Origin of the sequence: Sulfitobacter sp. W074 (genome assembly GCF_025142275.1) — a bacterium.
GTDB lineage: Bacteria > Pseudomonadota > Alphaproteobacteria > Rhodobacterales > Rhodobacteraceae > Sulfitobacter > Sulfitobacter profundi.
The window spans coordinates 3323612-3435635 of record NZ_CP081130.1 but is presented as its reverse complement, the minus strand read 5'-3'; the positions used below and the strand labels follow the sequence as shown (position 1 = coordinate 3435635).

Annotated in this window: 110 protein-coding genes and 1 riboswitch (2 of these 111 cut by a window edge); of the genes, 65 read left to right on the top strand and 45 right to left on the bottom strand. The window is 62.9% G+C overall.

From position 1 onward, the window contains the following. The 5 genes in view from K3762_RS17145 to K3762_RS17125 are tightly spaced (at most 3 nt apart) and all read left to right on the top strand, a layout consistent with a single transcriptional unit that may run on beyond the window. Window positions 1-60, top strand: partial view of a Xaa-Pro peptidase family protein gene (locus tag K3762_RS17145; RefSeq protein ID WP_132443902.1) — the final stretch only. Its footprint begins 1050 nt before the window's first position; only the last 60 of its 1110 coding nucleotides appear in the window; its start codon lies beyond the left edge, outside the window; the stop codon is at window positions 58-60. After that, window positions 54-1061 carry an ABC transporter permease subunit gene (locus tag K3762_RS17140; RefSeq protein ID WP_260010728.1) on the top strand — a complete coding sequence of 336 codons (1008 nt, stop codon included), beginning with the start codon at window positions 54-56 and terminating at the stop codon, window positions 1059-1061. Before K3762_RS17145 ends, K3762_RS17140 begins: the two co-directional genes overlap by 7 nt. After that, window positions 1061-1966 carry an ABC transporter permease subunit gene (locus tag K3762_RS17135; RefSeq protein ID WP_067938852.1) on the top strand — a complete coding sequence of 302 codons (906 nt, stop codon included), beginning with the start codon at window positions 1061-1063 and terminating at the stop codon, window positions 1964-1966. The genes K3762_RS17140 and K3762_RS17135 overlap by 1 nt, the downstream gene beginning before the upstream one ends. Window positions 1967-1969: 3 nt before the next feature. Beyond that, window positions 1970-2947, top strand: coding sequence for an ABC transporter ATP-binding protein (locus K3762_RS17130; RefSeq protein ID WP_120352071.1), 978 nt, complete (start codon window positions 1970-1972; stop codon window positions 2945-2947). Further along, window positions 2944-3903 carry an ABC transporter ATP-binding protein gene (locus tag K3762_RS17125; RefSeq protein WP_067626369.1) on the top strand — a complete coding sequence of 320 codons (960 nt, stop codon included), beginning with the start codon at window positions 2944-2946 and terminating at the stop codon, window positions 3901-3903. The genes K3762_RS17130 and K3762_RS17125 overlap by 4 nt, the downstream gene beginning before the upstream one ends. Window positions 3904-3918: 15 nt before the next feature. Here K3762_RS17125 and doeB read toward each other — a convergent pair whose 3' ends face one another. The 8 genes from doeB to K3762_RS17085 form a co-directional block, all read right to left on the bottom strand. After that, window positions 3919-4908, bottom strand: coding sequence for a N(2)-acetyl-L-2,4-diaminobutanoate deacetylase DoeB (doeB, locus tag K3762_RS17120; protein WP_260010727.1), 990 nt, complete (start codon window positions 4906-4908; stop codon window positions 3919-3921). Next, a complete protein-coding gene (gene doeA / locus K3762_RS17115; protein WP_260010726.1) occupies window positions 4905-6086 on the bottom strand; it encodes an ectoine hydrolase DoeA in 1182 nt (393 codons plus the stop codon). Before doeA ends, doeB begins: the two co-directional genes overlap by 4 nt. Before the next feature lie 60 nt (window positions 6087-6146). Beyond that, window positions 6147-6938: an aspartate/glutamate racemase family protein gene (locus tag K3762_RS17110; RefSeq protein ID WP_260010725.1), complete on the bottom strand. Its 792-nt coding sequence runs from the start codon at window positions 6936-6938 to the stop codon at window positions 6147-6149. 17 nt (window positions 6939-6955) lie between these two features. Continuing rightward, window positions 6956-7396 carry a universal stress protein gene (locus tag K3762_RS17105; RefSeq protein WP_132443899.1) on the bottom strand — a complete coding sequence of 147 codons (441 nt, stop codon included), beginning with the start codon at window positions 7394-7396 and terminating at the stop codon, window positions 6956-6958. Between the two features lie 12 nt (window positions 7397-7408). Continuing rightward, window positions 7409-8695, bottom strand: coding sequence for a TRAP transporter large permease (locus tag K3762_RS17100; protein WP_132443898.1), 1287 nt, complete (start codon window positions 8693-8695; stop codon window positions 7409-7411). A gap of 3 nt (window positions 8696-8698) precedes the next feature. Further along, window positions 8699-9337 carry a TRAP transporter small permease gene (locus K3762_RS17095; protein ID WP_206054276.1) on the bottom strand — a complete coding sequence of 213 codons (639 nt, stop codon included), beginning with the start codon at window positions 9335-9337 and terminating at the stop codon, window positions 8699-8701. 76 nt (window positions 9338-9413) lie between these two features. Then, the gene (gene dctP / locus K3762_RS17090; RefSeq protein WP_132443897.1) at window positions 9414-10424 is read right to left on the bottom strand and encodes a TRAP transporter substrate-binding protein DctP; all 1011 of its coding nucleotides are present in this window, start codon (window positions 10422-10424) and stop codon (window positions 9414-9416) included. A gap of 131 nt (window positions 10425-10555) precedes the next feature. Further along, window positions 10556-11938, bottom strand: a complete 1383-nt coding sequence (locus K3762_RS17085; protein ID WP_260010720.1) for a PLP-dependent aminotransferase family protein — start codon at window positions 11936-11938, stop codon at window positions 10556-10558. A 22-nt stretch (window positions 11939-11960) separates the two neighbouring features. Here K3762_RS17085 and K3762_RS17080 point away from each other — a divergent pair, with 22 nt between their 5' ends. From K3762_RS17080 to K3762_RS17060, 5 genes are all read left to right on the top strand, one after another. Then, a complete protein-coding gene (locus tag K3762_RS17080) occupies window positions 11961-12494 on the top strand; it encodes an Lrp/AsnC family transcriptional regulator (protein ID WP_240791552.1) in 534 nt (177 codons plus the stop codon). Window positions 12495-12622: 128 nt separating this feature from the next. After that, window positions 12623-14107 carry an NAD-dependent succinate-semialdehyde dehydrogenase gene (locus K3762_RS17075; RefSeq protein WP_260010717.1) on the top strand — a complete coding sequence of 495 codons (1485 nt, stop codon included), beginning with the start codon at window positions 12623-12625 and terminating at the stop codon, window positions 14105-14107. 47 nt (window positions 14108-14154) lie between these two features. Continuing rightward, complete coding sequence (locus K3762_RS17070; RefSeq protein WP_260010714.1) at window positions 14155-15525, top strand: aspartate aminotransferase family protein; 1371 nt, start codon at window positions 14155-14157, stop codon at window positions 15523-15525. A gap of 286 nt (window positions 15526-15811) precedes the next feature. Then, complete coding sequence (locus K3762_RS17065) at window positions 15812-16783, top strand: PleD family two-component system response regulator (protein WP_067940937.1); 972 nt, start codon at window positions 15812-15814, stop codon at window positions 16781-16783. Continuing rightward, the gene (locus K3762_RS17060; protein ID WP_067940935.1) at window positions 16780-17139 is read left to right on the top strand and encodes an Hpt domain-containing protein; all 360 of its coding nucleotides are present in this window, start codon (window positions 16780-16782) and stop codon (window positions 17137-17139) included. The genes K3762_RS17065 and K3762_RS17060 overlap by 4 nt, the downstream gene beginning before the upstream one ends. 90 nt (window positions 17140-17229) lie before the next feature. Here K3762_RS17060 and K3762_RS17055 read toward each other — a convergent pair whose 3' ends face one another. From K3762_RS17055 to K3762_RS17045, 3 genes are all read right to left on the bottom strand, one after another. Continuing rightward, window positions 17230-17601, bottom strand: a complete 372-nt coding sequence (locus K3762_RS17055) for a response regulator (RefSeq protein WP_067622348.1) — start codon at window positions 17599-17601, stop codon at window positions 17230-17232. 12 nt (window positions 17602-17613) lie between these two features. After that, window positions 17614-19266: a PAS domain-containing sensor histidine kinase gene (locus K3762_RS17050; RefSeq protein WP_206054274.1), complete on the bottom strand. Its 1653-nt coding sequence runs from the start codon at window positions 19264-19266 to the stop codon at window positions 17614-17616. 138 nt (window positions 19267-19404) lie between these two features. After that, window positions 19405-22605 (bottom strand): CHASE domain-containing protein, encoded by a 3201-nt coding sequence (locus K3762_RS17045; RefSeq protein WP_240791551.1) that lies wholly within the window; start codon window positions 22603-22605, stop codon window positions 19405-19407. 278 nt (window positions 22606-22883) lie between these two features. On the opposite strand from K3762_RS17045, the gene K3762_RS17040 reads away from it, so the two are divergent. Beyond that, on the top strand, window positions 22884-24497 hold the full coding sequence (locus K3762_RS17040) for a GMC family oxidoreductase (protein ID WP_260010710.1): 1614 nt from the start codon (window positions 22884-22886) through the stop codon (window positions 24495-24497). Window positions 24498-24500: 3 nt separating this feature from the next. Continuing rightward, complete coding sequence (locus K3762_RS17035; RefSeq protein WP_260010707.1) at window positions 24501-25466, top strand: nitronate monooxygenase family protein; 966 nt, start codon at window positions 24501-24503, stop codon at window positions 25464-25466. Window positions 25467-25486: 20 nt separating this feature from the next. On the opposite strand, the gene K3762_RS17030 is transcribed toward K3762_RS17035, so the two are convergent. Beyond that, window positions 25487-26350: an LOG family protein gene (locus tag K3762_RS17030; protein ID WP_067622333.1), complete on the bottom strand. Its 864-nt coding sequence runs from the start codon at window positions 26348-26350 to the stop codon at window positions 25487-25489. 173 nt (window positions 26351-26523) lie between these two features. On the opposite strand from K3762_RS17030, the gene dapD reads away from it, so the two are divergent. The 7 genes from dapD (at window position 26524) to K3762_RS16995 (ending at window position 33599) form a co-directional block, all read left to right on the top strand. Continuing rightward, the gene (dapD, locus tag K3762_RS17025) at window positions 26524-27351 is read left to right on the top strand and encodes a 2,3,4,5-tetrahydropyridine-2,6-dicarboxylate N-succinyltransferase (RefSeq protein ID WP_132443893.1); all 828 of its coding nucleotides are present in this window, start codon (window positions 26524-26526) and stop codon (window positions 27349-27351) included. A gap of 56 nt (window positions 27352-27407) precedes the next feature. Then, the gene (locus tag K3762_RS17020) at window positions 27408-27662 is read left to right on the top strand and encodes a GlsB/YeaQ/YmgE family stress response membrane protein (protein ID WP_067622328.1); all 255 of its coding nucleotides are present in this window, start codon (window positions 27408-27410) and stop codon (window positions 27660-27662) included. 88 nt (window positions 27663-27750) lie between these two features. Continuing rightward, the gene (locus K3762_RS17015) at window positions 27751-28089 is read left to right on the top strand and encodes a hypothetical protein (protein ID WP_067622327.1); all 339 of its coding nucleotides are present in this window, start codon (window positions 27751-27753) and stop codon (window positions 28087-28089) included. Between the two features lie 101 nt (window positions 28090-28190). After that, a complete protein-coding gene (dapE, locus tag K3762_RS17010) occupies window positions 28191-29336 on the top strand; it encodes a succinyl-diaminopimelate desuccinylase (RefSeq protein WP_260010704.1) in 1146 nt (381 codons plus the stop codon). Beyond that, window positions 29333-29902, top strand: a complete 570-nt coding sequence (locus K3762_RS17005) for a TIGR04282 family arsenosugar biosynthesis glycosyltransferase (protein WP_260010701.1) — start codon at window positions 29333-29335, stop codon at window positions 29900-29902. The genes dapE and K3762_RS17005 overlap by 4 nt, the downstream gene beginning before the upstream one ends. Before the next feature lie 32 nt (window positions 29903-29934). Further along, complete coding sequence (rnr, locus tag K3762_RS17000) at window positions 29935-32202, top strand: ribonuclease R (RefSeq protein WP_260010698.1); 2268 nt, start codon at window positions 29935-29937, stop codon at window positions 32200-32202. A gap of 101 nt (window positions 32203-32303) precedes the next feature. Beyond that, window positions 32304-33599 (top strand): lytic murein transglycosylase, encoded by a 1296-nt coding sequence (locus tag K3762_RS16995; protein ID WP_132443889.1) that lies wholly within the window; start codon window positions 32304-32306, stop codon window positions 33597-33599. A gap of 34 nt (window positions 33600-33633) precedes the next feature. On the opposite strand, the gene K3762_RS16990 is transcribed toward K3762_RS16995, so the two are convergent. Both K3762_RS16990 and K3762_RS16985 read right to left on the bottom strand, forming a co-directional pair. Beyond that, window positions 33634-35028, bottom strand: coding sequence for an aspartate aminotransferase family protein (locus K3762_RS16990; protein WP_132443888.1), 1395 nt, complete (start codon window positions 35026-35028; stop codon window positions 33634-33636). Window positions 35029-35103: 75 nt separating this feature from the next. Continuing rightward, the gene (locus K3762_RS16985) at window positions 35104-35805 is read right to left on the bottom strand and encodes a GntR family transcriptional regulator (RefSeq protein ID WP_132443887.1); all 702 of its coding nucleotides are present in this window, start codon (window positions 35803-35805) and stop codon (window positions 35104-35106) included. A gap of 145 nt (window positions 35806-35950) precedes the next feature. Between K3762_RS16985 and K3762_RS16980 the strand changes: the two genes are divergently transcribed. The 5 genes from K3762_RS16980 (at window position 35951) to K3762_RS16960 (ending at window position 41284) form a co-directional block, all read left to right on the top strand. Then, complete coding sequence (locus tag K3762_RS16980) at window positions 35951-37036, top strand: polyamine ABC transporter substrate-binding protein (RefSeq protein WP_132443886.1); 1086 nt, start codon at window positions 35951-35953, stop codon at window positions 37034-37036. Between the two features lie 99 nt (window positions 37037-37135). Continuing rightward, complete coding sequence (locus tag K3762_RS16975; RefSeq protein WP_120352054.1) at window positions 37136-38263, top strand: ABC transporter ATP-binding protein; 1128 nt, start codon at window positions 37136-37138, stop codon at window positions 38261-38263. Between the two features lie 2 nt (window positions 38264-38265). Then, window positions 38266-39141 (top strand): ABC transporter permease subunit, encoded by an 876-nt coding sequence (locus tag K3762_RS16970; RefSeq protein WP_120352053.1) that lies wholly within the window; start codon window positions 38266-38268, stop codon window positions 39139-39141. Beyond that, window positions 39138-39959, top strand: a complete 822-nt coding sequence (locus tag K3762_RS16965; protein ID WP_120352052.1) for an ABC transporter permease — start codon at window positions 39138-39140, stop codon at window positions 39957-39959. The genes K3762_RS16970 and K3762_RS16965 overlap by 4 nt, the downstream gene beginning before the upstream one ends. Further along, a complete protein-coding gene (locus K3762_RS16960) occupies window positions 39956-41284 on the top strand; it encodes an FAD-binding oxidoreductase (RefSeq protein WP_132443885.1) in 1329 nt (442 codons plus the stop codon). The genes K3762_RS16965 and K3762_RS16960 overlap by 4 nt, the downstream gene beginning before the upstream one ends. 6 nt (window positions 41285-41290) lie before the next feature. Here the strand turns inward: K3762_RS16960 and K3762_RS16955 are convergent, their stop codons facing one another. Then, complete coding sequence (locus tag K3762_RS16955) at window positions 41291-42190, bottom strand: rhodanese-related sulfurtransferase (RefSeq protein WP_132444170.1); 900 nt, start codon at window positions 42188-42190, stop codon at window positions 41291-41293. Window positions 42191-42289: 99 nt separating this feature from the next. Between K3762_RS16955 and pncA the strand changes: the two genes are divergently transcribed. Both pncA and pncB read left to right on the top strand, forming a co-directional pair. Then, window positions 42290-42886, top strand: a complete 597-nt coding sequence (pncA, locus tag K3762_RS16950; protein WP_132443884.1) for a bifunctional nicotinamidase/pyrazinamidase — start codon at window positions 42290-42292, stop codon at window positions 42884-42886. Window positions 42887-42955: 69 nt separating this feature from the next. Further along, window positions 42956-44248: a nicotinate phosphoribosyltransferase gene (gene pncB, locus K3762_RS16945; RefSeq protein WP_132443883.1), complete on the top strand. Its 1293-nt coding sequence runs from the start codon at window positions 42956-42958 to the stop codon at window positions 44246-44248. Between the two features lie 3 nt (window positions 44249-44251). On the opposite strand, the gene K3762_RS16940 is transcribed toward pncB, so the two are convergent. Next, the gene (locus K3762_RS16940; protein WP_132443882.1) at window positions 44252-45262 is read right to left on the bottom strand and encodes a PAS domain-containing protein; all 1011 of its coding nucleotides are present in this window, start codon (window positions 45260-45262) and stop codon (window positions 44252-44254) included. Between the two features lie 165 nt (window positions 45263-45427). Further along, window positions 45428-45645, top strand: a riboswitch (cobalamin riboswitch). Between the two features lie 33 nt (window positions 45646-45678). Between K3762_RS16940 and K3762_RS16935 the strand changes: the two genes are divergently transcribed. The 10 genes from K3762_RS16935 to cobJ all read left to right on the top strand — a co-directional run bounded on the left by K3762_RS16935 (window position 45679) and on the right by cobJ (window position 55220). Beyond that, window positions 45679-45849 (top strand): CbtB-domain containing protein, encoded by a 171-nt coding sequence (locus K3762_RS16935; RefSeq protein WP_132443881.1) that lies wholly within the window; start codon window positions 45679-45681, stop codon window positions 45847-45849. A 222-nt stretch (window positions 45850-46071) separates the two neighbouring features. After that, complete coding sequence (locus K3762_RS16930; RefSeq protein ID WP_132443880.1) at window positions 46072-46755, top strand: CbtA family protein; 684 nt, start codon at window positions 46072-46074, stop codon at window positions 46753-46755. 11 nt (window positions 46756-46766) lie between these two features. Continuing rightward, window positions 46767-47264: a hypothetical protein gene (locus tag K3762_RS16925; RefSeq protein ID WP_260010694.1), complete on the top strand. Its 498-nt coding sequence runs from the start codon at window positions 46767-46769 to the stop codon at window positions 47262-47264. 72 nt (window positions 47265-47336) lie between these two features. Beyond that, window positions 47337-47711: a DUF1636 domain-containing protein gene (locus K3762_RS16920; RefSeq protein WP_120352043.1), complete on the top strand. Its 375-nt coding sequence runs from the start codon at window positions 47337-47339 to the stop codon at window positions 47709-47711. Continuing rightward, on the top strand, window positions 47708-48742 hold the full coding sequence (gene cobW, locus K3762_RS16915; protein WP_260010691.1) for a cobalamin biosynthesis protein CobW: 1035 nt from the start codon (window positions 47708-47710) through the stop codon (window positions 48740-48742). The genes K3762_RS16920 and cobW overlap by 4 nt, the downstream gene beginning before the upstream one ends. Before the next feature lie 6 nt (window positions 48743-48748). Then, window positions 48749-51991 (top strand): cobaltochelatase subunit CobN, encoded by a 3243-nt coding sequence (gene cobN / locus K3762_RS16910; RefSeq protein WP_260010688.1) that lies wholly within the window; start codon window positions 48749-48751, stop codon window positions 51989-51991. Then, window positions 51988-53136 (top strand): precorrin-3B synthase, encoded by a 1149-nt coding sequence (gene cobG / locus K3762_RS16905; RefSeq protein WP_260010685.1) that lies wholly within the window; start codon window positions 51988-51990, stop codon window positions 53134-53136. Before cobN ends, cobG begins: the two co-directional genes overlap by 4 nt. Beyond that, window positions 53126-53755: a precorrin-8X methylmutase gene (locus K3762_RS16900; RefSeq protein ID WP_132443876.1), complete on the top strand. Its 630-nt coding sequence runs from the start codon at window positions 53126-53128 to the stop codon at window positions 53753-53755. Before cobG ends, K3762_RS16900 begins: the two co-directional genes overlap by 11 nt. Window positions 53756-53757: 2 nt before the next feature. After that, entirely contained in the window at window positions 53758-54489 is a 732-nt protein-coding gene (locus tag K3762_RS16895; RefSeq protein ID WP_132444168.1) for a precorrin-2 C(20)-methyltransferase, read from the top strand. Then, window positions 54486-55220: a precorrin-3B C(17)-methyltransferase gene (gene cobJ / locus K3762_RS16890; protein WP_132443875.1), complete on the top strand. Its 735-nt coding sequence runs from the start codon at window positions 54486-54488 to the stop codon at window positions 55218-55220. Before K3762_RS16895 ends, cobJ begins: the two co-directional genes overlap by 4 nt. Here the strand turns inward: cobJ and K3762_RS16885 are convergent. Further along, window positions 55196-55945, bottom strand: coding sequence for a cobalt-precorrin-6A reductase (locus K3762_RS16885; RefSeq protein WP_132444167.1), 750 nt, complete (start codon window positions 55943-55945; stop codon window positions 55196-55198). The two genes, cobJ and K3762_RS16885, sit on opposite strands and share 25 nt — an antisense overlap. Between K3762_RS16885 and K3762_RS16880 the strand changes: the two genes are divergently transcribed. From K3762_RS16880 to cobF, 7 genes are read left to right on the top strand one after another with little or no spacing between them, the layout of a single operon-like run. Then, complete coding sequence (locus K3762_RS16880) at window positions 55944-57125, top strand: bifunctional cobalt-precorrin-7 (C(5))-methyltransferase CbiE/decarboxylating cobalt-precorrin-6B (C(15))-methyltransferase CbiT (protein WP_132443874.1); 1182 nt, start codon at window positions 55944-55946, stop codon at window positions 57123-57125. The genes K3762_RS16885 and K3762_RS16880 overlap by 2 nt on opposite strands. Beyond that, on the top strand, window positions 57122-57499 hold the full coding sequence (locus tag K3762_RS16875; RefSeq protein ID WP_067940166.1) for a cobalamin biosynthesis protein: 378 nt from the start codon (window positions 57122-57124) through the stop codon (window positions 57497-57499). Before K3762_RS16880 ends, K3762_RS16875 begins: the two co-directional genes overlap by 4 nt. After that, window positions 57496-58281, top strand: a complete 786-nt coding sequence (cobM, locus tag K3762_RS16870; RefSeq protein ID WP_132443873.1) for a precorrin-4 C(11)-methyltransferase — start codon at window positions 57496-57498, stop codon at window positions 58279-58281. Before K3762_RS16875 ends, cobM begins: the two co-directional genes overlap by 4 nt. Continuing rightward, on the top strand, window positions 58278-59600 hold the full coding sequence (locus K3762_RS16865) for a cobyrinate a,c-diamide synthase (protein WP_132443872.1): 1323 nt from the start codon (window positions 58278-58280) through the stop codon (window positions 59598-59600). Before cobM ends, K3762_RS16865 begins: the two co-directional genes overlap by 4 nt. Continuing rightward, window positions 59600-60325 carry a uroporphyrinogen-III C-methyltransferase gene (gene cobA / locus K3762_RS16860; RefSeq protein WP_132443871.1) on the top strand — a complete coding sequence of 242 codons (726 nt, stop codon included), beginning with the start codon at window positions 59600-59602 and terminating at the stop codon, window positions 60323-60325. Before K3762_RS16865 ends, cobA begins: the two co-directional genes overlap by 1 nt. Continuing rightward, window positions 60322-60624, top strand: coding sequence for a DUF1636 domain-containing protein (locus K3762_RS16855; RefSeq protein WP_132443870.1), 303 nt, complete (start codon window positions 60322-60324; stop codon window positions 60622-60624). The genes cobA and K3762_RS16855 overlap by 4 nt, the downstream gene beginning before the upstream one ends. Beyond that, window positions 60621-61370 carry a precorrin-6A synthase (deacetylating) gene (gene cobF, locus K3762_RS16850; protein WP_132443869.1) on the top strand — a complete coding sequence of 250 codons (750 nt, stop codon included), beginning with the start codon at window positions 60621-60623 and terminating at the stop codon, window positions 61368-61370. Before K3762_RS16855 ends, cobF begins: the two co-directional genes overlap by 4 nt. A gap of 3 nt (window positions 61371-61373) precedes the next feature. Here the strand turns inward: cobF and arfB are convergent, their stop codons facing one another. From arfB to K3762_RS16820, 6 genes are all read right to left on the bottom strand, one after another. Continuing rightward, a complete protein-coding gene (gene arfB, locus K3762_RS16845) occupies window positions 61374-61796 on the bottom strand; it encodes an alternative ribosome rescue aminoacyl-tRNA hydrolase ArfB (protein ID WP_067939814.1) in 423 nt (140 codons plus the stop codon). Between the two features lie 331 nt (window positions 61797-62127). Then, window positions 62128-62748, bottom strand: coding sequence for a queuosine precursor transporter (locus tag K3762_RS16840; RefSeq protein ID WP_132443868.1), 621 nt, complete (start codon window positions 62746-62748; stop codon window positions 62128-62130). Between the two features lie 64 nt (window positions 62749-62812). Beyond that, a complete protein-coding gene (locus tag K3762_RS16835) occupies window positions 62813-63727 on the bottom strand; it encodes an esterase-like activity of phytase family protein (protein ID WP_260010670.1) in 915 nt (304 codons plus the stop codon). After that, window positions 63700-64644 carry a penicillin-insensitive murein endopeptidase gene (mepA, locus tag K3762_RS16830; protein ID WP_132443866.1) on the bottom strand — a complete coding sequence of 315 codons (945 nt, stop codon included), beginning with the start codon at window positions 64642-64644 and terminating at the stop codon, window positions 63700-63702. Before mepA ends, K3762_RS16835 begins: the two co-directional genes overlap by 28 nt. After that, on the bottom strand, window positions 64641-66014 hold the full coding sequence (locus K3762_RS16825) for an MFS transporter (protein WP_120352027.1): 1374 nt from the start codon (window positions 66012-66014) through the stop codon (window positions 64641-64643). Before K3762_RS16825 ends, mepA begins: the two co-directional genes overlap by 4 nt. 104 nt (window positions 66015-66118) lie before the next feature. Then, window positions 66119-66697: an acyl-CoA thioesterase gene (locus K3762_RS16820; RefSeq protein WP_260010667.1), complete on the bottom strand. Its 579-nt coding sequence runs from the start codon at window positions 66695-66697 to the stop codon at window positions 66119-66121. A 132-nt stretch (window positions 66698-66829) separates the two neighbouring features. Between K3762_RS16820 and K3762_RS16815 the strand changes: the two genes are divergently transcribed. The 5 genes from K3762_RS16815 to K3762_RS16795 all read left to right on the top strand — a co-directional run bounded on the left by K3762_RS16815 (window position 66830) and on the right by K3762_RS16795 (window position 71688). After that, window positions 66830-67117 carry a YggT family protein gene (locus K3762_RS16815; RefSeq protein ID WP_067622549.1) on the top strand — a complete coding sequence of 96 codons (288 nt, stop codon included), beginning with the start codon at window positions 66830-66832 and terminating at the stop codon, window positions 67115-67117. A gap of 109 nt (window positions 67118-67226) precedes the next feature. Then, complete coding sequence (gene recQ / locus K3762_RS16810) at window positions 67227-69272, top strand: DNA helicase RecQ (protein WP_260010649.1); 2046 nt, start codon at window positions 67227-67229, stop codon at window positions 69270-69272. 29 nt (window positions 69273-69301) lie between these two features. Beyond that, a complete protein-coding gene (yaaA, locus tag K3762_RS16805) occupies window positions 69302-70081 on the top strand; it encodes a peroxide stress protein YaaA (protein ID WP_132443862.1) in 780 nt (259 codons plus the stop codon). 90 nt (window positions 70082-70171) lie between these two features. Then, on the top strand, window positions 70172-70822 hold the full coding sequence (locus K3762_RS16800; protein ID WP_120352024.1) for a DUF1007 family protein: 651 nt from the start codon (window positions 70172-70174) through the stop codon (window positions 70820-70822). After that, the gene (locus K3762_RS16795; protein ID WP_132443861.1) at window positions 70807-71688 is read left to right on the top strand and encodes a nickel/cobalt transporter; all 882 of its coding nucleotides are present in this window, start codon (window positions 70807-70809) and stop codon (window positions 71686-71688) included. Before K3762_RS16800 ends, K3762_RS16795 begins: the two co-directional genes overlap by 16 nt. On the opposite strand, the gene K3762_RS16790 is transcribed toward K3762_RS16795, so the two are convergent. The 4 genes from K3762_RS16790 to K3762_RS16775 are packed head-to-tail and all read right to left on the bottom strand — an operon-like array spanning window position 71685 to window position 78377. Further along, a complete protein-coding gene (locus K3762_RS16790) occupies window positions 71685-73727 on the bottom strand; it encodes a hypothetical protein (protein WP_132443860.1) in 2043 nt (680 codons plus the stop codon). The genes K3762_RS16795 and K3762_RS16790 overlap by 4 nt on opposite strands. Further along, complete coding sequence (locus K3762_RS16785) at window positions 73724-76489, bottom strand: DUF4159 domain-containing protein (RefSeq protein WP_132443859.1); 2766 nt, start codon at window positions 76487-76489, stop codon at window positions 73724-73726. Before K3762_RS16785 ends, K3762_RS16790 begins: the two co-directional genes overlap by 4 nt. Further along, the gene (locus tag K3762_RS16780) at window positions 76486-77373 is read right to left on the bottom strand and encodes a DUF58 domain-containing protein (protein ID WP_132443858.1); all 888 of its coding nucleotides are present in this window, start codon (window positions 77371-77373) and stop codon (window positions 76486-76488) included. Before K3762_RS16780 ends, K3762_RS16785 begins: the two co-directional genes overlap by 4 nt. After that, window positions 77370-78377, bottom strand: coding sequence for a MoxR family ATPase (locus K3762_RS16775; protein WP_120352019.1), 1008 nt, complete (start codon window positions 78375-78377; stop codon window positions 77370-77372). Before K3762_RS16775 ends, K3762_RS16780 begins: the two co-directional genes overlap by 4 nt. A 70-nt stretch (window positions 78378-78447) precedes the next feature. Between K3762_RS16775 and K3762_RS16770 the strand changes: the two genes are divergently transcribed. Both K3762_RS16770 and K3762_RS16765 read left to right on the top strand, forming a co-directional pair. Beyond that, on the top strand, window positions 78448-79023 hold the full coding sequence (locus K3762_RS16770; RefSeq protein ID WP_120352018.1) for a DUF1285 domain-containing protein: 576 nt from the start codon (window positions 78448-78450) through the stop codon (window positions 79021-79023). Between the two features lie 18 nt (window positions 79024-79041). Next, window positions 79042-79806, top strand: a complete 765-nt coding sequence (locus K3762_RS16765) for a hydroxypyruvate isomerase family protein (protein WP_206054273.1) — start codon at window positions 79042-79044, stop codon at window positions 79804-79806. Here K3762_RS16765 and K3762_RS16760 read toward each other — a convergent pair. From K3762_RS16760 to K3762_RS16745, 4 genes are all read right to left on the bottom strand, one after another. Beyond that, the gene (locus K3762_RS16760) at window positions 79795-80412 is read right to left on the bottom strand and encodes a glutathione S-transferase (RefSeq protein WP_260010643.1); all 618 of its coding nucleotides are present in this window, start codon (window positions 80410-80412) and stop codon (window positions 79795-79797) included. The two genes, K3762_RS16765 and K3762_RS16760, sit on opposite strands and share 12 nt — an antisense overlap. 212 nt (window positions 80413-80624) lie before the next feature. Continuing rightward, window positions 80625-80831 carry a YdeI/OmpD-associated family protein gene (locus K3762_RS16755; protein WP_132443856.1) on the bottom strand — a complete coding sequence of 69 codons (207 nt, stop codon included), beginning with the start codon at window positions 80829-80831 and terminating at the stop codon, window positions 80625-80627. After that, window positions 80831-83629, bottom strand: a complete 2799-nt coding sequence (gene polA, locus K3762_RS16750) for a DNA polymerase I (RefSeq protein WP_260010642.1) — start codon at window positions 83627-83629, stop codon at window positions 80831-80833. The genes K3762_RS16755 and polA overlap by 1 nt, the downstream gene beginning before the upstream one ends. Window positions 83630-83752: 123 nt before the next feature. Beyond that, window positions 83753-83932 carry a zinc-finger domain-containing protein gene (locus tag K3762_RS16745; RefSeq protein ID WP_067622513.1) on the bottom strand — a complete coding sequence of 60 codons (180 nt, stop codon included), beginning with the start codon at window positions 83930-83932 and terminating at the stop codon, window positions 83753-83755. Between the two features lie 168 nt (window positions 83933-84100). Here K3762_RS16745 and gpmI point away from each other — a divergent pair, with 168 nt between their 5' ends. From gpmI to K3762_RS16730, 3 genes are read left to right on the top strand one after another with little or no spacing between them, the layout of a single operon-like run. Continuing rightward, window positions 84101-85618, top strand: a complete 1518-nt coding sequence (gene gpmI, locus K3762_RS16740; RefSeq protein ID WP_260010641.1) for a 2,3-bisphosphoglycerate-independent phosphoglycerate mutase — start codon at window positions 84101-84103, stop codon at window positions 85616-85618. Beyond that, on the top strand, window positions 85615-86751 hold the full coding sequence (locus K3762_RS16735; protein WP_132443854.1) for a murein hydrolase activator EnvC: 1137 nt from the start codon (window positions 85615-85617) through the stop codon (window positions 86749-86751). Before gpmI ends, K3762_RS16735 begins: the two co-directional genes overlap by 4 nt. Before the next feature lie 3 nt (window positions 86752-86754). Further along, window positions 86755-88092 (top strand): S41 family peptidase, encoded by a 1338-nt coding sequence (locus K3762_RS16730; protein WP_067629308.1) that lies wholly within the window; start codon window positions 86755-86757, stop codon window positions 88090-88092. 135 nt (window positions 88093-88227) lie between these two features. Here the strand turns inward: K3762_RS16730 and K3762_RS16725 are convergent, their stop codons facing one another. From K3762_RS16725 to ilvD, 4 genes are all read right to left on the bottom strand, one after another. Further along, on the bottom strand, window positions 88228-88602 hold the full coding sequence (locus K3762_RS16725) for a hypothetical protein (RefSeq protein WP_260010635.1): 375 nt from the start codon (window positions 88600-88602) through the stop codon (window positions 88228-88230). Window positions 88603-88611: 9 nt separating this feature from the next. Beyond that, complete coding sequence (locus tag K3762_RS16720) at window positions 88612-89385, bottom strand: DUF6478 family protein (protein WP_260010634.1); 774 nt, start codon at window positions 89383-89385, stop codon at window positions 88612-88614. A 119-nt stretch (window positions 89386-89504) separates the two neighbouring features. Then, window positions 89505-90062 (bottom strand): hypothetical protein, encoded by a 558-nt coding sequence (locus K3762_RS16715; protein WP_260010632.1) that lies wholly within the window; start codon window positions 90060-90062, stop codon window positions 89505-89507. 22 nt (window positions 90063-90084) lie between these two features. Beyond that, window positions 90085-91851: a dihydroxy-acid dehydratase gene (gene ilvD / locus K3762_RS16710; RefSeq protein ID WP_260010630.1), complete on the bottom strand. Its 1767-nt coding sequence runs from the start codon at window positions 91849-91851 to the stop codon at window positions 90085-90087. A gap of 210 nt (window positions 91852-92061) precedes the next feature. Between ilvD and K3762_RS16705 the strand changes: the two genes are divergently transcribed. The 4 genes from K3762_RS16705 (at window position 92062) to K3762_RS16690 (ending at window position 95527) form a co-directional block, all read left to right on the top strand. Next, window positions 92062-92961 (top strand): CPBP family intramembrane glutamic endopeptidase, encoded by a 900-nt coding sequence (locus tag K3762_RS16705; protein ID WP_132443850.1) that lies wholly within the window; start codon window positions 92062-92064, stop codon window positions 92959-92961. 56 nt (window positions 92962-93017) lie between these two features. Beyond that, complete coding sequence (gene accD, locus K3762_RS16700) at window positions 93018-93977, top strand: acetyl-CoA carboxylase, carboxyltransferase subunit beta (RefSeq protein WP_067941664.1); 960 nt, start codon at window positions 93018-93020, stop codon at window positions 93975-93977. Next, window positions 93974-95245 carry a folylpolyglutamate synthase/dihydrofolate synthase family protein gene (locus K3762_RS16695; protein WP_260010628.1) on the top strand — a complete coding sequence of 424 codons (1272 nt, stop codon included), beginning with the start codon at window positions 93974-93976 and terminating at the stop codon, window positions 95243-95245. Before accD ends, K3762_RS16695 begins: the two co-directional genes overlap by 4 nt. A 96-nt stretch (window positions 95246-95341) precedes the next feature. Continuing rightward, window positions 95342-95527: a hypothetical protein gene (locus tag K3762_RS16690; protein ID WP_067629297.1), complete on the top strand. Its 186-nt coding sequence runs from the start codon at window positions 95342-95344 to the stop codon at window positions 95525-95527. Between the two features lie 18 nt (window positions 95528-95545). Here the strand turns inward: K3762_RS16690 and zapE are convergent, their stop codons facing one another. The 4 genes from zapE to K3762_RS16670 all read right to left on the bottom strand — a co-directional run bounded on the left by zapE (window position 95546) and on the right by K3762_RS16670 (window position 100945). Beyond that, window positions 95546-96604, bottom strand: a complete 1059-nt coding sequence (gene zapE / locus K3762_RS16685) for a cell division protein ZapE (RefSeq protein ID WP_260010625.1) — start codon at window positions 96602-96604, stop codon at window positions 95546-95548. 239 nt (window positions 96605-96843) lie between these two features. Next, window positions 96844-97749, bottom strand: coding sequence for a LysR family transcriptional regulator (locus K3762_RS16680; protein WP_067629295.1), 906 nt, complete (start codon window positions 97747-97749; stop codon window positions 96844-96846). 144 nt (window positions 97750-97893) lie between these two features. After that, entirely contained in the window at window positions 97894-98835 is a 942-nt protein-coding gene (locus K3762_RS16675; protein WP_132443847.1) for a zinc transporter ZntB, read from the bottom strand. 82 nt (window positions 98836-98917) lie between these two features. Beyond that, window positions 98918-100945: an NADPH-dependent 2,4-dienoyl-CoA reductase gene (locus tag K3762_RS16670; RefSeq protein WP_260010621.1), complete on the bottom strand. Its 2028-nt coding sequence runs from the start codon at window positions 100943-100945 to the stop codon at window positions 98918-98920. A gap of 171 nt (window positions 100946-101116) precedes the next feature. On the opposite strand from K3762_RS16670, the gene K3762_RS16665 reads away from it, so the two are divergent. Genes K3762_RS16665 through K3762_RS16655 form a run of 3 tightly spaced genes read left to right on the top strand, consistent with a single transcriptional unit; the run spans window position 101117 to window position 102230 of the window. After that, complete coding sequence (locus K3762_RS16665; protein ID WP_162931885.1) at window positions 101117-101272, top strand: hypothetical protein; 156 nt, start codon at window positions 101117-101119, stop codon at window positions 101270-101272. Continuing rightward, window positions 101269-101751: an RNA pyrophosphohydrolase gene (locus K3762_RS16660; protein ID WP_132443845.1), complete on the top strand. Its 483-nt coding sequence runs from the start codon at window positions 101269-101271 to the stop codon at window positions 101749-101751. The genes K3762_RS16665 and K3762_RS16660 overlap by 4 nt, the downstream gene beginning before the upstream one ends. Continuing rightward, on the top strand, window positions 101748-102230 hold the full coding sequence (locus K3762_RS16655) for a hypothetical protein (protein ID WP_067629283.1): 483 nt from the start codon (window positions 101748-101750) through the stop codon (window positions 102228-102230). Before K3762_RS16660 ends, K3762_RS16655 begins: the two co-directional genes overlap by 4 nt. Before the next feature lie 30 nt (window positions 102231-102260). On the opposite strand, the gene K3762_RS16650 is transcribed toward K3762_RS16655, so the two are convergent. From K3762_RS16650 to nth, 3 genes are read right to left on the bottom strand one after another with little or no spacing between them, the layout of a single operon-like run. Beyond that, the gene (locus tag K3762_RS16650) at window positions 102261-102854 is read right to left on the bottom strand and encodes a GNAT family N-acetyltransferase (RefSeq protein WP_132443844.1); all 594 of its coding nucleotides are present in this window, start codon (window positions 102852-102854) and stop codon (window positions 102261-102263) included. Next, the gene (locus K3762_RS16645) at window positions 102854-103843 is read right to left on the bottom strand and encodes an adenosine kinase (RefSeq protein WP_132443843.1); all 990 of its coding nucleotides are present in this window, start codon (window positions 103841-103843) and stop codon (window positions 102854-102856) included. The genes K3762_RS16650 and K3762_RS16645 overlap by 1 nt, the downstream gene beginning before the upstream one ends. After that, window positions 103840-104484, bottom strand: a complete 645-nt coding sequence (gene nth, locus K3762_RS16640; protein WP_132443842.1) for an endonuclease III — start codon at window positions 104482-104484, stop codon at window positions 103840-103842. The genes K3762_RS16645 and nth overlap by 4 nt, the downstream gene beginning before the upstream one ends. A 109-nt stretch (window positions 104485-104593) precedes the next feature. On the opposite strand from nth, the gene K3762_RS16635 reads away from it, so the two are divergent. Beyond that, the gene (locus tag K3762_RS16635) at window positions 104594-105496 is read left to right on the top strand and encodes a bifunctional helix-turn-helix domain-containing protein/methylated-DNA--[protein]-cysteine S-methyltransferase (protein ID WP_067629274.1); all 903 of its coding nucleotides are present in this window, start codon (window positions 104594-104596) and stop codon (window positions 105494-105496) included. A gap of 99 nt (window positions 105497-105595) precedes the next feature. Then, on the top strand, window positions 105596-106252 hold the full coding sequence (locus tag K3762_RS16630) for an OmpA family protein (protein ID WP_067629273.1): 657 nt from the start codon (window positions 105596-105598) through the stop codon (window positions 106250-106252). Window positions 106253-106311: 59 nt separating this feature from the next. On the opposite strand, the gene K3762_RS16625 is transcribed toward K3762_RS16630, so the two are convergent. After that, window positions 106312-107343: an FAD-binding oxidoreductase gene (locus tag K3762_RS16625; RefSeq protein WP_260010594.1), complete on the bottom strand. Its 1032-nt coding sequence runs from the start codon at window positions 107341-107343 to the stop codon at window positions 106312-106314. 64 nt (window positions 107344-107407) lie between these two features. On the opposite strand from K3762_RS16625, the gene mnmD reads away from it, so the two are divergent. Beyond that, a complete protein-coding gene (mnmD, locus tag K3762_RS16620; RefSeq protein WP_132443840.1) occupies window positions 107408-108082 on the top strand; it encodes a tRNA (5-methylaminomethyl-2-thiouridine)(34)-methyltransferase MnmD in 675 nt (224 codons plus the stop codon). Beyond that, window positions 108079-108972 carry a DMT family transporter gene (locus K3762_RS16615; protein ID WP_120351998.1) on the top strand — a complete coding sequence of 298 codons (894 nt, stop codon included), beginning with the start codon at window positions 108079-108081 and terminating at the stop codon, window positions 108970-108972. Before mnmD ends, K3762_RS16615 begins: the two co-directional genes overlap by 4 nt. Here K3762_RS16615 and K3762_RS16610 read toward each other — a convergent pair. After that, window positions 108937-110901: a transglycosylase SLT domain-containing protein gene (locus tag K3762_RS16610; RefSeq protein WP_206054271.1), complete on the bottom strand. Its 1965-nt coding sequence runs from the start codon at window positions 110899-110901 to the stop codon at window positions 108937-108939. The genes K3762_RS16615 and K3762_RS16610 overlap by 36 nt on opposite strands. A gap of 124 nt (window positions 110902-111025) precedes the next feature. On the opposite strand from K3762_RS16610, the gene dapA reads away from it, so the two are divergent. Continuing rightward, a complete protein-coding gene (dapA, locus tag K3762_RS16605; RefSeq protein WP_067941085.1) occupies window positions 111026-111901 on the top strand; it encodes a 4-hydroxy-tetrahydrodipicolinate synthase in 876 nt (291 codons plus the stop codon). 62 nt (window positions 111902-111963) lie between these two features. Here dapA and K3762_RS16600 read toward each other — a convergent pair whose 3' ends face one another. Next, window positions 111964-112024: the end of a DmsC/YnfH family molybdoenzyme membrane anchor subunit gene (locus K3762_RS16600; protein WP_132443838.1), read on the bottom strand. Its footprint extends 815 nt past the window's final position; 61 of the gene's 876 nt are visible here — the last part of the coding sequence; its start codon lies beyond the right edge, outside the window; it ends in the stop codon at window positions 111964-111966.

Here is a 112024-nt window from a genome sequence, read left to right as displayed (position 1 = left end):
GAAGATGGCTACAAATCCCTGACCAACTTTCCGAAGGAACTGATGGTGCTCCCGTGCTGAAATTTGTCTTGTCGCGCCTTGCGACCTTCATCCCGACCTTTATCGGCGTCACGCTGATTTCATTTGCCTTCATCCGCATGCTGCCGGGCGACCCGATCGTCGTCATGGCGGGCGAACGGGGCATTTCCGAAGAACGCTACTTGGAACTGCAGCAGCAGTTCGGCTTTGACAGGCCGATCTATGTGCAGTTCTGGGACTACTTCACCGGCGTTCTACAAGGCGATCTGGGCAACTCTTTCGTGACCAAACGGCCTGTCTGGGATGAGTTCTTCTCGCTCTTCCCGGCGACGTTGGAACTGTCGGTCTGCGCGATGATCTTTGCCGTGGCCTTGGGCCTGCCGGCGGGGGTGATTGCTGCGGTGAACCGGGGCAAGTTCTTTGACCGGGCGCTGATGTCGACAGCACTTGTGGGTTATTCGATGCCGATTTTCTGGTGGGCGCTGCTGCTGATCATCGTGTTCTCGGGCAACTTGGGCTGGACGCCAGTCTCGGGCCGGATTGATCTGCTTTATTACTTCCCCAATGCCACGGGCTTCATGCTAATCGACAGTATTGCCTCGGGGCAGGACGGGGCGTTTACCTCGGCGCTGCGGCACCTGCTGCTGCCGACCATCGTGCTGGGCACCATCCCACTGGCGGTGATCGCACGGCAGACCCGTTCGGCGATGCTCGAAGTGCTGGGCGAAGACTACATCCGCACCGCGCGGGCCAAGGGCATGTCCCCGGGCCGGATCAATGGTATCCACGCCCTGCGCAACGCGCTTATTCCCGTCATCACCGTGATCGGCCTGTCGGTCGGCACGCTGCTGGCGGGCGCCATTCTGACCGAAACGATCTTTAGCTGGCCGGGCATCGGCAAGTGGATGGTCGACAGCATTTTCCGCCGCGACTACCCGGTGGTGCAGGGTGGCCTGCTGCTGATCGCCGTCATGGTCATGGTCGTGAACCTCACCGTTGACATGCTCTATGGCATCATCAACCCCAAGATCAGGAAACGCTAATGGACGACGCACTCTCCGCCGAAGCCGAAATGGTCCACGCGCGCCCCGGACGCCTGCGCGAATTCTGGTTCTATTTCCGCGAAAACCGTGGGGCCGTGATTGGCCTGTGGATTTTTGCCGTCTTCGCCTTTCTGGCACTGTTCGGCCCGTGGATCGCACCGCATGACGCGACCCAACAGTTCCGCGCTGCGACGTTGCAACCGCCTGTTTGGCAAGATGGCGGCACGTGGAGCCATATCCTCGGCACCGACCCGCTCGGTCGCGATATGCTGTCGCGTCTGATTGTTGGTGCGCGCTACTCCTTCTTCGTTGGCATCGTCGTGGTGTCTATCGCCGCTTCTGGCGGGATCATCATCGGGTTGATCTCGGGCTTCGCGCCCAAGTGGCTCGACACGATCATCATGCGGATCATGGACATCATTCTGGCCTTCCCGTCGCTGCTGCTGGCGCTGGTGCTCGTGGCCATCCTTGGGCCGTCGCTGACCAATGCGATGATCGCCATCGCGATTGTGTTGCAGCCGCATTACGTGCGTCTGACCCGTGCGAGCGTGCTGTCTGAGCGGCAGAAGGACTATGTCACCTCGGCCCGTGTTGTCGGTGCTGGCACGCTGCGGCTGATGGTCGTGACCGTGCTGCCGAACTGCCTTGCGCCGATCATCGTGCAGGCCGCGCTGTCGTTTTCGACCGCGATCCTTGATGCCGCCGCGCTTGGCTTTCTGGGCATGGGCGCACAGCCGCCCACGCCGGAATGGGGCACCATGCTGGCCGAAGCGCGCGAGTTTATCTTGCGGGCGTGGTGGGTTGTGACCTTCCCCGGCCTTGCGATCCTCGTCACCGTGTTGGCGATCAACCTCATGGGGGACGGGCTGCGCGACGCCCTTGACCCGAAACTAAAGCGGAGCTGATTGATGTCTCTTCTGCGTATCCGCAACCTCTCGGTCGATTTCGCCACCGCCTCGGGCAAGTTCCGCGCCGTGGACTCGGTTGACCAAGATGTCGACACCGGCGAAATCCTCGCCATTGTCGGCGAAAGTGGCTCGGGCAAGTCGGTGTCGATGTTGGCACTGATGGGCCTGTTGCCTTGGACCGCCACCGTCACCGCCGATGAGCTGACCTTCGACGGTCATGACCTGCTGAAAATGGACAAGCGCGCCCGGCGCAAGATTGTCGGCAATGACCTTGCGATGATCTTTCAAGAGCCGATGTCCTCGCTCAACCCCTGTTTCCCGGTGGGCTGGCAGATCAAGGAATCCCTGCGCTTTCACCTTGGCCTGAACCGGGCCGAGCGGCACAAGCGGGCGATTGAGCTGTTTGAACAGGTTGGCATCCCGGACCCGGAAAAGCGTCTGTCGGTCTTTCCGCACCAGATGTCGGGCGGGATGAACCAGCGTGTGATGATCGCCATGGCGATCGCCTGCAAACCCAAGCTCTTGATCGCGGATGAACCGACGACCGCGCTCGACGTGACCATTCAGGCGCAGATCCTCGACCTGCTGACCTCGCTGCGCGAAGAGACCGGCATGGGGCTGGTGCTGATCACCCACGATATGGGCGTAGTGGCCGAAACCGCCGAGCGTGTAAGCGTGCAATATGCCGGCCAAAAGATCGAAGAGCAGCAGGTGCTGCCGCTTTTCCGTGAGCCGCACCACCCTTACACAGCGGCGCTGCTCGATGCCTTGCCGGAGCGTGCCACTGAGAAACGCCTGCCGACAATCCCCGGCGTGGTGCCGGGCCAGTTCGACCGGCCTGCGGGGTGCCTGTTCTCGCCGCGCTGCAAGTTCGCCAATGACAAATGCCGCAACCAGAATCCGCCGCCCTTGGGCGAGGATCTGGGCAAGGCGCGTTGTTTCTATCCGCTCAATACCGATGAAAGGGTCGCGTCATGACTGCCCCCGTAATGACCGCCGACGCGCTAGAGCGTCACTATCAGGTTGGTGGCGGCTTCCTGCGCAAGACCCAGACTTTGAAGGCCGTCGCGGGCCTCGATTTCCAACTGCACCCCGGTAAGACGCTGGCCGTGGTGGGCGAAAGCGGCTGTGGCAAGTCCACGCTGGCGCGCATGGTCACGATGATCGAAGAGCCGACCGCAGGCTCGCTGACGCTCGACGGCAAAGCGGTCCGGCCCGAGGATTGGGCCGACCTGCGCCAGCATGTTCAGATCGTGTTCCAAGACCCTTACGGCTCGCTGAACCCGCGCCAGCAGATCGGCACGATCCTGCAAGAGCCGCTGGTCATTAACCGCAAGGACATGTCGAAGAAAGAGCGGGAGGAGAAGGCGCGCGAGATGCTGCGCCTCGTCGGCCTGCGGCCCGAACATTACGACCGCTACCCGCATATGTTCTCAGGCGGTCAGCGCCAGCGGATCGCAGTGGCGCGGGCGTTGATGTTGGACCCGAAGGTGCTGGTGCTGGATGAGCCCGTCTCGGCGCTTGATCTGTCGATCCAGTCGGCGATCCTGAACCTGTTGGTGGACCTTCAGGAGAAGATGCAGCTGGCGTATCTGTTCATTAGCCATGACCTTTCTGTCGTGCGCCATGTGGCTGACGATGTGATCGTCATGTATCTGGGCCGCGCGGTTGAGAAGGGGCCGAAAGACGAAGTCTTTGAGAACCCGCGCCATCCCTATACGGCGGCGCTGCTCTCCGCGACCCCACGCGCCGACCCCGAAGGCGGCAAAGAGCGGATCAAGCTACAGGGCGAATTGCCCTCGCCCCTGGCGATCCCTGAGGGCTGCCCCTTTGCCCCGCGCTGCTGGAAGGTGCAGGATGTCTGCCGGAAAGAGCGCCCCGTGCTTGAGGGCGCGCCGCATCCGGCAGCCTGCTACTTCCCCGTCGACGAATGAGGCGTTGCAGGTGGGTCAGACCACCTGCGCCACCACCCCAATACAATCGCCCATCTTGACCAGCCCCGGCACATGCCGGGCGGTCAAGATACCACCAAGCTGCGCATGAGCGAGGATCGCTGGCTGACCGCTGCGGTCGCTGGGCCAGAGACGGGCGATGGGCTGGCCCTCGGTGACCTCATCCCCTAGATCAACCAGCGGCTCTAGCAGGGCGTTGGTCTCGCTAAAGGTGAAGCAGCGCCCATCGGGCATGTCGAGCATCACGGTCTCAGCCATCTCGGGCTCGCCAGCCAAAATCCCTGCATGGATCAACAGATTGCGCGCGCCTTTGCGGGCAACGGTGACTGTCTTGGCCGTTGATGTGCCTGCGCCGCCAAGCTCGGTCGTGACAAAGACCTTGCCCTGTTCTTCCACTTCCGTGTCAAACATGCCGCGGTTGTCGATCTCCAACATCTTCATCGAATAGGGCGCGTTGAACGCCTCCATCGCAGCCATACAGGCGGCTTCCTGTTTCTTGTCGGGCAGGATATGCGCCGCCGCGAAGGGCAGGAAATCCAACGTGCGCCCGCCAGAGTGGTAATCCAGCACGATGTCGGCCAGCGGCACCAATTCGGTCGCGATGTAATGCGCGATTTTCTGGGTCACCGTGCCACCGGGGCTGCCGGGAAAGCTGCGGTTCATATTGCCGCCATCGATGGGTGAACAGCGGCGGCCAGCGGCGAAGGCGGGTTGGTTCATCATCGGCAGGATAATAACGCGGCCTTTGATCTGCGCAGGATCCAGCGTGGCCGCCAGTTCTTGCAGGGCAATCGGGCCTTCGTATTCATCGCCGTGGTTGCCGCCTGTCAGCAGCGCCGTAGGGCCGGCGCCGCCATTAATGATGGTGATCGGCACCATGACAGATCCCCAAGCGCTGTCATCGCGGCTGTAGGGCAGGCGGAGAAACCCGTGATGCGCGCCGGGCGCGTCGAGCGGGATGGTCGGGGTGATGGGATTGCTGGTCATGCGGAAACAAACAACTTTCGCGGTGTGGTGCAGAAACATTCATGGCCGGTCTCGGTGATGCGGATCGGCTCTGTGATTTCTAGCCCGCCATCATCCAGCCAGAGCGCGGGCATGAAATGGAAGGTCATGTTCGGCTCTAGGATCGTCGTATCGCCCCGGCGGAAAGAGATCGTGCGCTCGCCCCAGTCGGGGGGATAGCTGATACCGATCGCATAGCCGCAGCGGCTGTCCTTTTCGAACCCCGCCTTGTTGAGCGTCTTGTTGAAAGCGTTGGCGATGTCCTCGGCCTTATTGCCCGGTTTGGCCTGCTCCAGCCCCGCGTCGATGGCCTCTAGCACGGCCTGTTCGGCGTCGCGGTATTTCTGGGGCACATCCCCGAAAAACAGCGTGCGCGACTGCGGGCATTGATAGCGCCGGTGGGCACCTGCGATTTCAAAGAAGGTCGCCTCGTTGGGCTGCATGGGCCGGTCGTCCCACGTGAGGTGCGGGGCGGTAGCGTCCATGCCCGACGGGGCCATGGGTACGATGGCGGGGTAGTCCCCCCAGAACCCCTGCGCGCCGCGAATGCCGGTGGCATAAATCTCGGCCACCAGATCGTTCTTGCGCATGCCGGGCACGGCAACTTCGAGGATACGAACGTGCATTTCCTCCACGATGCGGGCGGCGCGTTCCATATATTCAATCTCGCGCTCGGATTTGACCGCGCGTTCCCAGTTCACCAGCGCCGTGGCATCCATAAAGGTCGCCTTGGGCAATTTGGTCTTGAGCGTGTCATGGGCGCGGGCGGAGTAATAGTAGTTGTCCATCTCCACGCCGATGCGCGCGTTCTCGAGGCCCATTTCGCTCAAGAGGCCCGAGAGGTCTTCCATCGGATGTTTCTCGGGGTTTTGGACATAGCTGTCGTCGTAGCCCCGGATGCGGTCGTCCTCCATAAATACGGTGCGCCGTGCGCCAAGCGCGTCCATGCCGCGGCCCCACCACATCGGCTCGCCCTCTTGGGTCAGGATTACCGCTTGGTAGACGTAGAACGACCAGCCATCATAGCCCGATAGCCACGACATGTTCGACGGGTCGCTGACCACGATCGCATCCATATTGCGCGCAGCCATGACCTTGCGCGTTCGGTCAACCCGGCGCTGGTACTCGCTGTTGGTAAAATTCGCCTCATACGTGGTCATAGGCCAGCCCCTTTCATGTCTGGTTACCCGAATATTGTGATCCGGCCAGAGGGGCCGGGATCACGGAATGATGCCTTGTGCATGGGCGCTTGGCATGTCGCAGTCGAACAGACGGCCATAGCCATCGGGGCGGCCCGTCAGCCCGCCCATCCGTTGCAATGCCCAGCATAGCGCTTGGTTAGAGGTCACGACCGGTTTGCCCAAGGCGGCTTCGATCCGGTCGATTACGTCGACACCGCGCAGGGACGTGCAGGAGAGGAAAAATGCCTCTACTTCCGCTCCGTCCAGTGCTGTGGCGCCGTTGATGATGCTTTCGTCGTCGATCCGCGCCATGTCGCGGTCGTCTTCCAACCCGAAGGCGCCGTTGCGCATGACCTGAAGGCCCTGTTCCTCGAAATAGGCGGCGAGGGGGGCGGCGGTTTCGGGCAGATAGGGGGTGAGCATTGCCACACGTTTCACGCCAAGTGCTGCAAAGCCTGCGATGGCGGCAGAGGCGGGGGTGATGACCGGCACGCCGGGGAGCCCTTCGCCGATGGCTTCACGTACCGCCGGATTGCCGATGGCGACAGAGGCCGAGGTGCAGCAAAAAGCGATGGCCGAAAGCTTGATCCCCGGCACCAGCAGCGATGCGGTGCGGGCCATATCGGGGGTCATGGCGCGCAGGCGCTCGGGGGTGGTGGGGTTCTCAAACGCGATCCGCGCCACATGCAATGCGGCCTGCGCGGGGTCGATCAACCGAGCCGCGTCACGCTCAAAGGTCATGTCGGTCGACAGCAGCATCGCGCCAAGGCGCACGGGATCATCTTCACGCAAACGGCACTCAAGCGTTTCGCTTTGCACAGGGGGTGTCACCTGAATATTCCTTTGATCTAGACGACAAGCACAGGACATTTCGCAAGCCCCGTGACTTTGTGTGACACCGATCCCAGCAGATAGCTATCGCCTGTCGCGCCCAACCCGCGCGAGCCGATGACGATGAGGTCGGCATCATGTTTCTTGGCAAATTCGGTCACCGCCCGTGCAGGCCGGCCCGAGCGGACAAATGCACGGACATTTTCGACGCCTGCGTCTTTCATCAACTGTTTGCCGTGGCTGATGATCTCGGTCGCATGGGCTTGCATCGCGTCGTCGATATTGCCGGGGTCGTTCACCCGCACCATCGACAGCGACGCCTCTAGCATCGAATGATGCCGGTAGATCGTCAGCAGCGTTACCTTCGCCCCGGTCAGATTGGCCATCTCTGCCGCCTTCATCAGCGCGCGGTCGGCATTCACCGAGCCGTCATAGGGGGCGAGGATATGGGTGAACATGACGCTGTCCTCTTATTTCGAAAAGGCCAGATCGCGCAGGAATAGGGCGATCTGTGGGAAGAAAATCAACGCGACAGACACGCTGAGCAGCATGACGATGAAGGGCGGGGTGCCGCGGATAACCTCCATATAGGGTCGTTTGAAGACCGCGATGGCGGTGAAGATGTCACAACCAAAGGGCGGCGTGGCCGAACCGATGGCGACTTGCAGCGTGATGACTGTCCCGACCAGCACGGGATCAAGGCCGACCGAGTCGACCACCGGTGCAAAGATCGGCACGAAGACGAGGATCACCACGATCGGGTCCACGAACATACAGCCGATGAAGAAGGCGATGGAGATCACGAAAAGAACGCCAATCGGCCCCATGCTGTCGATGCCGATGCCCGCCAAGATCGCCTGCGGGATCTGCGCGAAAGAGATCACCCAAGAAAAGGCCGCGCCTGCCGCAACAAGGATGAAGACCACGGCAGTGATAAGCCCGGTGGATTTCGCCGTCTCATAGATGCCCGCAAAGTCGATCTCACGAAAGACGATCATCTCAAGGAAGATGGCATAGAGCACACAGGCCGCTGCCGCCTCGGTCGGAGAGAAGACCCCGCCGTAGATGCCGCCGATGATGATCGCCGGAAACCCAAGCGGCCAAAGCGCTTGTTGTACCGCGCGGGCACGCTCGCCCCATGTGGCTTTCTCTTCGGTGGGGACGTTGTGGCGGTAGGCGTAGATCACCGAATAGACCGAAAACAGCGCGAGGATCAGCAGCCCCGGCCCGATACCCGCGATGAACAACTCAGCAATCGAGGTATTGGAGACGACGCCGTAGATGATCATGCCGATGGAAGGCGGGATCAGGAAGGCGATGTCAGAAGAGTTGACGATCAGCGCCAGCACAAAGCTGTCTTTGTAGCCGGCTTTCAGCATCCGGGGCCGCAGAGGGGAGCCGACCGCGACCACCGTGGCCTGCGTAGAGCCCGAGACCGCGCCGAACATGGTACAGGCCGCCGCCGTGGCAACCGCAAGCCCGCCTTTCATATGACCCACGAAGGACATCACCATGTCGATCAAACGCCCCGCAGATTGGCCCCGCGTCATGATGTCAGCCGCAAAGATGAACATCGGCACGGCGATCAGCGAAGCGGGCCGGACGCCCGCCATCATCTGTTGCACCATCGTCTCTAGCTGGCCGAAGCCGCCGAAGAGCGAATAGAAACCGACAAACGCACCGACGATCAGCGGGATCATCATGGGAAAGCCCAGCAGCAGCAGGACAACCATGATGGAGAAAATGGTAAGGGCCATCGCTTAGACCTCCCGCTCGTTGTCGTCGTAGCCTTCCAGCACGCTGGTCGACAGGTAAATGTCAGGCTCGATAATGTTTTTGATGGCGGTTAGCAGGTATTGCAGCCCCGTCATGAAAAAGCCGAAGGGCACCCAGACCAGCGTCCACCAGACCGGAACCTGCAGGGCAGGCAACAGGCGGCCACGCCCGGCTTGGGTCATGATATATTGCAGCGCATACCACGCGAGGCCGAACATGAAGACGGCGGTGACGAAGGCGATGAAGATCATCAGCACTTTACGGGGGCGCGGGGGCAGGGCGTCGAAAATCGCAGACATGCGGATATGCCGCCCGTGCCGCGCGGCATAGGAAATGCCTGCGAAAGTGATGAGAATGATCAGGATGCTGTTCAATTCTTCGGAAAAGAAGATCGAGCTTTGAAAGACGAAACGACCTACCACATTGGCAATCGTATTGGCGGCCATCAACAAAACACCAGCGGCGAGCATCACAGACTCAAGCCAGCTGATCGCGTTGTCGATTGTGCCCAACGGGCCGGGTAGGGTGGATTTGTAGGTGCCAACGGGGGCGTCATCAGTGCCGGTGGTGTCTGTCTGCGATTGCAGTTGCGAACTGTGGTTGTCTTCCGTCACCGGCGTCATCCCGTGAATGGTTCAAAATGGATCGCGTCAAAATAAGGTCACCCCCCGGACAGTGCCGGAGGGTGAAAGGATGCGTTTACTTAACGGCTTCGAGGTCGGCCTTGAATTGCTCAAGGATCTCTTTGCCGCTGTCGCCTGTCATCTCGATGAAGGCTTCTTCGACCGATGCAGCCTTGTCTTTGAAGGGCTGGCGCTCTTCTTCGGACAGGATGTTGATCTGCATGTCAGGCTTCGCCGCTGCGATGTTTTCCAGCGACTTTTCCTGCAGGCCGGACTGGTATTCGAGAATATAATCGAATGCCGCGTCAGAAGCGTTCTGCACAACCTCTTTGTCCTCATCGGACAGGCCGTCATAGAAATCCTTGTTGGCCATCACAGCAGTGGTGAAGTTGTTGTGGCCGATGCAGGTGATGACGTCTGTCACCTCGTACATCTTGGTGGATTCCAGATAGAAGCCGGGGTTTTCCTGACCTTGGATGATACCGGTCTGCATCGCGCCATAGACTTCGCCCCATGGCAGCGGTGTTGGCGTGGCACCAAAGGCTTTGTAGCTTTCCACCAAGAGCGGGTTGGTCATCACGCGGAACTTGACCTCGTTAAGGTCTTCGGGCGTTTTGACCGGCTCTTGCGTGGTCATGCAGACCTCGCCTTCGGGGAACATCTTGAGCAGTTCCAGACCTTGCTCTGCATAGAGCGCGGGGAACATCTCGTTGATGGCCTTGGAGGTGCGGAAAAACTCGTTGAGTTGCTCACCGTCCTGCGGCAGCAGGTAGGGCACGAAGAACACCTGCGCCTCGGGGATCAGCGCGCCGGTAAAGCCGGGCGACTGGTCGACGAACTGCAGGATGCCAGCCTGCGCTTGCTCCATCGTGTCTACGGATTCACCCAAGGTGCCGTATGGGAAGAGCTGAACTTCGTGGTCGGAGTTCGCTTCGACTTCTTCTTTGAACTTTTGGGCGTATTTGCCCTGCACTTCGTCGAGCGCTTCTTCGAAAGCATAGCGCCATGTGTCTGCCGAGGCCGCGCCTGCGACACTCGTCACGGCTGCGAGGATACCCCCGGTGATAACAGTTTTGAAAATAGCCATATTACTCCCTTTCATTTATTGTCCGCGCAGCCCAAAGGCCGCAGCGAAACTAATGTCCTGACTGTTAGATCATTTAAACCGATCCCAATCATGTCAATGTGAATATTGATCCATGACAATTTGCGCCGCTCTTACAGTCCCGCGCGTCTGGCCCTGTTGCGTAAATTTGCATCGATCATGCGAATCCCGCGGGCAAATTCAGGAAAGGATTGCCCCCCAATGGCCAAGCGCAGTCCCGGATGTCGGTCCGGTGGACCGATGGCAAAACTGGCGCCACTCGCCACAGCAATCCCGATTTCGTGCAGCGATTTGACCAGTGCGGCTTCCTCATAGATATCGCTACAGGGCAACCAAAGGTGCAGGCCATTGGGGCTGGTCCGCATGTCGAGGCCGCGAAAGACATTGGCGGCAAAATCGGCCCGGTCGCGCAGGGCAAGCTGTTGGCGGTTCAAGAGGGTATTGGCGGTCCCGTCTTCGATCCAATGGGATGCGATTTCTGTCATGAGGTTGGTTGCCATCCAGTTAGTCGCCATATGCCGGTTCCCAGCAGAGGCGCTTAGATGATCAGGCACCACCAGATAGCCGACCCGCAGCCCCGGCATCAGACATTTGGTAAGGCTGGTAAAATAGAGCACCCGTTCGGGCGCCATCATCGCCATAGGAGGGGGCGGGGCGTCTTGCAGCGGGCCCCATGACTGATTTTCGATGATCAGCACATCATGGCGCCGCGCGACCTCAATCACGGCGGCGCGGCGGCTTTCGGTCATGGTAAAGGCGAGTGGGTTGGCCCCGTTGGGGATAAGGTAGACGGCCTTGACGGGCTCTTTCGCGCAGACCCGTTCTAGCGCCTCGGGGCAGATGCCGCCCGCGTCGACGGTGACACCTTGCAGTCGAATACCAAGGAAGCGCGCCAGTGGGCGCAGGGTGTGATGGCCGATGTCTTCGCTGACGATCAGATCGCCGGGTTGGGCGGCTGTCATGATCGCGACGGTCATGGCGCTGGTGCTGCCGTTGGTGGGGATCACTGCCATCCCGTCCAGATCAAGGCCGCAAAGCGAGAGCCAGCGCCGCACCGAACTGCTGCCGTCACCGGCGCGCAGGTCTTGGCGAAAGTCGCCCATCACGGCGCGGGGCAAAGAGCGCGCCAACGCGCGGAGGGTCTTTTGCATCGCTTCTTCATGGGCGTGGTCGAGCACCGGCTTCAGGATCGACATATCCAGCAACCGCCCGGCGGCCTTGCGGCTGACGAAGGGCATAGAGATGTCATCGCTCGCCGCCCGCACAAAAGTGCCGCGCCCCACCTCGCCGACGATTTTGCCCGCCTCGACCAGCTTGTCATAGGCGCGGCTGACGGTTTGCACGCTAAGCGACAAATCGAACGCCAGTTGCCGCTGCGTCGGCATCCGGTCTCCGGGTTTGAGCACACCGTTCTGAATCGCCGTTTCAATCGTCTGAACGAGTGAACGGTAGGCAGGTCGGGTCAGGGATCCGGGGTCTGGGCGCCATTTTGTCATGATCTGGATGATCACCACAATCATGACAATTGACAAGTCTGACCTGCGCTCGCATGAAACTGGCATGAGCTTTGTCAAACTGGATAAACGCGATATCGCGGTGCTGTCGATCCTCTCTCGCGAGGGGCGCATCGCCAAATCTGCGCTTGCCGACAAGGTTAATCTTAGTCCCACCGCCTGCGGGGAACGGCTGGCGCGGTTGGAGTCTGCGGGCATCATCACCGGCTATCAGGCTCATGTCGCCCTGCGCCGCATTGCCCCGCATGTCACCGTCTTTGTGCAGGCCGAACTGGGCAATCATCGTGCCGAGGCGTTTCAACGGTTCGAAGCCGTAATCGCGCAGCATGATGAGATCGTCCAGTGCTGGGCCTTGGGCGGCGGCTTTGACTATCTGCTACAGGTCGTCACTCGCGACATCGACAGTTACCAACGTCTGATGGATGCGCTGCTGGATCAGCAGGCCGGGCTGACGCGCTATTTCACCTATGTGGTCACCAAATCGGTCAAATCGGCGCCGCTGCCGCTGTCGCTGCTCTTGCCCGAAGACGAAAGCTGAGCCGCCGTAGTTTTTGCGGCGGGCAGGGTGCTGCGCCGCAAAACCTCCTGCCGATGGTGTGATATTCGGTCAAACCCGCGCCACATCCTGCGTTACCTTCGGGGCAATTCATCCCAAGGAGGTGCCCGATGACCAAGATGATCCCAACCCCTGCCGATGGTCTGCCCGCGCTGACGCGGGGCGAGCTGGCCCGCCATTTCGCCTATGTCGGCGGCGCATGGGTCGCTGGCGCGCAGAGCGATGACTTCAAGGTGACTGACCCGGCAAGCGGTGCGGTCTTGGGGTCGGTTGCCAAGCTTAACGCCGACGACAGCCGCGCTGCAGTGGATGCCGCCCACGCCGCCTTCCCCCATTGGGCGGGCCTGCTGCCGCAAGAGCGTGGTGCCATCCTGCGCCGCTGGCGCGATCTGATGCTGGAAAACCGCGAGGATCTGGCGCGGATCATGACCGCCGAACAGGGCAAACCCATCTCGGAATCGCGCGGAGAGATCGACTATGCCGCGTCCTTCTTTGAGTTCTATTCCGAAGAGGCGCGCCGCCCCAACATCGAAGGCGTCACCTCGCATCTGCCGGATGCAGAGGTGGAAATCTGGCGCGAGCCGGTGGGCGTGGCCGCACTGATCACCCCGTGGAACTTCCCCTCTGCCATGCTGACCCGCAAGGCAGGTGCGGCGCTGGCGGCAGGCTGCACCGTGGTGGCGCACCCGTCGGCAGAGACGCCATTCTCGGCGCTGGCACTGGCCGAATTGGGCGAACAGGCGGGGCTGCCCAAAGGCGTGTTCAACGTCGTCACTGGCGAAGCGCCGGAGATCGTGAAACCCTGGATGGAGGACAACCGCGTCCGCGCCATTTCCTTCACCGGATCCACGGAGATCGGCAAACTGCTTTACCGTCAGGCGTCGGGTAGTGTGAAACGCTTGGTGCTCGAACTCGGCGGCCATGCGCCTTTCATCATGTTCGATGATGCCGATATGGACCGCGCGGTCGAAGAGGCGATCAAGGCCAAGTTCGCCACCTCCGGACAAGACTGCCTCGGTGCCAACCGCTTCTTTATTGCCCGCGACAGCTATGCGACCTTCTGCGCGCGATTCACCGCAGCGACGCAGGCGCTGACCGTGGGCGTCGGCGCGGATGATCCCGACATCGGGCCGTTGATGAACGAGAAAGCCGTCGCCAAACAAGAAGAGCACGTCAAAGATGCGCTTGACCGTGGGGCGCGGCTGCTTTGTGGTGGCAAGCGGCACGCGGCGGGGCCGCTGTTCTTTGAACCGACGGTGCTGGCGGATGTGCCTGCCGACGCGCTGATCATGCGCGAAGAGACCTTTGGCCCCGTGGCCGCCATCGCGGCCTTCGACAGTGAGGATGAGGCGATCACACGGGCCAATGACACGGAGTACGGGTTGGTGGCCTATGTCCACAGCCAAGACCCACGCCGCATCTACCGCGCCAGCCGGGCGCTGTGTTTCGGCATGGTGGCGGTGAACCGCACCAAGGTGACCGGCGCGCCGATCCCCTTTGGCGGGACAAAACAATCGGGCATCGGACGCGAAGGGTCGCGGCTGGGGCTCGAAGCCTTTACGGAAGTGAAATACGTCTGCCGTGACTGGGCCTGAGATTTGAAGATACGGCGCAAAGGCGCGTCGGAAGAAAGGAAAGACCAATGCTGAAGAACGATATGCTCGAACAATGGGACCGTGAAAATTTCTTTCACCCCTCCACCCATCTGGCGCAGCACGCGCGCGGCGAAAGCCCGACCCGTGTGATCAAGACCGCCAAAGGCAGCCATATCACCGACCGCGACGGCAACCAGATGCTCGACGCTTTTGCCGGCCTCTATTGCGTAAACGTGGGCTACGGCCGGACCGAGATCGCCGAGGCGATTGCCGAGCAGGCGCATGAACTGGCTTATTACCATTCTTACGTCGGCCACGGCACCGAGGCGAGCATCACCCTGTCCAAAATGATCCTCGACCGCGCGCCCCAAGGCATGAGCAAGGTTTATTTCGGCCTTGGTGGCTCGGACGCGAATGAGACCAACGTCAAGCTGATCTGGTATTACAACAACATCCTTGGCCGTCCTGAGAAGAAAAAGATCATCTCGCGCTGGCGTGGCTATCACGGGTCGGGTCTGGTGACTGGCTCGCTGACCGGATTGGAGCTGTTTCACAAGAAGTTCGACCTGCCGCTGGCACAGGTGGTGCACACCGACGCGCCCTATTACTACCGCCGCCCCGACGCCAACATGAGCGAAGCAGAGTTCACCGCGCATCTGGTGGGCGAATTGGAAGCGCTGATCGAACGCGAGGGCGCCGACACCATCGCGGCCTTCATCGGTGAGCCGGTTCTGGGCACCGGGGGCATCGTGCCGCCGCCCGAAGGCTATTGGGCTGCCGTGCAGGAAGTGCTGAACAAACACGACATCCTGCTGGTCGCGGATGAGGTTGTCACCGGCTTTGGCCGTCTGGGCAGCATGTTCGGCTCGGATCACTACGGCATGAAGCCGGACCTGATCACCATCGCCAAGGGCCTGACCTCGGCCTACGCGCCGCTTTCGGGTTCGATCGTGGGTGACAAAATGTGGAAGGTGCTGGAGCAGGGCACCGATGAAAACGGCCCCATCGGCCACGGCTGGACCTATTCGGCGCACCCCATCGGCGCGGCTGCGGGGATCGCGAACCTCAAGCTGATCGACGATCTGAAACTGATCGAGAATGCCTCGGACGTGGGCGGTTACCTCAATGCGCAGATGAAGGCGGCGTTGGGCGATCACCCCAAAGTGGGCGATATTCGCGGCGAAGGGATGCTCTGCGCCGTGGAATTGGTCGAAGACCGCGATGGCCGCACGCAGTTTGATCCGGCGCGCAAAGTGGTGCCGACCATCGTCGGCGATATGCTCAAGGCCGGGGTCATTGCCCGCGCCATGCCCCAAGGCGACATCATCGGCTTTGCGCCGCCCTTCTGCCTGACCCGCGAAGAAGCGGATAAGGTCGTGGGCGCCACTGCCGAGGCGATCAAGGCAAGCTTGGGCTAAGACCCAAGGGGATGAGGATAGAGCGGCCCGGCGGAAACGTCGGGCCGTTTGCGTTGAGGGGAATCACCCTTGGACGCGAAGTGGCGAGTCGTCCGATCACAAATGAAAATGCGGTAAAGATGGCCGTTTTTCGGGTCAAATTCTCTCGATATGGAAACAGTGCCCCGGTTTGTCGCCTATTTACTAAGAATTCGTCAAAATTAGGCCACAGTTCCCAGAGAAATTAGGACAAAGCAGCGGTCCGTCCAGTTTGGGCCCCTAAGATTTTGATCTGTGGAGAGATGTAATGAAAATTCTGGCGGTGGATGACGACCCGATTATCCTCGAATTGCTCGGGCAATTTGTAGAGATTATCGGTGCGCATGAACTAACGACCGCCCCATCTGCTCTGCATGCGGTCGATATGTTGGGGGATCCCGACCTCGGTCCGATTGATTGCTTCATGCTTGATATTCAGATGCCGGGCATGGACGGGATCGAACTGGCGCAGCACATTCGCAACTCGGCGCGCCATGCCGATACGCCAATTTTGATGCTCACCGCGATGTCCGACAAACGCTATATCGACGCGGCCTTTGCCGCCGGGGCAACCGACTATGTGACCAAGCCTTTTGAGATTGCCGAGCTGAAATCACGCATCGGGCTGGTCGAAGGCATGGTGAAAGAGCGTCAGCAGCGGACCAAGAAGATTTTCGCCGCCAAGACCATCGCCGATCAGGCCACCCATATGGAATTGTTCGAGCCGGTCCCGATCTATGACGTGGACAATGTGATCGACTACACCGCGATGGAAAACTACGTCGCACAGCTGTCGCGCAGCGCGCTTTTCGGCTCCACCGCCTTTGCCTTTACCATCCGCGAGGTTGACGCCTTCCACGCAACGATGACCTCTTTCGAGTTCTATAGCCTTGTGTCCGATGTGGCCGAGATCCTGTCTGATACGCTTGTCGACCATCAGGTGCTCATGTCCTACGCGGGCAATGGCACTTTCGTGTGCGTTACGGAAAGCGGATGGCGTCCGAATATGGGCGGTTTGATGGATGCGGTTAACTTGGAGTTGTCTCAAACTGAATTGTTCGACAATAATGGCGAACGTGTTCACCCGCGTGTGAGCGCGGGGGAGGCCGTGCGGCTGATCTGGAAGAGCGGCAATTCCGTCATGGATGCGCTGGCGCAGGCTCATGCAAGCGCAGAAGCCGCCAGTGAGGCACATACGAAATCGCTCAATGACTTTTGGCAGAATGATCAACAGGCATGACTAAAATGTTAGCTGAACTTCCCGGCATAGAGCGCATTCGCAAGCGCTTTGTCGAAATGCTGGACGAACGCCAGACGCTGATCGCAACCCATGGCTTGGCCGCTTGGGACGGGACGACCGTGGATGAGATCAAAGGCAATCTGGCCAGCGCGCAGGCCATTCTGCACCAGATCGCAGGCAGCGCCGGGTCGCTCGGCTTTGAAGAGCTTGGCCGTCTGGCGCGTCAGTGCGAAACCCAAATCGTCGAGCATCTCGCAGGACCTCGCGCCGAACGCGCGGATTGCCCGATCGAGATCATCTCGGAACTGGATGGTTTCGTCGCGCATTGCAGGCAGCAAATCGACGCCCAAGCCTAAGGGCACGGCGGCCGTGCTTTGCGCCGGCCCCATTCCTACAGACAATTTATCTAGAAGCTGCCCAATAGGGCAGGCCAAGTGGTCGCTGGCCTAGTTGGCCTGCATCGCCGCCTTGACCTGATCCGCGAGAGCAATGGGGTCGAAGGGTTTGCTGATCACGTCAGCGGCCCCCAGATCGCGCAGCTCTTCGATCTCGTTATGCTGGGCGCGGGCGGTCATGAAGATCGCCGGCACGTCACGCAGGCTATCCATTTCGCGCATCTTCTCAAGGGTCTGGCGGCCGGTCATGCCGGGCATCATCATATCGAGCAGGATCACATCGGGCGTATAGGACTGAACCTGATTCAGCGCCGCTTCCCCGGTCTCGCATTGGACGACGTCGAAATCGCCGCTTAGCTCAAGCGCCATCAGCGCGATTTCACGAATATCGGCGTCATCCTCGACGTGCAGCAGTTTGATCATTCCATACTCTCTCTAGGAGGCTTCGCGCAGCAACGCAGCCGGTTCCTCTGCCGCTACCTGAGAATTTTTCTTCGGCAGGGTAAAGTAAAATGTCGTACCAAATCCCTCGCGGCTGTCAAAACCTATTTTACCGCCAAGATTCTCGACGATGGCTTTGCAGACGCTGAGGCCCAGCCCGGTGCCGCCATTGTCGGCCCGGTTGGAGTTGGACAGATCGGCAAACCGCTGGAACACCTTGTGCTGCTCAGAGGCCGGGATACCCGGGCCGCGGTCCGCTACAGAGATGCGCAATTCGTTCTCATTCTCTTCGGCGCGAATGGTAACGCGCTCTCCGGGTTTGGAGAATTTGGACGCATTGGATAAGAAGTTCGTCAGCACCTGAATGACCCGGTTCGGATCTGTGGTCACTTTGTTCAGGTCATCCGTGCCTTCCACTTGAATGCGCACGCCGTGGCGCTGTTCAAGCGAGGCGTTCGCGGCGCTGGTCTCATGCAGAAGTTCTGCGATATCAACCTCTTCAAGGTTGAACTCCAGCCGCCCGTTCGCGATCTTTTCCAGATCGAGGATGTCATTGATGATCAGCACAAGCCGGTCGGCATTGCGGTGGGAGATTTCTAGCAACGCCCGCGCTTTGCTCGGCAATTCACCCGCCGCCCGCGACAAAAGCAGCCCCATAGAGCCCTTGATCGAGGTCAGGGGCGAGCGCAGTTCATGGCTGACCATAGAGATGAATTCCGACTTCATCCGCTCTTCGCTGATAATATCCGAAACGTCGTGCAACATGACCAGGAATCGCCCTGCCGCGCCGCCGGTGGGCAGAAGTTTGATGGTGACTTGGAAATGATTGCCAAACAGTTGCGTGTCGAACTGCGTCATCGCCTTGCCCGACTTTTTCAGATCCCGGCAGGCCTCAAGAAGGGCTGGATTGTCGCATTTTTCTGCCAAGGTTTCGAGCGTTTGCTCGGTATAGGTGTCGGTACACCAGCCGCTTCGGCTCATGGCGACGCGGTTCATATAGCTGAAACGCTCGGTCTCGGCATCGACGATCCAAATGTCATCGCGCAGTTCATAAAGCGTTTCCGCCGTGTCGCGTTCGGCCAGAAGTTCCTTAGCGTGGGTCACATCGGTACGGGCTGAGATCGACCCGGACCATGCCCCTTTGTTGTCGAAAAGGGGCATCACGGTGCATTGCGTCTGTATCACCCGACCATCGGCGCAGCGCAGCGGGGTCTCTCCCTGCCATGTCTTGCCGGCCATCAAGGTGGCCCGGATTTCTGCCAGAAGTTCGCGAAACTCATCTTGGTAAAGCATCGACACAGGCTGGCCGATCAACTGATCGCGGGTATAGCCCGTCAGTTCGATGAAACGGTCATTAACCTGTTCCAGCATTCCGCCGGTATCGACGATATTCACAATGGCGTGGCTATCAAATGCCCTAAGCCTTTGTTCCATATCGAAACTATCAGTACCCCTCTCAGGGCTTGACTGGAGCGCGTTCGCGGCGAAGGGCGTTAGCCCCGCCAGAATGATCGCGCCGACGACGGGGATAACCTCCCCCATTTGACCCGCGAAAAGCGCGGAGGTTGCGGTGTACCAACTGCCGGAAATGGCAGTGCCCAGAAAAAATGTGGCGGCGGTACGCTTGGTAAATGGCTTTGAAGACACTCGTAATTCCTCGCCCCGAAGCGGACATGCTCGAACTATAGCATGACATGTGCGTTGTAATTTAAACAAAATGCCAGAGCATATTGGCAATAATATGGCGTGTCGCACTTTAGCGTCACTTCGCCGTGGTGCGACAGGTTAAGATGCGCGTGCGGTTGTTCCCGTAATTGAGTTGACCACCGAGCTGATCCCGCTCCGTGATTTGACAAGGTTGATCCCGACGCGGGGATCGGGCTCTCGGTTGTTGTCGGCGGATAGGCTGATGATCTTGGCCTCTGGGTGCAGACGGATGATGTCCTCCAACAAAGAGCGGGCATCGCCGTCTGGCAGGGACCAATCAAGGATCACCACATCAAGCTCTTCTTGGCCGATCAACTTCTGCGCTTGAGCGAGGTTGGTGACATTGGTCACCTCTGCCACGCTGTCCAAACCGGTGCGGATCACCTCTGCAAAGTCGATATCGTCTTCGATATGCAGCACGCGCAGCTTCGTGTCCCGCTCCCCGATTTCCGCGTCGGGGGCGGCGGGCGATTGCACGGTTTCGGCCTCGGCGATGGGGCAGGTGAACCAAAAGACGGTGACGCCTTTCGGGATGCTTTCGAATCCGATGGTACCGCCCTGACGTTTGATGATCTGCCGGGTGATGTTCAGCCCCAGCCCGGTGCCGCCCTTGGCGCGTGTGTCGGACCCATCGGCCTGAGAGAACGCCTGAAAGATGCGCGGGCGGAAGTTTTCCGGCACGCCGGGGCCGGTGTTCTGGATAAAGACAATCGCCCGGTCCCCCAGCCGCTCGGCGCGAATTTGCACCTCGCTCTCGGCATCGGAATATTTGCAGGCGTTTGAGATAAGATTGGCCAAGACCTGCCGCGTGCGGCTTTCATCCACCCGAACCGTCAGCGGTTTGTCGGGCAGTTGCACGCCCAAGGTGTTGTTATGAGTGATCGCGAAGGGCGACATTTCGTTGACCGAGTCGTTGATCACCTTGTTCAGATCGACATCGTGGAAATCGAACTGCACCTCGCCCGACGAAATCTTTTCGAGGTCCAGAATATCGTTCACGATATGCGACAGCCGGTCGGCATTGCTGCGCGCGATGTCGATCAGCCGGATATGCGCCGGCAGGAAGCGGCTGTTGTCCGTGGTGTCGATCAGACCCAAGGCCCCTTTGATCGAGGTCAGCGGTGTGCGCAGCTCATGGCTGACGGTCGAGACGAATTCGCTCTTGATCTGCTCAAGCTTCTTTTGATCGGTGATGTCGTTGATCTGAACGATAAAGACATAGCCGCGCGTGTTCTTGTCAAAGGTCCACGAGACGTTGAACAGGCCCCAGCGTTCATAGCCCAGCTTGTGGGTGATGCGGTATTCGGCCTGATAGTTTTGTGAACTGCGCGAATCGACGAGCCCGCGAACCTCACCATAGAGCTTTTGCAAATCGCCCTCGGGCATCAGATCGCCCAGTTTGGTATTCGACAGCAGTTCTTCTTCGCTATAGCCGCAGAGCGTGCAAAGCGCGCTGTTGACGCTGTTGAACACGCCCCCTTCGCCCAGAATCGCCATGCCCACGGGGGCCGCTGCCAGCACCTGCCGAAACCGCCGCTCGCTGGTTTCAAGCGCATTGCGGGCATGGACGATGTCGGTCACATCGGTTTGGGTGCCCACCATCCGCAAGGCAGTGCCGTTTTCATCGCGTTCGGTCACCACCGCGTCCGAGCGCATCCAGCGCCATTCCCCGGTGCCAATCTTCAGCCGGTATTCGGTGACGGAACGTTGTTGCTGCCCTGAGATGCAGGCCTGATCGGTCTGGTTCAGCAGCGGCAGGTCTTCGGTATGGACCCGCTTGAGGAATTCCGCCTGCGGATCGGTCAACCGCTCGAAATCGGCCATCCCCAGAATGCGCCGCCATGTGTCGGACACCTCGGATTTCCCGGTGCGCAGGTCGATGTTAAAAACGCCGATCTGCGCGCCTTCGAGGGCGAGGTCATAGAGCGCTTTGTTCTTCGCCAGTTCATCCTGCACCGCAAGTTCCGAGGTCAGATCGCGCACGATTGCCGTCACGCGCCGCTCGCCGGTATGGGTGGTCCAACTGTTGCGTTGCAGATCAAGCTTCAGGTCTTGGCCAAAGCAGGTCTTGCCTGCCGCGTTGACCTGCTCGTGGTCATGGTCTTCGATCAAGTCGGTGACGAGATTGCGGAAATCCATCCCCTTGAGCGCCTCATGCCCATAGCCAAAGCAGACCAGCGCCGCTTGGTTGGCGAAAAGCACGCGGTCCTCGCCGTCAAGCAGGAATACAGGCGTCACAGCGTTATCGATGACGGCGCGGTTTTCCTCTTCATGGGCGTCGATCTGGCGTTCGCGCAGCACGGCAAGCTCGCTCAGGGCCGCGCTGCGCTGGCGCAGGCTGCGGAAGGCGACGAAGAAAAGGATCGCCAGCAATATGCCGGAAATCAACAGGATCTCCGGCACGGCACTGTGCGTGGCGCTGTCGAAACTGATCGTGCTGACATGGACCACGGTCCAAGGGCGGCCAAAGCGTTCGATCGTTTGGGTAATGCTGTGATGCCCGCTTTCGACACCTTCGGGCGTGCTGTCGAAAATCCGGTTCTCCGGGGCGGTGGTCAGCCCATCGAAGACTTTGATTTCATAGGCCTCCCCCTGAGCCGGGGTCAGCGCGTTCAGCAGGTTTGCACCGACAAAGGGCGCATAGACCCAACCGATAAAGCCTGCCGTATCCTGCGCCGGACGGTTGCCGGCGGCATAGACTGGACGTAGCAACAGAAAACCGGGCTGACGGGATTTGTCCTGCACCAGCAAAATGCGCGGTGTCAGTTGCGGCTCTCTGGTCTCGCGGGCCCGCAGGGCGGCGCGGCGGCGGTCCTCGTTAAAGCTGATATCAAGGCCCACGGCCTCTGCATTCGGCCCTTGGGGGTAGATATATTGGATCACCATCTTCTCGGCGTTGCCGGTGTTGGGGTGGATCCGGAAATCTTCTATCCCGAGGGCGGTTACCTCTTCGATGAAAGCCTCTTCGGTCCCTCGGGCGACCGGGGCGACAAAGCCGATGCCGTTGATGCCGGGCAGAAAGGTGTCGATCTCCAGCGTATTGACGTAATGCGCGAAATCGCTGGCGGTCACTTCGTCAGAGGCGTTCATGAAGGCGGCGATGCCGTTGAGGCTCTGCAAATAGGTGTGCATCCGCGCGTCGAGGCTTTGCAGGCTTTCCTCGGCGATCCGGTCAAAGGCCCGTTCGGTGGCGAGATCATTGCTGCGATTGCTGTAGAGAAACACCCCAAAGGTGATGGCGAGACATCCGAGAAACAGTATGAATTCGGGTCGCCGCACTAATTATAACCCTTGTCTCTGGCCACCAGAAGGCGGCGAAATTTTAACCCCAAGGCAAAACCTAACGCATCGGGGCAATATATCCAGTTCGGCCATATTCACCTAAGAGCCGAAAAAATCAACAAACGGATGCGCTGCGCGGGCAAAGCGCGAGGAATGTGGCTTTGCGGCAAATGCCGCGGTGGGCGGGCGACTTACGGCAGGGATTGTGACCTGTCGCCGGGCGCTCTACCAATAACGCGCCGGGGAGGCGGGCCAGAATATCGGGAGAGATCACCATGCACGACGAGACACAGCTAGAGGGTCGCTATGACTATATCATTGTCGGCGCTGGCACCGCGGGCTGTGTTTTGGCCAACCGTCTCAGCGCTGATCCAGCCAATAACGTCCTGCTGCTCGAGGCTGGGGGGGATGACAACTACCACTGGGTCAAGGTGCCGGTGGGGTATCTCTATTGCATCGGCAATCCGCGCACCGATTGGATGATGAAAACTGCGCCCGAGCCGGGGTTGAACGGGCGCTCTCTGACCTACCCGCGCGGCAAGGTGCTGGGCGGCTGTAGCTCCATCAACGGCATGATCTACATGCGCGGGCAGGCGGCGGACTATGACCATTGGCGGCAGCTTGGCAACGCCGGGTGGAGCTGGGACGACGTGCTGCCCTATTTCCTCAAGTCCGAGGATCACCACGCGGGCGGCAATGACATGCACAGCGCCGGAGGCGAGTGGAAGGTCAGCAAACAGCGCCTGCGGTGGGACATTTTGGAGGCCGTGCAGGACGGCGCGCGGGAGTTCGGGATCGAACCGCGCGCCGATTTCAACGATGGCGATAACGAAGGCTCGGGCTTTTTCGAGGTGAACCAACATGGCGGTGTGCGCTGGAACACGGCGCGCGGTTTCCTGCGCCCCGCGATGCAGCGGCCCAACCTGCGGGTGATGACACATGCCCATACCAATGGGCTGATCCTAGAGGGCAAGCGCGTGACCGGCGTGCGCTTTACCCACGAAGGCCGCGCCCTGCGGGCCGTGGCCGAGGGCGAAGTGCTGTTGTCGGCGGGGGCAATCAACTCACCCAAGATCCTCGAACTCTCGGGCATCGGGCAGAGCGAGCTTTTGAGCGGCATGGGTATCACCACGCTGCATGAACTGCCCGGCGTGGGGGAGAACCTTCAGGACCATTTGCAGATCCGCACCGTCTATAAAGTGCAAAACACCAAGACGCTCAACACGATGACCCATTCGCTTTGGGGGAAGGGGCGGATGGGTCTGGAATATCTCATGCGGCGCAGCGGCCCCTTGGCGATGGCGCCCAGCCAGTTCGGCATGTTCACCAAGTCCGATCCGGCGCTTGAGACGCCCGATCTGGAATACCACGTGCAGCCCCTGTCGACCGACAAGCTGGGCGATCCGTTGCACCCGTTCCCGGCGATTACCGTTTCGGTCTGCAACCTGCGGCCCGAGAGTATCGGCTCTTGCCATCTGACCAGCCGCGACAGCGCGGTGCAGCCCGACATCCGTCTGAACTATCTTTCCGCTGAGAGCGACAAGCGTGTCGCGGTCGCGGCCATGAAACAGGCGCGACACATCATGACGGCCAAGGCGCTGCACCCTTATCAGCCCGAGGAAATCTTGCCCGGCCCCGTCGTGCAGAGCGATGAAGACCTGCTCGACAAGGCGCGCGATATTGCCACGACGATCTTTCACCCCGTTGGCACCTGCAAGATGGGCAGTGATCCGATGGCCGTGGTCGATGCCGATCTGCGGGTGCATGGGTTGCAGGGACTGCGGGTGATTGATGCCTCGATCATGCCCAAGATCGTCTCGGGCAACACGGCATCGCCGACGGTGATGATTGCCGAAAAGGCCGCTGATGCCATTCTGGCGGGGCGGTAGGGAATGCTGACCACGCGTTTGACCAAACGGCTGGGGATCAGCCATCCGATCATCCAAGCGCCCATGGCTTTCGCCGCGGGCGGGCGGCTGGCGGCTACGGTCTCAAGCGCGGGGGGCTTGGGCATGATCGGCGGGGCCTACGATTCCGGCGAATGGATCGCTGAGCAGCAAGATCTGGCGGGCAACCAATCGGTCGGCTGCGGCTTTATCACTTGGAAACTGCGGGAGCATCCGCAGGCGTTGGAGCAGGTTCTCGCCCGCGACCCGGCGGCGGTCTTTCTTTCGTTCGGCGATCCGGCAGAGTTCGTCCCCGCGATCCGAGCGGCCAAAGTGCCGCTGATCTGTCAGGTGCAAACCCTGCGCGATGCCGCCCATGCGATTGATCTGGGGGCCGAGATCATCGTCGCCCAAGGGGCCGAGGCTGGCGGCCACGGCGAAAAACGCGCGACCTTTACCCTTGTGCCCGAAATTGCCGATCACATCGCCCGCCATGCGCCCGACACGTTACTTTGTGCGGCAGGCGGCGTGGGTGACGGGCGCGGGTTGGCTGCGGCGCTGATGCTCGGGGCCGATGGGGTGGTCGTCGGCTCGCGCTTCTGGGCCTCGGAAGAGGCGCTGGTGCATCCCGCGATGCTAAAGGCCGCGATTGAGGCCAGTGGCGATGATACGCTGCGCAGCACCGTGACCGACATCATGCGCGGCTATGACTGGCCCAAACGCTACACGGGCCGCGTGCTGCGCAATGAGTTCACCGACCGTTGGCATGATGACCCCGACGGGCTGCGCGCCGCGCTGGCGCAGGAGTTGCCACGTTGGCAGGCGGCGGTGGCAGAGGGCGATGCTCGCACCGCCAACGCCTTTGTCGGAGAGGTCGCAGGGTTGATCGGCGCGGTCAGTCCCGCCGCCGATATCCTGCGCGATATTGTCCAAGGGGCCAAAGTGGCCTTGAGACAGACCTTTACCCGGTGACGGGGCCGGGCAAGGCCCGATCAGCCGTGATCTTCGACCTCTTCCCGGCCCGGCACATGTTCGCGGGCGGGGGCGGTCTCCCAATTCTCGATCACTTCCATCGCCTCATCCGCGCTTTCGACAAAGCGGAACAGGTCGAGGTCTTCGGCAGAGATCGTTCCGGCATCGGCCAGCGCGTCCCAATTGATGATTTTTTCCCAGAACTCGCGCCCAAACAGCAAGAAGGGCACGCGGTTCATGCGGCCGGTCTGGATCAGCGTCAGGGCCTCAAAGAGCTCGTCCATGGTGCCGAAACCACCGGGGAAGACGCAGATCGCGCGGGCGCGCATCAGGAAATGCATCTTGCGGATCGCGAAATAGTGGAAGTTAAAGCAAAGCTCCGGCGTGACATATTCGTTGGGCGCCTGCTCAAACGGCAGCACGATATTCAGGCCGATGGAATGGCCGCCCGCGTCCAGCGCGCCACGGTTGCCTGCCTCCATCACACCCGGCCCACCGCCGGTGACGATGACGTTCTCCACGCCGCCGGTTTCCATCGACTTTTCAGTCATCAGCCGGGCAAAGGTGCGCGTCTCGTCATAAAAACGCGACAGATCGGCCAACGTTTTGGTGCGGGCGGTGTGTTTCTCGGCTGGTGCAGGAATGCGCGCGCCGCCAAAGAGCACGATGGTCGATTGGATGCCGTGGGCATCGAGCAGCAGTTCGGGCTTGAGCAATTCCAGTTGCAGGCGCACCGGGCGCAGCTCATCGCGGCACATGAAGTCGTCGTCGGTAAAGGCCAGACGGTAGGCGGGCGCGCGGGTTTGCGGCGTGTCGGGGGCGTCTTGGGCCTTGGCGCGGTCAACATTGGCGCGGCGCAGGGGGTGGCGGTGTTCCTCGGTCATCCTCGGGTCTTTCCTTGGTCTAGGGCTTGGCTCAGGTGGCGCGATGGCCGCTCAGGTCAACATGCATTGTTGATCACAGAATGACCACGCCCCTCATCGCCCGGCAATTGCACCCTTGGCGGTGCAAGGCTATAGCCCTCAAAAGGCCTTTTCATCATTCGGAGACTTGCCCCATGTCCAACGCCCAACTTGAAACCGCCATCGAAGCCGCTTGGGATACCCGCGACCAGATCACATCCGCCACCACCGGAGAGACCCGCGACGCCATCGAAGAGACGCTGAACGCGCTCGACAGCGGCAAGCTGCGCGTGGCGGAAAAGCAGGACGACGGTCAGTGGCATGTCAATCAGTGGGCCAAAAAGGCCGTGCTGCTGGGCTTCCGCATCAAGGATATGGAACATCAAGAAGGCGGCCCGCAGGGCGCTGGCTGGTGGGACAAGGTCGACAGCAAATTCAAAGGCTGGGGCGATGCCGAATGGAAAGAGGCCGGTTTCCGCGCCGTGCCCAACTGCGTCGCGCGCCGCTCGGCCTATATCGCGCCCGGCGTGGTGCTGATGCCGTCTTTCGTGAACATCGGCGCCTATGTCGACAGCGGCACCATGGTTGATACATGGGCCACCGTCGGCTCCTGCGCGCAGATTGGCAAAAACGTGCACCTCTCGGGCGGCGTCGGCATCGGCGGTGTGTTGGAACCGATGCAGGCAGGCCCGACTATCATCGAAGACAACTGCTTTATCGGGGCGCGGTCGGAAGTCGTCGAAGGCTGCATCGTGCGCGAAGGTTCGGTGCTGGGCATGGGTGTCTTCATCGGCCAGTCGACCAAGATCGTCGACCGCGAAACTGGTGAGATCATGTATGGCGAAGTGCCCGCAGGGTCGGTCGTCGTCGCAGGCACCATGCCATCGAAGAACAACGTGAACCTTTACTGCGCCGTGATCGTGAAACGGGTGGACGCCAAGACCCGCTCCAAAACCTCGATCAACGAGTTGCTGCGCGACTGAGGGAACCAAATGCCCCTTCATAGCGTTGAGACCTGAATTCAAAGGAGATTAACGACATGACGGGTATCGGTTGGTTTGCCGCAATCATCGTGGGTGGCCTTGCAGGCTGGATCGCAGAAAAAATCATGAAATCGGACATGGGTCTGATCATGAACATCATCCTCGGCATCGTTGGTGCCTTGGTCGCGAACTGGCTGTTGATGCTGATCGTTGGCAGCACGCTGGGCGGTTGGTTCGGTCAGTTGGTGGTCGGTATTATCGGTGCCTGCCTGCTGATCTGGGTCACACGGTTGGTCCGCGGCAAGACTTGATTGCCAAGACCTAAGGGCAGGGGCGCGGCCCCTTTCCAAATCTGAGCGAAAAGGTTAGGGCTGCCGAAAGCAATCGGCGGCCCTTATCATGTCTGAACCCAAGAAAACCAAGAAACCTTCGCGCCAGCAGGTCTTTACCCTTTTGGTTCAGATCGGTCGCAAGGATGGCGATGGCCTGCCCGACAAGGCCACCGGGGCCGCGCTGATGTGTTTCGCCTCTGGTATCGACGAGGCCGAAGCCGTGCGAGAGACCGTGGCGATCCTCAAACAGGCCGACACCAACCCGCTGGACGTGACCGGCTATGGCACGCTGGAAGAGCGCGAGGCCGAGGGCCAAGAGATCGACGGCGAAGAGCGTGAGTTGATGCAGCGCGCACTAGAGGAAAACTCGGTCATCGTCGCCCAAATGACCCCGTTTTTCGACTGACCACGGTCCCACACGGGGAATTGCAGTGCGCCCCCTTGGCATCGGCGCGATTTGCCCACACAAGTTACCGGACAAGCGATAACCCCTGAAAAGGAGCCGAAATGTCCGGTCTCGACCCTGTTGATCTCACCGCAAAACTGGTGCGCTGCGCCTCTGTCACCCCCGTCAACGACGGTGCGCTGGAGGTGCTGGAAGAGGTGCTGGGTGCGGCGGGGTTTGACTGTACGCGCGTAGACCGGGGCGGCGTGTGCAATCTCTTTGCCCGCTGGGGCAATAAGGGCAATACCAAGTCTTTCGGCTTTAACGGTCACACCGATGTGGTCCCCATCGGGGATGAGGCCGACTGGTCGATTCCCCCCTTCGGAGCCGAGATCAAAGACGGCATCATGTATGGCCGCGGCACCACCGACATGAAATCCGGCGTGGCAGCCTTTGTCGCGGCGGCGGTTGATTTCGTCAAAGACACACCGCCCGATGGTTCCATCGTGCTGGCGATCACCGGGGACGAAGAGGGCGACGCGCTCGACGGGACCACGGCGCTGTTGGACTATATGACCGAGAACGGCGAGCGGATGGATGTCTGCCTTGTGGGTGAGCCGACTTGCCCCGAAACCATGGGCGACATGATCAAGATCGGGCGGCGCGGGTCGATGAACGCGCATTTCAAGGTGACGGGCAAACAGGGCCACGCGGCCTATCCGCAGCGGGCCAACAACCCGCTGCCCGCGATGATGCGGCTGATGGACCGTTTGGCCAGCTATGAGTTGGATCAGGGCAGCGATCATTTCGATCCGTCGACACTGGCGGTTGTCACGGTCGACACTGGCAACAAAGCCACCAACGTGATCCCGGCGCAGTGCCGCGGCGCGGTGAATATCCGGTTCAACGACCACCATTCAGGCGCAAGCCTCAGCGATTGGCTGCGCGGCGAAGCGGACAAAATCGCCGAGGAATTCGGCCTACAGGTGGAGGTGGAGATCAAGATCTCCGGCGAGAGCTTTATCACCCCGCCGGGCGCTCTGTCCGATCTGGTTTCGGGCGCGGTCGAGGCGGAGACTGGGGTGAAGCCGGAACTCTCGACCACCGGCGGCACCTCGGACGCGCGTTTTGTCAAAGCGCATTGCCCGGTGGTCGAGTTCGGTCTGGTCGGCCAGTCCATGCACCAAGTCGATGAACATGTGCGGGTCGAACATATCGAGCAGCTTAAATCCATCTACACCCGCGTGCTGCGGAATTATTTCACGTGAAACCAACGCTCATCGTTATGGTAAAAGAACCGCATCCCGGTCGGGTGAAAACCCGGCTGGGCCGTGACCTTGGCATGGTGGGCGCGGCATGGTGGTTTCGCCACCAGACGCGCCGCCTGCTGCGCCGCATTGAAGACCCACGTTGGCAGGTGGTGCTGGCTGTCGCGCCGGATGTCGAAGGGCTGCAAAGCCGGGTTTGGCCCGCGCATTTGCCCCGCTGGCCGCAGGGCAGGGGCAATCTGGGCGACCGCATGGCACGGATGCTACGCGCCGCACCGGGGGCGGCCTGTGTGATTGGGGCGGATATTCCCGGTATCAACCGCAAGGAGCTGGCGCGGGCCTTTACGGCACTCGGCAATCATGACGCGGTCTTTGGCCCCGCGCCCGATGGGGGCTACTGGCTGGTGGGGTTGAAACACCCCCGCCGCGCACCGCCCAGCCTGTTCGACGCTGTGCGCTGGTCCGGCCCGCACGCGCTGGCCGACAGTCGCGCGACCCTGCCGGGCTACCGGATTGCGCAAGTTTCGACCCTGCGCGACGTGGACGAAATTCACGATTTGCCATGACGACAGGGGGGCTGCGTGCTACCTGCTGAGGTATGAGCAAGATACCCAGCAAATCCGAGATCCTCGACTGGATCGAACAGAACCCCACGCTGACCGCCAAGCGCGACATCGCCAAAGCCTTTGGCATCAAAGGTGCGGCGCGGATCGACCTGAAGCGCGTGTTGAAAGAACTGGAGGCCGAGGGCCATCTGGAAAAGCGCCAGCGCAGCTATCAGGATCCGGATCGCTTGCCGCCTGTCTCGGTGCTGCTGGTCACCGGGCCGGACAAGGATGGTGATCTGTTTGCCAAGCCGATGGAATGGCATGGCGAGGGGAAAGAGCCCGTCGTGCTGTTGATCCCGCGCGACAGTGATCCCGCCCTTGGCGAAGGCGACCGCATTCTGGCACGGCTGACGCTGGTGAAAGGCGAAGACCACCATTATGAGGCGCGGCTGATCCGCCGCATTGGCAGCAATCCGAAAAAGGTCTTGGGCATCTTCCGCAAGGCTGCCGAGGGCGGGCGGATCGTGCCAATCGACAAGGGCGCTGACCGTGAATGGCGCGTCGGGGCGGACCATACCCACGGGGCCAAAGACGGTGAGCTGGTCGAAGCCGAGCAGGCCGGGCCAAAGGGGCGCATGGGCTCCCCCCGTGCCCGCATCGTCGAGCGGTTGGGCGACCCGTCCGAGCCGCGCGCGGTGTCGCTGATCGCGATCCACCAGCACGGCATTCCCGATGATTTCCCCGATAAGGTGGTCGAACAGGCCGATGCCGCCAAACCGCAGGGCCTTAAGGGCCGCGAAGACCTGCGTGACCTGCCGCTGGTCACCATCGACCCGTCCGATGCACGCGACCATGATGACGCCTGCTATGCCCATGCGGATGAGGACCCCAAGAACGAAGGCGGTCATGTCGTCTGGGTCGCCATCGCGGATGTGGCCGCCTATGTCACGCCCGGTTCAGCGCTGGATATCGAGGCGCGCAAACGGGGTAACTCGACCTATTTCCCCGACCGGGTGGTGCCGATGCTGCCGGATCGCCTGTCGGGCGATCTGTGCTCATTGCACGAAGGTGTCCCGCGCGCCTGTATCGCCGTGCGTATGGTGCTGGATGCCAAGGGCAACAAGACCGGCCATACGTTCCATCGCGGGCTGATGCGTTCGCCCGCATCCTTGCATTACGAAGAGGTGCAGGACGCCATTGACGGCAACCCGAACGACCGCACTGGCCCGCTGTTGGAACCTGTGCTGAAACCGCTTTATGCCGCCTACGGCGCGCTGAAAACCGCGCGGGCCGAGCGGCAGCCGCTTGAGTTGGACCTACCGGAACGCCGGATTGAGTTGGGTGACGATGGCAAAGTGAAATCGGTCAACTTCCGCGAACGGCTCGACGCGCATAAGCTGATCGAAGAGTTCATGGTGCTGGCCAATGTCGCCGCCGCCGAGACACTGCTGAAAAAGAAAACCCCGCTGCTGTTCCGTATCCACGAGGAACCCTCGCCGGAGAAGCTTGAGTCCTTGCGCGAAACGGCGCAGGCGGCAGGCTTTACCCTGGCCAAGGGGCAGGTGCTACAAACCGCGCATCTCAACCGCCTGCTGGATCAGGCGGCGGGGACGAATGATGCGGAACTGATCAACCTCAGCACCCTGCGGTCGATGACGCAGGCCTATTACGGGCCCGCGCATATCGGGCACTTTGGCCTCGCCCTGCGGTCCTATGCGCATTTTACCTCGCCGATCCGGCGCTATGCCGACCTGATTGTGCACCGCGCCCTGATCACGGCGCATGGCTGGGGCAAGGACGGTCTGACCCCGGAAGAGATCGAAGGGCTGGAACAGACCGGCGCGCATATCTCGGACACCGAGCGGCGCTCAATGGTGGCAGAGCGCGACACGACCGACCGCTACCTCGCCGCCTTCTTGTCAGAGCGTGTGGGCAACGAGTTCACCGGTCGGATCAGCGGCATCGCCCGGTTCGGGGCCTTCGTGAAGCTGGACGAGACTGGAGCGGATGGGCTGGTGCCGATGCGGTCTTTGGGGCGCGAGTACTTTCACCATGATCCAGAGGCGCAGACGCTGATGGGGTCCGATACCGGCATGATCATCGGCATCGGCCAACGGGTGACCGTACGGCTGGCCGAGGCGGTGCCCGTCACCGGGGGCATCGCACTGGAACTGCTTGAGATCGAAGATAAAAAGGTCAAGCAAGGCGGGGGTGGCAGTCGGCGCAGCCCGGCAGGCCGCAATCCGCGCGGCAAGGCCGTGAAGGCCAAGCGCAAGAAGGACAAGATCAAGCGCAAAGTGACCCGCACCCGCCGCTGAGGCGGCAAACAGGCGGAGCTTCGCGGATGGCCGCGCCCCTCCCTTTCCACCGGGGCGGGGCGGGCATAGGATTTGTCGCAACTCTATGAGGTGAGGCGATTATGATCCGGCACTACGCGATGATTTCAAGCATTCTTGCGACCGCAGGCATGGGGGCTCCGGCCTTTGGGTCTGGTCCTGCTGAATCTACGCGGCCCGCGCCGCGCACGTCGCAGGCCGTGGTTGTTTCCGCCACCCCGGCAGAGCAAGCCACCCCAGAGGCCACCGGAGATGAGGCCGGGTTGCGCGCTTGGGTGTCGGAATTACGGCCCCGCGCCCTGCAGCAGGGCATCGACCCGGATGTCTTTGACCGCGCGCTGGATACGGTGCTCTATGACACCGAGGTGATCCGCCGCGACCGCAACCAGTCGGAGTTTACCAAAACGATCTGGGATTACCTCGACACCGCGACCTCGGATCTGCGGGTGCAGAATGGGCAAAAGGCGTTGGCCCAGTGGGAGCGCACGCTGGAAGATATCGAAATCAAATATGGCGTTGAGAAAGAGATCGTCACCGCGATCTGGGGGCTAGAGAGCGCCTATGGCAGTTTCCGAGGCGGCGACAGCGTGCTGAATTCGCTGGCCACCCTCGCCTACGACGCGCGCCGGGCGGAGTTTTTCGAGGGCGAATTGCTGGACGCTCTGCGTATTTTGCAGGCGGGCGATACCGATGCAGAGCAATTGCGTGGCTCTTGGGCGGGCGCGATGGGGCATACGCAGTTCATGCCGTCGTCCTTCCACGCCCATGCCGTCGATTGGGACGGTGACGGGCGGCGGGACATTTGGGGCGACAACCCCAGCGATGCGCTGGCCTCTACCGCGGCATATCTCAAGCATTTCGGCTGGACGACGGGCCAGCCTTGGGGTGTCGAAGTGGCCCTGCCCGAGGGGTTTGACTATCTGCTGGCCGACCGGGAGGTGACCAAGACCCCGGCGGAATGGGCCCAACTTGGCGTGACCGCGCTGAGTGGTGACGCGGTTGCGGATCACGGGCCCGCGTCGATCCTGCTGCCCGCAGGCGCGCAGGGCGCGGCCTTTATGATCTTCCCGAATTTCGCGGTGATCGAGCGCTATAACACGGCGGATGCCTATGTCATCGGCGTCGGCCATTTGGCCGACCGGATCGGCGGCGCGGGGGAGATAAAGCAAGAGTGGCCCCGCGAGGACCGCGCGCTGAGCTTTGATGAGCGGATCGAATTGCAAACCCTGCTGACGAAGGCGGGTTTCGACACGCAAAAGATCGACGCCAAGATCGGCCCGCTGACCGTCAATGCCGTGCGCAGCTATCAACAGGCCGAGGGGATCGCGCCGGATGGCTATGCTTCGCCCCGGCTGCTGGCCCGACTGCGAAACGAATAAAGGGCCGCCCCCAAACGGGGGCAGCCCGGGTCGTTTAGGACGCAGCTTTCAGCATGTCCTTGTCTTTCAGATCGGCATAGGTCGCATCCAGCGCCTTGGTCGCCCGTGCGGCGAAGATCTTGATCTCCTCGGGCGTGATGACCAGCGGCGGAGAGATGATCATCCGGTCGCCGACATGGCGCATTACCAGATTATTGGCAAAGCAATGCTCCCGGCAGGTGTAGCCAGCGACGCCCCCGTCCGCGAATTGCGCACGGCTTTCCTTATCCGGCGTCAGCGGCAGAGACGCCATCAGGCCAGAGACGTTGACCCCGCCAACCAGCGGATGCTCTCCCAGCTTATCCAGCGCCTCTTTCAGCGCGGGGGCGGCGAAGTCTCGCACATGGTCGACGATGTTCTCTTCTTGCATGATGCGCAGGTTTTCCAGCGCCACGGCGGCACAGACCGGGTGACCGGAATAGGTGTAGCCATGGTTGAATTCGCAGGCGTTGATGACCTCGGCCACTTCGTCACAGACAATCGACCCGCCAATCGGCGCGTAGCCCGAGCTGAGGCCCTTGGCGATGGTCATGATATGCGGCTTGATCCCCATGGTTTGCGAGCCAAACCAGTTGCCTGTCCGGCCAAAGCCGCAGATCACCTCGTCGGCGATCAACAGAATGTCGTGTTTGTCGCAAATGCGCTGAATCTCGGGCCAGTAGGTGCTGGGCGGAATGACAACCCCGCCTGCACCCTGCACGGGTTCGGCAATGAAGGCGGCGACCTTGTCGGCGCCTAGTTCGACGATCTTCGCGTCCAGCTCCTGCGCCCGTTTCAGGCCAAAGTCCTCGGGCGACATATCCCCGCCCTCGGCATACCAATCGGGCTGGCCGATATGATGGATGCCGGGGATCGGCAGGCCGCCTTGCTCATGCATATAGGTCATGCCGCCCAGACTGGCCGACCCGACCGAAGAGCCGTGATAAGCATTCTTGCGGCTGATGATATGGCTCTTCTCGGGCTTGCCCTTTTGCGCCCAATAGGTGCGGACCATGCGCAGGTTGGTGTCGTTCGCCTCTGATCCGGACCCGGCGAAAAAGACATGGTTCAAATCACCGGGAGCGAGGTCGGCCAGTTCCTTGGCCAGCGCGATGGCGGGCACATGGGTCGTTTGGAAGAAGGTGTTGTAATAGGGCAGTTCGTTCATCTGCCGTGCGGCGACCTTGCCCATCTCTTCGCGGCCATAGCCAAGGTTCACACACCACAGCCCCGCCATCGCATCGAGGATTTCATTCCCCTCGCTGTCGGTCAGATAGATGCCCTTGGCCCGTGTGATGATGCGCGCGCCCTTGTCGCCCAAATCATCATTGGTGGTGAAAGGATGCATATGATGCGCCGCATCAAGCGCTTGAAGATCCGCGGTGGGGAGGTGATTCGTAATGGGCGGCATGTCTGTGCACCTTCTATCTGCGTGAAAAATAAGCTTCGCTGCAGAATATGATCAAATTATAGCATGTCAATCGAATCAACGCGGAATGGGCAACCCATCAAGGGCGGCGCGGATTTGGGTCATTCCTTGTGCAACATCGCCTGCCATGACCTCACCCGCCAATGCGGCATCCCCGGCGGCAAAGGCCGCAAGAAGTTCTGCGTGTTTATCGGGCAGATTGCTGGTGCCATAGCGCCCGCAAACCACGCGAAGCGAGGGGCCGAAACGCAGCCACAACCGGTCCACCGTGGCGGCCATGATGGGCGCTCCTGCAAGGTCGTAGATCATCCTGTGAAAGCTGTAGTTCTGCATCAGATAGCCACCGACATCGCCCCGATCAATGGCAAGGTTCAGCGCGTTGTCGCAATCATGCAGAGCGTTCAAACGCCCGTCTGTCATGCGGTTTGCGGCGCGTTTGGTCAGTTCCGGCTCTAGCGTTTCACGCATGAATCCCAGTTCTTCCAGCCCGGCGTGGGTCAGCTCTGGCACGGTGACACGGCGGTTGCCCAAATGGGTCAGCGCCCCTTCGGAGATCAGGCGTCGGATGGCCTCGCGCACGGGCGTCATGCCTGCATCCAACGCGGCGGTCAGACCTTGGATCGTAACCCCCTGTCCGGGGGCCAAATCGCCAAAGAGAATCATCTTGCGCAGACGTTCGTAAACATGCTGATGGATTGGTGTCTTGACCGCCGCATCGGCGGCGGGAAGCAATCTCGGATCGGTCTTTTCTGAACCCATGGGAGCGGTCTTTCCGTCTTGTTTCGCCGTGTGTTGCAGCATTTCATTCTGCATGAAAGCATAAACCATCTTGCCCGAGGAGGCAAAACTTGATCAAATTGACGAAAGGTGGGGATCAACCCGACCTGTCTAACGGGAGTATGAAATGAAACATGTGCTACTAAGCAGCGTCGCCGTCGCCACCTTGATGGCAGGTGCCGCCACTGCCGAAACGGTCCGCGTCTACAACTGGTCGGATTATATCGACGAATCCCTGCTGGATAAATTCGAAGAAGAGACCGGCATCGAACTGGTCTATGACGTGTTCGACAGCAACGAAGTGCTAGAGACCAAAATGCTGGCCGGTGGGTCGGGCTATGACGTGGTTGTCCCCTCGGGCACCTTCCTGCAGCGCCAGATCACTGCCGGTGCGTTTCAGCCGCTGGATGCCTCCAAGCTGCCCAACCTTGAAAATATGTGGGATGTGGTTTCCTCGCGGACCGAACAATATGATCCCGACAACGCGCATTCGATCAACTACATGTGGGGCACCACAGGCATCGGCGTGAACCTCGGCAAGGTCAAAGAAGCTTTGGGCGAAGACGCCCCGGTCGATTCTTGGGACCTGGTTTTCGACCCTGCCAATATGGAGAAACTGGCCGATTGCGGCGTGCATTTCCTCGATGCCCCGGCCGAGATGATCCCGGCGGCGCTGAACTACATCGGCGAAGACCCCAACAGCCATGACCCGGATGTGATCGCAAAGGCGGAGGAGGTCTTCATGCCGGTCCGCCCCTACATCCAAAAATTCCACTCCTCGGAATATATCAATGCTTTGGCCAACGGTGATGTCTGCGTCGCAGTCGGCTGGTCCGGCGATATTCTGCAGGCCCGCGACCGCGCGGCCGAAGCCGACAACGGCGTTGAGATCGCCTACAACGCCCCCTCCGAAGGGGCGCAGATGTGGTTCGACCAGATGGCCATCCCGGTCGACGCGCCAAACCCCGACGGCGCGCATAAGTTTCTGAACTTCATCATGGACGCCGAGAATATGGCGGCAGCGTCGAACTACGTGTACTACGCGAACGGCAACAAAGCCTCGCAAGAGCATTTGGTCGAGGATGTGATCGGCGACCCGGCGATCTACCCTTCCGAAGCGGCGCTGAACAACCTGTTCACCACCACACCCTACCCGCCGAAAGTGCAGCGCGTGGTGACCCGGCTCTGGACCAAGATCAAGTCTGGTACCTGATCCGAGACAGGGGGTGCGGCCAGTCTGGTCGCGCCCCTTTTTCTTGCCCCGCGACCCGATCAAAGCCCGATCAAAGCCCGAGCAAAGGATGTCTCAACCGTGAGCCCAACCGTCTTCGCCCCCTGGAACGACCCCGACGAAAAACCGCTCATTCGCTTTAAGAATGTAACTAAGAAATTCGGTGAATTCGTCGCCATCGACGACCTGTCTTTGGACATTTATGCGCAGGAATTCTTTGCTCTGCTGGGCCCATCGGGCTGCGGCAAGACGACGATGATGCGGATGCTGGCGGGGTTTGAAAACCCAACCTCCGGGCAAATCGAACTGGCCGGGCAAGACATCGGCCCGGTGCCGCCGAACAAACGGGCGGTGAACATGATGTTCCAGTCCTATGCGCTGTTCCCGCATCTTAGCATCTGGGACAACATCGCCTTTGGTCTGCGCCGCGACAAAATGGACAAGGACGCGATTGCGGCCCGTGTGGCCGAGATGCTGAAACTGACCCGGCTAGAGAAATTCGCCCGCCGCAAACCGCATCAGATCTCCGGCGGCCAACGGCAGCGCGTTGCACTGGCGCGGTCGCTGGCAAAAGCGCCGAAGCTTTTGCTTTTGGATGAACCCTTGGGCGCGCTCGATAAAAAGCTGCGCCAAGACACCCAGTTCGAGCTGATGGATATTCAAGAATCCACCGGCACCACTTTTGTCATCGTGACCCACGACCAAGAAGAGGCGATGACCGTCGCCTCCCGCGTGGCGGTGATGGACGAGGGGCGCGTCATTCAGGTGGCCACCCCGGCTGAAATCTATGAGGCACCGAATTCCGTCTACGTGGCCGACTTCATCGGCGACGTGAACATCATCGAAGCCAGCACCAAGGCCATTGGCCAAGACCAATATCATCTGAACTGGATCGACGGGCAGCCGCCGCTGACCGCGACCTCTGCCGTGCCGTTCAGCGAGGGGCAGCAGGCCCATCTGGCGATCCGACCCGAGAAGATTCGTATCTCGACCGACCGGCCCGAGGATGCCCCCAATGCGCTACAGGGCAAAGTGCTCGACATCGCGTATCTGGGAAACCTCAGCACCTATCACGTCGAACTGCCCGGGGGGCAGGTGATCAAAGCGCAGACGGCCAACACCCGCCGCATCGCGCGGCGCGATATCACTTGGGAAGATCCAGTTTGGATTTCATGGAGCGCCACCGCAGGCGTCTTGTTGGCGCAATGAATATGCGTCGCTTCGCCCTGATCGCGGTCCCCTATTTCTGGCTGCTGGCGCTGTTTTTGGTGCCTTTCCTGATTGTTTTCAAAATCTCCTTGTCTGACACGGCGCTGGCGATTCCGCCCTACACGCCGACCATCAAGGATGGCATCGGCGCGCTGATCGCCCAATTGGATTTCGAGAATTTCACCTTCCTCGCCTCCGACGATCTGTATTGGAAAGCCTACCTTAGTTCGCTGCGCATCGCTGTGGTCTCGACCGTCTTTACGCTGTTGGTCGGCTATCCTATCGCCTACGGCATGGCCCGCGCCCCCGAAGAGTGGCGCGCCACATTGATGATGTTGGTGATCTTACCCTTCTGGACCTCCTTCCTGATCCGCGTCTATGCGTGGATGGGCATTCTCAGCAACGAAGGGCTGCTGAATCAATTGCTGATGGGGTTGGGTCTAACGGCAGAGCCTTTACAGATCCTTAATACCAATACGGCAGTCTATATCGGCATCGTCTATACCTACCTGCCGTTCATGATCTTGCCGATTTACGCTGCGCTGGACCGTCTGGATGAATCGCTAAACGAGGCCGCCGAAGATTTGGGCTGTTCGCGGCTGCAAGCCTTCTGGCTGGTAACGATCCCGTTGTCGCGCAATGGCATCGTGGCGGGCAGTTTTCTGGTCTTCATCCCCGCCTTGGGCGAATTCGTGATCCCCTCGCTACTGGGCGGGTCGGGCACGCTGATGATCGGCAAAGTGCTTTGGGAAGAGTTCTTTAACAACCGCGACTGGCCGGTGGCGAGCGCCGTTGCCGTGATCTTGCTGCTGATCCTGATCATCCCGATCATCCTGTTCCAGCGCAACCAGCAGAAACAGGCGGAGGCCGAACAATGAAGCGGATGACATGGTTCAACGTGACCTCACTGACGCTGGGGTTTGCCTTTCTTTACCTGCCGATGATCATTCTGGTGATCTACAGCTTCAACGCCTCGAAACTGGTGACGGTTTGGGCCGGTTTTTCGACCCGCTGGTATAGCGAGTTGCTGCAAAACGAAGCCTTCTTGAACGCCGCTTGGGTCACGATCAAGGTCGCGGTGATTTCGTCGTCGATCGCCACGGTGCTGGGCACGATGGCCGCCTATGTGCTGGTGCGCGGCGGGCGCTTTATGGGGCGAACGCTGTTTTCCGGTATGATCTACGCGCCGCTGGTGATGCCCGAGGTGATCACCGGCCTGTCGCTGCTTTTGCTGTTCATCGGCATCGGGCTGGACCGGGGCGTGCTGACCATCGTGCTGGCGCATACGACCTTTTCGATGTGCTACGTCTCGGTCGTCGTGTCTTCGCGGCTGGTGTCTTTTGACCGCTCGTTGGAGGAGGCCGCGCTTGATCTGGGTTCGTCTCCTTGGGAGGCGTTTCGTCTGGTCACCCTGCCGATCATCGCGCCTGCGGTGATCTCGGGCTGGCTCTTGGCCTTCACGCTGAGCCTTGATGATCTGGTGATCGCCTCCTTCACCGCGGGGCCATCGGCGACCACGCTGCCGATCAAAATCTTCAGCGCCGTGCGTTTGGGGGTTTCGCCTGAGATCAACGCGCTGTCGACGATCATGATCGCCATCGTCACTGTCGGTGTCATCACCGCGTCGTTGGTCAGCAAACGCTCCAGCCTACGCGCGCAAGAGGAGGCCCGTGCGGCGGAACGGCCCGCCTCATGAGGCGCATTTACGCGGATTTCGCCTATTCCGAGACACCGCGCGCGGGCTGCTGGTGGGATGAAACCTGCGCCGCGCCGGATCGTGCGGCGCAGGAGGGAGAAGAGCGCGCCGATGTGGTGATCATCGGCGGCGGGTTCACCGGTCTCAATGCGGCACTGCATCTGGCGCAAGCCGGGGTAGGGGCCACGGTGCTGGAGGCCGAGCGCGTTGGCTTTGGCGCCTCTGGGCGCAACGGGGGCTTTTGCTGTCTGGGCGGCGGGATGCTCGACGATGCGGCGCTCGACCGCAAATTCGGGCGGCAAGAGCGGCTTGCGTGGCGGCAGGCCGAGAGGGCGGCGATCCAGCAGGTGGAGGATTTTATCACCACCCGCGATGTCGATGTAGACCGTCATTCCCAAGGCGAAACCCAACTGGCCCACCGCCCGCGCGATTTCGATGAGATGCGCGGCAAGCTGGATTACTACGCAGAGAACTACGGTGTCACGGCACGGCTGACCGAAAAGACCGACCTTGCTGCCGAAGGGCTGAACGCGGGCTTCGAAGGTGCGATCACTGTGCCGATTGGATTTGGCCTGAACCCCCGCAAATATGTGACCGCCCTAGCGCAGGCCGCAGAAGACGCGGGGGCCACGGTCTATCACAACAGCCTAGCCCTCAACGTGACACGGCGCGACGGCGCATTCGACGTCACCACCCCCAAGGGGCGCATCCGCGCCGAGCGGGTGATCATCGCCACCAACGGCTATTCCTCCGAAGACCTGCCGCCGTGGCTTGCCGCACGTTACATGCCAACGCAGTCCAGCGTGATCGTGACCCGCCCAATGACCGAGGCAGAGTTGTCTGCCCAAGGCTGGACCAGCCGACAGGCCTGCTATGACAGCCGCCACCTGCTGCATTACTTCCGCCTGATGCCCGACAATCGCATGTTGTTCGGTGTGCGCGGCGGTCTGCTGTCGAGCCCAGCGTCCGAGGCGCGCGCCCTGCGCCGCGCGCGGGCAGATTTCGAGGCGATGTTCCCCGCGTGGCGCGATGTAGAGACACCGCATGGATGGTCCGGAATGGTCTGTATCGCCCGCAACCGCATGCCCTTTGTAGGCGAGGTGCCGGATCAGCCGGGCATGTTCGCGGGGCTGTGCTACCACGGCAATGGTGTGGCGATGGCAAGCTATTCCGGTGCGCTTTTGGCTGATCTGGTACGCGGCAAGACGCCAGAGCGGCCCTACCCCGCCCCCATGCGCGCCCCGCTTGCGCGGTTCGAGTTGGGCCGCTTTCGCCGGGCGGTCATGCCCTTTGCCTATGCGGGGTTTGCGCTGTCGGACCGTTAAAGGCGCTTAGCCTTGCTCTGACGCTCCGCGTTCTTTTGCCAGCATGATCTGACGTTGGCGCTCGCGAAAACGCTCTTTGTCGGCGTCCGATGTCTCTTCCGCACACTGATGACAGGACACGCCAGCCTCATAGGCGGGGTGTGTCGTATCGTCAGGCAGGATCGGGCGGCGGCAGCCGTGGCAGAGCATATGCGGCCCTTCGCGCAGCCCGTGGCCAACGCTGACGCGGTTGTCGAAGACAAAGCAATCGCCTTCCCAAGTGCTTTCTTGTTCGGGCACCTCTTCGAGGTATTTCAGGATGCCGCCCTTAAGGTGAAAGACATCTTCAACCCCCTGACCGATCAGATAGTTGGTCGATTTCTCGCAGCGGATGCCGCCAGTGCAGAACATCGCGATCTTCTTGTTGTGGAAGCGGTCTTTGTTCGCCTCCCACCATTCGGGGAATTCGCCGAAACTTTCGGTCTGCGGGTCGACCGCCCCTTCAAAGGTGCCGATGGCCACTTCGTAATTGTTGCGCGTGTCGATCACCGCCACATCGGGCGAGCGGATCAACTCGTTCCACTCTTTGGGGTCGACGTAGTGCCCAACCTTGGCGCGCGGATCGACATCGGGCTGGCCCATGGTGACGATCTCACGCTTGATGCGGACCTTCATCTTGCCAAAAGGCGGCTTGTCGCTTGCGGCCTCTTTCCACTCCAGATCGGCGCAGCCGGGCAGGGCGCGCAGATGGGCGATCACCGCGTCGATCCCGGCGCGGGGTCCGGCGATTGTGCCGTTCACCCCTTCGGGGGCCAAAAGCAGCGTGCCCATGACCGATTGCGCCTCGCAAAGCGCCAGCAGCGCAGGCTTGAGCGCTGCGGGATCCTCAAAACGGGTGAAGTGATATAGGGCGGCAATGGTATACATGAGCGTCAAATAAGCGCTTCGGGCGCAAAGCTCAATCCGGGGCGTGCCATTGACCTAACCCACCCGCAGCCCTACCCCTTTGAGAGGAGGAGACTGCCCATGACCCATGCCCTGATCGTGATCGACGTCCAAAATGATTTCTGCCCCGGCGGCGCGCTGGAAGTGCCCCAAGGCGATGAGATTCTGCGCGGCATCAATGCGCTGATGTCTGAGTTCGACGCCGTGGTCTTGACGCAGGATTGGCACCCGGCGGGGCATTCGTCATTCGCCTCTTCGCATAAGAACAATACGCCTTATGAGATCGTCACCATGCCCTACGGCCCGCAGGTGCTGTGGCCCGATCATTGCATCCAAGGCAGCATCGGCGCGCAGTTCCACCCCGAGCTGCAAGCCGACCGCGCCGATCTGATCATCCGCAAGGGCTATAACCCCGACATCGACAGCTATTCGGCGTTTTTTGAGAATGATCACCGCACCCCCACGGGGCTCGAAGGCTACCTGCGCACGCGCGGGATCGAACGGCTGACGATGGTTGGGCTGGCGCTGGATTTCTGCGTGAACTTCTCGGCTGTGGATGCGGCAAAGCTGGGGTTCAAGGTGGATGTCCGCGAAGACCTGTGCCGCGCGATCGATCTGGACGGGTCGCTGGCCAAAGCCCGCGAAGGCATGCGCGCGGCGGGGGTGACGCTGGCCTAATCCGCCGCTTTCCCCTTGCCCATCTGGCCGCGCCCTTGGCATGAAGGGGCATGCAATAAGGAACCTCCCATGGTCGACATCGCCACCCGCGTCTATAACCACAAGTGGAAGATCGACCCCATCGTGCGGTCGCTGATCGACACGGATTTCTACAAGCTGCTGATGTGCCAGTCGGTGTTTCGCAACAAGCCGGACACGCAGGTCACCTTTAGCCTGATCAACCGCTCCACCCACATCCCGCTGGCCAAGCTGATCGACGAGGGGGAGCTGCGCGAGCAGTTGGATCACATCCGCTCGCTTAGCCTCAGCCGCGGTGAGAGCACTTGGCTGCGCGGCAATACCTTTTACGGCAAGCGCCAGATGTTCCGTCCCGATTTCATGGAGTGGTTCGAAGGCATGCGCCTGCCACCCTACCATCTGGAGCGGAAGGGCGATCAATATGAGCTGACCTTTGAGGGCAAATGGCACGAGGTCATGCTGTGGGAGATCCCCGCGCTGGCGGTGCTAATGGAGCTGCGCAGCCGCGCGGCGCTCGACCCGATGGGCAAGTTCGAGCTTCAGGTGCTTTACGCCCGCGCCATGACCCGCGTCTGGGAGAAAATCGAAGCGCTGCGCGAGGTGGATAACCTCTCGATTGCGGACTTTGGCACCCGGCGGCGGCATTCGTACCTCTGGCAAGACTGGTGCGTGCAGGCGATGCATGAGGGGCTGGGAAATGCTTTCACCGGCACCTCTAACTGCCGCATCGCCATGATGCGCGAACTAGAGGCGATTGGCACCAACGCCCATGAGCTGCCGATGGTCTATGCCGCGCTGGCCGATGATGATGCCGAACTTGCCCGCGCACCTTACGACGTGCTGTCGGATTGGCATGACGAACACGAAGGCAATCTGCGGATCATCTTGCCGGATACCTATGGCACCAAGGGTTTCCTTGATCACGCGCCGGATTGGCTGGCGGGCTGGACCGGCATCCGCGTCGACAGCGGTGATCCGGCCACGGCGGCGCAGACGGCCATCGACTGGTGGCGCGCGAGGGGGGAGGATCCGACGACAAAGCGAGTGATCTTTAGCGACGGGCTCGATGTGGACAAGATTAAGGAGTTGCATGCGCAGTTCGCGGGCAAGGCCAAAGTTTCCTTCGGCTGGGGCACCTTGCTGACCAATGACTTCCGTGGGCTGGTGCCGAATGATGCGCTGGCGCCGTTCAGCCTTGTCTGCAAAGCGGTCAGCGCTAATGGGCGGCCTACGGTCAAACTCTCGGACAACCCGAACAAGGCGATGGGCCCGGCGGATGAGATCGCGCGCTACAAACGGGTCTTCGGGGTAGGAGAGCAGGACGCGCAGCAGGTGATCGTCTAAGGGTCAGTCCTGACCAATGGCCGTCATCGGAAATTCCGCCGTGGCGATCAATCCGTCGGACTGCCAGTCATAGTGCAACGTGCCACCGACCGCGCGGGTCAGCGATTGGATGATCCGCGAGCCGCTGTCGCGGTCGGATTTCGTCACCTCCGGGCCACCGATTTCCTGCCAGACGAATCGCAGACGGGCGGGCGCTTGAAGAAGCGCGATGTCCAGCGACACCCGCCCCGTCTCGGTGCTGAGCGCGCCATGTTTCACCGCGTTTGTCGCCAGCTCATGCAGGGCCAGCGTCAATGGTGAGACGAGGCGGTGCGAAATCAGCGGGTTCGCCCCCGAGAGTTTGATCTGCTCTTCGGTGGCCGAGGTATAGGCGCGAATGATCGGCCCTATCAGGGTTTTAAAATCCACCTCATGCTGGTCACTGCGGCCAATCGTGTCGAAATGCGCCGCGCCCAAAGCCGAAAGCCGGTCGATCACCTTTTTGGCAAAGGCTGCTGGGGTCGGCTCTTCGCGGGCGGTCAAACGGACCATGGCGGTCATGACGTTCACAATATTGCGCAGCCGGTGCAGCAACTCGTCATCGGCCAGTTTGCGGTGTTCGCTTTCTAATCGGCGGCGTTCGGAGACATCGAGTTGCGAGCCGAAGAAATAGATCAGGTTGCCGTCTTCGTCATTGATCGGGCCCAGTTGCAGGGCGTTCAGAAAGCGGCTGCCGTCTTTGCGGTAGTTCACGATCTCGACCGTATCGACCCGGCGGCCCAACAGGATGTTGCGCACCGCGTCGATACTTTCGCGCGTGGTATCCGGCCCTTGCAAAAAGCGGCAGTTCTGCCCGACAATCTCCTCCAAGCGGTAGCCGGTAAGATCGGTGAAAGCCTCATTAACATAGACGATCGGATTGTCCGGCAGGGTCGGGTCGGTGATGCACAGCGGCAAGCGGGCGTAGCGCACGACCTTGCCTAAAACGTCATCGGTCAGGGTCTGCCGAGCGGCCGAGACCGTCTTGTCGTTCATGAATTGCCGCCCTTCGCTCGAAACTGGCCGACAATGTGCCCTGTGCGTGGCTTTTGGGTCAACCCGCATACTGGGGTTTGGGCCATATTTGTCTACTAGATGCTGTATGCGCGATCGCGTTTCGTCTTGCTCAATAAATGCGGCTTGTCATGAAGGGTCGAAAATGCGTAATTGAGGGCGCTTGGTGTCCCGAGAAGCGCCTGTTGGTGTGGGACCGAAAAGGGAATTCAGTAAGGGGTCGCATGACCCCGAAGCCGAAGCCGCCCCCGCGACTGTAAGCGGTGAGCCAATGCCCCTCGTGCCACTTGTCCATTCGGACGGGGAAGGCGGGCAAAGGTCACGACCCGCGAGCCAGGAGACCTGCCAGGCAAGTGAAACGCTAGATGCCGTCGGGTGTGACGGTAAGGAGAATGAATATGACGACAATGATTAAGACCGCCGGCGCCACGCGCAGCAAATTCGTACCCGCGCTGTTCGCCGCCGTATTGGGCGTTGCCCTCATGGCGCTGACCGGCCATGTGCAGGCCGCAGCTCTGCATGATGCCGCCCATGACGTGCGCCACGCGACAGGCTTTCCCTGCCACTAAGCGCCACGTCATTATCACATGGGTCCGGGCTGCCAGCACGCAGTCCGGCTATCTGTGATTCTGCCGTCCGTCTGCTTTTGCTAGCCTCTTGTTGATCCGCTGTGCTCACTTTCCATCGCATATCGCGTTGGGAAGGGCCTACCACGTCTAGAGGTCTGGTGACGGTCTCGGTCCGCTTCTTGCGCGGCGCCGTCTTTCATTTCGTATCCAAGGACCGTTTCGATGTTCTCTCGTTTCCTAACCTCCGCCCTCTTTGCTGGGGCGTCCGCCGGTTTGCTGACCGGCCTGCTGCAGCTCTATTTCGTGCAGCCCGTTCTACTGCACGCCGAACTTTATGAGACCGGCGCACTGGTGCATTTCGGTGCTGATGCGGTCAGCGCGCATCCCGATTTGCCCGGTTTCGATGCCGTCCGCGATGGGCTGAGCCTGATTTTCACGATGCTGACCTATACCGCCTATGCGCTGATCCTCCTTGCCGCGATGAGCTTTGGCGAAGAGCGCGGCGCGTTGATCGATGGCCGCTGGGGCATCCTTTGGGGTATGGCGGGTTTCGTCGCTTTTCACCTCGCGCCGGGGTTCAGCCTTGCGCCCGAGGTGCCCGGCGTGGCCGCGGCAGATATCACCGCGCGGCAGATCTGGTGGTTCGCCACGGCCGGGGCGGCGCTGGTGGCGCTCTGGCTGCTGGCCTTCGGCAATGGTTGGGCCGCATGGATCGGCACGGCGGTGTTGCTGTTGGCCCCGCATGTCGTCGGTGCACCCGAGCCCGACAGCTTCAGCGGCCCGGTGCCCACTGAGATCGGCGCGCTTTTTGCCGCCCGCGCACTTGGTATCGGCCTTGCCGCATGGGTTCTGCTGGGCAGCTTCGCCGGGTACTTTTGGCAACGTGAAGGCGCGCGTAGCGCCTGAGGGAGGTCAAGATGGACAGATCACTGGCACTATTCGCCATCGGATTGGTCTTTGGCGGTGGCATTGGTTTTGCCATCGCCGCAAGCAACGGTGTGACCTTCGACGGCCATGACCATGGCGACCCTGCCGCCCATGGCGGGATGGACCACGGCGGCGCAGACCACGCACGTATGAACGGCCAGCCTATCGCGCTTGCCGCCGAAGACGCCCCCAGCCTCGCGATCCGCGTGACACCTGACCCAATGTCAGGCCATAACCTTTACGTAGAGACCGAAGGCTTTGCCTTTGCCCCGCAAAACGCCAGCGGGGACAACCAACCGGGCGAGGGCCACGCCCATGTCTATGTCAACGGCACCAAGATCGGGCGGCTTTATGGCCCGTGGCTGCATCTGCCTGATCTGCCCAAGGGCGCGGTCACGGTTGAGGTCACGCTTAATGCCAATGACCACCGCCCCTTGGTGGTAAACGGTGCGCCGATTACCGCGCGCGAGGTGCTGATAGTTGAATAATCGCCCCGCTTCCCCTTTTCATAACGGGCCGGAGCGCATACCCGGCACGCATAACCCGATGGGACCAGATCAATGAGCACGACCCTACATGTCTGCATGACTTGCCGCGCAGGCGAGGTGCTGGAAGAAGACGCACCGCGCCCCGGCGCGCAGCTTCATGCCGCCCTTGACGCCACAGGCGCGCCCGAAGGCGTGACCATCGTGCCGGTGCAATGTCTTTCCGCCTGTTCGCAGGGGGCCGCCGTGGCGCTCTCTGCGCCGGGCAAATGGTCCTATGTTTATGGTCGTCTGACCAAGGAAGACGCCGCCGACATCCTTGCCGGTGCCGCCGCCTATGCCGCCACCGAAGACGGGTTGGTGCCATGGCGCGAACGCCCGGTCATCTTTCGCAAGCAAAGCCTTGCGCGTATCCCCCCTTTGACCCTGCCGCAGGAGCCTTCCGCATGAGCGATCTCGCCAAAATTCCCGTTACCGTCATCACCGGCTTTCTCGGCGCTGGTAAAACCACGCTGATCCGCCACCTGATGACCAATGCAGGCGGGCGTCGCCTTGCCGTGCTGGTCAATGAGTTTGGCACCGTGGGTGTGGATGGCGACATCCTGAAATCCTGCGCCATCGACGATTGCCCGGCTGAGAATATCGTCGAGCTGGCCAATGGCTGTATCTGCTGCACCGTGGCGGATGACTTTATCCCGACCATCGAGGCGCTGATGGCCCTGCCGACCCGCCCCGATCACATCCTGATCGAAACCTCCGGGCTGGCCTTGCCGAAACCACTGCTGAAAGCCTTTGACTGGCCCGCGATCCGGTCCAAGATCACCGTTGATGGAGTCATCGCGCTGGCCGATGCCGAGGCCGTGGCCGCGGGCACTTTCGCCGCTGATGTCGCCGCCGTAGATGCGCAGCGTCTGGCCGATGACAGCCTTGACCACGAAACCCCGCTCTCTGAGGTTTTCGAAGATCAAATCTCCTGCGCCGATATCATCTTGATGTCCAAGGCCGATCTGGCCGGTCCAGAAGGGCTCGCCAAGGCACGCAAGGTGATCGAAGACGAAAGCCCGCGCGAGATTCCGATCCTTGAGATGACCGAAGGCGTGATTGACCCCAAGGTCGTGCTGGGCCTCAACGCCGCTGCCGAAGACGACCTCGCCGCGCGCCCCTCGCATCATGACGGCCACGACGATCACGAGCATGACGATTTTGAAACCGTGGTGATCCCGATGCCGGAAGTGGCGGATGTCGATGCACTGGTGGCTTCAATCGAACGGCTTGCGCGCGAACAGAACATCCTGCGCGTCAAAGGCTATGTCGCTGTCGAGGGCAAACCGATGCGCCTGTTGGTGCAGGCCGTGGGCGCGCGGGTGCGTCAGCAGTTCGACCGCCCTTGGGGCAGGGATCTGCGCGCGGGGCATTTGGTGGTCATCGCGGAACATGACGACATCAACCTCGCCGCGATCCGCGACGTATTGGGAGCCTAACCGCGCATGCATGTCGTCTTTCGCGAAAGCCACGGGTTGGAGGATACCGACACCCCCTATGATCCGGGCCAAACGCCTGCTGATCTGGTGGTGCTGTCGTTTTCCGACAGTGATCTGGGCGCTTTCGCGGCAGGCTGGCATCGCGGTGGCGGCAAGGAGGGCAAGCTGCCCTCCCTGCGGTTGTGCAACCTTGTGGCGCTGCGGCACCCTGCGTCGGTCGACAACTACATCGAACAGACGTTGACCGGGGCCAAGGGCATCCTGATCCGCCTCATCGGGGGCGAGAACTATTGGCCCTACGGCATCATGCAGGTCCAAGATTTCGCCCGCCGGAATGACATCGCACTGGCCGTGCTGCCCGCCGATGGGCGCGAAGACCCGGGGCTGGACGCGCATTCAACGCTGCCTGTCTCTACCCTGCGCCGTCTTGCGCATCTATGTGACGCGGGCGGGCCAGTGGCGGCGCAGGCCGCACTTGCGCAGATGGCGCTGGCGGCGGGGTTCTATGCCGGGCCGGTGATGGGCACGAAAACGGTGCCCGACTGCGGCTACTACGACCCTGACCAAGGTGTTGTTTCCTTCGCTGATGCGGCGGGCGACACGGTTGCTATCACCTTCTACCGCAGCTACCTGCTGGCTGCCGATACCGCGCCCGTCGATGCGCTGATCCGCGCGTTGCGTGCGGCTGGGCTGAACGCCATTGGGCTGTTCGTCCCTTCGCTGAAATCCGATCCCGCGCGGGCCTTTTTGGACGATGCATTGGCGGCGATGAAGCCTGTCGCAATTATCAATGCCACCGCCTTCTCGGGGCGCGGCGATGACGGCACCTCCCCACTCGACGCACCGGGCTGCCCGGTATTTCAAGTGGCACTTTCAACCGCGCGGCGGCGTGATTGGGACGAGAGCGAGCGCGGCCTTTCGCCCGCCGATCTGGCCATGCATGTGGTCCTGCCCGAGGTGGATGGCCGTATTTTCACCGGCGTCGTCAGTTTCAAAAGCCCCGAAAAACGCGACCCCGATCTGCAATATTCCCGCTTTGCCCACCGGGCCGAGGATGCCCGCATCGCCGCCGTGGTGGCGCGTGTGCTGGGCTGGCATCGTCTGGCGCAGACCCCTGCGGACGCGCGCAAACTGGCACTGGTGCTCTCGACCTATCCGGGGCGGGACGATCAACTGGCCCACGCGGTCGGGCTCGATGCGCTGGCCAGTGTCGAAGATATGCTGATGCGGCTGGCGGGCGAGGGCTATAGCGTCACGCCGCAGATCGGTTTTGGCCGGAGCCTGACCGAACAGCGCATTTCGTGGTCGCTTGCCGACTACCACGCCGCCTTGGCCAGCCTGCCACAGACGCTGCGCGATGACCTTCGCGACGCATGGGGCGCGGTTGAGGATGATCCGCTGGTTCAAGATGGCGCGTTCCACTTCGCCGCGCAAACCTGCGGCAACGCGCTGGTCGCGCTGCAACCGGAACGCGGCGATCTGCAAGACCGCGAAGACAGCTATCACGACCTCGCCCGCACCCCGCGCCATTCCTATGTGGCCTTCTACTTCTGGCTGCGCGCACAGGGGCACCACGCGTTGGTGCACATCGGCGCGCATGGCACGCTGGAATGGCTGCCGGGCAAGGCTGTGGCTCTGTCGGACGACTGCTGGCCCGAGGCGCTGACCGGCGATCTGCCGGTGATCTATCCGTTCATCGTCAATGATCCCGGCGAAGCGGCACAGGCCAAGCGGCGCATCGGGGCGGTGACGCTGGGCCATCTGCCCCCGCCGCTGAAAGACAGCGAAACGCCCGAGGGGCTGTTGCGGCTGGAACGGCTGCTGGATGAATATTCTACCGCCGATGGGCTCGACCCCGCGCGCCGCGACCGTCTGGTCGACACGATCCGCGCCGAGGCGCAGGCGGCGGGGGTCGAAGATGACCTTGGCCTTGATGCCGCCAGTTCCGCCGCCGAGGCGTTGACCCGGATCGACCGTTTCGTCTGTGACATAAAGGAGAGCCAATACGGCGATGGCCTCCACATTTTTGGCGCGGGAGAGGGCGAATGGGATGGGCTGCTGACCGCGCTTGCGGGGCGGCGCGTCACTGCTGGTCCTTCCGGCTCCCCCTATCGCGGGCGCTCGGATGTGTTGCCTACGGGGCGCAACCTCTATGCGGTTGATCCGCGCGGGGTGCCCAGCCGGGCTGCCCATGCGCAGGGCGTTAAGCTGGCCGAAGAATTGCTGCGGCGCCATCTGCAAGACAACGGCGACTGGCCGCGCGGGTTGGTGATTGACCTTTGGGGCTCCGCCACCATGCGCACGGCGGGCGAAGAAGTCGCTATGGCCATGCATCTCGCGGGGCTTGCGCCAAAATGGGATGACGGCAGTGAGCGGGTGTCGGGCTTCGAGGTGATCCCTCTGACCCTGTTGGACCGTCCGCGCATCGATGTGACGTTGCGCATCTCAGGCCTGTTCCGCGATGTGTTTCCGGGGCTGGGGCAGATTTTTGAAGCAGGTTCAGCCGCGCTGGCCGAGCGTGAAGAAGCGCCCGATATGAACCCCTACCTCACCCGCACGCCGCGCGTCTTTGGCCCTAAGCCCGGCCTTTACGGCGTGAACATGGAAGCGGCTCTGCAAGACTACTCGGACGCAGGTCGCGCCGCGGCGGGGGAGGCGTGGCTGAGCGGATCAGAGTGGGCGATCAACGCCCAAGGCGAGGCGCATAAGGACCGCGCCGCGCTGGAGGCGCAGTTGCACCGCGCCGATGGCTTTGCCCATGTGCAAGACTTGGCCGAAAGCGATATCCTGCTCGCGTCGGACTATGCCAGCCACGAAGGTGGTTTTGCCGCCGCGATGGCGCATCTTGGGGCGCAGAAACCGTCGATGTACCACCTTGATCACACCCGCGCTGGCAGCCCCCGCGCGCGGTCCATGCCTGAGGAAATCGCCCGTGTCGTGCGCGCCCGTGCCGCCAATCCCGGCTGGGCCAGCGGCATGATGCGCCACGGTTTTCGCGGCGCGGCAGAGGTGGCGGCGACGCTCGACAACCTCGCCGCCTTTGCGCATTTGACGCGCGAAGTGCCTGCGCATCTCTTTGACCTTTATTTCGATGCCACGCTGGGCCGCGACGATCTGGTGGCCTTTCTGGAGGCCGAGAACCCCGCCGCTTTGCAGGCCATGCGCGACCGTTTCGCAGCCCTTCGAGACGCAGGGCTTTGGATGACCCGCCGCAATTCGATCTCGGCCACTTTGGACGGGGTGGAGTGAGCACGGCCCCCGTCATCAAGGGCTGGTGCCCCGGCGCGCTGCGGCCAATGCTGTCGGGCGATGGGCTGGTGGTCCGCCTCCGGGTGCCGCAGGGGCGGTTGACCCCGGCTCAAGCGCGGGGCGTGGCAGAGCTGTCGCTGCGTTATGGCAACGGGATGCTTGACCTGTCGAACCGGGGCAATCTGCAACTGCGTGGGATTGATCCCGAGCGGCATGAGGGGCTGATCGACGCGCTTCGTGCGCTAGCATTGATTGATGTGAATGAGGGGGCTGAACGGCGGCGCAACCTCATGGTGATGCCCTTCTGGCAAGCGGGCGATGATACGGATCATCTGACCCAGCAGTTGACCGCCGCTGCGCAGAGCCACGCGCTGCCCGCTGTCTCCAGCAAATTCGGCTATGCGGTCGATGCCGGGGCGCAGCCGGTGTTGCAGGCAGACCCCGCCGACATTCGATTTGAGCGGGCGGCGGACGGGCGGCTTTTGCTCTGCGCTGAGGGGGCGGAGATGGGAAAGCCCATCTCCCGCGATACCGCCGTGACCGAGGCCATCGCTTTGGCCGCATGGGTTCGCGCGCAGGGTGCCACCCGTGCCGCCCGCGCATTAGAGGCGGGGGCGACCTTACCTCCCGGTTTCGACCATCCCCGCCAAAGCGCCCTCAGCACTCCGACGCTCGGCCTTTATCCGGCGGGGGCGCTGGTCGCCTGCGCTTTTGGTCAGATGGACGCGGAAACGCTCACCGCCCTTGCCGACCTCGGCCCTTTGCGCCTGACCCCGTGGCGGATGGTGCTGATCGAAGGTGCCACCGAACTCCCCGACTTGCCTAGCCTTATCACCGATGCCGCCGACCCGCTCTTGCGCGTTGTCGCCTGTATCGGCGCGCCCGGTTGCGCACAGGGCCGGGGCGAGACGCGCGGGCTGGCGCGGCGCCTTGCTGCCGTGGTGCCAAAGGGGCAACGCCTGCATGTCTCGGGCTGCGCCAAGGGCTGCGCCGCGCCGCGTGCCACAGACATCACCCTGACCGCCACCGCGCCAGCGCGCTATGACCTCATCCAAGAGGGTCGCGCCGATGCCCCACCTGACCTGCGCGGGCTGTCCCCCGCCGCCATCGCCTCTTACCTTAGAAAGTCCGCCGATGCCCCATAGCTATATCACCGACGGTGCCGAGATTTACCGCCAGTCCTTTGCCACCATCCGTGCCGAGGCGGCGCTAGCGCGTTTCACCCCCGAAGAAGAGATCGTCGCCGTGCGCATGATCCACGCCGCGGGCATGGTCGGGCTGGAGGAACACATCCGCTTTTCCGAAGGCATGGCCGTGGCCGCGCGGGCGGCGCTGGAGGACGGCGCGCCGATCCTCTGCGACGCCTACATGGTCAGCGAAGGCATCACCCGCAAACGCCTGCCGCGCGAGAATGAGGTGATCTGCACCCTGCGCGACCCCTCAGTGCCGGATTTGGCCGCCGAGATGAGCAACACCCGCTCCGCCGCCGCGCTGGAACTGTGGCGGCCGCATCTGAAAGGCGCGGTGGTGGCCATCGGCAATGCGCCGACGGCGCTGTTTCACCTGCTCAACATGCTCGAAGACCCCGACTGCCCGCGCCCGGCGGCGATCATCGGCTGCCCGGTGGGCTTCATCGGCGCGGCGGAATCGAAAGATGCGTTGATGCAAGATTTGCCAGTGCCTTCGATGATCGTGCAGGGGCGTTTGGGCGGCTCGGCGATCACCGTGGCGGCGGTGAACGCGCTGGCAAGCAGGGTGGAATGAAGATGGGCAAGGTTATCTGCGCGGGCCTCGGCCCCGGCGACCCGGAACTGATGAGCGTGAAATCCGACCGCGCCATTCGCGGCGCGCGGCATTTGGCGTATTTCCGCAAGAAAGGCCGCGCGGGCCAGGCGCGCCGGATCGTCGAAGGGATGCTTCGCGACGACGTAGTGGAATATGCGATGGAATATCCCGTGACCACGGAGCTGCGGTTCGATTCGCCCGAGTATCGCGCCCAGATGGTCACCTTTTACGAGGAATGGGCCGACCGGCTCGAAGCACTGGCGCAGGATCACGAGGTGGTTGTGCTGTGTGAGGGCGACCCTTTCTTCTACGGCTCCTTCATGCACCTGCACACCCGGCTTCAGGGCCGCGCCGAGGTCGAGGTGCTGCCCGCGATCCCCGGTATGGTGGGCTGCTGGAACGCGCTGGATACGCCCTTCACTTGGGGCGATGACGTGATGACCGTGCTGATGGGCACATTGCCCGAGGCCGAACTAACCGAGCATATGAAACGCGCTGATGCGCTGGTGGTGATGAAGACGGGCCGCAACCTGCCAACTGTGCGCCGTGCACTGGCGGCGGCGGGCAAGCTGGACGACGCATGGCTGGTGGAGCGTGGCACCATGCCCGATCAGCGGGTGGCGAAACTTGCCGAAGTGGCCGATGACGACTGCCCCTATTTCGCAATCGTCTTGGTCCACGGTCAGGGCCGCAGACCGGAGGCAGACACATGAGCGGCACTCTTTTTATCGCGGGGCTTGGCCCCGGTGACGCGGCACTGGTCACGCCCGAGGTGACCGAGGCGCTGGCGCAGGCCACCGATGTCATTGGCTATATCCCTTATGTTGCCCGCGTCGCCCCGCGCGAAGGGCTGACGCTGCATCCCACAGACAACCGCGTGGAGTTGGACCGCGCGACCCATGCGCTGCAATTGGCACAGGCTGGTGCGCGGGTAGTGGTAGTGTCTTCCGGCGATCCGGGCGTCTTTGCCATGGCCTCGGCGGTGTTCGAGGCGGTGGAGCGTGACCCGGCGTTCGAGAGCGTCGACATTCGAGTGCTGCCCGGTATCACGGCGATGCTGGCGGCGGCAGCGCGGCTCGGTGCGCCCTTGGGTCATGATTTCTGTGCGATCAACCTCAGTGATAATCTTAAGCCTTGGACGATGGTCGAGCACCGTCTGCGGATGGCCGCGCGGGCGGATTTCGCCATGGCCTTCTACAACCCACGCAGCAAGTCGCGGCCCCATCAGTTTGCCGAAGCGCTGGACATTCTGCGCGCCGAATGCGGGCCGGATCGGCTGATCACCTTTGCTCGCGCCGTTACCACACCCGACGAGGCGTTCAACACCGTCACATTGGGCGAGGCCACACCGGAAATGGCGGATATGCGCACCGTGGTAATCGTCGGCAATTCAGCGACGCGCCGGGTTGGGCGCTATGTCTATACGCCGCGCAGCGCGGTATGATGTAGCCAATGCATCACCTCGGTCACATCATTGGCGGCCACCTCGCCCGGCAGGACGGGCCGGTCGGCCAAAATCACCGGCAGGCCAAGCGCGCGGGCGGCATCCAGCTTGGCCCGCGCGCCGGAGCCACCGGCGTTCTTGGCGACCAAATGGGTGATCGCATGGGTCTGCATCAATGCGGTATCCCCCGCCACGTCGAACGGCCCGCGGGCCAGCACGACCGTCGCCCGTGGCAGCGGCAGCGGATCTTGCGGCGGATCGACGAGGCGCAGCAGGTAGCGGTGCTGCGGTTTCGCGGCAAAAAGCGCCAGTTGCTGCTTGCCGATGGCCAGAAACACCCGCGCCGGGCTGTCGGGCAGGGCGGCGGGCAGATCGGTGATATCGGGTACAAAGGTCCAATCGTCGCCCTCCTGCGGCTCCCACGGGGGGCGCTCGAACCGCACCAGCGGCAGGTCTTGTCGGGCGCAGGCGACAAAGGCATTGTTGCTCATCCCTGCGGCAAAGGGATGGGTGGCGTCGACGACGTGTGTGATCGCCTCGGCCTTGAGGTAGGCCACCAGCCCGGCCACGCCGCCAAACCCGCCGACGCGGGTGGGCAGGGGCTGGGCCACCGGACTGTCGGTGCGTCCGGCATAGGAAAACACCGCGTCGATATCGGCTTTGACCAAGGCGCGAGCAAGGGCGCTGGCTTCGGTGGTGCCACCCAAAAGAAGGACGCGCATAATGGGTGACCCTTGGCTCAGCATCATCGGAATGCCCGACGATAGCGCGGATGCCTTGCCCCCGGCAAGCCGCGCGGCGCTGGCTGGGGCCGAGGTGATCTTTGGCGGGCCGCGTCACTTGGAACGGGCGGCTGTGGGCATGCGCGGGCGCGCTTGGCCGGTGCCTTTCTCTGTCGAGCCGGTGCTGGCCGAGCGGGGCAGGCGGGTGGTGATGCTGGTCTCGGGCGATCCCTTTTGGTTTGGCGCGGGCGGCAGCATCGTCGGTGCGCTGGACCCGAGCGAATGGCGCAGCCTGCCCGCGCCCTCGACCTTCTCGCTGGTGGCCAATGCGCTTGGCTGGCGGCTTGAGGAAGTCTCGTGCCACGGGCTACACGCGGCACCGCTGGCGCAATTGCGCGGTGTGTTGCGTCCCAAGGGGCGGATGATCTGCTTGCTACGTGATGGGGACGCGCCTGCAGCACTGGCGGAGTTTCTCTGCGAACAGGGCGCAGGTACGGCGCAAATGCATGTGGCCGAACGGCTTGGCGGCCCCGATGCGCGGCTGCGCGCGGTGCAGGCCGATGGGTTTGATCTGACGGATGTGCAAGCCCCCGTGGCTGTTGGCGTGGACCTACCCGAAGGCATCGGCTTGCCCCGCACCCCCGGCCTGCCGGATGATTGCTTTGCGAGCGATGGCCAAATCACCAAAGCGCCAGTGCGGGCGTTGACGCTTTCGGCCCTCGCCCCCCGGCCCTTAGACCTGCTGTGGGACATCGGCGCGGGCAGCGGCTCGGTCTCGGTCGAGTTCTGTCTTGCGGGCGGTCACGCCATCGCCTTTGAACAACACGCCGCGCGGGTGGAGAATATCACCCGCAACATCGCAGATTTCGGCCTGCCCGCTCGGATGCAGGTCGCCCATGGCCGCGCACCGGAGGTCTGGGCGGGACATCCTGTGCCTGACGTTGTCTTCGTCGGCGGCGGTGGCAACGCGGCGCTTTACGATGCCCTGCTGCCTGCGTTACCAGCGGGCACGCGGCTGGTCGCCAATGGGGTGACGCTGGAAACCGAGGCGCTTTTGGCGCAGCTTCACGCGGCGCATGGGGGCAGTCTTTTGCGGATCGAACTGGCGCAGGCGGCACCTTTGGGCCGGATGCGCGGCTGGCAGCCGCTGCGGCCCGTGGTACAATGGAGCGTGACACTATGAGGATGGCCGGGATCGGATTTCGGGGCGCGGCAAGCGTGGCGTCATTGCGCGATGCGCTGGCACGGGCAAACCCCGAGGGCCTCAAGATCGACGCGCTGGTGACCGAAGCGGCAAAGGCCCGCGCGACCGTGTTTCGCGACTTTGCCCAAGAACTCGGCGTGCCGGGGCTGGGCATCACCACCGAGGATTTGGGCCGTATGATCACACCTACACAATCGGCCCGGATCGAAGACCGCTTTGGCACCGGATCACTCTCGGAAGCCGCCGCTCTGGCCGCTGCCGGGCCGGGGGCCGTATTGGTTGCCGAGCGCGTCGTTTCGGGCGATGCCATGGCAACTGCGGCGATTGCCGAGACGAAAGGAAAAACACCGTGACTGTACATTTCATCGGAGCGGGCCCGGGGGCGGCGGACCTTATCACCCTGCGCGGGCGCGACCTGATCGCGGCCTGCCCGGTCTGCCTCTATGCCGGATCGCTGGTGCCCGAAGCACTGCTGAGCCATTGCCCCGAGGGCGCGCGGATCGTCAACACGGCGCGTCTGTCGCTGGACGACATCATGGAAGAAATTGCAGCCGCCGCTGCCGCAGGGCATGACGTGGCGCGGCTGCATTCTGGCGATCTGTCGGTCTGGTCGGCGATGGGCGAACAGCTGCGCCGCTTGCGCGAGATGGGCATCGCCTATGATGTCACGCCGGGGGTGCCGTCCTTTGCCGCTGCGGCGGCTGAGTTGGGGGCCGAATTGACCCTGCCGGGCGTGGCGCAATCGGTCATCCTCACCCGCACCTCGGGCCGCGCCACCGCGATGCCGGAAGGGGAGACACTCGCCAATTTCGCCCGCACCGGGGCGACGCTGGCCATCCATCTGTCGGTCCATGTGCTGGATAAAGTCGTCGAAGACCTGACGCCGCATTACGGCGCCGACTGCCCTGTTGCCGTGGTCTGGCGCGCAAGCTGGCCCGATCAGCGCATCGTCAAAGCGACGCTTTCAACCCTGCGCACCGAGGTCGGCGAAGAAATGGCCCGCACGGCGCTGATCCTCGTGGGCCGCGCTCTCGGCGCTGAGGATTTCGGCGAGAGCCGCCTTTACGCCGCTGACTATGACCGTCGCTTCCGCCCCGTCGGCGCCGAGCCGCGTTTCCCGGAGACCTCTTCATGATCCCCCCCGGCCTGCTGATTTCCGCCCCCGCTTCCGGCACGGGCAAGACGACCCTGATGCTGGGCCTGCTGGCCGCGCTGCGTGCCGAAGGTGTCGCGGTGCAGCCGTTCAAAAGCGGACCGGACTACATCGATCCGGCCTTTCACACGGCGGCGTCGGGGCGGGCGTCGTTCAACCTTGATAGTTGGTCGATGGACCGCGCGCGGATCGAAGGGCTGGTCGGCAATGCCGATGGGGCTGAATTGATCCTTGGCGAAGGGTCGATGGGGCTGTTTGACGGTGTGGCCAAGCCGGGCGCCTGTGGCAATGGCGCCAGCGCCGATGTCGCGGCGCTGATGGGCTGGCCGGTGGTGCTGGTGCTGGATGTGTCGGGCGCGGCGCAATCGGTGGCGGCCACGGCGCTTGGCTTTCGCGAGATGCGGCCCGATGTGAAACTGGCAGGCGTGGTGCTGAACCGCGTCGCCTCCCCCCGGCATGAAACCTTGGTCCGCGCGGGGATGGAGGCTGTGGGCATTGAGGTTTTCGGCGCGCTCCCACGCCGGGTCGAGATCGAAATGCCAGAGCGTCACCTTGGGTTGGTGCAGGCCGGAGAGCAGGAGAACTTGCCCGATCTGTTGGGGCAGGCGGCAGCTTTCGTTGCCGCGCATGTCGATATCCCCGCGCTTCGGGCCGCCGCGCGGGGCACCTTGCAGAACCCGCCTGCGCCCACAAAGATCACCCCGCCCGGACAGCGCATTGCGCTGGCGCAGGACAACGCTTTTGCCTTTGTCTATCCACATTTGCTGGCGGGATGGCGGGCGGCGGGGGCGGAGGTTTTGCCCTTCTCCCCGCTGGCCGATGAGGCCCCCGACGACAGCGCCGATTGCTGCTGGCTACCCGGCGGCTATCCTGAGCTTCATGCAGGCAAGCTTGCCGCCGCTGTACATTTCCGCAAGGGGCTGCGCGACTTCGCCGAGACGCGTCCCGTGCATGGAGAATGCGGGGGCTATATGGCGATGGGCGCAGGCATCATCGACAAAGAAGGCACGCGTCACGAGATGGCGGGGCTTCTGGGGCTGGAGACATCCTTTGCCAAGCGCAAGATGCATCTGGGTTACCGTCAGGCCGATCTAAACGCGCCGATCCCCGGCCATTCCGCGCGGGCCGAATTGCGGGGCCATGAGTTCCACTATGCCACGATCCTTGCCGAGCCCGACGCGCCGCTGGCCCGCATCACCGACGCCAATGACCTTGAGGTGCCCGAGACTGGTTCGGTGCGTGAGTTCGCGGGCGGCGGGCGTGCCACGGGGACGTTCTTTCACATGATTGCGGCGCTGTGATGGGGGGCTTCGTTTCCTTTGTCTCCTCCGGCCCCGGTGATCCGGAACTGCTGACCGTCAAAGCCGTGGCGCGGTTGCAGGCGGCTGATGTGGTGCTGTTCGATGACCTGAGCGCGGGGCCGATCTTGGAGCACGCGCGGGCCGATGCCGACCTCATTGGCGTGGGCAAACGGGCCGGGCGCGCCTCGCCCAAGCAAGATCATGTGAGCCGGGTGCTGGTCGATCACGCTCAGGCCGGGCTGAATGTCGTGCGGTTGAAATCCGGTGACAGCGGCATGTTCGGGCGGCTGGAGGAAGAGATCATCGCGCTGCGGGCAGCGGATATCCCTTTCGAGATCGTGCCGGGCGTGACCGCCGCCTCCGCCGCCGCCGCGACCGCAGGCATCCCGCTGACCCGCCGCATGACGGCGCGGCGGGTGCAATTCATTACCGGCGCAGATGTGACTGGCGAACTGCCGAGTGATGTGAACATGGCCGCCTTGGCCGATCCGATGGCGACCACCGTGGTCTATATGGGCAAACGCACCTTTGCCGGGCTTGCCGCGCGGCTGATCGAACACGGGTTGCCCGGCACCACGCCCGCGCTGCTGGCCGAGGCGGTTTCGACTCCGGCGGAGAAGGTGCAGCGCTTTACCATCGAAACTCTGGCGCGCCATCTGGAGAGCGCCAGCAGCACCACGCCCGCGCTGATCTTTTACGGGCCTTTGGCCGAGTTCGAAGTGTGAAAGTCTTCGTTTGCACCTCTTGCACCGACGATGGCGGCTTTCTGGACGTGGTCCGCGCCGGATTGTCTGACGTGGCGGTCGAGGGCATCGACTGTATGTCAGGCTGCACACGGGCGCAGACGGTTGCCTTTCGCGCGCCGGGCAAGGTGGCCTATCTGTTCGGAGAGATCACGGAAGCCGACATGGATGATCTGCGCCGCTTCGTGACGCTCTATGCCGCCTCTTCTGATGGCACATTCCCCGATGCGCGGGTGCTCGGTGGGCTGCGTTTGAAGGCGATCGCGAGGATACCGGGATGACTGATCTGGAACTGACATTGATCGGCATCGGCACCGGCAACCCTGAGCATCTGACGCTGCAAGCGATCCGGGCGATGAACGCGCAAGACCTGATCCTGATCCCGCAAAAGGGCGCGGGCAAGGGCGATTTGGCAGGTCTCCGGCGCAGCATCTGCGACGAGGTGCTGACCAATGAGGCGGTGCAGATCGTCGGCTTCGACCTACCCGTGCGTGACCCCGCGATTGAGGAGTATCGCGCCCGCGTCGACCAGTGGCATGACGCGATCGCGGATGCCTGGCGCGCGGCAATGGCGCAGCATCCAACGGCGCGGCGGGTGGCGCTGCTGGTCTGGGGCGATCCGTCGCTCTATGACAGCACCCTGCGCATCGCCGCGCGGCTGGATCCTGCACCGCGCATGACCGTGATCCCCGGCATCACCTCCCTACAAGGGCTGACCGCGTCTCATGCGATCCCGCTCAATGAAATCGGCGCGCCCTTCTTGGTCACAACCGGGCGGCAGTTGCGCGATCACGGCTGGCCCGAAGGGGTCGATACGCTGGTCATCATGCTGGATGGCGACTGCGCTTTTCAGACGTTGGAGCCTGCGGGCGTAACGATCTGGTGGGGGGCCTATGTCGGCATGGCCGAAGAGATCATCCGACACGGCCCACTCGCCGAGATTGCCGAAGACATCATCGCCACCCGTGCCGCCGCTCGGGCGGCGCATGGCTGGATCATGGATATTTATCTGCTGCGCCGAGGCTAAGGCTCAGGTATTTGGGTCAACCTTGCCGCGCATTGCCTTAACCTCGCCACGCACCTTCTTGGCCTTGAGGCGGCGTTTCTTTGAGCCAAGCGTCGGGCGGGTCGCGATGCGGCGTTTGGGCGGGGTCAGGGCGGTGCGGATCAACTCGGCCAGCCGCTCGCGGACCAACTCGCGGTTGCGGGCCTGACTGCGGGTTTCGTCACATTGCAACACCAGCGCGCCTTCGGTGGTCCAGCGCCGCCCGGCCAAACGGCGCAGGCGGTTTTTGACGGGCTGCGGCAGCGATGGCGAGGTGGCGGCCTCGAACCGCAATTCCACCGCCGAGGAGACCTTGTTCACATTCTGCCCGCCGGGGCCGGAGGCGCGCATGAAGCTTTCGGTCAGCTCCCAGTCGTGAATGGCGATGTCATCGTTGATGTGCAGCATGGGCTCTCCTTGCCCGGTAACATGCCAGTCTGCGCCGTGAGGGTGAAGGGGGAATGCGAAATGGGCCGCTCCTTGCGGAACGGCCCAATCGAATGGTTTCAGGAGGGGGATCGGTTAGACCGATGTCCACCAGGTGGTTGCACTGCCAGGGGCTGCCCTAGCAAGAAACCCCGCTGGCTGTTCCGACACCTCGCTCCAATACCTTTCTTGACACTGGATCACCTCCTTTACATTTGTTGAACTCACCCTGAGCGTTGCACAGGTTTTGAAATTCGCAAAGCGTTTTTTTGGACGGTGCGGCGGCAAGGGGGCGGGCCCCCTTGCGCCGGTATCAAGCGCGGGCGGTCAGCCGTGCGGTCAGCAGCCGGAAGGGGATCAGCGCAACCAGTGCGATGGCCAGTTTCACCGACCAATCCGCCACGGCGAGCGAGACCCAAAGCGGCGCAACGGGGCCTGCGCCCAACAGCGGCAAAGCCTCGGTCGCCCAAGCGACATCGGTCGCGGGGTGGATGAACGACAGGCTGGCCGAGAACGCGATGGAGAAAAACAGCGCCGTGTCGATCGCGCTGCTGATCAGCGTGCTGATCAAAGGCGCGCGCCACCATGCGCCATCGCGAAAACGGTTAAAGATCGTCACGTCCAACAGCTGCGCCACGAGGAAGGCCGAGCCCGAGGCGATCGCGATGCGGACCGTCACCAGCGGACCGAATTCGCCCATGATCTGTGTCCCAATGAGCGAGCAGATCAACCCGACGACAAACCCCACCAACACGACCCGGCGCGCGGCAGAGGCACCGTAAAGGCGGTTCATCACATCGGTGACGAGGAACGCCAGCGGATAGGTGAAAGCGCCCCAGGTCAGCCATTGGCCAAAGAGGAACTGAACAAGGATATTCGAGGCCACGACGATGGCGGCCATGGCAAGAATGCCGGGGAGATAGGTGCGTGTCATATGTGGACCGTTTTGTGCAAGGGTGCGGCGACTTGGCCTGCGGGGATCGCAGACGGAACGGTCTTTAGCCCTCAACACCCGGTTTGGCAAGGATCAGCTCGACGACCTCGTTGCGCTGCATGACGAAGAAGTTGTCGTCCGACAGCAGAGTCAGCCGGGTTCGCCCCGCCGCGTCCTGCCATGTGCTGAGCGCTTCGAGGTTATCATATTGACCGGGGCCGGAGGTCAGCAATGTTACCTCCCCAAGTCCCGGCGCGGTCAGGTCAAAACTGCGGATGCGGCTGCGAAAGCCCAATGGCGTGATCGTCCGCTCTAGCAGATAGAGCGTGCCATCCTCGGCAAAGTCCGCGTCTACCGGCAAGAACGGCCCTTGGCGCGGGATCTTCGCGGCGATTGTCCATGCGGTGCCATCAAAGGCATAAAGCGGGATGGGGCCCGATGTGGGGCCGCCGCCTTCGGGGGCCGCAAAGAGCCGTCCATCGGGATGGGCGGCCAATGTCTCCATCCCCGCGTTCGGCGCGAAGCCAGCGAAGTCGTCATGTCTGGGCAGAGGGGTGGTGACACCGCTTTCAGGCGCAAGCCGAGCGACGTGGTGATCGTGTTCGAACGAGATGTAGAGTTGCCCAGTGTCGTCAAGCGCCAGCGCTTCGGCATCGCGCATCTGGCCGCGCAGGGCTTTGCCATCGGCTCCTTTGAGCGGGGCGTTTTCCTCAAGCTCAAGCGCCACCAGACGGCCCGCTTCGCGGACCATGCGCGCCTGCACGACGCGGCCCCGGTCCGAGACCGCCGTCAGGCGGGTGCCATCGGCGTTGACCTCGACCCCCGAAAAGCCGCCGAACCACGGGGCCGGGTGGCGCCATGTCAGCACGCTGTCGACCTGCACCACCGGCTCTGTCTGCGCGGCGAGGGCCACGCAGGCAATGAGCAGGAAGAACGGGAGACAGGCGCGGATCAGTTTGCGTTCAAAACGGCGTTGCATTGGGCAGGCAGGTCCGCAAGCAGGATGTCGCGCTTGGGCTTGGGTTTCGTTTTGGGGGCCGTCGGATCCGGTTTTGGTGGGTTCAGGATATTGGCCTGCCACTGCCGCGCATCGGCGCAGCCGTCACCCGGCGGGGGCGGGGCCTGATCCACACAGCCGCGCGCGCCTGTTGGGCAGGCGATGCGGACGTGGAAATGATAGTGATGCCCGTACCAAGGCCGGATTTTGCGCAGATAGCTGCGGTCGCCCTTTTCATCGGCACACATCTGTACCTTCGCGCCGGGGAAGACGAAGATGCGGGCGGTGCGGGGGTCTTGGGCCGCGGCCTTGACCACCTCGTGATGCGCGGGCGTCCAAGAGGAATTGACATAGGCCCCACTCGCCCGGCGCATGGAGATCGACGAGATGTTCTCGCGCTGCGCCCGGCTGAGGTTGAGGGATTTGGGCGGCAGCATCCAGATATCGGCATCCAGCCCGATCTGGTGGCTGGCGTGACCGGTCAGCATCGGCCCCCCGCGCGGCTGGCTCATATCGCCCACATAGATGCCTTCCCAGCCCGGCTGCTGCGCGGCCTTGCGGCTGAGTTTTTTGACCATGTCGACCATCTCAGGATGGGCCCAGTTGCGGTTGCGCGACAGGCGCATGGCCTGCCAAGTCGGACCCGTCTCGGGCAATTGCTCGGCCCCGGCGAGGCACCCTTTGGAGTAGCTGCCGAAAGCCGCCGAGGATTGCGTGGAGGCAAAGCTTTTGGCGCCAAAGAGCCGCTTGGCGGCGACCGTGCTTAAGGCGCCGCCCGAAGAACCGATGGTCGGCAGGGCGACTTTCTCACCGCTGATGTCGGTTTCGGTCCGGTCGCCCCCGCAAGACGCCAGCGCAAAGGCCAGTGCCACGGAGGTCAGGGTGCGAAGCAGCGTCATGTGGCGAAATCTCCCTTGGGTTTGACCCACGCTAACAGGATCAAACCGACGATGAAAAGCCCCACGACGGGCGTGATGCCCAGCCGTTGGCTGCCGGTGAGGTCACTGGCCAAGGCAATCAGCGCCGGGGCGAGGAACGAGGTCGCCTTGCCCGACAGCGCGTAAAGGCCAAAAGCCTCGGTCATACGCTCGGGGTTTCCTTGTCGTGTCAGCATGTTACGCGAGGATGCCTGTAGCGCACCGCCCGCCGCCCCGATAGAGGCACCAGCGACGTAGAAGAGGATATCCGGCAGGGCAGACCCCTCAGGCAAAGAAACGCCCATGACAGAATTCGGCCCCAACGAGATGATCAAACAGGCAGTCGCCACAAGGATGATGCAGCAGGCCACGATCACCGGCATCGGCCCGATGCGCCGGTCGATCCGCCCGCCCAGGACGCAGAACACCGCGCCCGAGATAGCGGCAAGGATGCCAAAGATGCCGATCTCTTGAATCGACCAATCCAGCACGCCAAGCGCATAGACCCCGCCGAAGGTATACATGCCATTCAGCGCGTCACGGTAGAACATCGAAGAGCCGAGATAGGCCAGCAGCGAGGGATGCTTTGGCAGGCCCCGTAGGGTGCGCGCCAGATCCGACAGACCCGCACCCACGCGGTAGCGTTGCGCTCCGGGTTTCGGCGTGTCGCGCACATAGAGGAAGAAGGGGATCATGAAAACGGCGTACCAGATCGCCGCAAGCGGCCCGACAATGCGGGTGTCGGCCTTGGTCGCCGGGTCCAGCCCGAACAGCGGCGTCAGCCCCGCCATGGTGCGCCCGTTCGCGCCACTTTGAAACAGGGCGATCATCGCGATCAGCGCCAGCACCCCGCCCGCATAGCCAAAGGCCCAGCCATCGCCAGAGATGCGCCCGCGTTCACCCGGGTCGGGGTGCAACTCGGGCAGATAGGCGTTGGTAAAGATCGTGGCGAATTCCATCCCGACCAAGCCGATGCCGAAAAAGAACAATGCCCAAAGCAGAGAGAAATCCGCCGGGGCTGTCCACCACAGGGCGGCTGCGCCGATCACATACATCGCCGAAAACAGCCAGATCCATGGCATCCGACGGCCCGAGGAATCTGCCACCGCGCCCAAGATCGGCGCCAGTATGGCAATCGCGATCCCGGCCAGCGCCAGACCATAGCCCCAATAGGCCTGCGCTTGGGCTTTCGCGGCGGAAAGCTCCATCCCGCCGTCGACCAGCGCGTTGGTCGCGGTTTGGGCGAAATAGGGGCCAAAGATAAAGGTCAGCAGCAGGGTGTTGTAAGGCTGGCTGGCCCAGTCGAAAAAGTACCATCCCCAGATGCGCTTGCGCCCGCCTGTCTGTGCCATGTTGCGCCCCTTCGCGGCCTGCTCTTTTCCAAGTTAGAGCAGGGCGCGGCGCAAGGCGCAAGCGCCAGTCGTGGCGGGGTTGAAACGTGGGGCTGCCGGTCGGGTCAGGCGGAAAGGTGCGGTGCAGCTTCGGGCACGGGCGCGCCGTCTTGCATCGGCGGCCACGGGCGGTGGCTGTCGGCACGGATCCATTCGGCCACCCAGCCGGGCACCTCGGGCGAAGGTTGGTGCCGCCCCATGGCGCGCAGCACCTTTTCCGGCGGGATCAACCCGTTACGATCGGTCACGGCAGAGCGGTAGAGCACATGGCTCGCGCATTCGCCGTTCTTCTTCCACATGGATTGTTCCAGATAGATGAACTTGTCATCCCAGCACAGAGTTCGGCTGCGAATCTCGAACTTCTCAAACATGCGGATGCGGCGGCGGAACCGGGTGCTGGAGCCTGCGATTGTGATTGCCCATTTGTTTTGGCGAAGCAGCGCAATCAACCCGGCACGCTGCGCCATGGCGGTGCGGCCCAGATCATACAGCGACAGCGCCCGCCCGTTGTTCAGCTCCATCCAGATATCGAGGTCATGCGGCCAGCAGATGTGATGGCTGACATGGGTGTCGGTCAGGTTTTCCAGCGGCGCCTGCCGCGCGGCGACGATGACGTCTTTGGCCATGCGGATGATCGGGAACATGGGACTTTCCTTTGTCGTGACGGTGCCGATCTGCGGCGGAAGCGCTGCGCGGTCAAGCATATACGTCGCGGCACTCTTGCCCTTTGCGGGCGGGGCGCTTAACTGTCTTGCGTCACACCAAGGGGATATTCCATGACGTCACTGTTCCAAATCCTGATGCTGCTTTTGAACATCGTTTGGTTCATCGTCATCGCCCATGTCATCATGTCTTGGTTGATCAATTTTCAGGTGCTCAATCTGCGCCAACCCTTGGTTGCGCAAATCTGGGACGGGCTGAATCGGATTCTAGAGCCGGTCTATAGCCGCGTGCGCAATGTGATCCCGCCGATGGGTGGTTTGGATCTGGCACCATTGATCGTGCTGATCGTCGTGGCCATCGCGCGGATCGTGCTGACAAACAACGCCGCGGCCTTCTACTGAACCGTGCCAAGCCCGGTCCGCGCGCCCATGTCGCGTGCATCTGGCCTTGTTCACGGTTTGTTAGTGTGGGAGTCTGCATAAAAAGAGCAGACAATCTTACAGGTTCTCCATGACAGGCGCTGCCACGCTTCTTCGTGATGTATTCGGTTTCGACGGGTTCCGCCCCGGCCAGCAAGAGATTGTGGAGGCCGTGACCGAGGGCGAGAACGTGCTTGCCATCATGCCCACGGGCGGCGGCAAGTCCTTATGTTTCCAACTCCCTGCGCTGATGCGCGAGGGGGTGACGGTGGTCATCAGCCCGCTCATCGCCCTGATGCGCGATCAGGTGCGCAGCCTGCAAGAAGCGGGCGTCGCGGCGGGCGCGCTGACCTCGGGCAACACGTCTGAGGAGACCGACGCGGTTTGGGAGGCGTTGGAGGCAGGCACCCTCAAACTGCTCTATATGGCGCCGGAGCGGCTGGCCGCAGGCTCGGCCATGCGCATGTTGCGGCGCGTTGGCGTCAATCTCATCGCCGTAGACGAGGCGCATTGCGTCAGCCAGTGGGGTCATGATTTCCGCCCCGATTACCTGCGCATCGGTGAATTGCGCCGCACGCTGAACGTGCCGCTGGCGGCTTTCACCGCCACGGCGGATGCCGAAACGCAGGTTGAGATCGTTGAGAAACTATTCGACGGCACCCCGCCGCGCGCCTTCCTGCGCGGGTTTGACCGGCCCAACATCCACCTCGCCTTTGCCGCCAAGAACAAACCACGCGATCAGATCCTGAACTTCGCCGCCGCGCGCAAGGGGCAGTCGGGCATCGTCTATTGCGGCACGCGGGCCAAGACCGAAGGGCTGGCCAAGGCGCTGCGCGATCAGGGGCAAATGGCGCTCCACTACCATGGCGGGATGGAGGCCGAAGACCGCCGCATCGCCGAGCGTCGGTTCCAGCAAGAGGACGGGTTGATCGTCTGCGCCACGGTGGCTTTTGGCATGGGGGTCGACAAACCGGACATCCGTTGGGTCGCCCATGCGGACCTGCCGAAATCGATCGAGGCCTATTATCAGGAGATTGGCCGCGCCGGGCGTGACGGGGCCCCGGCTGAAACCCTGACCCTCTTTGGCCCCGATGACATCCGCCTGCGCCGCAGCCAGATCGACGAAGGGCTGGCCCCGCCCGAACGCCGCGCCGCCGATCACGGGCGGCTCAACGCGCTGCTCGGTTTGGCCGAGGCGCTGGAGTGTCGTCGCCAGACCTTGCTGGGCTATTTTGACGAGACCGAAATCACCTGCGGGCGCTGTGACCTCTGTGATACGCCCGCGGATGTGTTCGATGGCACCACGGCAGTGCGCAAGGCGCTCTCGGCCATGCTGCGCACGGATGAGCGGTTCGGCGCGGGGCATCTGATCGACATCCTTTTGGGCAACGAGACCGACAAGGTCCGCCAGCGCGGCCACCAATCCCTGCCCACTTACGGCGTCGGCGGTGAATACAGCCGTAACGAATGGCAGGCCGTGTTCCGTCAGATGATGGGGCACGACCTTGTTCGCCCCGATGCCGAACGCCACGGCGCGCTGCGGATGACCGATGCCGCCCTGCCGATCCTACGCGGTGAGGCGTCGATCAACCTACGGCGCGACACGATCAAAGCGGCGGGTGCCAATCGCCGACCTGCCGTTAAAGCGATGGTCAGCGATGAAGACGCGCCGCTATTGTCGGCGCTTAAGGCCAAGCGACGTGCGTTGGCCGAGGCGGCGCGCGTGCCTGCCTATATCATCTTCACCGACCGCACCCTGATCGAGATGGCCGAGGCGCGCCCGCAAAACCTTGATGCCATGGCCCGTATCGGCGGCGTGGGGGCGAAAAAGCTGGAAAACTACGGCGCGGCCTTTCTTGAGGTGATCAACGGCGAAGCGCAGCCGATGCATAAGGCCCGGCGCAAGCTGGCGGGGCGCGAGGCGGGCAATGTCTATGACCAGTTGTTGCAGGTGCAGGCCGATCTGGCGCGGGGTGAGCAGGGCACCGAGAAGCCGTTAAGTTGCTCTGCCGCGATGCTGGCCAAGGTGGCGCAACTGCGCAGCGCCGACAGTTCTGCCATTGAGCGGCTCTTAGGCGACAAACGCGCCGAACGCTTTGGCCCCGCCTTTCTGGACGTTCTGCGCGACGCGGGCTAGATCACCCGAAACGCCCCAAGGAGACTGCCATGCTCGTCGTTATTTCACCCGCCAAACGCCTCGACTGGGCCGAACGCGATGTCGCGGATACCCGGCCGGATTTTCAGGAAGATGCTGTGCGGCTGGCGACCACGGCGCGTAATCTCACTTTGGGCAACCTTAAAGACCTGATGAGCCTCAGCGACGATCTGGCCCGTCTCAACCGCGACCGATTTCAGGCGTTCGAAGCCGAGCCCAGTGCCGACACCACCCGCCCCGCCGCGCTGGCATTTGCCGGCGACACCTATCAGGGGCTGGAGGCCGCGAGCCTTGATGCGGATGAGATGACCTATGCCCAAGAGCACCTGCGCATCCTCTCGGGGCTTTACGGCGTGCTGCGCCCGCTCGACGCGATCCAAGCCTACCGGTTGGAGATGGGCAGCAAGCTGAAAACCCGCCGCGGTGGCAACCTCTATGACTACTGGCGCGACAGCCTGTCAAAGGCGCTGAACGCGCAGGCCGAGGCCACCGGCAGCGATGTTCTGGTGAACTGCGCCAGTCAGGAATACTTTGGTGCGGTGGACCTCAAGGCGCTGAAACTGCGCGTGATCACCCCGCAGTTCATGGAAGACAAGGGCGACGGTAAAGGGCCGAAAATCGTTAGCTTTTTTGCCAAGAAAGCACGCGGTGCCATGGCGCGGTATATCGTGCAGCACCGGGTGAATGATCCCGAGGGGCTGCGGGATTTTGACAGCGGCGGCTATGCCTATCAGCCCGATGCCTCGACGCCCGAGCGTCCGGTCTTTGTCCGGCCCTATCCGTCGACCTGATCTGGGGGCGGGGGGCAATGCGCGCGATCCCGCCATATGCCACCCGCCGGGCAATTGCCGCGCATGGCGAAGGGGGGTAGACCTAGCGCCATGAAATACCCGCTTGTTACCGCCGCCCTACTTGCCTGCGCCACACCGCTTGGCGCGCATCCGCATATCTTTGTCGATACCGGTTTTGAGGTTATCCTCGATGCCGAGGGGCGCTTGACCCATCTGCGGATCACATGGGCCTATGACGAATTCTATTCTCTGTTGGTGACCGAGGATCGCGGCCTCGACCCCGATTACGATAGCGTGCTGACCGAGGCGGAAGTCGCCTCTCTCAACGGGTTCGACATGCGTTGGGTTGAAGGGTTCAACGGCGATACGGTCTTGCTGAACGGCGGTGAAGAGATCGCGCTTTCCAGTCCGCAAGAGGTGGCGACGACCTTTTCCGAGGGCCGGATCATCACCAGCCATCTGCGGGCGGTCGAGGGCGATGCGCCTGACGCGAATGGGCTAGTCATTAAACCCTATGACCCGACCTATTACACTGCCTATGAGGTGACTCAGAAGGTGACCGTGCAAGGCGATGACGCCTGTCGCGCGCGGGTCAAGATGCCAGAGATGAACGCCGATCTGCGCGAACTTCAGCAGGATCTGAGCGCCTTGGACGCGAATACCGATCCGAACGATGTCGGCCTGCCTGAAATTGGCGAAGCCTTGGCCAATGAGGTGGTGATCACATGCGACGCATCATAGCGCTGGCCGCATTGGCGACCCTGCTGGCGCTGGCGGCGCTGTGGTGGACGGGGGGCTTTAACGCCCTTGCCCATTGGGCGGCAGGGCAGCAACGCGGGTTTCAAAACAGCATCGCCAGCGGGCTGCGCGCCACGCGGGGGGGCGATACCGCGGCGTTCTGGACGGTGCTGCTGGCGTCTTTTGCCTACGGCGTGGTCCATGCTGCAGGGCCGGGGCATGGCAAGATCGTGATTGGCGGCTATGGGCTGGCGCGCTCTGTGCCGATGCTGCGGCTGTCGCTAATCGCTCTGGCCGCCTCGCTTGGCCAAGCGGTGACGGCGGTGGTCTTGGTCTATGCGGGGATCCTGCTTTTGGGCCTTGGCCGTGAGGCTCTGGTGGGCGTGACCGAAGACATCATGGCCCCGGCAAGCTACGGCGCAATTGCCCTTATCGGGCTTTGGCTGATCTGGCGCGGGCTGCGTCATGCGCGCCAAAAGAAGGTGGCGCATAGCGAAGAGGTCTGCGGCCATTGCGGTCATGCCCATGGGCCGAGCTTGGCGCAGGTCCAGCAGGCGGGCAGCCTGCGCGATGCGCTGCTTTTGATTGCTGGGATCGCCATCCGTCCCTGCACCGGGGCGCTGTTCGTGCTGGTGATCACTTGGCATATGGGCATCGGCGGTGTCGGTGTTTTGGGCGCTTTTGCCATGGCCCTTGGCACCGGGTTGATCACCATCGCCACCGGGCTTGCCGCCACGGGGTTGCGGGCGGGGGTGCTTGGTGGGCTCGCCGGATCGCCGCGCTTGGCACAGGCCGCGGCGGTGGCAGAGCTGACGGCAGGGCTTATCGTCGTCACGCTTGCGGGCGGGCTGCTGCTTCGCGCGCTTTAACGGCGGCCTTCGCGCAGCCAAGCGGCAATGATGAACAGGGCCGAGAGCAACAGCACCAACCACCCCGGCAGCAGCGGTGTTTGCCGCACATCGCGGGTCTCATAAGCGCCACGTGGGGTCAGCCCCAGCCAGCCGCGTCCGGCAGCCGGGCGGCCAAGGCGCACGTCGCGCAGGCGCGGCAGCCCGTCTTCCACCCGTGCCACGCCACCGCGCAGGGTGTCGATGGCTGGGCGCAGTGCTGCGTCACTGGCAATCGTCTCAATAAACTCGCGCGGGGCAGCAGGGCCTAGGCCGATGACAGTCACCTCCTCCCCGTTTTCCAATCGGTAGAGGCCCATCTCTTCGCCCGTGAATTCAGCCTCGAAACGGCCCGGACCAGCGGGGCCGAGGGGCACTTCGGTGGTGCTGCCATCAGGGGCGGTGATGGTGACGGGGGGCACGGTTTCATCCAAGGTGCGCCGGGTGATGCGCATGGTGCGGCCTTGGGCGGTGGCGGTCAGCGCCTCTTCCTCAAGCTCGGGTTCTTTCATCATCCAATGCGCCAAACGGCGCAGCAGTTCCAACTGCGGGCCACCGCCCTCATAGCCCCGGTTCCACAGCCACGCATGGTCTGAGGCCAGCAGCGCCACGCGGCCTTCGTCGACGCGGTCAAGCACCAGCAGTGGGCGGTCGTCTGCGCCGCTCATCACCACATCGCCACGCTCAGCTGTCACGTCGATCTGGCGCAGCCAGCGGCCCCAGTCGCCTTTGCCCGGCAGTTCGGCGGTCACGGGATGGCGCTGACCGATGTCGGTCACGACGGGGGGGAAGGCTTCCTCCAAAACCCGCGCGGTGGGGGTGGCAGGCAGCACCGTGCCAAGCGGCGACCGGTAGAGGCTGTCGGCACTGGCGAAATCCGGCCCCGCCGCGACCAGCACCGCGCCGCCCTTGCGCACATATTGCGCCACGTTGTCGAGGTAGAGCGCAGGTAGGATGCCACGCCGCTGGTAGCGGTCAAAGATGATCAGGTCAAAGTCGTCAATCTTGTCCATGAACAATTCGCGCGTCGGAAAGGCGATCAGCGACAACTCGTTCACCGGCACGCCGTCCTGCTTGTCGGGCGGGCGCAGAATCGTGAAATGCACCAGATCGACCGCGCTGTCGGACTTCAGCAGGTTGCGCCACGTGCGCCCCCCGGGATGCGGCTCGCCCGAGACGAGCAGCACGCTCAGCCGGTCGCGCACCCCGTTCATCTGGATCAGCGCGGCATTGTTGCGGTCGGTCAATTCCCCCGGCGCTTCGGGCAGGGAGAAACGGATCACATTGCGCCCCCCGTGGGGCAGGGCGACGGGCAGTTCGAGGTCTTGGCCAATGGGAACGTCAAAGCTTTGCGGGTCTTCACCATCGACAGAGATATCAAGCCGGGTCAGCCCCCCGTCCTCGGGCGCGGCGCCCAGATCGTCGATGCGCAGGGTCAGGGTCACCGGCTCCCCGATGATGGCAAAAGCAGGGGCATTGCGCACGGTCAGGCGGCGGTCCCAATCTGCGGCCCGACCGGTTTGCAGCAGGTGCAGCGGCGCGGGCAGGTCAAGCGGCAGGTCCGCGTCATGCACCCGGCCATCGCTAACCGCCAGAATGCCCGCAATCCGCGCGCGCGGCTCTTCGGCCAGCGCGTCGGCCAGCGTGGTCATCAACCGTGTGCCCGCGTCCTCGGCCCCGTCGGGCACGGTGATGCGGCGCAGTTCCGTATTCGGGCGCGCGGTGATCCGGTCGGCCATCGCCTCGGCGGCGGTATCGGACTGGTCGGCGCGGTCCGCCAGCCGCTGGCTGGCGCTTTCGTCTTCCAACAGCAGCACGATGTCACTCAGCGGGGCACGGTCCTCGGTTTGATAGGATGGGCCAGCCAATGCGCCGAGCACCACCACGGCGGCCAGCCCCCGCAGTGCCCAGCCCGACAGGCCACGCCACACCGCCAGCAGAACGCCAATCGCGGCAAGCACCGCCAGCCCAATCAACAGCGGCAGCGGGATCAGCGGGTCGAAAAGCACGGTTCCGGTCATTGGCCCAACCTATCCAGCAGCGCAGGCACATGGACCTGATCGGATTTGTAGTTGCCCGTCAGCACATGCATCACAAGGTTCACACCAAAGCGGTAGGCCAATTCGCGCTGCCGTTCTCCGGCATAGCCGCGCCCGATGGGCAGCAAGGGCGCGCCATCGCGGCGCACGGCCCAAGCGGCGGCCCAATCGTTGCCGCCGATCACCACCGGGGTGACACCGTCATTGAGGTTGCGGAAAGGCATCCCCTCGATCCGTTCGGCGTCGGGCGGCGCGGCCTCAACCCAGACATCGCGGCTGGTGTAGCGGCCCGGGTAGTCCTGCAGCAGATAGAAGGTGCGGGTCAGCACATGGTCGCCGGGCAGCGGCTCAAGTGGTGGGATGTCGAGCGGGGCGGCCAATTCCTGCAGCTTGCGCCCGTTCGGGCTGGCGGCGCCATAGCTTGCGATATCCGCGTCGCGTGTATCAAACAGGATCAACCCGCCCGAGCGGAGATAGTCGTTCAGCTTGCCATAAGCCTCGGTTGAAGGCTGTGGTTGATCGGGGGTGACGGGCCAATAGAGGATCGGGAAAAAGGCGAGTTCGTCCTGCTCCAAATCGACACCTGTGGGCAGGGCAGGCTCTACCGTGGTGCGAAAATAAAGCGTGTCCGACAGGCCGATCAGCCCGGCGCGGGCGACCTCGTCAACGTCGCTATTGCCGGTCAGCACATGGGCCAGCGTGACCTCGGAGGCGGAGCGCACGGCAAAGCTTTCGGGGTCAGTCTCTTGCGCGTCCCCCATTTGTGGCAAGCCCAGCCCCAAGATCAGCGCCAGAGTACCAGCCGAGCGGCGCAGCAGCAGCCCCGAAAGGGCAAGAGAGGCCAGCACATCGGCAACCAGCAACAGGATCGCGAGGCTCAGAAGTGCTCCGGCCAGCGGCTGTTCCGGCGGCAGCGCAAGACCACGCAGCGGCACATCCGAGGGCCATGTGGCGGGGGTGAGCGTGGTCTCAGCAGTCAGCACATTGCGCGCCAGCCGTCGGTCTTCTGAGCCGTAGATGCCGGGGGGTAGCGCAGGGCCAGCGGGGGCCGAAATCAAGTCAGGCCCCGCGACACCGGGCAGGTTGCCCGCGTCCGACAGGGTGCCGAAACCGTCCATCACCCGCAGCGGGGTCCATGTGGTGCCCTCAAGGCTGCCGGCCTCGGGCGTGCTGGCACCAGAGGACACAGCCAGCCGCTCCATCATCTGCACGAAAAGGCCCGACAGCGGCAGGGTCGACCACTCCGCCGTGGCGGTAACGTGGAAAAGCACGATCTGCCCCTGACCCACAGCCTTGCGCGTGACCAGCGGCGTGCCGTCACTCAGCGACGCAATCACCCGGTCGGCCAGTGTCGGGTCCGGTTGCGCCACGACCTGAGCGGAAACGGTCACGTCCTCCGGCACCGGCAGGCCAAAGAAGGGCGATCCGTTGCGGAAAGGGGCCAGCGCCTTCGGCTCGCCCCAAGACATTGCCCCGCCCACGCTGCGCCCCCCGGCGCGCAGGCGCACGGGCATCAGCGGGTCTTCGTCGATGCGGCTGACATCACTGGCGGCAATGCGTGGCCCGGCGAAGCGAATGAGCATGCCGCCCGCGTCGATCCACTCTTGCAGCGGCTCGGCCTCGGCGGGGCTGAGGGTGGCCACATCGGCCAGCACGATCACATCGGGGTTGGCGGGCAGCACCTCGGACAGGGTGCCGTCGATCAGGTCAGCACTCGGGGCCAACGCCTGTTCGATATAGTGCAGCGGCGAGAGCAGTTGCAGCCCCTCCTGCGCCCCGCGCCCGCTGATCAGCGCGACCTCACGGCGGCGCAGCCCGTCGTCGACCAAGGTGCGCGCCCCGGCAGAGCGTTGGCCCGCGATATCGAAAGAGGTCAGCCGCGCGCGCATCTCGGCAGGCAGCGAGAGGGAAGTGCTGGCCTCGGTCGCACCCGCCTCGAAACCTGCGTTGGCGGTGGCCAGCACGCGGGCGTTGCCTGCCGGGTCGCGGCCATGGGCCTGCACTACGGCGTCGCGTTCCGGGCCGGGGGCGGCGCGGCGCAGGGTCAGGTCGATTGCACCGTCTTGATAGACCGCGGGCGCGATGCCGATGACGTTGTTGGCCGACTGATGGACCTCAACCGCCCCTTTGGCTTGCAACGTGGCGAGCAGGTCATCGCGGCCCGGATAGTCCAAGCCATCGCTGAACCACATCGTGTCAAAGGCGGGCAGGTCTGCCATGATTTCGGTTGCGCGAGCGATCTCAGCTGGGGAAGGCTGCCACGGCGCGGGGGAAAGCCCGGCAAGGCGGCTGCGCCATGCGTGGGCGGATTGGAAGGTTGGCACCTGCGGGTTGGTCAGGGTCAGGATGCCCACCGTCCGCTCGGCCCGTCCGGCACGGGTCAGTTGCGTGTCCACGGCGGCCAACTGTTGGTCCCAGCGGCTGGCCCCGGCCCATGATGTATCCAGCACCATCAACAGCGGGCCGCTGCCCTGTTCCGCCTCGGCCTGCGGGTTCAGGACCGGCCCGGCAAGGCCAACAATGATCGCAGCCACGGCCAGCATCCGTAGTAGCAGCAGCCACCACGGCGTGCGGTCCGTCGTGCTTTCGTCATCCGCCAGACCCAAGAGCAGCGCCACACCGGGAAAGCGGCGGCGGATCGGGGCGGGGGGCACGGCACGCAGGATCAGCCAGAGGATCGGCAGCGCCAGCAGGGCCAGCAGTAGCCAAGGCGCGGTGAAACCGATGCCGCCGAAAACGCTCATGCAGCACTCCCTTGCCGCGCGTCCAACGCGCCATAGAGCCACAGCAGCGCCGATTGCGCCGAGGCATCCGTGTGGTGCAGCCCATAGCGCCAGCCGGTGCGGGCGCAGAGTTGTTGCAATTCATCTTTGCGCGCCGCGAGCCGGTCGAGATAGCGGTCGCGCAGGTCGTTCGCCTTCAGCGTCTCGTGGCGCAGCGTGCCGCCGACGCTTTCGAAAATGGTACGGCCCGCAAAAGGGAAGGCTTCCTCTGCCGGGTCGAGCAGGTGATACAGCACGCCGCGCACGCCGCGATCAGCGGCTTTGGTCAGCGCGGTGCGGACGGGTTCAAGATCGCCCATGAAATCCGAAATAAAGATAGCCCGAGCATGGGGGATCATGCCGCGATGTTCGGGCGGGGCATATTCGCGGGTGTCTTCTTGGCAGAGCAATTCGGCAAGACGCAGCACCTGCGGATTGCCGCGCCGGGGCGGCAGGGCGGTGCCGGTAAGGCCCACCCGTTCACCGCCGCGCAGCAGCAGGATCGACAGCGCGAGGCCCAACAGCCGCGCGCGATCTGCCTTATCGGGCAGCCCTTTGTCAGAGGCAAAGCGCATCGACGCGCCCTGATCGACCCAAAGCATGACCGACTGGGCAATTTGCCATTCCCGCTCTCGCACGAACTCTTGATCGCCGCGCGCCGAGCGGCGGTGGTCGACCATCCGTCGGCTGTCGCCCATCTGCGCGGGGCGGTATTGCCAGAAATCATCCCCCGTCCCGGCACGGCGGCGGCCATGGGCACCGGGCAACACGGCACCGGCCAGATGCTCGGCCCGCGCCAGAAGGGCGGGAAGCCGGGCCGCCTCGCCCTCGGCGTCGGCCCTGAGGGTTAGGGGGGAATGGGTCACGCGGCGGCCTTTTTCCCGATCAGTTGACCGGCGGTGGCGTCGATCAGCCCTTGCAGGCTTTCGCCGCGTGCGCGGGCGGCAAAGTTCAGCGCCATCCGGTGGCTTAGCACCGGGCGGGCCATGGCCAGCACGTCTTCGGCAGAGGGGGCAAGCCGCCCCTCCAGCAGCGCACGGGCGCGGACCGTCAGCATCAGCGCCTGCGCGGCACGGGGGCCGGGGCCCCAGGCAACACTCTCGCGCACGGGCTGGGTGGCTTCGGGTTCATCGGGGCGGAAGGCGCGGACAAGGTCAAGGATCAGCTCCACCACGCTGTCGCCCACGGGCATCCGGCGCAGCAGGTTTTGCGCGGCCAGCAGGTCTTCGGTAGAGAAGACAGGGCGCACCGCGCCATCTTCGACGCCGGTGGTGGCGATCAGGATGTCCCGCTCGGTCGCGCGGTCGGGGTAGGCCACGTCGATCTGCACGAGGAAACGGTCAAGCTGTGCTTCGGGCAGCGGGTAGGTGCCTTCTTGCTCGATCGGGTTTTGCGTGGCGAGCACGTGGAAGGGCTGGCCCAATGCGCGGTCTTGGCCAGCCACCGTGACGGTTTTTTCCTGCATCGCCTGCAAAAGCGCAGACTGCGTGCGCGGGCTGGCGCGGTTGATCTCATCCGCCATCAGAAGTTGGCAAAAGATCGGCCCTTCGATAAAGCGAAAGGCCCGGCTGCCGTCGGGCGCGGTATCAAGCACTTCGGAGCCCAGAATATCGGCGGGCATCAGATCGGGGGTGAATTGCACGCGGTTGCCGTGCAGGCCCATGACGGTGCTCAAGGTCTCGACCAGTCGTGTCTTGCCCAAGCCTGGCAGACCAATCAGCAGCCCGTGCCCGCCGCAGAGCAGCGCAGTCAGCGCGAGGTCGACAACTTGCTCTTGGCCAACAAACCGCCCGGTGATCGACTGCTTGGCCTTGCCCAGCTTTTCGGTCAGCGCTTCGATTCGCGCGATCAGATCATCCGCTTCGGCCATGACATTTCTTTCCCCGGAGTTATATCTTTCAGGTGTAAGTGTATCGCGACCAAAGGGAATGGCAAAACCAATGAGCGGACAAAATACCGTGACACCCAGTGCAGACAGCCTGATCGAAGCCGCCAAGGCCGCAAAAACGCGCGGAACCCCGCCGCTTGAGAAGTGGAACCCGGAATTCTGCGGCGATCTGGACATGCAAATCAAACGCGACGGGACGTGGTTCTACCAAGGCACGCCGATTGGGCGGATCGAATTGGTCAAATTGTTCGCTTCGATTCTCTGGCGCGAGGGGGATGACTATTTCCTCAAGTCCCCGGTCGAGAAGGTGGGCATCACGGTCGAAGATGCGCCCTTTGTCGCCGTGGATTTCGAGGCCGAAGGCGAGGGCGAGGCGCAGCAGTTGCGGTTTCTCACCAACCTAGGCGATGTGGCCGAGGCGGGGCCGGAGCATCCGATCCGCGTGGTCCGTGATGAGGAGACGGGCGAGCCTTCACCCTATGTGCTGCTGCGCCGGAACCTTGAGGCGCTGATCGACCGCAAGAGCTTTTACCGCTTGGTCGATCTGGGCGAGCACCGCGATGGCTGGTTTGGTGTCTGGTCGGGTGGGGAATTCTTTGGCATCATCCCGTCGGAAGACCTGCCGTAAAGCCATCGAAAGCCCGAAATGCCGCTGATACCTGCCGCCAACCTGTCGCTGCTCTGGTCGGAGTTGCCCTATCTGGATCGGTTCGACGCGGCGGCAGAGGCGGGATTTGGCGCGGTCGAAGTGTTGTTTCCCTATGACATCCCCGCGAAAGAGACGCAGCGCGCCTTGCTGCGCAACGGGTTAACGCTTGCTCTGATCAATGCCCCACCGCCGAATTATACCGGTGGCCAGCCCGGCTTTGCGGCCATTCCGGGCGGGGAGGCGCGCTTTGCCCATGATATGCGCCGGGTCTGGCGCTATGTCGACGCGCTGCGGCCCAAGATGGTTCATGTCATGGCCGGGGAGGCCGAAGGGCCAGCGGCGGCAGAGGCATTCGTGGCGAACCTCCGTCATGCCGCCGCCGAGGCGCCGCCGGAGGTCACTTTGATGATCGAGCCGCTCTGCCCTGAGGCCAGACCGGGGTATTTCTTGAACGATTACGCTCAGGCGGCGGATCTTCTCGCGGCAGTGAATGTGCCGAATGTGGGGCTGCAGTTCGACAGTTTTCACGCGCAGATGATCCATGGCGATGCCGTGGCGGTATTCGAGGAATATCGCCCCCTAATCCGCCATGTGCAGCTTGGTGACGCGCCGGGGCGTGGGGCGCCGGGCAGCGGTGATGTCGATTTCGACGGGCTCTTTGCCGCGCTGCGGGCGGGTTATGACGGTTTTGTCAGCGGGGAGTATGCGGCGGGCGTGGCGACGGAGCAGACGCTCGGATGGGTGGCCGCCTTAGGTGAATGACACCGGCGTATCGCCGGGCTGCCACTGGGGGTATTTGCTCATCACGCTTTCGAACCGGGGCGCGGTGAGGAACCGGTCGAGCCAGCCGCGCAGGGCGCGCCAGTCCTGCGCGTCGAACCAAGCGCGGTCGATAAAGGCGAATTGCCGCACGAAGGGCAGGATCGCGTAATCGGCCAGCGTCGGGCGGTCGAAGATCCAGTCACCCAGTTGCGCGTCGAGGTCTTGGAGAAAGGCGGCAGCCTTGGCGCGTTGTTCTTGGGGGTCCACATCGGAATAGCGGGTGGCGTATTTGGTGCGGTCGAGCGCGTCTTTGAACGGGCCATCGGCGCGGGTGATCCAATCGTGCCCCTCGGGCGGCATGTCGAGCCAGCCTTCGGGATCGTTCTGGGCCAGCGCCCATTTCATGATGTCGAGGCTTTCGTCGATGGGGCCGGTTTCGGTGACGAGGCAAGGGACGGTGGCGGTGGGGGATGCCGAGAGGAATGCTTGCGGTTTGTCCCGCAGGACGACTTCGCGCAGGTGGACGGGCGTTTGCGCGGCGGCAATGGCGAGGCGGGCGCGCATGGCGTAGGGGCAGCGGCGGAAGGAGTAGAGGATTGAGGTCATGGGGAGTATTTAGGTGACATGGGCAAGATGTACAAAGGGCCATGGCCTGACCGCGGGTCGGCGACCGGGCAGAGGTTTCTGCCACTTTATGGCTCATCCGTGATGTGTGCTCGAAAGGGTATGCCCAGCCTCACCAAATCGCCTACCCGGGGGGGGGGCAGGCGATGGCCCGGTGCCTGCGGCTTGATTCCGGGCCGGTGCTTCATTTCACCCTATTGAAACGGTGTCGGGGGAAGTCCCTTACCGGCAAAGCGCGCCACATCATCCACCCGCTTCGACCGTGCCGTCGTGGTCCGCGCCGCGTCGATCCATGCCAGCGCATCGGCGCGCAACTCATCGCTGTATCCGTTCCAGCCCGCCTGTGCGCCGGTCTCTTCCAGCGCTTGGGCGAGGTCTTCGGGGAGGTCTATATGCTCCATCAATGCGCCTCCGCCCAGTTGGCACCGACGCCGGCATCGACGATCAGCTTTACATCAAGCTTCACCACCGGATCATTGGCGTTCTCCATCACCTCGCGCGCGGCGGCGATCAGCGCGTCTTCGGCCCCTTTTTCCACTTCGAACAGCAGTTCATCGTGCACCTGCAACAGCATCGTCGCGGGCAGATCGGCGATGGCCTCGGGCATCCGCACCATGGCGCGGCGGATCACGTCGGCGGCGGTGCCTTGGATCGGCGCGTTGATCGCGGCGCGGGCGGCGAAACCGGCTTGCGGCCCCTTGGCGCCGATGTTGGGCGTGTTGATCTTACGGCCAAAAAGCGTCTGCACATAGCCGTGCTCTTTGGCGAAGGCCTTGGTGTCGTCCATATAGGTGCGGATGCCGGGGAAGCGTTCGAAGTAACGGTCGATAAAGCCCTGCGCCTCGGCCCGTGGAATGCGCAGGTTGCGCGCGAGGCCGAAGCCGGAGATGCCGTAGATCACACCGAAGTTGATCGCCTTGGCGTTGCGGCGAATTTCCGGGGTCATCTGATCCATCGGCACGTCAAACATCTCGGACGCTGTCATGGCGTGGATGTCGTCGCCGCGGGCAAAGGCTTCCTTCAGCGCGTCGATCTGCGCGATATGCGCAAGGATGCGCAGCTCGATCTGGCTGTAGTCCAGCGCCACCAGCACTTTGCCCTCGGGGGCGACGAAAGCCTCACGAATGCGGCGGCCTTCTTCGGAGCGGATCGGGATGTTTTGTAGGTTCGGATCGGTGGAGGCCAGACGCCCCGTCGCCGCGCCCGCGATGGAATAGCAGGTGTGCACCCGGCCCGTGTCGGCGTTCACATGGTCTTGCAGCGCGTCGGTATAGGTCGACTTCAGTTTGGACAGTTGCCGCCAGTCCAGCACCCGACGGGCGAGGTCATGTTCGGTGGCCAGATCCTCCAGCACATCCGCGCCGGTGGAATATTTGCCGGTCTTGCCCTTTTTGCCGCCCTCAAGCCCCATCTTGCCAAACAGGATTTCACCCAGCTGCGCGGGGGAGCCGACGTTGAACGTCTCTCCGGCCAGCTCGTGAATATCAGCCTCTAGCCCCGCCATTTTCTGGGCGAAAGCATTGGACATCCGGCTGAGCGTGTCGCGGTCGACGAGTATCCCCGAACGTTCCATCTGGGCCAACACGGGCACCAACGGGCGCTCAAGCGTTTCGTAGACTTTGGTCACTTCGGCGCGGTGCAGCTGCGGCTTGAAGAGTTTCCACAGGCGCAGGGTGACATCGGCGTCTTCGGCGGCATAGGGCACCGCGTCTTCCATCGGCACCTTGTCAAAAGTCACGGCAGATTTGCCGCTGCCCAATAGCGGTTTAATCGGCAGGGGCGTGTGGCCGAGGTAACGTTCCGAGAGCGTGTCCATCCCATGCCCGTGCAGGCCTGCGTGCATCGCGTAGGACATCAGCATAGTGTCGTCGGTGGGTGCTACGGTGATGCCGAGTTGGGCAAAGATTTTGCCGTCGTATTTCATGTTTTGCCCGATTTTCAGGATCGCAGGATCCTCCAGCATCGGGGTCAGCAGTTGCAGCGCTTCCTCAATCGGCATCTGGCCGGGCGCGAGGTCATCGGAGCCGAACAGGTCATCGCTGCGGCTGGCCTTGTGGGTCAGCGGGATATAGCAGGCCTGCCCGGCCTCAACCGACAGCGACACGCCGACCAGTTCGGCGGTCATCTCGTTCAGGCCGGTGGTTTCCGTATCGACAGCGACATAGCCGACCTCATAAATCCGGTCGAGCCAAACGCGCAGCGCCTCGGCGTCGCTGACCTGCTCATATTTGCTGTGGTCGAAGGGCACATCCGCGACCTGCGGTGCGTCGGCCACGGCAGGCGCTGGCGCGTCGGGGATGGCGGGGGCTTCGCGGCCCAGCACTTCGGCCACGCGTTTTGACAGGGTGCGGAATTCCATCTCAGACAGGAAGCCGAGCAGGCGGTCGGCATCGGGGTCGCGCACTTCGAGGTCGTCGATGGTGAAGTCGATGGGCGTGTTTTCATCGAGCAGCACGAGGCTGCGGCTCAGGCGGATTTGTTCGGCATGGTCGATCAGGGTCTGGCGGCGTTTGGGCTGTTTGATCTCGCTCGCGCGTTCCAGCAGCGCATCCAGATCGCCGTATTCGTTGATCAGCAGCGCCGCTGTCTTGATGCCGATGCCGGGCGCGCCGGGCACGTTGTCGACCGAATCGCCCGCCAGCGCCTGCACATCCACCACGCGGTCAGGGTAGACACCGAACTTCTCGAAGACGCCATCGCGGTCGATGGTCTTGTTCTTCATCGCGTCCAGCATTTCCACGCCGTCGCCGACAAGCTGCATCAGGTCTTTGTCAGAGCTGATGATCGTGCAACGCCCCCCGGCGGCGCGGGCCTGTACGGCGAGGGTGGCGATGATGTCATCCGCCTCATAGCCCTCAAGCTCTTTGCAGGCGATGTTGAACGCCTCGGTCGCGGTACGGGTCAGCGGGATCTGCGGGCGCAGGTCTTCGGGCATGGCCTCGCGGTTGGCCTTGTACTGGTCGTACATGTCATTGCGGAAAGTGTGGCTGCCCTTGTCGAAGATCACGGCAACATGCGTGGGCGCGTTGGGGCCGGTGTTGCCCTCAACATAGCGGTGCAGCATGTTGCAAAACCCAGCCACGGCGCCGATGGGCATGCCGTCGGATTTGCGCGTCAGCGGTGGCAGGGCGTGATAGGCGCGAAAGATGAAGGCCGAGCCGTCGATCAGATGCAGGTGGTGGCCTTTGCCGAATGTCATATGAATGCTCCGCTGGATTGGCGACCCTTTTGCCACGAAGCATGGCCCACGGCCAGACGCCAATGCGCCGCGCGGGCAGGTTCGTGCCGTCGGTTCAGGTGTTCAGGTGAGGGCCGGGAAGGCTCAGACTTTGCCTTCGAAATCCGTATGGACGAATTTACAGTCGCAATAGCCGCATTCGACCCAGCCGCGATCTTGGGGGATTTGCAGCCAGACGCGCGGATGGCCAAGCGCGCCTTCGCTGCCGTCGCAGGCCACGCGCCAAGTGTTCACGATGCGGGTTTCGGGCGCTTGCAGGGTCATGGAGTTGGTCCTCGGCTCAGGCGAAAGTTGCCACTCGTTATGACCAAAGCAGGCGCGCGGGGCAAGGGCTCTGCGCGGGAATGGGAGGCTTGTGCACAAAGTGGTTCAAGTGCCAGCCCACAAGGGGTAAAAGGCGCTGAACAGCCACCAAGCCGGAGCAACAGTCTGATGAGCGCCCCCAAACCTGTCGTATTGTGCATCCTTGACGGTTGGGGCCTCAGCGAGGTGCCCGAGGGCAACGCCCCCCTGCTGGCCAAGACGCCGAATTTTGACCGGATCATGCAAGCGGGACCAAAGGCGCAGCTGATCACCCATGGCCCCGACGTGGGCCTGCCGCGCGGGCAGATGGGCAATTCCGAGGTTGGCCACACCAATATCGGCGCGGGCCGGGTGGTGGCGATGGATCTGGGGCAGATTGATTTGGCGATCGAAGAAGGCAGCTTTGCCGAGAATGCGCGGCTGCGGGGTTTTATCGCCAAACTCAAGGAAACCGGCGGCACGGCGCATCTGATGGGCGTCGTCTCGGACGGGGGGGTGCATGGGCATCTGAGCCATATGGTCGCCGCCGCCCGCGCGCTGGATGCGGCGGGACTGCCGGTGGTGATCCATGCGGTGACAGATGGGCGCGACGTGGCACCGTCTTCAGCGCTTGGCTATTTCGAGACGCTGGAGGCGGCGCTGCCCGAAGGCGTCAGGATCGTCACCGTGACAGGGCGCTATTTCGCGATGGACCGCGACAACCGTTGGGACCGGGTGGGCAAGGCTTCGGCGGCAATTCTGCGCGGCGAAGGGCAGGCGTTTCCCGATGCCCGCGCAGCGGTGCAGGCCGCCTACGGGCGGGGCGAGACGGATGAGTTCTTTGCCGCCAGTGTGATCGACGGCTATGCGGGGGCGGCGACGGGCGACGGGCTCTTCTGCCTTAACTTCCGCGCCGATCGCGCGCGCGAGATCATGGCGGCCTTGGGCGATCCGGGGTTCGACGCCTATGACACCGGCCCGCGCCCCGATTGGGCGGCGCTGATGGGCATGGCGGAATATTCCAAAGACCACGCCGCCTATATGACCACGATGTATCCCAAGCCGGACATCAAAAACACGCTGGGGGATTGGGTGGCGCAACAGGGGCTGCGGCAGTTCCGTTTGGCCGAGACCGAGAAATATCCCCATGTGACCTTTTTCCTCAACGGGGGTGTCGAAACCCCGGCGACGGGCGAAGACCGCAACATGCCCAAGTCGCCCGATGTCGCGACCTATGACATGCAGCCCGAGATGTCCTGCGCCGAGGTGACGGATCAGTTCGTGCAGGCGATCGAGGCGGGCTATGACCTGATCGTGGTGAATTACGCCAACCCCGATATGGTCGGCCATACCGGTGATCTTGAGGCAGCGATTGCGGCTTGCGAAGCGGTGGACGCGGGCCTTGGCCGGGTGCTCAAGGCGCTGGAAAAGGCGGGCGGCGCGATGATCGTTACGGCGGATCACGGCAATTGCGAGATGATGATCGACCCCGAGACAGGCGGCGCGCATACGGCGCATACGCTTAACCCTGTGCCGGTGGTGGCGGTGGGCGCGCCCGAAGGGACCGCCCTGCGCGACGGGCGTCTGGCCGATCTGGCACCGACGGTGCTGGAGTTGATAGGCCTGCCGCAGCCCGAAGAAATGACCGGGAAAAGCCTGCTGACATGAAGCATTTCGCCGCGGCTGTTGTTTTTGCCTGCCTGCCCCTGATGGCACAGGCGCAGGCCGATGAGGCCGCCGCGGAGGCACGCGCGGCCGCGACCGCGTTGGAGGCGGCAGGGGCGCGGCTCGATCAAGCCGATGGCGCGCGCGACCGGGTGCAGGCGCTGACCGAAACGATTCAGGCGTTTGAGGCGGGGCTTGCCGCGATGCGGGCAGGGCTGCGTCAGGCGGCGATCAACGAGGCACAGCTTAGCCGCAAGCTACAGGCGCGCGAGGGCGAGGTGGCGCAGTTCTTGGGCGTTTTGCAAAGCATCGGCGGTGATCCGTCGCCCGTGGTGCTGCTGCACCCCGATGGCCCGATGGGTACTGCGCGTGCCGGGATGTTGCTGGCGGAATTGACGCCCGCGCTCAACGCCCGCGCCGATGCACTGCGCCAAGACTACGAAGACATCAAAACCCTGCGTGCCTTGCAGACCGATGCGGCACAGCGCTTGCAAGAGGGGCTGACCGAAGTGCAGCGCGCCCGCACCGCGCTCAATCAGGCGATGGCCAACCGTACCGATCTGCCCACGCGCTTTACCGAAGACCCGGTGCGCACCGCGATCCTGATTGCCTCGACCGAGACATTGGATGGCTTTGCCAGTGGCCTGTCCGAGATCACCACCGGCGCGGAAGAACCCGCCCCGGTGAACCTTGACGGTCAGGTGGGCGAGCTGCCCTTGCCCGCCCAAGGTTTGGTGCTGCGCAAGGCGGGAGAGACGGATTCGGCTGGGGTCACACGGCCCGGCATGATCCTTGCCACCCGCCCCCGCGCCATCGTCACCAGCCCCGCGGCGGCGACGATCCGCTACGTGGGTCCGTTGCTGGATCTGGGCAATGTCGTGATCCTTGAGCCGCAGGTTGACACGCTGTTTGTGCTGGCGGGGCTGGATATCGTTTACGGCCAAGCCGGGCAGGTGATTGCCGGTGGCACGCCCATCGGGTTGATGGGCGGGCCGGAAAGCGGCACAAGTTCCCAGATGTCACCAAATGGTGAAGGCACTGGCACTGACCGGACGGAAACGCTCTATATAGAAGTCAGGCAAGACAACACACCTCAGGACCCGGCAGACTGGTTCCGCACCGACAAGGATGGATAGCAGATGAAGAAATTCGTGATGGCAGCCGTTGCAGGCACGGTCGCGGGGGTGGTGGCAACCACTCAGATCGCCGGACCGCTGCTGGCGCAAGAGGCCGAGAAGACGACAAATGTTTACGAACAGCTTGATCTTTTCGGAGATATTTTCGAACGCATCCGCGCGCAATATGTCGAAGATGTCGACCCCGGTGACCTGATCGAAGCCGCCATCAACGGTATGCTGACCTCGCTTGATCCGCATTCGTCCTACCTGTCGCCCAAGGACGCCGAAAAGATGCGCGAGCAGACGCGCGGCGAATTCGGGGGTTTGGGCATCGAGGTTACCCAAGAAGAGGGTTTCGTCAAAGTCGTCTCGCCCATTGATGGCACCCCTGCTGCTGAGGCCGGGATTGAGGCGGGGGATTTCATCACCCATGTCGATGGTGAAAGCCTGTTGGGTCTTGGCCTCGACGACGCGGTCGAGATGATGCGCGGGCCGGTGGGGTCAGAGATCCTCATCACCGTGGTGCGCGAAGGGGAGCCCGAGCCCTTCGACGTTTCCATCGTGCGCGACACAATCCAGCTGACCGCCGTGCGCGCCCGGACCGTGGGCAACACCGCCGTGCTGCGTCTGACAACGTTCAACGAACAGACCTATCCCAAGATGAAAGAGGGTCTGGAGCAGCAGATCGAAGACGCGGGTGGCATGGAGAATATCAACGGCATCGTCATTGATATGCGCAACAACCCCGGCGGCTTGCTCAATCAGGCGATTGCCGTGTCGGATGCCTTCCTCGAAGAAGGGGAAATCGTCAGCACCCGTGGCCGCGACATCGAAGATGGTGACCGGGTGAATGCCACGCCGGGTGATCTGGCGATGGGCAAACCGATTGTGGTGCTGATCAACGGCGGCTCTGCCTCGGCCTCGGAAATCGTCGCGGGGGCCTTGCAGGACCACCGCCGCGCCATCGTCATCGGCACCAAGAGTTTCGGCAAAGGGTCGGTTCAGACCGTCATGCCACTGCGCGGCGACGGGGCCATGCGCCTGACCACGGCGCGCTACTACACGCCTTCGGGCCGGTCGATCCAAGCGCTTGGCGTATCGCCTGACATCGTTGTGGCCCAGCCCCCAGCCGCACCGGAGACCGAGGAAGACGAAGCATTGTCGGCACGCCCCCTCCGCTCCGAAGCCGACCTGCGCGGGCGGTTGAACAATGACAGCCTGACCGACGATCAGATCAAACAGATCGAGGACGACCGCGAAAAGGCCCGCAAGGCGGCTGAGCTGCGTGAAGAGGATTACCAACTGGCCTATGCCATCGACATCCTCAAGGGTCTGTCGGCTTTGGGCCCGAACGAGTAAAATATCGTAAACAAGATGCAAAAAGCCCCGCTGGAGACAGCGGGGCTTTTTGTTTGGGGCCGGTCCGTTGGCGGTGGGGCGGGGCAGGACCTAGAGCGCGCCGCGTTCCGATTGCAGTGCGGGGCGGCGCCCGCCTTACCCCGTTTCGCGGCAATGCCGCCGAAAGGCGCGTTTGAGCATGTCGAGTTCGGCCCGCAGCAGGTCCATCTCGGCCCGAATGTCATCGCCAAGCGCTTCATCCGCGATCAGTGTCACATGACCCAAGAGCGCCCCGCTGGTCTTTTCGGTGATAACGAGGGTCTGCACCCCATCGGCAATCGCCTCGGGTGGGAGGGCGAAGGAGAGGTGCCAGCGCCCCTCGGTCCCTTCGGCTTCCAGTGTCACCTCTGCCACCCCTTTGCCTTCATGCGTCACGCTGATCTGCGGGGTGTCGGTGCCGTCCTGGGCGGTCAGCACGCCGTGCCAGATGCCTTGGCGCAATACAGTCTTGGTCAGGTCAAAGTGGCTCATGACGGGGTCCTAGATCTGGGCGCGGGGGCGGCGCGAGAAAGTGAGGTCGCGCAGCACGACTTGGTTCATGTCCGGCCCCTCAAAAATAAGGTCGATCCATGCCGCCTCGATCCGCTTTTCGTTGAGCTTGCTATAGGCCAGATCGAATTCGACGCTGATGTTTTCCTGACCAACGGGCAGTTCGCGGACGATCTGTTCGGTGTTCGGACCATGGCGGATGTTGAGCCGGGCAAAGATCTCAAGCGGGTGTTCCAATTGCACGATCGTATCCATGCGGATCAGGTGGCGGCGTTTCAATCCGGTGATGGCGTCGGTGGGCAGGTTAATCACCAGCGACAGGAAAGACCCATCAAATTTGAAGACATCGAGTTGCAGCCCATAGGGGGCCAAATCGGCCTCGCGCAGGTTGCGCAACTGGCGCAGGGTCAGTTCCGATTGCGCGCAATCGTGGAATAGGGTCACTTCCTCGCCCAGTGTCGATTTGGTTTCGACCGACGACATCCCCGGCGTGGCAAGCGGGCCGCGCCAAAGCTCGGGCCGCCATGCCCAATCGGCGTTATGCGGTTTCGGAAAGCCGCTGGCGCCAATCGCGGGCAGGGCGAGGCGGTCTTCTGCGCGGTGAATCAGACGATCCAGTTGGGCGCGCAGCAGCCGGGCGCGGCTGCGTTGGCGGCGCAGGGTGGCAAGATCGACCGTGGCGGCCTTGCGAGCCGCATCGGCCCAACGTTGCAGCGCGCGGGCATAGAGCTTGCTCTCCAGATAGCCGCTGGGGAAGTTGACCATGAACCTGCGCCTCTCGTTTTGTCGCAGTCTATGCAAGGCGGGCATTTCGTTCAAATGAATAGCCCCCGTGATTGTTTCCGGGGGCGGGCAGTGTTGCCAATTTGGAAACAACGGGCGGGTCAGCTGCCCGCGGCGGCACTCTTCGCGCTTTTGCTGTGGCTTTGTCGGATCAGGTCTGCGACCAGTGCGCGGCCCTCTTCGGAAATGGCGCGGCTTTGCGGTGCGCCGTACAGGGTGACGCTGGCGACATGGCCGCCGATCCGTGCCATGCCGCGCCAGTGGCGGGGCGACATGCCCTCGGCGGGCACCGGCCCTTGGGCCACAAAAATCGTTGCGCCTTCAATGCTGCCGGCCTCTTGCAGCTGGCTCAGGCCAGTGGCCTCGGCGACCTGTTGCGGGGTGGGTAGAGGGGCTTCTGCCTCGGCCTCGATCAGCGCCAGCGTTAGGATGCCACGCGGCGCGGCGGTGACCACATCCGGTAGGCCAAGCGCATCGCAGCGCGCCATCAGGGCAAAGCGGCGTTTGAGGCTTTTGGGGTCGATGCAATAGCCCTGCGGGGGCACCACCTGCACCGCGCCCCCGGCAAGCGCCGTTTGCCGCAGGGGTTTGTCGGGCGCGCCGGTGCCGCCGCCAAAGGAAAAACCCTGACCGCCTTCGCAGGCGGACAGGGTGAGCATAGCAAGTGCCGCAAGAGGGCGCTTAGAGGTCCATGTAATCATGGGTCTCGGCCTGAGCGCCCGGATGTGTCACGGCACCAAGGTAGGTGGGGCCGACAAGCTTGGCATATTTCCACAGCGCGCCGCTTTGGTAGTTCGTCGCACGGGGGCCAGCCCAGCCTTTGCGGCGCTCGGCTAGTTCATCCTCGCTCAGATCGACGCTGATGCTGCCGGTGATGGCATCAAGGGTGATCATGTCGCCGTTTTTCAGCAGCGCAATCGGCCCGCCGTGCGCGGCCTCTGGCCCCACGTGACCGACGCAGAAACCGCGCGTCGCACCCGAGAAACGGCCATCGGTGATCAGCGCCACCTTTTTGCCCATGCCCTGACCGGAAAGCGCCGCCGTGGTCGCCAGCATCTCGCGCATGCCGGGGCCGCCTGCGGGGCCTTCGTTGCGGATCACGAAAACGTCGCCTTCGGAATAGGCGCGGTTTTGCACGGCTTCAAAGGCGTCCTGCTCGCATTCGAACACCAGTGCCGGGCCGGTGAAAACGATGTCTTCTTCCGACATGCCCGCGATTTTCACGATGGCGCCTTCGGGGGCAAGGTTGCCTTTGAGGCCGACAACACCGCCGGTCTTGCTGATCGGATTGGCGACCGAGTGGATCACCTTGCCGTCTGCTTCGCGGGTCACTTGATCCAACACTTCGCCCATCGAGTATCCGGTGGCGGTCATGCAGTCTTCGTGAATAAGGCCCGCTTTGCGCAACTCATTCATCACCACCGGCACGCCGCCCGCATCGTAAAGATCTTTGGCCACATAAGCGCCGCCCGGTTTCATATCGACGAAATAGGGCGTGTCGCGGAAGATCTCGCAAACGTCTTCGAGGTAGAACTCGATCCCGGCTTCATGGGCCATGGCGGGCAGGTGCAGGCCCGCGTTGGTCGAGCCGCCGGTGCAGGCCACGATGCGCGCTGCGTTCTCGAAGGCTTCGCGGGTGCAGATGTCACGCGCGCGGATGTTCTTTTCGATCAGGTTCATCACCGCCGCCCCCGAGGCTTCGGCATAGGCGTCACGGCTCTCATAGGGCGCTGGCATGCCCGAAGAGTTCGGCAGCGCGAGGCCGATGGCCTCCGACACGCAGGCCATGGTGTTTGCGGTGAACTGGCCGCCGCAAGCACCCGCCGATGGGCAAGCCACGCGCTCAAGCACGTCCAAAGCGGCCTGCGACATGGAGCCGTTCTGGAAGCGGCCCACGGCTTCGAACATGTCCTGCACGGTCAGGTCACGGCTGGCGAAATCCTCGGGCACATCGGCCCCGGCAGGCGCTTTGCCCGGCAGGATCGACCCGCCATAGAGGAAGACCGACGGCACGTTGAGCCGCAGCATGGCCATCATCATCCCCGGCAGCGACTTGTCACAGCCCGCCAGACCCACGATCGCGTCATAGCAATGGCCGCGCATGGTCAGCTCAACAGTGTCGGCAATCGCCTCACGCGAGGCCAGCGAGGAACGCATGCCCTCATGGCCCATCGCAATGCCATCGGTGACGGTGATGGTGGTGAATTCGCGCGGGGTGCCCTGTTCGGAATGCACGCCTACTTTTACAGCCTGCGCCTGACGGTTCAGCGCGATGTTACAGGGGGCTGCTTCGTTCCAGCAGGTGGCGACGCCCACCAACGGCTGGTGAATCTCTTCTTCGGTCATGCCCATGGCATAGTAGTAAGACCGGTGCGGCGCGCGGGCCGGGCCTTCGGTCACGTGGCGGCTGGGCAGCCGGGATTTGTCGAAGCGGGGCGTGGTGGACATCGGTGGGCTCCTTGAAACGTCTTGAATGGAATAGAGGGGCAGGGGCGGTGCTGCAAGGCTTTGGCGCGTATGAGGCGGGGGAACTGTTGTATCGCAGCGTGTTAGGGCATAGGTTCTGACCTTCTGACGCGGTCGGTTTGACCTGCCCGCAAGCGTGAAAGCCTGGCATATGCTCTGCAAGAACCACCCTCGATCCGACCTGCGCCTCCTATGACGTGGCGGCCCGATTACAGCGCCCATGCGGCCTTCGTCGCGCCCGCACGCGCCTCATCGGCGCTTTGGCGGTTTTTCTTGGGGTTGTTCGTGGCGGTGGTGGCCTATGTCGCGCTGAACGAGCTTTATTTTCAGACGGTCTATGCGCTGGCAGGCACGGCGGCGGCATCGCTGCATGGCAACCTGCTTGAAGGGGCCACGCCGCAGGCCATGTATCTGCTGCTGTTCAGCTTTGGGACCATGGCGATGGCGGTCGGTGTGACTGTGCGGGTCGTACACCGGCGCAGCGCGGGCAGCTTGCTGGGCGTGCCGGGGCGGCTTTGGCCGAGTTTTCGCGCGGTGTCCCTTGCTATGCTGGCCCTTGGGGCGGTGCTGCTGGTCCTGCCGCCGTGGGACATGGGCGGCGAACTGACGCCGAACCTGCCGCTTGGCCGCTGGCTGCTGCTTTTGCCACTGTCGCTGCTGGCGGTGTTGGTGCAGGTCAGCGCCGAAGAGATCGTCTTTCGCGGCTATGTACAGCAGCAACTGGCGGCACGGTTTCGCTCGCCGCTGATCTGGATGGTCCTGCCCTCGGCGCTTTTCGCGCTTGGTCACTACCTGCCTGCCGAGGCGGGGGAGAATGCGCTGATGGTGGCGCTCTGGGCTGGGGTCTTCGGCATCCTGATGGCTGACCTTACTGCGCGCTCCGGCTCGCTTGGGCCCGCCATCGCGGTGCATCTGTGGAACAATGTCTCTGCCATTCTCATTGTCTCTCTGCCGGATGATCTTTCGGGGCTGGCGCTTTATCTGACGCCGTTTTCGATGGATGACGCGGCGGCGTTGCGGACTTGGTTGCCGGTGGATTTCGCGTTGATGTTGGTGTCGTGGCTCGCGGCAAGGCTGGCGATACGCCGCTGATTGCAATTTCCCCATGCGGGGATTATCTGGAACGGAACCACAGCAGAGGCCTGCCAATGAACTGGATCACAAACTACGTCCGTCCGCGTATCAACTCGATCTTCTCGCGCCGCGAGACGCCGGACAACCTGTGGACCAAGTGTAACGAATGCGGCACCATGCTGTTTCACCGCGAGTTGGCGGATAATCTGAACGTCTGCACCAACTGCGGCCATCACATGCACATCAGCCCGCGCGAGCGGTTCAAGGCGCTGTTCGACGGTGGCATCTTTACCGAGGTGAAGGTCCCTGCACCCACGCCCGACCCGCTGCATTTCAAGGATCAGAAACGCTATCCCGACCGGATGAAGGCCGCGCAAAAGCAGACGGGTGAACATGAAGCCATGCTCGTGGTTACGGGTGAGATTGGCCGCACGCCGATTGTGTCCTGCGCGCAAGACTTTTCGTTCATGGGTGGTTCCATGGGCATGTATGTCGGCAATGCGATCATTGCCGCCGCTGAAGAAGCCGTGAAGCTGAAGCGCCCGCTGGTGCTGTTCTCCGCCGCCGGTGGCGCGCGGATGCAAGAAGGTATCCTGAGCCTGATGCAGATGCCGCGCACCACGGTCGCTGTGCAGATGCTGAAAGAGGCGGGCCTGCCCTATATCGTTGTGCTGACCCATCCCACAACCGGCGGCGTCACCGCGTCCTATGCGATGTTGGGCGACGTGCAGATTGCCGAGCCGAACGCGCTGATCTGCTTTGCCGGGCCGCGTGTGATCGAACAGACCATCCGTGAAAAACTGCCCGAGGGCTTTCAGCGGGCGGAATATCTGCTCGACCATGGGATGCTCGACCGGGTGACCAAGCGGACCGAGATGCGTGATGAATTGATCACCATTACCCGCATGCTGATGGGCCTGCCGCCCGCCGTGCGCGGTGACCTGCCCGCGCCCGAAGAAGTGGAGGTGGCCGAGGCCGCCGCCGCCGTTCAGGCCGCAGCGGAGTTGCCCGCCGACACGCCCAAGAAGAAATGAGCACGCCTTCATCGGATGTCATCCTTGAACGGATGATGGCGCTGCACCCCAAGATCATCGATCTGACGCTTGACCGGATGTGGCGGCTGCTGGAGGCATTGGGCAACCCCCAAAACAACCTGCCGCCGGTGATCCACATTGCGGGCACCAATGGCAAAGGGTCGACCCAAGCGATGATTCGCGCGGGGCTAGAGGCGGCGGGCAAGACGGTGCACGCCTATACCTCACCCCATCTGGCGCGGTTTCATGAGCGTATCCGCGTTGCAGGGCAGTTGATCTCAGAGCCCGATCTGGCGGCCGTGTTAGATGAATGCCACGCCGCCAATGGCGGCGGAGAGATCACCTATTTCGAGATCACCACCTGCGCCGCCATCCTCGCTTTTTCGCGCAGCAGAGCCGATTACACGCTGCTGGAGGTGGGGCTAGGCGGGCGCTTGGATGCGACAAATGTGATCGACCCGGCGCTGACCGTGATCACCCCGGTGTCGGTCGATCATCAGCAGTATTTGGGCGAAACGCTGGCCGAAATCGCGGGCGAGAAGGCTGGCATTATCAAGCGTCTTGTGCCCTGTGTGGTCGGCCCGCAGCAAGACCCCGCGCTTGAGGTGATCGAAGACCGCGCCGCGAAACTGGGCGCGCCGCTTTTGGCCTATGGCCAGCAATGGCATGTCGCGCCCGAAGCAGGGCGCATGGTCTATCAAGATGAGCGCGGCTTGCTTGATCTGCCGCGCCCCAATCTGCCCGGCGACCATCAGATCATGAACGCGGGGGCCGCGCTGGCGGCGCTGCGCCAGCTTGGGATCGATGCAGAGGCTTGCGAGGCTGCAGTGACGCAGGCGCAGTGGCCCGCGCGGATGCAGCGGCTGTCAGAGGGGCCGCTGGCCCGCATGGCACCCGAGGGTGAGCTTTGGCTGGACGGCGGGCACAACCCCGCCGCAGGCGTGGCGCTGGCCGCGACGCTGGCCGCTTTGCCGAAACGCCCGACGCATCTAATCTGCGGCATGTTGAACACCAAGGATATCGCCGGATACTTGCGCCCCTTGGCGGCAGAGGCGGCAAGTCTGACCGCCGTGTCGATCCCCGGCGAGGCGGCGACCCTACCTGCCGAGGCGACGGCCAAAGTGGCGCGTGATGTCGGGTTCGAGACCGCCGAGGCCGAGAATGTCACCGCGGCGCTCAAGGCGATCATCGCCCGCGAACCCCATGCGCGTGTGCTGATCTGCGGCTCACTCTACCTTGCCGGTAGCGTGTTGCGTGAAAACGTCTAGTTAACCATATTTGGGTGTACCGCTGCTGCGAAGTGCAGATGTGGTGTATCTTGGTCTTAGGAAGTCTCCCCTTTCGAATTTGACCGAGGTGTCCCCATGCGCAATTTCAGCCAGTCCGCGCGTCACGATCAGGACGATGCACGGAAATATCAATTTATCTTCATGGCCATAGGTGTCGCCATCATCGCAGGCGGCCTGTGGTGGCTTTATGAAGTCGAGCGGCCTTATCACCCGATTTTGCAGGGCAATGACCTGCATATGCAGCCGGTAAGTGATTCCTGATTTGGCGGCAGGGGGCGGTCAGCGCCCCCAGTCTTCCCCCTGCATTTCGCGCAGTCTGGAGGCTGTGCGCTCGAACTCAAAGGTGCCTTCGCCTTCGAGATAGAGCATTTCCGGCGCGGCGGCGGCAGAGCAGATCAGCCGCACCTTCGCCTCATAAAGCGCGTCGATGAGCGTGACAAAGCGCTTGGCCTCGTTAAAGTTCGAGCGGCCGAGGGTGGGGATGTTGTCCAGCAGTAGCACCCGCACGGCCTGCGCCAGCGCGAGGTAATCCGCGGCCCCCAAGGGCTGCCCGCAAAGCGCGTGGAAACCGGCGCGGGCCATGCCGTTGTGAAAGGCCGGGATCACCACTTCGCGGCCCTTGACGTGAAGGGTCAGCGGCTCGCCCTTTGTGCCTGCCAGATCGTCCCAAACCGCATTCATCGCGGCGCGGCTCTCGGCGTTGACGGGGGTGAAATAGACCTGCGACCCGGCCAGCCGATCTTGGCGGTAGTCGGTCGGGCTGGCAAGTTCATGCACCACCATGCGCTCTTTGATGAGGTCGATGAAAGGGACAAACACCTCGCGGTTGATGCCGTTTTTATACAGGTCATCGGGCAGGCGGTTGGAGGTGGTGACGACCACGACCCCGGCGGCAAAAAGCGCCTCGAACAGGCGGCCCACGATCATCGCGTCGGTGATGTCGGTGATCTGCATCTCGTCGAAAGCGAGCAGGCGCACGCTGTCGGCCACATCGCGGGCAACGGGCGCGATGGCGTCATCCACGCCGGTCTTGCGGACCTCATGCATGGCGTTGTGGATTTCCTGCATGAAGGCGTGGAAATGCACCCGGCGCGCGGGCACGTCGGGCAGATGCGCCACGAACATGTCCATCAGCATCGACTTGCCGCGCCCCACGCCACCCCAGAGGTACAGCCCCTTGGGCGGTTCGGGCGCCTTGCGAAAGAAGCTTTTCTTCGGGGGGTTGGCCAGCGCATCGCGGATGCGGTCAAACTCCGCCATGACGGTTTCTTGGGCCGGGTCGGCCTGTAGCTTGCCCTCGGCGACAAGCCGGGCATAGGTTTCGCGCATATTGCTCATGGCGGGAGAGATAGCGTGCTGGTGGGGGAGAGGAAAGGTGGTCTTGTGTGGCAGAGTGCGTAGCAACTGAGGGCCATCGGCTGCCCGCGGGTCGGCGATCCGCGGCAGGTCGCTGCCACTTTATGGCTCAACCATGATGTGCGTTTGCCAAGTCTCACCTAGCCGTACTAAATCGCCTACCCGTCCGGGCGGGCAGGCGATGGCCCGGCGCCTGCGGCTTGATTCCGGGCCGAGTGTGTTTACCAGTCCGTCGGCCCCTTCTCGGCAAATTCATGCACGAGGAAGTCGATGAACGCCCGCACCTTCGGCTGGGTGAACCGGCCCGGAGGATAGACGGCGTAGATGCCTTGGGTTTCCAGCGGCAGTTCGGGGATGGCATCCTCGACCAACCCTTTCTCCATCGCATCGGCGTAAAGAAAGCTCGGCAGATAGGCGATCCCCAGTCCCGAAATCGCGGCGTTCAAAAGGCTCTGCCCGTCATTGACCGACAGCCAGCCCGCCGTGCGGACCTGCCGCTTTTCACCCGAAGGTGCGGTCAGTTTCCACACATTGCCAGACGACTGGTTCGAGTAATGCAGCAGCTTGTGATTGTTCAGATCATCGATCTTTTCCGGCCGCCCGTACTGCTCGAAATACTTCGGGCTGGCGATCATGCGTTTGGTCGTCTCGGTCAGCTTGCGCGCGCGCAGGGTGCTGTCCTCCAACTCTCCGATGCGCACGGCCATGTCGAACCCTTCCGAGATCAGCTCAACGTAACGGTTGTTCAGCACCATGTTCACCGTGATGTCGGGAAAGTCCTGCAAGAACTCCGACAAAGCGGGCGACAGGTGATTGACGCCGAAATCCGTCGCCACCGAAATCCGCAACAGCCCCGAGGGCGCGGATTGCATCGAGGTGACCAGCGCATCGGCCTCGCCTGCGTCGTTCAGCACGCGGCGGGCGCGGTCGTAATAGGCCAGCCCGATCTCCGTGGGCGACACGCGGCGGGTGGTACGGTTAAGCAACCGCGCCCCCAAGCGGGCCTCAAGTGAGGATACATGCTTTGAGACGGCGGATTTCGAGATCCCCATCTTCTTGGCAGCATCTGTAAAGCCGCCTTGATCCACCACTGTGGCAAACGCTTCCATTTCCGTAAGGCGGTCCATTGCCTGTCCCTTCGCATTGATCTTGTTGCCCTCAGGTATGGGCGGCAATTCAGGCAGGATCGGGGCAGAGGCAAGACAGTCCCGTGGTCTTTGCAGGGATCGTTCATGGCATGGAAACGGCAGAACAATCCGTTTCCGAGGGGCTTACAGCCAGCGCAGCCATTTCAGAACCGCCAGCATGAGCGCGGCGAGGCCCACCATGGCAAGGCAAAGGACGGCAAAGGCGCGCGGATCGTCCACGCCGGGCATCCCGCCGACGTTCACGCCGAAAAGCCCGGTCAGAAACCCCAGCGGCAGGAACACGGCGGCGGCGATCGACAGCACATAGCCATGGCGCGCTTGGCGTTGGGCGACTTGGTTGTCGTGTTCGTCCTGTACCGTGACAATGCGCTCTTGCAGGGCGTCCAGTTCCTCCACCACGATGGCGGTGCGGTTGGCCAACTCGCGCAGCTTCATCGAATCGACATTCGGGATCAGCGGCAGGTCTAGGTCCGCCAACCGTTCCAACGCGCTGCGCTGCGGGGCGAGGTAGCGTTCGAGTTTGATCGTGCTGCGGCGGGTGACGGGCAGGTCTTTGGGCGGCGGGGTGCTGAGGTCTTCGAGGTCGGTTTCGTAGAAAGCCGTGCGGTCCGCCAGCCGCGCCACTTCGATCTGCACCCGTGCGGTCAACCTTGAGACCAGCGCTTCGAGGAAGGCCGAAGGCCGGGGCGGGGCGTTGCTCTGGGCGGCCAGCGCGCGCAATTCGTCGATGGCAAAGACCCGGCGCATCCGCACAGTAATCACCACCGCATCCGTCACCCACATCCGGACCGAGACCATCTGGTCGGCCTGCTGCCCTTCGTTCAGGTTGATGCCGCGCAGATTGAGGATCAGACCGTCCTCATATTCATCGCAGCGCGGGCGCGTTTCGGGTTGCAGCAATGCACCCGCCGGGATCTCGGGCAGGTGTTCGGCCAGCCATGGTGCCAGCGCGGGATCGGCCATGTCGAAATGCCACCAACGGTAGCGCGCAGGCCCGGTCAGTTGGGTGTCTTCGGGCACCGTGGTGGTGCCGTCATCAGATATGTCAAAGACGCAGAGGGGCATGGTCACCTATTGGCTGGCAAAAGCGGTCAGGCGATTTAGCGGGTTGCGCGCGCCGGGTGCAAGGGCGCGCGCAGTGCGGGTGCTAAAGGGCAGCAGCCAGACGTGTGCCCTGATTGATCGCGCGTTTCGCGTCGAGTTCTGCGGCCACGTCGGCACCGCCGATCACATGACAGGGGGTGCCGCTGGCCTCTAGGGTGTCGGCAAGACTGCGGTCAGAAAGTTGTCCGGCGCAGAGCACGATGGTGTCGGCCTCGATCAGCGTGGGGTTCTCGCGCGCCTCGCCGAAGGTAATGTGCAGGCCGGACCCGTCGATACTTTCGTAGTTCACGCCCGCGATCATCTTCACGTCGCGCATGGTGAGAGAGGCGCGGTGAATCCAGCCCGTGGTCTTGCCCAAGCCTTTGCCGGGCTTGCTGGTCTTGCGTTGCAGCATGGTGATCTGCCGCGCAGGTGCCGGGGGTTGCGGGCCTTCGGGGGCCAACCCGCTGCGGTGCGCACCCGGATCGGTGACGCCCCATTCGCGCATCCATTCGGGGAGGTTCAACGTGCTGCTCTCGCCGTCGTGCACCAGATGTTCCGACACGTCGAAGCCAATCCCGCCCGCGCCAATCACGGCGACACGCTGGCCGACCTTTGCCGTGCCGTTCAGCACGTCGATGTAGCTGACCACGTTGTCGCCGTCTTGGCCGGGGATTTGTGGGTCACGCGGCACAACGCCGGTGGCGATGATGACCTCGTCGAAGCCGCGAAGCGCGTCCGCCGTGGCCTCGGTCTCAAGCTGCACGGTCACGTCGTGGACCTTGAGCATGGTGCGGTACCAATCGACCAAGCCCCAGAATTCCTCTTTCCCCGCCACTTGCTTGGCGAGGTTGAGTTGCCCGCCGATCTCGCTCGCGCGGTCTATCAAGGTGACCTTATGGCCGCGCTCGGCAGCAGTAATCGCGGCGGACAAGCCCGCAGGGCCAGCACCGACCACGGCCACGGATTTCGCCGCCGCTACCGGTTCGATTCGCAATTCCGTCTCATAGCAGGCGCGCGGGTTTACAAGGCAGGTGGAGATCTTGCCGCCGAAAGTATGGTCGAGGCAGGCTTGGTTGCAGGCGATACAGGGGGCGATCCGCTCAGCCTGACCGGCCTTGGCCTTGGCAAGGAAATCGGCATCGGCCAGCATGGGCCGCGCGAGGCTGACCATATCGGCGCAGCCCTCCGCCAGCACCTCTTCGGCGACCTCGGGCGTGTTGATCCGGTTCGAGGTAATGAGCGGGATGCCCACCTTGCCCATCAGCTTTTTCGTGACCCACGCAAAGGCCGCGCGCGGCACCGAAGTGGCGATGGTGGGGATGCGCGCCTCGTGCCAGCCGATGCCGGTGTTGATGATATTGGCGCCCGCCTTCTCGACCTCTTGGGCCAGTTGCACGACCTCCTCAAAGGTCGATCCGTTGGGGATGAGGTCGATCATCGACAGCCGGTAGATCAGGATGAAATCTTCGCCCACCGTTTCGCGCACCCGGCGCACCACCTCCAGCGGCAGGCGCATGCGGTTTTCATAGGAACCGCCCCAGCGGTCTTCGCGCTTGTTGGTATGGGTGACGAGGAACTGGTTCAGAAAGTAGCCCTCCGAGCCCATGATCTCGACCCCATCATAGCCCGCCTCTCGCGCGCGCAGGGCGCAGGCGGCGATGTCGGCGATCTGTTTCTCGATGCCTTCCTCGTCGAGCTCCTTGGGCGCGAACATGGAGATGGGGGATTTGATCGCGCTTGGGGCCACGCATTCGGGGGTAAAGGCATAGCGGCCCGCGTGGAGAATCTGCATGGCGATCTTGCCGCCCGCTTCATGCACCCGCTGGGTGATGATGCTGTGGTTGTCCACGTCCTTCTGGCTGACCATCATTGCCGCCCCATGGGCCACGGCACCTTCGCGGTTCGGCCCGATGCCGCCGGTGACCATCAGCCCCACATCGCCCCGCGCCCGTGCCGCATAGAACTCCGCCACGCGGTTCCAGTCGCCGGTTTCCTCCAGCCCGGTATGCATCGACCCCATCAGCAAACGGTTCTTCAGCGTGGTAAAACCAAGGTCGAGCGGGGCAAGCAGGTGGGGGTAATCGGACATGGCTTTACCTTTCTGGGTGGGCTGGGTCACTGTGACACCATCGGAAACGGCAGGGCAAGTCACGCGAAACGCCGCGTCATCCGCGCGGCTCACGGCGGGTCAAGACAGAGGTGTTGGATGGGGCTGGGAGGGGTAGCGCTGCGCTCTATGACTGGGTCGAGCAGGCAGCGATTGCCGAAGGGCGAGGCCCGGCTGTCGACCCATGCCAGCCTCCTGATGGCGCGCCCTGCCTTTGAGGCTATGGGCTTTCGTGTTATCGCAGCAGAGCGCATCGCACGGTCAGGTGAATATCTGGACCGCTTTGAAATGGAGAAGATACTGACATGACCCCCGAAGAGATTGCCAAACTGCCCTACCGTGCTTGCGTCGGCGTGATGCTGGTGAATGCTGAGGGCGAGGTCTTTGTCGGCCAGCGGCGCGACCGGGATCAGGACGCTTGGCAGATGCCCCAAGGCGGGGTGGACAAGGGCGAGGCCGCGCCCGATGCGGCCCTGCGCGAGTTGGAGGAAGAGACCGGCATCCCCCGCGATCTGGTGCGGATCGAGGCCGAGACCTCACGCTGGCTGCCCTATGATCTGCCGCATGAACTGGTGCCCAACATCTGGAAAGGGCGCTACCGGGGGCAGGAACAAAAATGGTTCCTCATGCGTTTTCTGGGGCAGGACGATCAGGTCAATATCCAGACGGCCGAACCTGAATTCTCGGAATGGCGTTGGATGCCCGCAGATCAACTGGTCGCGAATATCGTGCCGTTCAAACGCGCGGTATACACGGCAGTTCTTGAAGAGTTTGAGGAGAAGTTATGACACGGATCATCGCCTGCGCCCTCGCCACCTTGGCCCCGCTGCCTGCGCTTGCGCTTAGTTGTCTGCCCCATTCGGTTGAGGCGACCTATCAACGTGCGGCCAAGGCCGAAGAGAGCTATGTCGTGGTGCAGGGGCGTCTGACCTTTGACGCTGCCGCCTTGCCAAAGACCGGCAAAGTCGGGAGCAACCCGCCCGAAGAGACGCCGCTCCGGGCGCAAATCAGCGGCAAGGCGTTGTCGGAAGGGGGCTTTGACGTGCCCTTTGACCAGCCGTTGATGCTCAACGTCCTGTGTTTCGGCCCGTGGTGCGGCTCTGCCGAGGAAGGGGACGTTCTGGCCTTTCTCGAACGCAAACCGGATGGGGCCTATGCACTGGAAAGCAACCCCTGCGGCGGCGACCTCTTTGGTTCGCCGAAGCCTGCAATGGTCGACAAGGTGATCGCTTGTTTCCAAGGGGCAGAGTGCACGCCGGTTCGGTGATCCGGCGGCAGTTTTTACCCTTCGCCGTTCCTACCCTTCGATCAGCGGCACTTGCGGCGCCGCATCGCGCGGCAGCAGGCCGGTCAGGCGCGGATCGTCGTCGATCTCGACCTGACGGCGAACGGGGGTGAAGCCTGAGCGCACATAAAACCCAAGCGCCTGCGGGCTGTCGTTAGTGCAGGTGTGCAGGTGCAGCCGGGTGATCGGCTGTTCCCAGGCCAGGGTGATCGCTTGGTTCATCAGATACCGCCCTGATCCACTGCCAATCAGCGCCGAGGTCAGCCCGAAATAGGCCAGTTCGCAGGTGCCATCTTCGGGGAAGTTCAGCTCTAGCAGCGCCTCGTCCTTGCCATCGCGGGTCAGTGTATAGAAGGCCCGTGCCGGGTCTTGCAGCACCGCGGTGAGAGCTGCGTCATCCAGTTTGAGCCGCCCGTACCAGAGCCAATCCATCCCGACGCGCCGGAAAATGTCGCGAAACCAGTCGAGCGTCGGTGTGACCTTCCGAAAGGTGACTCCCTCTGGCAGGGGCACCTCCCGCAGGCTGGGTTTGGCGTCCATTTCCAAATGGGTCACCACCACCGCAAGTTTGCCGGGGGGAACATCGTGAAAGCCGCTTTCAATCATCAGACCAGCCCTTCGGCCTTGAACAGGGCCATGATGTCAGTCTGGGGGCGGGGGCCGATGTGGCGGATCACCTCGCCTGCGCAGATGTTGCCCATGCGGCCACAGGTCTCCAGATCGCGGCCCGTGGCGAGACCATAGAGGAAGCCCGCCGCGAATTGGTCGCCTGCGCCCGTGGCATCCACCGGCACGACCTTTTCGACCGGCACGTCGACACGTTCCTCGCCCCGCACCAGCGTGACCCCGTCGCCCGACCGGGTGCAGACCACCAGCGGGCAAATCTCGGCGGTTTTGGCCAGCGCGGCTTCGGTATCGTCGGTTTCCCAGAGGGCGCGAATCTCGGCCTCGTTGCCGATGACATAGCCCAGATCGTTCTTGATCAGCGCGAGGAAATCATCGCGGTGACGCTCCACACAGAAGGGATCGGAGATGGCGATCCCCGCCATGCCGCCACCCGCCGTCGCCGCGCGCGCGGCCTCGCGGAATGCGGTTTTGCCGGCACCGTGGTCAAAAAGATAGCCTTCGAGGAACATCAGCTTGGCCTTCTCCGTCACCGCCTGCGGCACATCAGCCGAGGTCAGCCCGGTCGAGATGCCGAGGTAGGTGTTCAGCGACCGCTCCCCATCCGGGGTGACAAAGATCATGCAGCGCGAGGTGGGGTTCTCCCCTTCGGTCACCGGGGCGTTGACGAAATCAATGCCGATGTCGGTCATCGCCTTGGCATAGAACTGGCCCAACTCATCATCGCGCACCCGGCCGATGAAGGCGGTCTTGAGGCCCAGCGCGCCCGCGCCCGCGACGGTATTCGCGACCGAGCCGCCCGGCGTCTGCACCCGGTCTTGCATCGCTGTATAGAGGTCTTCGGCGCGGTCACGTTCGATCAATTGCATGATGCCTTTTTCGATGCCGTTCTCGGCAAGGAATGTGTCATCGGCATGGGAGATCACGTCGACGACGGCGTTGCCGATGCCAACCACTTCGTATTGGGTCATTCTGTCTTGTCCTCGTATTGGCACAGGTCACGGATGATACAGGTGCGGCACAGCGGTTTGCGTGCCTTGCAATGATAGCGGCCATGCAGGATCAGCCAGTGATGGGCATGACGCTGGAAATCAGCGGGGATGTTGTCTTCGATGGCGCGCTCGACTGTGTCGACGGTTTTGCCCGGCGCGATGCCGGTGCGGTTGCCAACGCGGAAGATATGCGTGTCCACCGCCTGCGCGGGCTGGCCCCACCACATATTGAGCACCACATTCGCCGTTTTGCGCCCCACCCCCGGCAGCGATTGCAGTGCCGCGCGAGAGTTCGGCACCTCGCCGCCATAGTCATCAACAAGGATTTGGCTCAGTTTGATGACGTTCTTGGCTTTCTGACGGTAGAGGCCGATGGTCTTGATATGGTCGATCAGCCCCTCAACCCCCAGATCCAGCATCTTCTGCGGGGTGTCGGCGATCTTGAACAACTCGCGCGTGGCTTTGTTGACGCCCGCATCGGTCGATTGCGCGCTCAACGCCACGGCCACAACCAGCGTATAGACGTTCACATGTTCCAACTCGCCCTCGGGCTCAGGCTCTGCCTGCTGGAAGCGTGCGAAGATCTCGCGGATGGTATGATAATCAAGTTGGCGGGCCATGGCTCTGGGTATGCGATGAATGACGCGGCAGGGCAAGCGGGGGCGGGCTGCGATACATTGGCGCAAGAAACGGGTCGCGCGGGGGCAGGGGCGTGGCTAATCTAGGGGCATGACACAGATCGCACAGATATCCCCCGCGCCCGAAGATCAGGGTTACCACTATCAGGTGATGCGCCGCGCCATCGCCCTGATCGACGAGGCCGAAGACCCCAAGCAACTGGACTGGATCGCCGGGGAAATGGGCATGTCCGCCGCGCATTTCCAGCGGCTGTTCTCGCGCTGGGTGGGGGTGTCGCCCAAGCGCTACCAGCAATATCTGATGCTGGATCAGGCCAAGGTCATGCTGCGCGATCACTTCACTACATTGGCGGCGGCGCATGAGTTGGGGCTATCAGGCAGCGGGCGGTTGCATGATCTGTTCCTGCGCTGGGAGGCGATGAGCCCCGGTGAGTTCGCCCGCAAAGGCGCAGGGCTGACGATCTATTGGGGATGGTTTGACAGCCCCTTTGGCCCGACACTGGTGATGGGCACCGACAAAGGCATCTGCGGCTTGGCACTTTCGTCGGAGGTGGGAGAGGACGCAGCGATGGAGGACCTTTGCAGCCGGTGGCCGCTGGCTGAGTTCGTCGAAGCACCCGACCGGCTGCGCCCATGGGTCGACACCGCGTTTGGGATGCAGAAAGACCCCGAAGCGAAGGCACCGCTCTATCTCATCGGTGCGCCGTTTCAGATCAAGGTTTGGGAGGCGCTATTGAGCATCCCGTCGGGGCAGGTGACCACCTATTCCGAAATTGCGCAGACCGTCGGCAGCCCCCGTGCCGTGCGCGCCGTAGGCACGGCGGTGGGGCGCAATCCGGTGAGTTGGCTGATCCCCTGTCACCGCGCGCTGCGCAAAAGCGGCGGTTTGGGCGGCTATCACTGGGGTCTGCCGGTGAAACGGGCGATGCTGGCCTTTGAATCCGCGCGGGCAGAAGCGCAAACTCCCCCATCTGGGCGGGTTTCTGCCGAATAAAGGTTATATGTAATGTTCGCGGGAACATTGAGTGCCTATATTGCGTTCACGTCAAGATGCCCCGCCCGAACGGGGCCCGCAAACATGAAGGCAGTAGACATGATTTCTTCGAAGATGACTTTGGCCGCCGCTCTGGCCGGCGCGATGACACTGGGTGCGTGTACGCAGCCACTGCAGCCCGGCAATGGCGATCCCAACCAGCGGACCAAGAATGGCGCTTTGATCGGTGCGGGCGTCGGGGCCCTTGCCGGTGCGATTTCCGAAGGTGACGGCAAAGGCGCCCTGAAAGGCGCTTTGATCGGCGGCACGATCGGCGCGGGCGTGGGTTACTCGCTTGATAAGCAAGAGGCCGAGTTGCGCGCCGCGATGGACAGCCGTGTGGTCATTACCAACACCGGCGACCGTCTGATCGTGACCCTGCCGCAGGATATCCTGTTCGCGACCGACAGCACCAACGTATCGCCCGCCCTGCGTGACGATCTGGCCGCGCTGGCGCAGAACGTGAACGTTTATCAGAACTCCACCCTGCAGGTCGTCGGCCACACCGACAGCGATGGCGAAGCGGCGTATAACCAGCAGCTTTCCGAGCGTCGCGCACAGGCTGTTGGCAACATCCTGCTGTCCAACGGCGTGCCGCAGCAGCGTTTGCAGACCTTTGGCCGCGGCGAAAGCCAGCCAGTGGCGAGCAACCTGAGTGCCGCAGGCAAGGCGCAGAACCGCCGGGTCGAGATCGTGATCCTGCCCAACGCGCGCTAAGCCGCGACCCGTTGGGAACGGTATTGAACCCCGGCCACTGGCCGGGGTTTTTCTTTGGCCTAGAGGTTATCGCCAACCCTAAAGCCCTCGGGGATGGCATCGCGCCCTTCGAGCAGCAGATCGGCCATCACCTCTGCCACTTTGGGGGCCATACCAAAGCCAATTTTGAACCCGCCATTGGCAATATACTGCCCCGGCCTGCCGGGCCATGCGCCCAACATTGGCGCGCGGCTGCGGCTGCGGGGGCGCAGCCCGGCCCAGCCTTCGATCACCGGCGCGTCTTGCAAGGCGGGCACCGCCGCGCGGGCCTTGGCGATCACCGCGTCAAGCTGTGCATCGGTGCTGTCGGGGCTGTCATATTCGCGTTCTGTCGTGCCGCCGACTGCCACCGTGCCGTCGAGATGCGGGATGACATGCACCCCATCGGCAAAGAGTTGCGCCGCGCCGCCTCGGTCCAGTTGCAACAGCGCGGCTTGCCCCTTGATGCCTGCGCCAACCAGACGCGGGTGATTTGTGTTGAGCGCCTCCAGCCCGGCCACGCCCGTGGCCCAAAGAACTTTGCCTTGATCCGGGCCTTCGCTGATTATCTCGACGCCCTTTGCCGCCAATGCTGCGACCAGTGCGTTGCAGCCGTGGCGCGGGTGGACGAGTGCACTCAGCGTGTCGCGGATCAGCCAGCCGGTGGGGCTTGCGGGGGCCCAAGCGTCCTCCTCGGCACGGATAACCTCCCACTGCGCGCGTCCTTGCCAAAGCGCCGCCGCCGTGGCTTCCCGTTGTCGGGCGAGGGCCAGCGCCGCTTCATCCGCGACAGGCTGCAGGCGCCCGCTGCGGATATACCCCGGCGCGACGCCTCCTGTGGCTGCGACCTCGCCCCAGAATGCCTCAGCGCTCAGAAGGCTGTCGAGTTGAAACGCTTTCTTGGCGTTCCAATTCTCTGGCACATGCGGCGCCAGCGCGCCGACGATCCCGCCCGACGCGCCTGCCGCCGGCCCGGCAGGGTCCACCACCTGCACCGATGCGCCGCGCAGAGCGCAGGCCCAAGCCACCGACAGGCCAAAAATCCCGGCCCCTCTTACGGTTACATCCACCATTGCCATTCCCCGCCAGCTTGCGCAGTGTCTGCGCGACTTCACTCCCCCTCTAGCAGGACGTACCGTGCCAGACCAGAATGCCCAGATCACGTGGCGCGAGGGCCAAGTGCCCGTCTCGACCCAGTTCGATGATCCCTACTTCAGCCTAGAGGACGGCGCGGCGGAAACGGCCTATGTCTTTCTGGCGGGCAATGACCTGCCAGAGCGTTTTCGCCCCGGTTTTCACATCGCCGAACTGGGCTTTGGCACCGGGCTGAACCTGCTGCTGGCGTGGGACGCATGGATGCGCGCGGGCCACGAAGGGCCGCTGCATTTCACCAGTTTCGAAGCCTACCCAATGCGGCCTGAGGATATGGCGCAGGCCCATGCGGCCTTTCCCGCGCTTGACGGGCGGCGTGATGCGCTGACAGCGGCGTGGGATGGCACCGGCGGCGTGTTGGAACTGCCCGGCCTGCGGGCAGAGATCATCATCGGCGATGCGCGGCAAGCCCTTCCCGCTTGGCAGGGGCAGGCCGATGCTTGGTTCCTCGACGGGTTTTCGCCCGCCAAGAACCCTGAGTTGTGGGGCGATGCTCTGATGGCCGAGGTTGCCCGTCACACCACGCCGGGCGGCACCGCCGCGACCTATACCGCCGCAGGCTTCGTGCGCCGCGCGCTTGGCGCAGGCGGATTCGAGGTCACCCGCATCCCCGGCTATGGCCGCAAACGCCACATGACCCGCGCGCGGATGCCAGCATGAGCCAGTCTAGCGTGCCTCAATCCAACAACATCCCGCTTGGCATCATGCTGATGATCGCCACGACAATGGTCTTTGCCGTCCAAGATGGGCTGTCGCGCCATCTGGCCGAGAACTACAATGTGCTGATGGTGGTGATGATCCGCTATTGGTTCTTTGCCGCTTTCGTTATCGCGCTGGCTCTGCGCAAGGCGGGTGGCATCCGCAAGGCCGCCGCGACCACGCAGCCTGCGGTGCAGATCCTGCGTGGCGTGCTGCTGTCGGCGCAGATTTGTACGATGGTGCTTGGCTTTACGATCCTTGGGTTGGTGGAAAGCCATGCTGTCTTCACCTGTTATCCACTGCTGGTAGCGGCGCTCTCGGGCCCGATCTTGGGTGAAAAGGTCGGCTGGCGGCGGTGGGCCGCGATTGGTGTGGGGTTCATCGGGGTGCTGGTGATCCTGCAACCGGGGCTGCGGGTGGTGGACCCTGCCGCCGCGATCCCGCTGGCGGGGGCGGCGATGTTCGCGGTCTACGGGCTGCTCACCCGCTATGTTGCGCGGCGTGACAATACGGCGACGAGTTTCTTCTGGACCGGCGTGACCGGGGCGGCGGTGATGACCGCCGTGGGCGTCTGGTTTTGGGAGCCGATGACACCGGGCAACTGGCTGTTGATGGGCACGCTCTGCATCACCGGGGTGACGGGCCACTGGCTGCTGATCCGCTGTTATGAGGTTGCCGAGGCGAGCGCCGTGCAGCCCTTCGCCTATACGCAGCTGATCTTTACAGTGATCATCGGCCTGTCGGTCTTTAACGAAGTGCTGCGCCCGAGCGTGGTGCTGGGCGCAGGCATGATCGTGGCGGCGGGGCTGTTCACCCTATGGCGCGAACGCCTTCAGCGTCGACCCGGTTAACTCTTCGCTAAAGGGGATCGGCAGCGGGTCTTTCCCCAGACGGGCGCGGTAGACGGGCAGGCTTTCGGTCACCCGCATCACGTAGTTCTGCGTCTCGCGGAAGGGGATCATCTCAATCCAATCGACAATGTCGATTTCACCTTTGCGCGGGTCGCCATAGGTCGACATCCAGCGGCGCGGGCGGCGGGGGCCCGCGTTATAGGCGGCTGACATCATGGATACGTTGCCGTCAAACTGCCCGGCCATCTGCGACAGGTAAGTCGCCCCAAGCCGTGCATTGTAGTCGGGGTCGGCGGTCAGGCGGTCTGTGGTGTGCTGGCTAGAGATGCCCAGATCGCGTGCCACGTCTTTCGCCGTGGCGGGCATGATCTGCATCAAGCCCCGCGCGCCGACGCCGCTTTGGACGTTCGGGTCAAACTCGCTTTCGCGGCGCGCGATGGCGAGGGTCATTTCGGTGGCCATTGGCAGGTCTTTCTCGACCAGACTGTGCAGCGCGTAATAGGGGGCGGGCACTTCCAACCCGCGCTGCGCCGCGCGTTTGCCGATCATCACCGCGAGATGCGGCTGGCCTGCGTCAATTGCCGCCTGCCCCAGCAGGGCGATGTCTTCGGGCACCAGTTGCTCTGCCAGATGGGTCCAGAACCGCTCTGCGGTGGACAGCTCACCCGAGGCTTGCAACAGCAGCCCGGCTTCGAACAAGGGCGCGCGGGCGAGCGGGGATGTTCGCCAGTCTTGGGCAGGGGCCGCGCCCGTTAGCTTTTCGTCGAAGGGAATGCCGCCCCGCTCAGCGGCCAGCAGCCCATAGAAGGATGTCTGATATTTCGCCCCCATGGCATAGGCCTTGGCAGCGCCTTCGGCATCGCCCATCGCCTCCAGCGCGCGGCCTTGCCAATAGCCGGCGCGGCCTTGGCTGATCGGGGATTCCACGGCGTTATCGTGGTTTTGAAAGTGGCCCAACGCAGTCGTTGGGTCGTTCAGAAAGCGCAGCGCGATATAGCCCGAAAGCCACTCAAGGTCCGCGTAGTTCGAGCCGTCGGTCAGGAAGTGTTGCGAGGCCAGCCGGTAGGCGGTTTTGGCGTCGCCATTGCGCATCTCGTCCCGCGCCAAGGCGCGGCGGCGGTTGGCCCAAGCGGGGGGCTGGCCCAGCCCCACAGCCGAGGTCGACTTTGCCAGCATCAATGCCTTGGCGTCATCGCGCAGCCCTTTGCGCATCCGCCACTCAAAGCGGTCATGTGCCAGCCCCGGCGCATCGGCCTTTGATGCAGGCAGGGCGTCGATCTTGGTGTTTACATCGCTTTCTAGCTTTTGCAGGGCGATGCGCGTCTCGGCCAGTGCCTTGTCGGCGCTGGAAACCAGATCGAACATCTGCCGCGCTTCGGAATGCTCGCGCTGCCAGAGCATCTCTTCGAGGCGCGCCGCGTGATGCGGGGCTAGAAGGCTGCTGTGTGCGTCAACGAACAATTCCTGACTGGTGGCGTTCATCGGCATGGTGCGCCACGCCAGAACGAGGTTCGCCTCGGCCTCGCCGCGCTGGCCGCTGTCGATCAGTGCCTTGGCATGGGCCAGCACCCCGCGCGGGGTCTGCGGGGCCATGGCCGAAAAGAAATCCAGTATGTCGTCTTGGGACTGCTTGATCACCGCCTCTTCGGTCTGCCGACGCAGATATGCCTCACCGGGCCAATCGGGCCTGCGGTTCAGAAAGTCACGCGCTTCGGCATAAGTACCCCGCCCGGCGCGCAGGCGGTGCCATTCGATCACATCGACGGCGGCCTGCCCATCGCGGGCGGCCAAGGCCGCAGCCGCGTCCCAATTGCCGCTGCGCATCGCGTCCATCGCCCAGCCCAAAGGGCGCGGGCGCTGCGCTTCCGCAGGCACGGTCAGGACAAAAACACTCATGAGAATCGCCATCAGGCGCGTCATCGCTTGCATTTCCTACGTCTCCGAGGCTAGAGCCTTGCAACATATGGCTCGGGCGACGTTTATCAAACATTAGTCCCCGCAAAAGTCTTCATCCAGTCCGGTTTCCGCCGGCCAGCACTTAAGGAGCGTGCACATGTTCAAAGGCTCTCTGCCTGCCCTCGTCACGCCGTTTCGCAACGGCGCGCTGGATCTGGATACGCTCAAGAAACTTATCGAATGGCACATCGGCGAAGGGTCGAGCGGACTTGTCCCCGTCGGCACCACCGGCGAATCCCCGACGCTGAGCCATGCCGAGCATGAGACCGTCGTCGAAGAGGTGGTCAAAGCCGTCGCTGGGCGCATCCCGGTGATTGCCGGTGCCGGGTCGAACAATACGGTCGAAAGCATCCGTCTTGCCCGCCACGCCGAAAAGGTCGGCGCCGACGCGCTGCTGGTGGTGACGCCCTATTACAACAAACCCACGCAACGCGGGTTGGTGGCGCATTTCACCGCCGTGCACGACTGCTGTGAACTGCCGATCATCATCTATAACATCCCCGGCCGTTCGGTCGTGGATATGCTGCCCGAGACGATGGGCGAGTTGGCCCAGCTGCCGCGCATCGTCGGCGTGAAAGACGCCACCGGCGATCTGGCGCGCGTTAGCGATCAGCGCATCACCTGCGGCCCGGATTTCTGCCAGCTGTCCGGCGAAGACGCCACCGCGCATGGGTTCAACGCCCAAGGCGGCGTTGGCTGTATCTCGGTCACCGCCAATGTCGCACCGCGTCTTTCCGCGCAGATGCAGGCGGCCTGCCTTGAGGGCGATTACGCCAAGGCGTTGGAATTGCAGGACCGTCTGATGCCGCTGCACAAGGCGATCTTTACCGAGCCGGGGCTGGTTGGCGTGAAATACGCCATGTCGCGGCTGGATCTCTGTTCCGACGAGGTACGTCTGCCGCTGACAGAGCTGACGGACCCGACCAAGGAACTAGTCGATGCGGGTCTGCGTCATGCCGGTTTGATGAACTAAGCCTGCTTTTTAAGCTGTGAATTTGAATGCAAGAGGGGGTGGAGACACCCCCTCTTTTGCGTTCAGCGTTTGCCGTAGTAGATGCCGACCACATGTTCCGCCTGCGCAAAGAACAGCCAGCGG

Excerpts from the sequence above, each read along its gene's own strand:
- K3762_RS17135 (WP_067938852.1), top strand. The coding sequence starts at position 1,061 with ATGGACGACGCACTCTCCGCCGAAGCCGAAATGGTCCACGCGCGCCCC.
- K3762_RS17130 (WP_120352071.1), top strand. The coding sequence starts at position 1,970 with ATGTCTCTTCTGCGTATCCGCAACCTCTCGGTCGATTTCGCCACCGCC.
- K3762_RS17125 (WP_067626369.1), top strand. The coding sequence starts at position 2,944 with ATGACTGCCCCCGTAATGACCGCCGACGCGCTAGAGCGTCACTATCAG.
- doeB (WP_260010727.1), bottom strand. The coding sequence starts at position 4,908 with ATGACCAGCAATCCCATCACCCCGACCATCCCGCTCGACGCGCCCGGC.
- doeA (WP_260010726.1), bottom strand. The coding sequence starts at position 6,086 with ATGACCACGTATGAGGCGAATTTTACCAACAGCGAGTACCAGCGCCGG.
- K3762_RS17105 (WP_132443899.1), bottom strand. The coding sequence starts at position 7,396 with ATGTTCACCCATATCCTCGCCCCCTATGACGGCTCGGTGAATGCCGAC.
- K3762_RS17100 (WP_132443898.1), bottom strand. The coding sequence starts at position 8,695 with ATGGCCCTTACCATTTTCTCCATCATGGTTGTCCTGCTGCTGCTGGGC.
- K3762_RS17095 (WP_206054276.1), bottom strand. The coding sequence starts at position 9,337 with ATGACGCCGGTGACGGAAGACAACCACAGTTCGCAACTGCAATCGCAG.
- dctP (WP_132443897.1), bottom strand. The coding sequence starts at position 10,424 with ATGGCTATTTTCAAAACTGTTATCACCGGGGGTATCCTCGCAGCCGTG.
- K3762_RS17085 (WP_260010720.1), bottom strand. The coding sequence starts at position 11,938 with ATGACAAAATGGCGCCCAGACCCCGGATCCCTGACCCGACCTGCCTAC.
- K3762_RS17080 (WP_240791552.1), top strand. The coding sequence starts at position 11,961 with ATGACAATTGACAAGTCTGACCTGCGCTCGCATGAAACTGGCATGAGC.
- K3762_RS17075 (WP_260010717.1), top strand. The coding sequence starts at position 12,623 with ATGACCAAGATGATCCCAACCCCTGCCGATGGTCTGCCCGCGCTGACG.
- K3762_RS17070 (WP_260010714.1), top strand. The coding sequence starts at position 14,155 with ATGCTGAAGAACGATATGCTCGAACAATGGGACCGTGAAAATTTCTTT.
- K3762_RS17065 (WP_067940937.1), top strand. The coding sequence starts at position 15,812 with ATGAAAATTCTGGCGGTGGATGACGACCCGATTATCCTCGAATTGCTC.
- K3762_RS17060 (WP_067940935.1), top strand. The coding sequence starts at position 16,780 with ATGACTAAAATGTTAGCTGAACTTCCCGGCATAGAGCGCATTCGCAAG.
- K3762_RS17055 (WP_067622348.1), bottom strand. The coding sequence starts at position 17,601 with ATGATCAAACTGCTGCACGTCGAGGATGACGCCGATATTCGTGAAATC.
- K3762_RS17040 (WP_260010710.1), top strand. The coding sequence starts at position 22,884 with ATGCACGACGAGACACAGCTAGAGGGTCGCTATGACTATATCATTGTC.
- K3762_RS17035 (WP_260010707.1), top strand. The coding sequence starts at position 24,501 with ATGCTGACCACGCGTTTGACCAAACGGCTGGGGATCAGCCATCCGATC.
- K3762_RS17030 (WP_067622333.1), bottom strand. The coding sequence starts at position 26,350 with ATGACCGAGGAACACCGCCACCCCCTGCGCCGCGCCAATGTTGACCGC.
- dapD (WP_132443893.1), top strand. The coding sequence starts at position 26,524 with ATGTCCAACGCCCAACTTGAAACCGCCATCGAAGCCGCTTGGGATACC.
- K3762_RS17020 (WP_067622328.1), top strand. The coding sequence starts at position 27,408 with ATGACGGGTATCGGTTGGTTTGCCGCAATCATCGTGGGTGGCCTTGCA.
- K3762_RS17015 (WP_067622327.1), top strand. The coding sequence starts at position 27,751 with ATGTCTGAACCCAAGAAAACCAAGAAACCTTCGCGCCAGCAGGTCTTT.
- dapE (WP_260010704.1), top strand. The coding sequence starts at position 28,191 with ATGTCCGGTCTCGACCCTGTTGATCTCACCGCAAAACTGGTGCGCTGC.
- rnr (WP_260010698.1), top strand. The coding sequence starts at position 29,935 with ATGAGCAAGATACCCAGCAAATCCGAGATCCTCGACTGGATCGAACAG.
- K3762_RS16995 (WP_132443889.1), top strand. The coding sequence starts at position 32,304 with ATGATCCGGCACTACGCGATGATTTCAAGCATTCTTGCGACCGCAGGC.
- K3762_RS16990 (WP_132443888.1), bottom strand. The coding sequence starts at position 35,028 with ATGCCGCCCATTACGAATCACCTCCCCACCGCGGATCTTCAAGCGCTT.
- K3762_RS16985 (WP_132443887.1), bottom strand. The coding sequence starts at position 35,805 with ATGGGTTCAGAAAAGACCGATCCGAGATTGCTTCCCGCCGCCGATGCG.
- K3762_RS16980 (WP_132443886.1), top strand. The coding sequence starts at position 35,951 with ATGAAACATGTGCTACTAAGCAGCGTCGCCGTCGCCACCTTGATGGCA.
- K3762_RS16970 (WP_120352053.1), top strand. The coding sequence starts at position 38,266 with ATGCGTCGCTTCGCCCTGATCGCGGTCCCCTATTTCTGGCTGCTGGCG.
- K3762_RS16965 (WP_120352052.1), top strand. The coding sequence starts at position 39,138 with ATGAAGCGGATGACATGGTTCAACGTGACCTCACTGACGCTGGGGTTT.
- K3762_RS16960 (WP_132443885.1), top strand. The coding sequence starts at position 39,956 with ATGAGGCGCATTTACGCGGATTTCGCCTATTCCGAGACACCGCGCGCG.
- K3762_RS16955 (WP_132444170.1), bottom strand. The coding sequence starts at position 42,190 with ATGTATACCATTGCCGCCCTATATCACTTCACCCGTTTTGAGGATCCC.
- pncA (WP_132443884.1), top strand. The coding sequence starts at position 42,290 with ATGACCCATGCCCTGATCGTGATCGACGTCCAAAATGATTTCTGCCCC.
- pncB (WP_132443883.1), top strand. The coding sequence starts at position 42,956 with ATGGTCGACATCGCCACCCGCGTCTATAACCACAAGTGGAAGATCGAC.
- K3762_RS16940 (WP_132443882.1), bottom strand. The coding sequence starts at position 45,262 with ATGAACGACAAGACGGTCTCGGCCGCTCGGCAGACCCTGACCGATGAC.
- K3762_RS16935 (WP_132443881.1), top strand. The coding sequence starts at position 45,679 with ATGACGACAATGATTAAGACCGCCGGCGCCACGCGCAGCAAATTCGTA.
- K3762_RS16930 (WP_132443880.1), top strand. The coding sequence starts at position 46,072 with ATGTTCTCTCGTTTCCTAACCTCCGCCCTCTTTGCTGGGGCGTCCGCC.
- K3762_RS16925 (WP_260010694.1), top strand. The coding sequence starts at position 46,767 with ATGGACAGATCACTGGCACTATTCGCCATCGGATTGGTCTTTGGCGGT.
- K3762_RS16920 (WP_120352043.1), top strand. The coding sequence starts at position 47,337 with ATGAGCACGACCCTACATGTCTGCATGACTTGCCGCGCAGGCGAGGTG.
- cobW (WP_260010691.1), top strand. The coding sequence starts at position 47,708 with ATGAGCGATCTCGCCAAAATTCCCGTTACCGTCATCACCGGCTTTCTC.
- cobN (WP_260010688.1), top strand. The coding sequence starts at position 48,749 with ATGCATGTCGTCTTTCGCGAAAGCCACGGGTTGGAGGATACCGACACC.
- K3762_RS16900 (WP_132443876.1), top strand. The coding sequence starts at position 53,126 with ATGCCCCATAGCTATATCACCGACGGTGCCGAGATTTACCGCCAGTCC.
- K3762_RS16895 (WP_132444168.1), top strand. The coding sequence starts at position 53,758 with ATGGGCAAGGTTATCTGCGCGGGCCTCGGCCCCGGCGACCCGGAACTG.
- cobJ (WP_132443875.1), top strand. The coding sequence starts at position 54,486 with ATGAGCGGCACTCTTTTTATCGCGGGGCTTGGCCCCGGTGACGCGGCA.
- K3762_RS16880 (WP_132443874.1), top strand. The coding sequence starts at position 55,944 with ATGGGTGACCCTTGGCTCAGCATCATCGGAATGCCCGACGATAGCGCG.
- K3762_RS16875 (WP_067940166.1), top strand. The coding sequence starts at position 57,122 with ATGAGGATGGCCGGGATCGGATTTCGGGGCGCGGCAAGCGTGGCGTCA.
- K3762_RS16865 (WP_132443872.1), top strand. The coding sequence starts at position 58,278 with ATGATCCCCCCCGGCCTGCTGATTTCCGCCCCCGCTTCCGGCACGGGC.
- cobA (WP_132443871.1), top strand. The coding sequence starts at position 59,600 with ATGGGGGGCTTCGTTTCCTTTGTCTCCTCCGGCCCCGGTGATCCGGAA.
- cobF (WP_132443869.1), top strand. The coding sequence starts at position 60,621 with ATGACTGATCTGGAACTGACATTGATCGGCATCGGCACCGGCAACCCT.
- arfB (WP_067939814.1), bottom strand. The coding sequence starts at position 61,796 with ATGCTGCACATCAACGATGACATCGCCATTCACGACTGGGAGCTGACC.
- K3762_RS16840 (WP_132443868.1), bottom strand. The coding sequence starts at position 62,748 with ATGACACGCACCTATCTCCCCGGCATTCTTGCCATGGCCGCCATCGTC.
- K3762_RS16835 (WP_260010670.1), bottom strand. The coding sequence starts at position 63,727 with ATGCAACGCCGTTTTGAACGCAAACTGATCCGCGCCTGTCTCCCGTTC.
- mepA (WP_132443866.1), bottom strand. The coding sequence starts at position 64,644 with ATGACGCTGCTTCGCACCCTGACCTCCGTGGCACTGGCCTTTGCGCTG.
- K3762_RS16825 (WP_120352027.1), bottom strand. The coding sequence starts at position 66,014 with ATGGCACAGACAGGCGGGCGCAAGCGCATCTGGGGATGGTACTTTTTC.
- K3762_RS16820 (WP_260010667.1), bottom strand. The coding sequence starts at position 66,697 with ATGTTCCCGATCATCCGCATGGCCAAAGACGTCATCGTCGCCGCGCGG.
- K3762_RS16815 (WP_067622549.1), top strand. The coding sequence starts at position 66,830 with ATGACGTCACTGTTCCAAATCCTGATGCTGCTTTTGAACATCGTTTGG.
- recQ (WP_260010649.1), top strand. The coding sequence starts at position 67,227 with ATGACAGGCGCTGCCACGCTTCTTCGTGATGTATTCGGTTTCGACGGG.
- yaaA (WP_132443862.1), top strand. The coding sequence starts at position 69,302 with ATGCTCGTCGTTATTTCACCCGCCAAACGCCTCGACTGGGCCGAACGC.
- K3762_RS16800 (WP_120352024.1), top strand. The coding sequence starts at position 70,172 with ATGAAATACCCGCTTGTTACCGCCGCCCTACTTGCCTGCGCCACACCG.
- K3762_RS16795 (WP_132443861.1), top strand. The coding sequence starts at position 70,807 with ATGCGACGCATCATAGCGCTGGCCGCATTGGCGACCCTGCTGGCGCTG.
- K3762_RS16790 (WP_132443860.1), bottom strand. The coding sequence starts at position 73,727 with ATGACCGGAACCGTGCTTTTCGACCCGCTGATCCCGCTGCCGCTGTTG.
- K3762_RS16785 (WP_132443859.1), bottom strand. The coding sequence starts at position 76,489 with ATGAGCGTTTTCGGCGGCATCGGTTTCACCGCGCCTTGGCTACTGCTG.
- K3762_RS16775 (WP_120352019.1), bottom strand. The coding sequence starts at position 78,377 with ATGGCCGAAGCGGATGATCTGATCGCGCGAATCGAAGCGCTGACCGAA.
- K3762_RS16770 (WP_120352018.1), top strand. The coding sequence starts at position 78,448 with ATGAGCGGACAAAATACCGTGACACCCAGTGCAGACAGCCTGATCGAA.
- K3762_RS16765 (WP_206054273.1), top strand. The coding sequence starts at position 79,042 with ATGCCGCTGATACCTGCCGCCAACCTGTCGCTGCTCTGGTCGGAGTTG.
- K3762_RS16760 (WP_260010643.1), bottom strand. The coding sequence starts at position 80,412 with ATGACCTCAATCCTCTACTCCTTCCGCCGCTGCCCCTACGCCATGCGC.
- K3762_RS16755 (WP_132443856.1), bottom strand. The coding sequence starts at position 80,831 with ATGGAGCATATAGACCTCCCCGAAGACCTCGCCCAAGCGCTGGAAGAG.
- polA (WP_260010642.1), bottom strand. The coding sequence starts at position 83,629 with ATGACATTCGGCAAAGGCCACCACCTGCATCTGATCGACGGCTCGGCC.
- K3762_RS16745 (WP_067622513.1), bottom strand. The coding sequence starts at position 83,932 with ATGACCCTGCAAGCGCCCGAAACCCGCATCGTGAACACTTGGCGCGTG.
- gpmI (WP_260010641.1), top strand. The coding sequence starts at position 84,101 with ATGAGCGCCCCCAAACCTGTCGTATTGTGCATCCTTGACGGTTGGGGC.
- K3762_RS16735 (WP_132443854.1), top strand. The coding sequence starts at position 85,615 with ATGAAGCATTTCGCCGCGGCTGTTGTTTTTGCCTGCCTGCCCCTGATG.
- K3762_RS16730 (WP_067629308.1), top strand. The coding sequence starts at position 86,755 with ATGAAGAAATTCGTGATGGCAGCCGTTGCAGGCACGGTCGCGGGGGTG.
- K3762_RS16725 (WP_260010635.1), bottom strand. The coding sequence starts at position 88,602 with ATGAGCCACTTTGACCTGACCAAGACTGTATTGCGCCAAGGCATCTGG.
- K3762_RS16720 (WP_260010634.1), bottom strand. The coding sequence starts at position 89,385 with ATGGTCAACTTCCCCAGCGGCTATCTGGAGAGCAAGCTCTATGCCCGC.
- K3762_RS16715 (WP_260010632.1), bottom strand. The coding sequence starts at position 90,062 with ATGCTCACCCTGTCCGCCTGCGAAGGCGGTCAGGGTTTTTCCTTTGGC.
- ilvD (WP_260010630.1), bottom strand. The coding sequence starts at position 91,851 with ATGTCCACCACGCCCCGCTTCGACAAATCCCGGCTGCCCAGCCGCCAC.
- K3762_RS16705 (WP_132443850.1), top strand. The coding sequence starts at position 92,062 with ATGACGTGGCGGCCCGATTACAGCGCCCATGCGGCCTTCGTCGCGCCC.
- accD (WP_067941664.1), top strand. The coding sequence starts at position 93,018 with ATGAACTGGATCACAAACTACGTCCGTCCGCGTATCAACTCGATCTTC.
- K3762_RS16695 (WP_260010628.1), top strand. The coding sequence starts at position 93,974 with ATGAGCACGCCTTCATCGGATGTCATCCTTGAACGGATGATGGCGCTG.
- K3762_RS16690 (WP_067629297.1), top strand. The coding sequence starts at position 95,342 with ATGCGCAATTTCAGCCAGTCCGCGCGTCACGATCAGGACGATGCACGG.
- zapE (WP_260010625.1), bottom strand. The coding sequence starts at position 96,604 with ATGAGCAATATGCGCGAAACCTATGCCCGGCTTGTCGCCGAGGGCAAG.
- K3762_RS16680 (WP_067629295.1), bottom strand. The coding sequence starts at position 97,749 with ATGGACCGCCTTACGGAAATGGAAGCGTTTGCCACAGTGGTGGATCAA.
- K3762_RS16675 (WP_132443847.1), bottom strand. The coding sequence starts at position 98,835 with ATGCCCCTCTGCGTCTTTGACATATCTGATGACGGCACCACCACGGTG.
- K3762_RS16670 (WP_260010621.1), bottom strand. The coding sequence starts at position 100,945 with ATGTCCGATTACCCCCACCTGCTTGCCCCGCTCGACCTTGGTTTTACC.
- K3762_RS16660 (WP_132443845.1), top strand. The coding sequence starts at position 101,269 with ATGACCCCCGAAGAGATTGCCAAACTGCCCTACCGTGCTTGCGTCGGC.
- K3762_RS16655 (WP_067629283.1), top strand. The coding sequence starts at position 101,748 with ATGACACGGATCATCGCCTGCGCCCTCGCCACCTTGGCCCCGCTGCCT.
- K3762_RS16650 (WP_132443844.1), bottom strand. The coding sequence starts at position 102,854 with ATGATTGAAAGCGGCTTTCACGATGTTCCCCCCGGCAAACTTGCGGTG.
- K3762_RS16645 (WP_132443843.1), bottom strand. The coding sequence starts at position 103,843 with ATGACCCAATACGAAGTGGTTGGCATCGGCAACGCCGTCGTCGACGTG.
- nth (WP_132443842.1), bottom strand. The coding sequence starts at position 104,484 with ATGGCCCGCCAACTTGATTATCATACCATCCGCGAGATCTTCGCACGC.
- K3762_RS16635 (WP_067629274.1), top strand. The coding sequence starts at position 104,594 with ATGACACAGATCGCACAGATATCCCCCGCGCCCGAAGATCAGGGTTAC.
- K3762_RS16630 (WP_067629273.1), top strand. The coding sequence starts at position 105,596 with ATGATTTCTTCGAAGATGACTTTGGCCGCCGCTCTGGCCGGCGCGATG.
- K3762_RS16625 (WP_260010594.1), bottom strand. The coding sequence starts at position 107,343 with ATGGTGGATGTAACCGTAAGAGGGGCCGGGATTTTTGGCCTGTCGGTG.
- K3762_RS16615 (WP_120351998.1), top strand. The coding sequence starts at position 108,079 with ATGAGCCAGTCTAGCGTGCCTCAATCCAACAACATCCCGCTTGGCATC.
- K3762_RS16610 (WP_206054271.1), bottom strand. The coding sequence starts at position 110,901 with ATGCAAGCGATGACGCGCCTGATGGCGATTCTCATGAGTGTTTTTGTC.
- dapA (WP_067941085.1), top strand. The coding sequence starts at position 111,026 with ATGTTCAAAGGCTCTCTGCCTGCCCTCGTCACGCCGTTTCGCAACGGC.